Source organism: Streptomyces zhihengii, from assembly GCF_016919245.1.
GTDB lineage: Bacteria > Actinomycetota > Actinomycetes > Streptomycetales > Streptomycetaceae > Streptomyces > Streptomyces zhihengii.
Window position 1 is genome coordinate 5,735,779 of record NZ_JAFEJA010000001.1, and the last position, 110,671, is coordinate 5,846,449.

Sequence of the window (110,671 nt, forward strand, 5' to 3'; positions counted from 1 at the left end):
GGCCACCCCGACCCGCCCGACCCGACGACGCGCACCCGACATGTACTGCATGACGATCGTTCCCCCTGAAGTTCCCTGCCTGCTGACCCTCCCGACGCTACGAGCCCCCACCCACCCGAATCGATGCGGCGACCCACCGTCCCCGTGGTGGGGCTATCCCCCGCCTCCCACCCGCGCCCCTCAACGGTTTGGAGCAGCCCGCGGTGCGCCATGTAGGCTGTGGCCTCATCCACGGGTGCGTAGCTCAGGGGTAGAGCGCTGCTCTTACAAAGCAGATGTCGGCGGTTCGAAACCGTCCGCGCCCACCGCAGGTCACAGGCCGTTTTTGGGGTTCTCCGCAAGGCGGGCCCCGGGGTCGCAGTACGCATTCAGTACACATGCCTAGTGATCTTCCTTGCTCTCCGCATACCGAGTGAGCACCGTGACCACGTCCCGCAGACCGGCCCGTCGGGCCCGCTCGCGGTCGAGCCGGTCGGCCACCTCGTCGAGCCGGTCCGGGAACAGATGCCCGTACGTATCCAGCGTCATGGCGGCCGACTTGTGGCCGAGCATCGTCTGCACCACCTTCACATCGGCACCTGACGCGATGCTCAGCGACGCCGCGGTGTGCCGCAGCTTGTGCGGGGTGACGCCGAATCCGTCGAGGCCGGCCGCCTTCACCGCCGGGTCGAACACCCGCGGGCGGAAGTTGTCCCCGTACAGCGGGCCCCCGCCGGGAGCAGTAAACAGCAGCTCGGTTGAGGCCCGGTCCTTCACGAGCGGCCCCAACTCGACCGCGAGCGACCGCAGCAGAGGCACCTTGCGACGCTCGTGCGTCTTCGGCATACCGAGCACGAGCCCGTGCTCGCGCGTCTTCTTGTACGCCTGCCGTACGGAGAGGCGCCGCGCGGGAAGATCGACGGCCCCGACCGTCACAGCGGATGCCTCGCCCCAGCGCAGCCCGGTGTAGGCGAGCAGGAGAAGGAGTAGCCGGTACTCGCCCGCCGCGGCCGCGATCCGGTCGACTTGTGCGTGAGTCAGGTACAGGTGCTCGCGCGGTACCGGCCGGGGGAGTGGCACGCCGGCCGCCGGGTTGACCGCTATCCGCTTCGCCCGGACCGCGTGCCCGAGCACGAGGGACAGCACAAGGTGAATCTTCTGGATCCGGGCGGGCCCCACCTTGCGGCAGCCGTGCGACCCCTCGGCGAGGTGGCCGACCCACTCGGCGATGTCTTCCCACTCGATGCGCCGCACCTGGTGCTGACCCCACCGCGGCTCGACGTGCACCCGCCACGTGTCGAGGTACGTCTCGCGCGTCGTCGGCTCCAGCCCGCCAAGGGTGGTCTTCCACTTCTCGGCCACCTCGGCGAGCGTCGCCTTACCGGCCGCCGCGTCCCGGTACGAGCCGTCCCGCATGCGGGCCTCGACCTGGTGCACGTGGTCCTCGGCCTGCGGGAGCTTCTGGAACGTCTTCGACGCGCCCTTGCCGTTCGGCCCGTACCAGCGAACCCGCCACCGGCCGGGCGGCAGACGCTTGCTGCCGGCCTTCTTCGCGGCCTGCCACTTCGTCATGGCCTCCCGGTACTCGGCATGCGTCTGCCGGTCCTCAATCCACACTCTCGCCACCGGGCTCGCCCCCCTTCGTTACAGTCCCCCACGCGCCGTCTTTCAGCGCGGTAAGGAGCGACTGCTGTCCCTCCTGAGTCGTCAGGTCGAAGCCAACGCCCTGCGGCGTCGACGCCATCAGCCACATGGCCAGGAACTGGCTGCGCGCTTCGGCGCCCACCACGTCGTCCGGGTACCGCAGCGGTTCGCGGCCCTGCATCCAACGCCAAGCCTTCTTGCCGTTGACCTTCCCAACCCCGGTCAGCTCCACGTCGCCGCTGACGGTTCGAGGGAGCAGGAGCGTGCTCGGCGGGATGTTGAGCACGGCCGCCAGGGCGACAAGGTCGCCGACGTCAACCCGGCGTTCGGAGCGCTCGAGTTTCCCGATTGCTGATGCCGAGATCGGCCGGTCAGCGGCGGTCAGCTTTTTCGCCAGGTCATACGTGGACAGGCCCGTCCGCTCGCGGTGCCAGCGGACGTTCGCTGCGATGGTGCGGCCGGTCGGGTCGGTGATCTGCGTGGGGGTGCGCTTCTGCTCAGCCATGAGCAGGAGTTTACGGCCCACTTGAATCCTTCCCCGCGTCGTTCCTTCTGTTACTGTCTGGCTCATGGGGCGACTGTAACTTCAGTTGCTCCGAAAAGCGAGTCACTCGACACGGGAGGGGTTCAATGAGCGAGAAGATCGCACGACAAGCCGTCGACAAGGCCAAGGCGGACGGGGTGCTCACCACCCGCCAGGTGGCCGAGGAATACGGCTTTGCTCCGCAGACCCTCGCGAACTGGCGCTGGAAGGGCGAGGGGCCCAGCTTCATTCGCATCGGAAACGGAGTCGGTGCGCAGGTTCGCTACCGCCGCAGCGCCGTCGAAACCTGGCTCGACAAGCACACCGTGCAGACCGGGGGCGCCGCCGCATGAGCGCAAGAAAAATCCCCCCGGCGGCGGGCAACCACCAGGGGGCTGAAGACCAGCGGGCGAGCGGGTCGGCTACCACCGTAGCGCGTGCCTCTGTCATCGCGTACTGCCGCGCCTTCCCCGCCCGCGGCTGCTTCGGCCGGTTCTGGGTTCTCGTCATCGACAGCTGCCCCTACTGCCGGCGCACCCACCGCCACGGCGGCGGCGACGCCCTGCGCCCCTCATACGGACACCGCTCCGCGCACTGCGGCAGCACCAGCCCCCACCGCGGGTACTGGCTGGAGCCCATCACCGAGGAGGCAGCGTGAGCGCGTTCAGCCGCGTCACCGACGCACTCCAGGCACACGGCAGCCGGGGCCGCGGTACGGCCTGGCAGTGCGTCGCCCACGAAGACCGCTCCCCGTCCCTGTCCGTGACGAACGGCAACAAGGGCGTGGTCATCAACTGCCACGCCGGATGCCCCACCGAAGACGTGGTATCCACCCTCGGCCTCACCATGGCCGACCTGTTCGATGAACCCCTGGAGAAGCACGTGCGGCCGCAGGTCGTTGCCGAGTACCCGTACGTCGACGAGCACGGCGAGGTGCTCCTCACCGTGAAGCGCCTGGAGCCCGGATACGACGGCGAACGAAAGACGTTCCGGCAGTACCGGCCCGACGGCACCGCGGGCGTCAAGGGCATCCGCCGCGTCCTCTACCGGCTCCCCGAGGTGATCCGTGAGGCGCAGGCCGGCGGAACCATCCTCGTCGTCGAAGGCGAGAAGGACGTCGACAACCTTGCGGCGATCGGCGCCGTGGCCACGTGCAACATCGGTGGTGCCGGGAAGTGGGCCGACGAGTACACCCAGTTCCTCCGCGGCGCTGCCGAGGTGGTCGTCATCTCCGATCGCGACGAGCCCGGGTACAAGCACTCGGCCGCTGTTGCCACCTCCATCCACCGCGCGGGCATCCCCGTCCGCGTCCTCGAACCTGCCCGCGGCAAGGACGTCTCCGACCACCTCGCGGCCGATCTCGGCTTCGACGCGCTGGTGCCCGTGGATCGCACCGCCCCCCCGAAAAACGATTCCACCAATTCCAGCGAACCCCCGGAACGGCGCGTTCCGCCCTCTACTGGAATTACTGGAATGGAAAACGAGGGGGGCGGTGCATCCTGGGAGCCCCCCATCCCGGTGCCCACCTACCAACTCCCCCCGTTCCCCACGGACGCGCTCGGTGCCCCGCTCGCCGCATGGGTGCGCGCCCAGTCCGAATCCCTGAACGTGTCCGAGGACCTCGTGGCGTTCTCCGCGCTTGGCACGGTGTCCACCGCGCTCGGCGGTCGCCGCCGCATCCATGTCAAGGACGGGTGGGAAGACGAGAACGTCTGCCTCTACCTCCTCGGCCTGGCCGGATCCTCCGCACGCAAGACACCCGCCCTCGATGCCGCGTCCGCCGCCCTGCGCGAGCAGACCGCGCTGCTGCGCGAGGACCGCCGCGCCGAAGTCGACGAGAACGACCAGAAGATCCGGATCGCCGAAGCGGAGATGGCCACAGCCGAACGCCTCGCCGCGTCAGGCAAGGGCAGCCCCGAGGACGCCCGGGCCGTCCTCGACACCCTGCGAGACCTACGGGACAAGCCCGGCCTGCCCAAAACCCTCGTCGGTGACGTCACCCTCGAAGCGCTCGGCAAGCTCATGGGTGAGAACGGCGGCCGCATGGGCCTCCTCGAATCCGAAGCCGGGTTCTTCAAGGCCTGCGCCGGCCTGTACGGCAACGGGCGCGCAGACATCACACTCGTCCTCAAGGCCTACTCCGGGACCGGCCACGACATCGAGCGCATCATGCGTGGCAGCACATGGATGCCGCACACCGCGCTGAGCATCGCCCTAATCGTGCAGCCCGGTGTTGTCGAGCAGATGGAGAAGGACAACCCCGAGTTCAAGTCCAGCGGCTTCCTGAACCGCTTCCTGTACTCACTGCCCGCCCCGATGCCGCCCGGGAGCTTCGACACCCCGACCGTGCCCGCGGCGGTCCGCGACGACTACAACCAGCGCATCGGCGCCCTGTTCCAGAAGGTGTGGACAGCCGAGAACATCACGACGGTCCACCTCACCCACGACGCCCGGAAACGGTTCGCGGACTTCTACAACGAGATTGAGCAGCGGAAAGCCGAGAACGGCGACCTTCACGACCTGGCCGAGTGGGCAGGGAAGCTGTGCGGCCAGATCCTGCGCGTCGCCGCATGCCTCACCCTCTTCGACGACCACGGGGCCACCGAGATCAACGAGGAAGGCATGGGGCGCGCGCTCAGCCTCGCCCCGTACCTGATCACTCACGCCCGGGCCGCGTTCGCCCTCATGTCCCGCGACGGCGACGGCGGCCGCAAGCTGCTCCGCGACATCCTCGACCGACTCCGCGACCTTGCCGACACCGAAGGCACCGTCACCCTGCGAAAGGTCCGCGAGTCCTTCAAGGGCCGCTTGGCCACCGGCGGCGGAAACGTTGACGCCGAAGCCGTCCAAGAGGCGATGGAGCAACTCGAAGACCTTGGGTGGGTCGCCGAAATCCTCGCCCCGCCACGGAAGCCCGGACAGCGCGGCGCCCGACCGTCCCCGAAGTACGACATCCACCCGCTGATCCTTAACCCGCCCTCGAAGGAGACCCCGTGAACGTCGACGACGTCGTCCAGGAGCGCATCGAAGCGGCCCGTATCCGCATCGCCGCGGCCAAGCGCCGGCGCGAGGAACTGGGCGCGGCCCGCCGCCGCGGCCTGGTCGCCCGCCACGCCGCCAAGCTCCGCAACCTCGACGCAGCCGACCGGCGCCGCGCCGCCGCGAATTCCGTCGCGATTCCCGACGGAACCCCTGCCGGTTCCATCCGCCAGACGGACGCAACCCCCGGCCCCGGCCCCGTCACCGCCGCCGGCCTCGCCGCCGTACAAGCCCAGCTCGAACGCATCGCGGACCGCCTCGACACCGAGGAGACCCCGTGAAGCTGACCGCCCCGCAGCACCGCCTCCACTGCCCTGCCTGCCGCACCATCCGGCCCGTCCGGGAAGTCGGCAACACCCGGATCGGCAACCGCTGGCACACCCTCGTCCAGTGCGTCGACAAGGCGTGCGAACTCATCTGGGCCATCCGCGGCCTGGCCACGACCCGTGACCGCGCCGCCTGACCCCGGCACCGCCCGGTACCTCGGCCCGGACGGATCCGTCACCATCCCGGCCGGGGTCGCGAACGAAGTCCTCCGAGCCCTGATGCGCGACCTCACCACCCGCGTACGAGCCGACGGCGGGGAAGTCACCCCGGCCGTCCGGCAGGTGCTGTACGCCCTCCACGAAGCCTCACAGCAACCCGCCCCAAGTTCCGTCCCCGGAACCACCGTTGCCACCCCTGCCACAGTCGAACTAACCGCGTACGAAGCAAGCATCGCCCTGGGATGCAGCCCCGAGTACGTGCGCCGCCTCGCCCGTTCCGGCCGCGTCCTCGCACGACGCGCCGGAACGGCCTGGCTCATCAACCCACAGTCACTCGACACGTACAGAAAAGGCAGGGCCACATGACCGACCCCACCGCCGCCACCCGAGCCCAAGCCGACGCCACCGTCACCACCGCCGTACAGGAAGCCGACGAAGCTGCTGGCCTCGCCGCAGCCCTCGAAGAGCGCGTCCGCAACGGTGACGACAGCATCACCCCCGAACAGATCGCATCCGCCCGCGAGCTCGGCCACTTCGCCCAGCTCCGAGCCGACGCCACCCGACGCAAAGCCGAAGACGCCAAGCGCACCGCCCGCCTCGCCGCGCTCGCCGAACTCCGCGCGGACATCGACGCGTACACCGAGACCACCGACACCGACCAGCTCGTTGACAACATCTTCGGCGCGCTCCTCGCCTACACCCGCCACTTCGACGCCCACAACGCCCGCGTCGCCCAGTGGCGCGCCCGCATGACCGAACTCGACGTGCCCAAGGTCCAGAGCCTCGACCAGCTCCACGCCGACCATGGACACCTCGGACTCAACGGCCGCGACCTCTACGCCAACAACACCGTGTACACCCCCGTGGACTACAAGCAGCAGATGGCCTACGACCTCGAACAGCTTGAGACTGCCATCCGCCACACCATGGCCTTCCCCGCTGGCCCCCGCCAGAAGACAGCCCGTGCCACCGCGCAGGCGTGTATCGACAAGGTCAAGGCAGCAGCCCGCAGAGGCGCACGCGTCCGGAAGGGACAGAGCGCATGACCTACCCCCCCACCTGGTCCTACCCCCCAGACCAGCTCACCCGCGCCGACCTCAAAACTCTCAAGCCCAAGGAGTACGAGCAGGCGCGCGAGGCAGGACGCCTCGACCAACTCACTGGCGCACCGCCTCGACCGCCGGCCGAAGGTCAACTCACCCGCGCCGACATCGCCCACATGACACCGCACCAGATCGACGCCGCCCGCCAAGCAGGCCAGTTCGACCAGATCATGAACGGCGACGCAGCCTGATGACCCGACGAGCAATGCAGGTGTGCCCGACAATCGGGTGCCCCACCCTCACCCCCGGTGGCAAGTGCCCCGCCTGTGCAACGCAGGCGAGGGCGGACCGACCCAAGCACAAGGACGCAGGACGCGGACGCGCATGGCGCAACGCCAGCATCGAGTACCTGCGCGATCACCCGTACTGCGAATGCGAGGAGTGCGCGCCGCTCCTTCCCCTGCAGCGCGACCGAGCAACCGAGGTCGACCACATCGACGGCCTCGGACCACTCGGACCACGCGGCTACGACCCGACGAACCTGCAGGCGATGAGCAAGCGGCATCACGCACGGAAGACAGCGCGCGAGACGTTCGGAACCGGGTGACACACCGTGACCCCCCACACGGGAGGGGCCTCGACCCCCTCGGGGGATTTCGACGCGGGGGAGAGCGCTGGGGAGTCGGCGTACCGATCAACCTCAACGGAAGGCGGTGGGGCTGTGCCTACACCACGGAATGTGACGAAGCCCAACAGTCGTGCTCACCGGCGGCCGCCGTCGGCGACGGCCCGGGCGGCGCTTGTCGACCTGCCCGGTTCGGGGTGCGCGCTGCCAGTCCCGGAGATCCCGGAGCGGCCGGGCGAGGTGGAGTGGACGCGGGCGGATGTGGCCCGGTGGGAGGAGCTGTGGCGGTCGCCGCAGGCGGTGATGTGGGACGACACGGTGCGGGGCACGGTGGCGCTGCTGCTGGTGTACGAGTCGGCGATCCTTGCCGGGTCGGCGTCGGCGTGGATGGCGCAGGAGGCCCGGTATGCGGGTGAGGCGCTGGGGTTGACGCCGAAGGCGCTGGCGGCGCTGGGCTGGCGGATCGTGGACGAGGCGCAGGAGTGAGCGCGCGGCGTGCGGCGAGGGCTGCTGCGGCTGCTCCGGTTCGGCCGGCAGCGGTGTCGTTCGACTGGCGTGATCCGCGGTACGGCATTGCGAAGTGGCCGCCGGGGCTGGGCAATCCGGTGTCGGTGGCGGTGGTCATGGTGGCGCGTCGTCGGGCGCGCGCGGCACGTAAGGCGTGGGAGCAGGCGACGGCGGAGGGTGAGGACGACGACGAGCCGATGGCCGCGTAGCTGTAGCCGTAGGTGTCCCTGCCCGGTTCCTCACTGCGAGGGGCCGGGCACTGTTGCGCGCAACGGGCCATCTGCCGGGGCGTCGCTGCAATCTCGCGCAACTGCCGCCCGCGGCCCCGCAGGGCCCTGCATGCTGGTCGTCCCACTACCGGGAAGGGAGCGCCAGCATGACGCTCAGGTTCATCGGCACCACGTCCGAGCACGGCAACTGCCCGACGCTGTACGAAGTCGAGGAGACCGGCGACATCGTCGTCCAGGGCGACCGCCTCACCGATCCCGAGGACCTTGCCCAGCTGCGTGACGTTGGCGAGCACGAGACGTTCGTCGTCATTCCCCGCGCGCTGCTCACCCGATTCGCCCCCAAGGAGTGACCGTGCCCCCGCTGATCCCCTTCGAGGAGATCACCCACCACTTCGCCGAGTTCCAGCACACCGCGTTCCGGCTGGAGACCCGCCGCGGCTACGCCACCGACCGGGCCGGCGCCCGCTTTCAGGCGTTCGTGCGCGGCACGGCCCCGGCCCCGGAGCCGGGGCACGCGTGGAACGTGAACGTACGGGCCAAGGCCGAGCAGGGCGCACGGTTCTCCCGCGTCCGCATCGTTGACGACCCGCCCACGGACGGGCAGCGGTTCCTCATGGCCACGGCCGCGGGGAACGTGGAGGCGGGCGAGGACATCCGTGTCCTGCCCCGGGCCGACGCTGTACGGCTCGGCCTGCCCGACTTCGATCTGTGGCTGTTCGACTCCCGCACCCTGGTCCGCATGCACATCGACGACACCGACACCACGATCGGTGTGGAGCTCATCGAGGACCCGGGCGAGGTGCTGGCCGCGTGCCGAGCCCGTGACGCCGCTCTGGCCGCTGCTCGGCCTTCTGTCGAGGTCTGGACGCGGGTACGTTCGTCCGTGTGAGTACGGACTTCCAGAGCGGCCGTGAGGCCCTCGGCGCGCGGTTGACCGAGCTGCGCGCCGAGACCGGTCTCACCGGCAAGGAGTTTGCCGAGCGGCTCGGCTGGCAGCGCTCGAAGGTGTCCCGGCTTCAGAACGGCCGGCAGACCGCGACCCCTGATGACCTCGAAGCGTGGGCCGAAGCCTCGGAGCGCCCTGACGCGTCCGCCGAGCTGCTCTCTCGGCTGCGCGGCCTGGAGTCCCAGCAGCGGCACTGGCGCCGCCAGCTGGCCGCGGGTCACGCCCCGGTGCAGGACCGGTACGTCGTTGAGTACCGGCGTACCGCGACGATGCGCGGCTACGAACCCACCGTTATCCCGGGCCTGTTCCAGACCCCGGACTACGCCCGTCACCTTCTGTTGCAGAACGCCGAACTGATGCGCTCCCCGCGGGATACGGACGCGGCCGTGCAGGCCCGCATGCGCCGGCAGGCGGTGCTGTACGAGGCGGGCAAGCTGTTCCGCGTCCTCATCTGGGAAGGCGCCCTTCACGCGTTCGTCGGCACCCGCGACGCGATGGCCGGCCAGCTGGACCGCCTCGTCGGTCTCATCGGCATGTCCACGGTGGAGCTCGGCATCGTTCCTCTCGGTGCCCCGATGGGCATCACTCCGAAGCACGGGTTCTGGATCTTCGACGAAGAACGGGTCATCGTCGAGACGATCAACACCGAGTTGCAGTACGACGCCGCAGACGACCTCGCCTTGTACGGCCGCGTGTGGGACCAGCTGCACGCGGCCGCCGCGTTCGGACCGCAGGCGCATCGCCTCATTGCCCGCGCGCGAGGAGCGGTTGCAGCGGCCTGAGCAACCGCCTCCAACTCGCCTGCGGGCCCGCGCAATCCCGCGCAATCGCCGCGCGGACCGGCAACCTCGGTCCCTAGCTTGCTGAGCATGGCCACCTTGGAGAGCACCCCGCCGCCCACAGTCTTCGCATGGTGCCACTGGCACAAGGGCCCGTCCGGCACCGCGGTACTGATCCGCATCATCGAGCAGGGCTCAGGGCCCGGGGCGGCCCTGTACGCGTGCGCTCCGTGTCGTGAGCAGCGCGGCCTGGTCCCCGTCGACGAGCAGCCCGATGCGGTCGCGTACCGGGCGTACGTGGTCCACACGCAGGTGTGCACGGACTGCACCGACACCGGACGGTGCGACGGCGGGGCGCAGCTGTGGAAGGCGTACCGGGCGGCGCTGGCCGTGCCCGTGTTCTGAGCCTGGCCGCGGCAAGGGGTACTCGTCTGGTGAGTACTTCGGAGAGTGACGGCAGGGTTTCGGTCGTAGCGAAACCCTCATCAGTAATGAGGGTGGACCATCTTCGCGGCGGCGCGAACAAGGTCGTTGGGCAGAGCTCCGCAACCGTTGCCGTCTGAGCAACAGTTGCCGAGGACCGTGGGCGGGTGACCCATGGTTGCCCGTACGGCAACGCAGACCCCGGGGGGACGGGTGAGGGGCCGCAGACACGTCGTCTGCGGCCCCTTTCCGGTGTCTGTGGCGGGCGCCTCCCTACCTCCCTAAGATCACGTTTGTGCAGGTCAGCCCTGGTGGGAGGCGGTAGGGACGCGGCCGGGGAGAACTCCCTCCCGAACCGCGCCCTCCCTCTACGCCTCCCCGTCGTTGGCGCGGCGTACGAGAGCGGCGATGACCCGCTCCGCGGAGACCTGCATCTTGCCGTCCGTCTTGTACGGCTCGGCCTCCCACGGGGCCAGGAACTCCCGCAGATCGGAGAACGTCCATGCCCCGTACGCGGCCCGGTTCCGTTCGGCGAGCAGCTGCAGCACCTCCTGCGTCCGCATCCGCGGTTCGTTGCCGAGCACGGCGACGATGTCGGCGAGCGGGTCGACGTCCGGCTGTTCGGCCGCGCGGGTGGCGACGCCCGCCCGGCGCTCCTTGGCCCGGTCCGCGATCTCCTGCGCCGCGTCTCCGTCGATGTAGTGCGTGCGCACCGTGATGGACGACTGGCCGGCCGCGAGCTTGAGCCCGTCACCCGCGATGACCAAGGTGCCCTTGTCCAGACCCTGACGCAGCTTGTGCGGCGCCGCCCCACCGTCCACCGCGGCTTCACCGACCGCCATGCGGGCCTGCGCCTCGGTGCCGAGCACCAGGGACGCACGGATGTGGTTGCCCTCCCGGGACCGCTTCGGAAGATTCTCGTTCGTCGGGTCCTGCGTGCCCTCCCACGTCGTGACGTCCACGGCCCGGCCCTGGTCGTGGATGGCCTTGATGGCTCGGAAGTAGCGGGACGTGTTCTTCGACCCGCCGTACGGGATCTTGTCGCCGTCGACGGCCGCGGACCCGTACGCCACCTGCGCCTCATCGACGATGACGACCAGCGGATCCCACGTGCCTCCCGGGTTGGTCAGGCGCCGGTTCATCTCCCGCACCGCGGCCTCCACCATCTCCGTGGCCGCGATGACGTGCTCATCCGTCGGCCCCTCGATCAGCACGTCCGCGATGCCGGCGAACATCCCCCAGTCACCAATGCCCTTGAGATCCGCGATGACGAACCGAACACGGGCGTCGAACGCGAGCCACAAGGCCAGGGCCCGGAGTGAGGCGGTCTTCCCCTGGTTCGACAGCCCGGTGATGAGCATCATCCGCTGGTACAGGCTGACCATGGCTGCGTCCCCGCGCAGGTCCTGCCCCCACGGGGCGCGGCCGGTCTTGTAGTTCGCGGTCGTCTCCGCGTCGGTGACGAGCGGGGACGGGCCGATCGGCTCGTCCAGGGCGCCGGACTCCGCGATCCACAGGCGGACCGTGCGGGGCGACGGCGGGATCGTGATGAACACCTCGTGTTCGTGCCGGTTCAGGTTCTCGGCCAGCTTCCTGCGCCGGTTCTGGATCTCCTCGGTGGACACCCCGGACGGCAGGTGAACGTCGACTTCGACACCGCACCCGGCAATGACGATGGGGGAGAGCATCTGCGCGCCGACGTCGCCCATGTCCTTGATGGCCTTCTTCAGCGGGGCGACACCGAGGTCACGCATCGCGGTGACGACGATCGAGGGGGTGATCGCGGTCCCGTCGCTGCTGCGCTGGTGCGCGGGCAGCGCCCAGTCGGGGGCGGTCCGGGAGTGCCGGCCGACGGACCACAGCGCACCGAGGATCGCCCACGGCAGGAGCATCGAGGCGACACCCCACACGACGGTGCCGATGATGACGGCCCACCGGATGGCGGTGATGAGCGCCATCGTCGGGGCGAGGACGTCGGCGACGTCCCCATTGGCGACGGCCAGCGCGGCCCCGGTCCCGAGGAGCACACCGGCACCGACCGCGACCCCGGACACGGCACTGCGGGCGATGTGCTGCGGGGACGTCAGGAGTTCCATGCGGCGGCGGTGGCGCTGCGCCCGGAACTGCTGCCCGCGCTCCTCCCACTCCTTGGCCTCGTCAAGGTTCCCGGCGGCTTCGGCGGCGCGGATCATCCGCTCGTACCGGGCGGCGCTGCGTCCGTCCCACGCCCGCCGGGTCACGATGCGCGTCCCACCGGCGAGATACCCGCCGTGCCGGACGGCCAGGCGCCCGACGGCGGCGGTGCGGTCGTGTCGGGCCAGTTCCACGGCGCGGCGCACGGTACGGACGTGGAGACGCGGCCGGGGTACCGCGGGCCGCTCCTCGACGGGGGCCTGCCCGGGCGCCTCGGTGTCGAGTGCCTCGGGCGGGATGGGGGTCAGCTTGGTGAGGGTGTGCCCGTTGACGGGGCGACGGATGGTTTCCGACATGATGGGATCTCCTGCTGCTCGATGGGCGGTACGGGACACGAGGCGGCCGGCTGTCTTGGCGGATTGCGGCCGCCTCGTGGTGTAGCTACTGGCGTTCGGCCTTGTTCACGGCCCGCTCCGACCGCTTGAGCGCCTGCTCGGCGTCACGGACCCGTTGCCTGGCCGTGGCCCGGTCCTCCCGGGCCGCCGTGCGGAACTGCGCCTTGGCGGTGGCGACTGCCGCACGGTCCGACTCCCGGACCGCGTACAGGGCGTTGAGCTCGCGTCGGCCGCGCTCTTCGGCTGCGGCGTCGATGCGGTCGATGCGGCGCTCCTTCGCGGCCTCGGGGTTCAGGCCGGCCAGCGCCATACGGGATCCCTCGCGGACCAGCTTGCGGCGGGTGCGCTTCTCGGCCGGGGTGTAGACGAACATCACGATCTCCTCGGGTGGCTGGGTCGGGACTGTCCCGGCTCCCCTTGGCGCCCGGTGGGGCGGGCGCCGCGGGCAGCCGTCAGTCCTTCCGCCGGACGTCCTGCCACACGCTGCGGAGGACCAGCAGGCACACCGTCAGGGCCACAGCGGAGATCGCGACGGCGACCGCGGACACGGCCACCGCGAGCAGCAGGGCCGATCCGCCGGCCCCGATGGCGAGCCACTTCGCAGCACCACCGGACGACCGGACCACGGGGGCCGGGGCGGGGTGTACCGAATCGGTACCCCCTCGGGCGAGCTGCTGCGCCTGGAGCACGGCGAGGATCAACGCGACCTGCTCCGTGTTCGCCTGCGCGTCGACTGCGTCGCGGGCAGCCTTCTCAAGGTCGCTCATGCGGTCGCCTCCTTCGCGACCAGAACCAGCGGCACCGGGCCCGCCTCGGCCGCGGCCTTCTCCTCGGTCAGCTGGGTGAACACCTTCGCGACATACGACGCGCTACGGGTGGACACCCGGGCCGTCTCCCGTACACCGGCCCCGTTCACCCACCCCGCCTCGATGACCTCCCGGGCCTGCTCGGCAGACAGCCGGGTGTCCACCTTCGGCGGGTCCGGGGGCGGGGGCACGGCCAGGGTGAACACCCGGGGCACACCGCAGATGACCAGCGGTTCCGCCACCGGGGTCGCCTCGATCGCAGGGGGCTCCACAGTGTGGAGAGCGTTCACGGGTACGGGGGTGGACACCGGGTGTACGGCGGGGTGTTCACCCGGGCCCGGGGCGGTGCGCTCCAGGGTGTTCACCACGGGCTCGGCAGTCGTTGCCGTCTGAGCAACAACTGGTGCCTCGGCGAGGCGGTGGACACGCCACAGGACGAGCGGAGCGATCGCGGACACCCCGACGACGAGCGGCCACGACACGGTGAGCAGCCCGGCTTCGACCATGTGCGCCGCGGCGTTCACGAGGATCATCGCGCCGACGACCGCGGGCACGTCCCGGTGCGCGCGCAGGGCCCGGACCGCGTAGATGTCGAGCGCGGCCGGCACACCCCCGGCGGTCCACTGGCCGAACCCTGCGGCGCGGGCGAGCGCGTACTCAGCGGACGCGGTGACGACCAGGGCCGCGGCCAGGGCAGCCCACGCGAGCGGATCGCGCTTCATCGGCCGGCCTCCTTGTCGAGAGCGGCGACGAGTTCGCGGAGGCGCATCTCCAGACCGGTAGCGGCGCGGACCATCGCGTCGTGGTCGTGGATGTTCGCGGACGCCTTGTCGGCGAGGACCTTCCGGGCAAGGCGCAGCGCCATGTCGACCGGGGCAACGAACGGGTCGCCGTCCGTTGCCGGGTCGTACAGGGGAGTGTGCAGGGCGCTCGTGTCGACGCTCACAGGCCGACCGCCTTGTCCATCAGTGCGAGCAGCTGCTCACCGGTGATGCGGGCGTCGTCGTACATGACGGTGCAGCGCTCGCCGTGCTGCTCGATCCGCACCGGGAGTTCGTCGGCCGGCAGGGTCGTCACGACGGTGTGGCCGATGTTGGTGCACGCAACGGCGCGGGCGGCCGGGTACAGGTGGCGCGCCTCGGTGAAAAGCTCCCGGGCGCTCTCGTAGCTGATCTGCGCCGGGTCGAACGTGACGCGCAGCGCGCCGCCCTTGCGGCCGTACAGGAGCGGGAGCCCGTCGGCGAGGTGGTGCTCAACGAACACGGTCGCGGACTGGGCGGGCTGCTCGACCACGGTGCACGGGGTGGTGCAGGCGAACAGCTGGGCACCGGACGGGGAACGGTCACCCGTCGGCCGCTGCTCGGTGTCGTCGGCGCCGCAGTTGATGCAGGCGAGCCCGTCAAACTGGGCGGCGGTGAGAGTGGGTACGGTAAAGCTCATGGTCTGGACTCCCTGTGGTGAAGGGGTCCGGCCGTAGGTCCCGGTAGAGGTGTCCAACCACCTCCCGGGGCCGTCCCGTTCTCGTACGTATGCCGTACACATGAGGACGGGAAGGGCCGGGATGACGCGGGATAACGCATGATGCGTTTTCGCTGGTCAACCGGCCTGTGACGACGTTCCCGCAGGTAGCGGGCCTAGCAGGAACGCACTTACAAAGCAGATGTCGGCGGTTCGAAACCGTCCGCGCCCACCAGTGCGAAGGCCCCCAGCCGGTTCAGGCTGGGGGCCTTTGACATCTCACGAGGCCACCGGACCGCTACGGGCCGTGATGTGTGCGCATCCTTCGAGCGCGAACTGCTGCCGAAGAACGTCGGAGGCGCCCGCGCTCAAGCTGAAACGCCCGGTCGAGCACGGCATCGTCACCCGGGTGGACACCGGCACCTTCGCCGGGAAGCAGCAACCGATCAAGGCCCGGGACCAGCGGTCCGAGCTCTGCCCTCACCTCGCAGCGGACACAGCTCACGGACCGTCCTCCCGGAGGCGAGGAGCAGGGGGCGGGGTCGAACAGCATGGGGCGAGGGGCGCGCCCGCGCGGGAGCCGGCCCCGGCGGCCTCGTACTCTCCCTCGCCGCAGCGGCTCGGTCGGTCGTCCTGGCCGGAAGATCAGGAGCTCAGGAATTCAGGCTCACTTCGTGCACCGTACCGTGGCGTCCGACCAGTACATGAACTGACTGATCTGTCGTGTGTACGGGATGCCGGACGGGAAGCACGTGTAACGCGGGTAGCCGGCGAACGACGCCCGGGTGTAGGCGTCGTTGTGAGCGGAGTTCTCGGCCGTCCACGCGCTCGACCCGGTGCCGAAGCCGCTGAAGTACTCGGTCGTCACAGGTGCCGGGACTGCGGAAGCCGTGCCCACGCCGCCCAGGCCCGTCATGCCGAGCGCCGCTGTGAAGGCGAAAGTCAGGCCTACGAAGGATCTCTTCATTCTCGTTTCGTCTCCCTGTGTTGGAGCGTGTCTCGCTCTGGGCCAGAAGCTAACAGCGAGCCGGAGGCCGCGAGGGAGAGTCCCACAGGAACGCTGAAGAAACATACGGACGCTTAACTCCGCTGCTGTAAAGGCAAGTTGGCTCAATCGAGTGGGTGGAGAGAAGGGGCTGGACGAAGGCTCCGGGTCTCCGCCGGGGCTGCTGATGGCACGTTCGCGGCGCACCGGGGACGGCCGCGCCAGGGCCGGGGTGTTCTGCGAACGCCCGGCAATACGTGGCGCCGGTTCACGCGGCAGGGCGGGCTCCGATTGCCACGGGCAGGGCGCCGCACTGCTCCTGGTCCAGGCGGTGGAGGGCTTCGGCATGGCGTTCGGCGAAGCCGGTTCGGTCACCGTGAGCACTTCGACCGCGGTATCCCTGTGCGAGGCACTCGTGCGGTACGCGATTCGATGCGACTCGTGGGGGAATGCACCCGGAGGCGGAGCGGGCCGGGGGCGGCGACGGTGCGGCGAGGCAGGGGGCAGAGCTGGGAGCGCCGGCGGCAGCGGTGCGCTTTGCGCCGGGCCCGGGAACCGTGGGAGCGGGCGGTGAGGCGCCCGCGGTCGGGCAGCGGCGGATGTGTGGCGAGCCGAGTCGCCCGAGGCGCGCCCCGGCGGGGCGGTCCGTGGTGGCCGGGGTGATGTCGCGCCCGCCGGGTCACGGCGGATGGTCCACGCCGCGATCGTCCGTTCATGGCAGGAGAGCAACTCCCGATCCAGGAGGTCCACATGCCCCTTCAGACGACCACGCTGACCGTCCTGATCGCGTCACCCGGGGACACGGCCTTGGAGCGGGACGCCGTGGAGGACGTGATCCGCAGCTGGAACAGTGACCACACGCTCGAACAGAAGGTGCATCTCCTCGCCCTGAGATGGGAGTTGGACTCCTTTCCGGTGATCGGGCGAGGGACCGCGCAGGAGATGGTCAACAGTCAGTTCGCGGACAAGGCGGACATCGTCGTGGGGCTGTTCTACAGTCGCCTCGGGCATCCCACGGCCAGTGCGCCGTCCGGCACGGCGGAGGAGATCTCCCGTGCCGTCGATCGCGGTGCGGCGGTCCACGTGTTCTTCTCCGGTGCCAATATTCCGCAGGACCATGACGCCCAGCAGTTCGCCGCGCTGCGAGAGTTCAGGGAGCAGCTGCGCGGGTCCGGACTGCTGGGGGCGTACAGCTCGCCGGACGACCTCAAGGCGAAGGTGCGGACATGTCTGGAGCATGACGTCCATCTCCTCACGGACGCGGTCGAGACGGCCAGTGCCCAGTCTCCGGCGAGTGCCGCCGTCATGCGCTGCAGGTATCTCAGTGAGGACCAGCAGTACACGGACAGTCTCGGGCGCCTGAAGACGCGTCAGGTTCGTCAGCGTCTCCGGGTGGAGAATCTGGGTACGGGCGCCGCCGAGCACATCGAGGTGGTGGTCGAACCACTCGGGGAAGGGGCATCACCGGTGGTGGGCGACGACTTGACCGCTGAGCGTCTGCCCTCCCACACCTACTTCGACATTCCGGTGGCTCCGACCTTCGGTTCGAGTCCGCAGGCGCGTGTGGTGATCACCTGGGAGGAGTCCGGGGAGCAGTTCTCCGAGAGGCAGACGGTTCGCTGGACGTGAGGAACCGCCCGCGCGAGGCGGGGCAGGGGAAGGCACCTCTGCTCCGCCTCGGTGCGGTCGGCGCGAAGCGCTCGGAGTCGTGTCAGCCCTCGTGTCGCTGCCCGGAGTCGGCAGACCGCGCTTCGGACGCGATGAAACGGGAGAAGGCCATGGCGAAGGCCGCCTCCTCGTGGCTGCCGGTTCGGTGCAGGACGACCGACAAGGAGTGCCAGAGCAGTGGGTTGTGCGGATTGAGGAAGATGCCCGTCAACAGCTCCTCCCGTGCCGCCTCCGGCTTGTTCTGGTGATCGAGCGCGATCGCCAGTTCGGCGTACAGGTTCTCCATGTAGGGATGTCGTCGGAGAGTCGAGCGGGCATGCTGTTCGACTTCCGCGTACCGGTGTTCCTCGTGGAGTCGGTGGATGGTCTCGAAGTCGGCCAGCAGGTCCTCGGCGATGTCCCGCTCTCCGCCCCTGCCGGGGCTTTCCCCGGAGGGTTGTCCGGTCTGCGAGGTCCGTACGACGGCGGACGGTGCGGTGCCCGGGGCGACCGCGGTCAGCCACGGATGGATCACTCGCCAGCTCAAGTGCTGCCATTGCGGCGGGAATTGCCCTGCTGGCTCGGAGAAGTAGTGCGCACGCAGTTGCGCGGGGACGAGGAGGCGCTCCTGGTACAGGCGGTCCTGCCAGGCCGTTCCGGCGCGTTGGCGTATCGCCTGCCCCATCAGGTGGGCGCTGGAGATGCGGGCCTTGGCTGACAGGGTGTCGAAACCGGCTCGGCTGGTCATCAACAGGGCGTGTGCGTCGCAGACGATCTCCTCCCACTGCGCCAGCCGGGCCTGGTAGGGCAACGGAATGTTCTCGACGAGTTCGTGGAAGAGGCGGATGACTGCTGTCAGGAGACCGTCGATGTGGATCTGGCCGAGAACCCATTGGTCGAGGTCCTGGGCGCCGCGGACCTCCTCCACCCTGCGACTCGCTCGCTGGAAGAGAAGGGTGAGTACCGCCTTGCCTTCCTTGCCGAGAGGGCTCTCGTCGACCCACTCGAAGTCCGGCACGTCGGTCATCCAGTCGATCTCGTCGGGTGTGGCATGTCTCATGCACCGTTCGACCAGGGCTTCGCGTGAACCGGCCTGGGAATGCGCCCTCAGCAGTAGGCACGTCGTCTCGGTGACTTCGTCGGCGCCGGCGAATCCTGCCTGGTGGAGATCGAACAGATAGGTCACGGTGTCCCTGAGGTCACCCGTGCCGGCCAGTCGCCGGACGGCGCAGGTGAGGAGCCGGCTGAAAAGGCTGCCGGTTGCTCGCTGTTGGACGTTGAGCATCAGGGACGTGGCGACATCGGCGGGCAGGACCTCCGGTTCCGCGGGCGTGTATCCCTCGATAGGGGCTCCGCCGGGCCATTCGGCCCGGTTGTAGCAGAAGGGAATACGTGAATGCGTCGCGAACCGCAGGTCGCAGAACATCGTGAGGGTTTCGAGGAAGCTCTTGATGAAGCCTCCGCGAGTCGATATGTAGGCCCCGCACATCTCGTCCGTGATGGTCGAACTCGACGTCAGTACACCGAATGCCTGCACCTCTCGGAAGAAGTGGTCCGCGAGCCGGACCAGAGCGGATTCTCCCTTCGGTGCGCAGACGAAGAGGTTCTGCTCGTCCGTTGCCGATCCGTTCATCCGAGGCCCCCGATTGCCGTCACCATGTCCGAACCGCACTGCGCGGCGTTCTGATGGCTCATGCTCAGCCACGTGCGAAGTGGAGCTCTGCCCGAGGTCTCGTAGGGCATCCGTGCCTCTCGCAGCATGGTGTCGAACGATCTGCTGAACGTGTCTCGGTTTTGATCGGGCCCCAGTGCGTTTTCCGCCATGGTGAACAGCGACCGTAAGCGACCGCGTACTTCTGACGCGTCGACGAGTCCTTCGAGACTGGAATACTGTGCGCGGCCCTCGCCGGTGAACCGGTCGACGAAGATGATTCCGGGGAGGGGCGGTGGTGCCTGTGGATGGAAGAGGAGCCGAGCCGTCTCGTATGCGGGATGTGTGCGTGAGTCGATTTCCACGCCGCCCACCGAGATCGTCGGCCCAGGTGTCTTCAAGGTGGCGTCGTCGGTGTACAGGACCAGGATGTGCATCCCGCTGTCGGAGCCGAGGGTGCCTTCCCGTACGTAGTCCGCGACAGGCTCGTCCACTCCGGGGTGGAAGGCGAGGAAGGCGAAGATTCCGGGGTGCGCTCTTTCGAGTGCCGCGAGGCTTTCTTCCCGGAACAAGACCTCGAACGACCGCACGTTGCCGGATGCGAAGCCGGTACCGGGTTCGGCTGTCGCCTGCTCGATCAGAGCGGCGAGAGAGACGGTCTCCATGTGTGCCCTCTCTTTCCGGGGGTGTCGGCCGACCGGCGCGGGCGCAAGGCTTCCGTCCGGCCGCGGGAGGCGGCGTCGAGCCTCGCGCAGGTCGCCTCATCTGCCCACCCGTCCACCCTTGACCCCCTATGAGGTGAAAGTTGCTTTCCATGTCTGTCCGTTCCCGCGCCTGGTGCAACCTTCCGCGTGCCACGACGCGGAGACGGGTGCCACCGCTCCGGGGCTTCGTTGCCGGGAGGCGGCAGGCGGGACGGTGTGAGGGGTGCCTGTATCGGTACGTGATGACGACGGGGTGCGGCGCCTACGTTGTTCAGCGGCAGGTGCGCGGTGGTCCTGGCGATTCGCGTGCGCGGGAGAGGGGTGGCTGAGGGGATGAACCGCATGGCGAGTACCGCTCCCTGGCAGGAGGAGGCTCCGAAGGTTCTGGCGCCTCGTGTGGCCCTCGTGGTGTCGCTGGTGATCGCGGTGTCGATGGGGTTGCTGTCGGGGCTGGTGATGGTGCCGGCGGCGGAGCAGCTGCGCTCGCTGCGGGGCGGGGAGCGGGCGCAGGGGGTGCTGCACAAGGGCGGTTCCTGCATGGTGGGCCACTGTCAGGTCGCGTTCGAGGCCGGGGGGCGCACCGTGGTGGCGGATCTGCCCGCGGGCAGCGGTGGGGGCAAGCACTCCGTGGGTACCCCGGTGACGGTCCGGTACCTGGCGGACGATCCTCGGACGGTCGCCCGGGACGCCGATGTCGGTGGCGGCGGGGCCCTCGTGCTGGCGTGGGTGTCGGGCGGAGTGGCCCTGCTGTTCCTGGTGTTGGCGGTGGTGACGGGGATCGTCATGGCGCGGCTGCGCCATGACGGTTCCTCGGGTGCGAGGAGTTCCGGGGCGTGACGTCGGGGGCCGGGCCCGGGTGCCCCGCATGCGAGCGGCCGATGCGGTGCGGCGCCTTCGTGCTGAGCGAGCGCGAGGACGACGGCAAGCGCGTCTGCCGGACCGTGTGGGGGTGCCCCGAGGGGCACGTCTGGTGGCTGTGGGCGGACCGCCCGGAGGGGCCGCCGGAGCCCTGCCCGGATCCCGGACTCATGGGCGAGTGAGCCCGGTCGGAGGTCACACCGGCCGGGCGGCGGGTGCCGGGCGCCTCAGGGAGGCGATCGCGAGGGTGGTGAGCGCGGTCGCGGCGGCACTGCCCAGGGCGACCATGATGACGCCGATCATGTAGAGGCCGCTGGCGTCGTCCGACCAGTCGAGGTACGCGGCGGCGGTCAGGCCGGCGGTGATGCCGAGCACCGCGCCCGTGACGTGGCGGCGGGCGGCCGCCCAGTACAGCGGCGCCAGCAGGGTCAGCACCAGGCCGATGACCTGCCATGCCCCGTACGGGCCGGTCGTCGAGCCGTCCGGGTGCACGTCACGGTGCTGGTCCCAGCCCAGCCACGCGGCCCACAGCGCGGCGGACGTCAGGGCGAGGATCAGGGTCGCCACGGCTTCGGGGAGTCGTTCGGGGGTTCGATGGGGGAGTCGGTTCGCCATGGCTCCAGCGTCGCGGCGCACCCCCGGCGGCGGACAGGGCGCGGGTACTCAACCGGGGGTGAGTAGGGCGGGCAGGGGTGCGGAGCCCGTCGGCCCTTCGGGGGAGAAGGCGGCGGGGCCCGTGGGCGGTGTGCCGGGCGGGGCATCCCTTCGGGACGCACGACGGATACAACCTGTGGGAGGCCCCGGACAACGTGTCCATGCCGGCGGTCGCGCCGGCGATCAGCGGCGGCGGGGCGCTGCGGTCGTTCGGGACGACCGTGCTGCTGAGCGCCGACGAGACGATCGAGGCCCTGCGGAAGGCCGAGGCCATCCGCTACCGGCCCCCCGGCGCGTCGACCACCGGCTGCCCGCGCCTGGCCGGTGAGCAACCGGCTGCCCGCCCCGGCGTGGGGCGGGCGCGGTGGGGCGGGCGGCTGGGCGGGAGAAGTTGTCTATTTAATGAAACTGGTCGGTATCAGGCGGCGTATCCGTTACGGTCGGCTTCCTTCGCACGATCCTTTGGGGGCCGTATGTCGTACAACCCGCCGTCCCAGCCGCCGCCTTGGGGTGCTCCGCCGCCCGCCGGGCCCGGGGGCGTGCCGACCGTGCCGCCGGCCCCGGAGCGGCCGAAATGGGCGCGGAAGCGGGTCGTGATCCCGGCCGCGTTCGCGGTGTTCTTCATCGGCATCGTCGCCGGGTCCGGGTCCGACGGAGGCGCGGCGACCGACAACGCGGCGAGCAGCGCCGCGGCGCCCGCGCCGACGGTGACCGCGACCGTCACGGCCACCGCGACCGCCGCCGCGCCGGAGCCGGCCGCGACGAAGACGGTGACCGCCGCGCCGGAGCCCGCGCCGACGGTGACGAAGACGCGGACCGTGCGCGTCACGGTCGCGCCCGACGGAGGCGGCGGGGGCGACGACGACGGCGGGGGTTCGGGCTCCGGCGGCGCCGTCTCGTACGGGAACTGCTCCGATGTGCGGGCCGCCGGGGCCGATCCGATCCGGGCGGGGGAGCCGGGCTACGGCAGGCACCTGGACCGCGACGGCGACGGGGTCGGCTGCGAGTAGCGCGCCTCCGGCGCGGCGGGTGCGTTCGGGCGAGCCGGCCGGGCAGCGCGTCCGGAGTGGTTCCCGGGCCGTCGCGGCGGGGGGTGGGCTCAGGCGAGCCGGCCGGCCAGCGCGTCCGGCGCCGTTCCCGGGCCGTCGCGGCGGGTGGGCTCAGGCGAGCCAGTCGATGTAGCGGGTGGCCGCGATGTGGGCGCCGTCGGGGGTGGTGAGGACGTCGCCGGCGACGGCGGCGAACATGCCCGCGGAGTCGTCGGTGACGACGGACCGCTGGTCGCCCTTGGCGGTGAGCGTGAGCCGGCCGAGGTCGTCGAGGGGGTAGACGTCCGGACCTCCGACGTTGAGGACGCCGTTCAGCGGGGCGCCCACGGCGACCTCGGTGACGGCGGCGGCGACGTCCGCGGCGGCGATCGGCTGGATCGGCGTACGCGGCAGCCGCACGGTGTCGCCGTCGGCGGTCCAGGACAGGACGGCGTCGACGAACTCCATGAACTGCGTGGCGCGGACGATCGAGTACGGGACCGGGCCCGCCTTGAGCAGGTCCTCCTGGAGCACCTTCGCCCGGTAGTAGTCGAGGTCGGGGACCTGGTCCACGCCGACGATGGACAGGACGACGGCATGCCCGACGCCCGCCCGCGCGCTCGCGTCCAGGAGGTTCTCCATCGAGGTGCGGAAGAACGCGGGGGACGCGTCGTCGAAGGTGGGGGAGTTGGTGAGGTTGACGACGACGTCGGCACCGGCGACGGCCTCCGCCACTCCCGCGCCGCTGATGAGGTCCACGCCGGTGGACGGGGAGTGGGGAACGGCGTCGTGGCCGGCGGCTGCGAGGTTCTTCACGACCTGCGACCCGATGAGCCCGGTGCCACCGAGGACGGCGAACTTCATGGCATGCCTCTTCTCTGGAGTGTGAGAGCTTCTCCGGTGCGGTAAGTCCGTTACGGGACCTTTTGGGGCCCTGTCTGCCACCGTACGCGCAAACCCGGACACCTTCTATCCGGGATATTACTCGGACACGTGATGTCCGAGTCAAGGGCGGCGCGGGTAGAGTGGGCGCGTGAAGATGTCCGGCGGGGTGGAGTGGGCCCTGCACTGCGCGGTGGTGCTGACCTCGGTGGAGGAGCCGGTACCGGCCGCGCGCCTCGCCCAGCTCCACGACGTCTCGCCCACCTACCTCGCGAAGCAGCTCCAGGCGCTGTCGCGCGCCGGGCTGATCCGGTCGGTGCAGGGCAAGGCGGGCGGCTACGTGCTGACCAGGCCGCCCGCCTCGATCACGGTCCACGACATCGTCGAGGCCATCGACGGCCCGGCCCCGGCCTTCGTCTGCACGGAGATCCGGCAGCGCGGCCCCATGGCCACCACGCCGGAGGCCTGCACCGCGCCGTGCGCCATCTCCCGGGCCATGGCCGCCGCCGAGGACGCCTGGCGCGCCTCGCTGCGGGCCGTGACCGTCGCCGACCTCGCCCGCGACGTCGAGTCCGACTACGGGTCGGGTGCGCTGGCCGGCATCGCCACCTGGCTGAACACCTCCCCGGAGGGGTAGGGCCCGGCCCGGCCCGGCTTGTGGCGGGGGCGTGTCGGTGGTGCGTGTCATGATCGGGTCATGCTGCTCTCGCGTGGTGCCGCCGCCGCACTCTCCGTCGTCCTGCTGAGCCTCGCGGCGGCGGGCTGCGCCGACCCCGCGTCGGACCCCCGTACGGCGGGGGCCGGACCGGCGGCGTCCCGGGACGGGGCGCAGGGGTACTGCCCGCTCCCCGAGGAGCAGCGGGCGACGCCCACCCCCTGCATCACCTTCGACTGGAACCAGCGGGTGAAGGAGAACCACGCCTACCGCGAGCCGATGGCGATCACCGAGGAGCAACGGGCCGCCGCGGCGCCCCGTGCGGAGGCGCTCGGCGCGGCCCTGAAGCGCCTCGCGGCCACCGGGACCACCGAGGACGGCCTGCGTGCGGCGGTCGGGGATGCGCTGGGGCTTCCCGCCGAGAGCATCGAGGTGCGGGGCGGCGGTTACGACCCGCTGCGCGAAGTCGTGGTCGGCGGGGGCGAGGGCAAGGTGTGCGTCAACGGGGGCGTCGACGCGGCGGGCGCGGCCTCGGCCGAGGTCGTCGGACGCACCAACGACGGTACGTGCCTGCCCGGGCTCGGCGGGCACTGAGGACGGGGCGGCCCGGGAGGCGTGCGCCCAGGGGGCCGGCCCGGTGCGGGGAGCCGCAGGCGCGGGGGGCCGGGCTGCGGTGCGGGTGCGGGTGCGGAGGGCCGGCCCGGGGAGCTGTGGGCGCGGGGGGTCAGGCTCCGTTGAGGTGCCGGTGGCACGGGCGGTGTGCGGGCGCGGCGGAGATCGCGTTCCGGTTCTGCTTCGTCGACCGAACGGTCACAGAACGGGAGTTGTCACCGCCCCCGGTTACAGTCGAGGTGACCGACGACATCGAACCGGTGGGGAATCCATGGCACTCTTCGGGAACGCGCACACCGTCAACCCGGGCCAGGCGCAGCAGGACTACGCGCGGCTGCTCGGCCACGGGGAGCAGGTGCAGGCCGCGTACCAGCTGATCCGGGACACCATCATCTTCACCGACCGGCGGCTGCTGCTGGTCGACAAGCAGGGGATCACCGGCCGCAAGACGGAGTACCACTCGATTCCCTACCGCAGCATCACCCACTTCGCGGTGGAGACGGCCGGGACGTTCGATCTCGACGCCGAGCTGAAGATCTGGATATCCGGCATGCCCGCGCCCGTCGAGAAGACCTTCACCAAGGGCGTCGACATCTACGAAGTGCAGGGCATCCTGACGCAGTTCGTGGCGCGCTGAGCCGCGCGGCGGTGCGTGCTCCCGGCGCCCCCCCGTGGCCGCCGCCCGGGTGGGCGGCGGCCCCCGGTGCTACGCCTTGCGGCCCACGGCGCCGTAGGCGTCGACCGCCGGGCCGTCGTACGGGGCGTCGGCCTCCGGACGCCATTCGGTGACCGGCACCACGCCCGGCTCGACGAGCTCCAGGCCGTCGAAGAAGCCGGCGATGTGGTCCACCGGGCGCACGTGGTAGGGGATCGCGCCGCTCTGGTTGTACGCGTCGGAGGCGGCGATCATGCCGTCGCTGGTGGCGGTGGAGTCGCTGATCACCAGGTAGCTGCCCGCCGGCAGGCCCGCCATCAGACGCGAGACCAGGCCCTTGGCCTCCTCGTGGTCGGCCACGTGGCCGAGGGTGTTGAGGATGATCAGGGCGATCGGCTGCGAGAAGTCCAGGGTGTCCGCCGCGGCCTTCAGGATGTCCTCGGGCGCGTAGAGGTTGGCGTCCAGGTACGCCGTCCTGCCCTCGGGCGTGCTCGTCAGCAGCGCACGCGCGTGGGCGAGCACCATCGGGTCGTTGTCGACGTACACGATGCGCGAGTCCGGGGCCGTGCGCTGCGCCACCTCGTGGGTGTTGTCGGCGGTGGGCAGCCCCGTGCCGATGTCCAGGAACTGGCGTACGCCCTGCTCGCCCGCCAGGTGGCGGACGACCCGGCCGAGGAACTGGCGGCTGGTGCGGGCGACGTCGACGAGACCGGGGAAGATGTCCTTGATCTGCTCACCGGTGTCGCGGTCGACCTGGTAGTTGTCCTTGCCGCCCACGAAGTAGTTCCAGAAGCGGGCCGAGTGCGGCTTGCTCGTGTCTATGCGGGCACGAATGTCGGCGGCGGCAAGCTGGGGGTCGGTGTCTGACACGCGTACGTCTCCTTCGAGGGCGGAGCGGGTTGCTCGGCACCAACCTAGACCAACTGTGCTGGTGGGCAACGGTCTTGGGGTGGTGTACGTCCGGGCGGCGGCACGGCGGCGGCGCGACGTCCGGCACGGCGTCCCGTACGCGGGCGGGCAGGGAGCGGGACATGACGTGGTCGGAAGGGCTGCTCGGCTTCGCCGCCGGGCTGCTGATCTCGGTCGTCACGGCGCCCGTCGGGGTGTCCGGCGCGGTGTTCCTGCTGCCGGTGCAGGTCAGTCTGCTGGGAGTCCCCAGCCCGGCGGTCACCCCGACGAACCTCCTCTACAACGTGGTCGCCGGCCCCGGGGCCCTGCTGCGGCACCGGGGGAGCGGACAGCTCCGCGGGCCGCTGGCCCGCCTGCTGATCGCCGGAGCCGTGCCCGGGGTCGTCGCGGGGGCGGCGGTACGGGTGTTCGCGGTGCCGGGGTCGCAGGTGTTCCGCCTGTTCGTCGCGGCCCTGCTGCTGCCGCTCGGCCTCTGGCTGTGCGCCCGCACCCTGCGCCCGGCGCGGCCCGCCGGGACCGGGGACGTCCGGGGCGCGGCCGGTGAGCCCCCGCCGGCGGAGCCTCGGCGCGGGGAGCCCCGCCCCGGGGAACCCATCGAGGCATCGTCCACGGGGTCTTCGCCCCTCTCGCCTCCGTCCGGGCAGCCGTCGCCACGGGCGACGACGCTGCTCGCCGCGGCCGTCGGCGTGGCGGGCGGGATCTACGGGATCGGCGGCGGATCGCTGCTCGGCCCGATCCTGGTGGGGCGCGGCATGCCGGTGGCCAGGGTCGCCCCGGCGGCCCTCGCCTGCACCTTCGTCACCTCCGTCGTCGGCGCCGCCACCTACGCCCTGCTCGCCCTCACCACCCCCGGCACCGTCGCGCCCGACTGGCTGCTCGGCATCGCCTGCGGCCTCGGCGGACTCGCCGGCGGCTACCTCGGCGCCCGTCTCCAGCCCCGGCTGCCCGAGACCGGACTGCGGCTCCTGCTCGGGGTGATGGCCACCGGCATCGGCCTGCTCTACGCCGTCCAGGGGCTCGGCTGAGGGGCCGCGTACGCCTCGGCGCACCGGGGCGGAGCGCGGGCCCCTCACTCCAGGGCGCCGTGCCGGTGCCGCACCGGTGGCACGTCGTCGGCATCGCCGGCGGAGGCCAGGGCGTCGAGGGCGGTACCGCGCACCGACCCCGAGGGCGGGCGCACGGCGGCGAGCACGGCCGCCATCCGGTTCCGCAGCCGAGCCCGGGCGCGGCGCTCCGCGATCGAGGCGGCCACCGTGATGCCGCGGTCGTCCCCCGACCGGAGGAAGGTGTACACGGCCACCTCCCGGCGCACCCGGCACGGCCGCGGGCGGCGGCCCTCCCGGGCGGCGTCGGAGAGCGCGCGGGAGCTGTAGCGCAGGTCGTACAGGACGACCCTGCGCCACGCGGGATCGCCGTCCGGTGCTCCGGAACGGCGGACATGATGGGCGGTACGTGCCACGAGGACTCCTCGGCCGTGACCGCCGGGGCTCTCCCGGCGGACCTACCGGAAGCCGAGCGGCCCGCGCCCGCGCCGAACGGCGCGGGCCGGGGGTGCGCCGAGGGCGCGGTACAGGTGCATCGGGGCAGCCTAGACAGCAACGGGCGTGCTCCGACAGGGGGTTTCCGACGCGCCGGCGCGAGGATTCCCGGCCCGGCAGCCCCGCTCCGGGACACCCCGCCCCGGGACACCCCGCCCCGGCAGCCACCGCCCGGGCCCCCGGCCCGGGCGGCGGGGAGCGGGGCCCCGGGACGTCGGCGTGGGGCGGGGGCTAGTCGTCGGACTCCAGGTCGCCCTCCGTCTCCAGGTAGACCTGGCGGAGGGCGGCGAGGACGGCCTGGTCGGGCTTCTCCCACATGCCGCGGGACTCGGCCTCCAGGAGGCGTTCCGCGATGCCGTGGAGGGCCCAGGGGTTGGCCTCCTGGAGGAAGGCGCGGTTGACGGGGTCGAGGACGTAGGTCTCGGTCAGCTTGTCGTACATCCAGTCGGCGATCACGCCGGTGGTGGCGTCGTAGCCGAAGAGGTAGTCGACGGTGGCCGCGAGTTCGAAGGCGCCCTTGTAGCCGTGGCGGCGCATCGCCTCGATCCAGCGGGGGTTGACCACGCGGGCGCGGAAGACGCGGGAGGTCTCCTCGACCAGGGTGCGGGTGCGGACGGTCTCCGGGCGGGTGGAGTCGCCGATGTACGCCTCCGGGGCGGTGCCCCGCAGCGCGCGGACCGTGGCCACCATGCCGCCGTGGTACTGGAAGTAGTCGTCCGAGTCGGCGATGTCGTGCTCGCGGGTGTCCGTGTTCTTCGCCGCCACCGCGATCCGCTTGTACGCCGTCTCCATCTCGTCGCGCGCCGCCCGGCCGTCGAGGCCGCGGCCGTAGGCGTAGCCGCCCCACACCGTGTAGACCTCCGCCAGGTCGGCGTCGGTGCGCCAGTCGCGGGAGTCGATGAGCTGGAGCAGGCCGGCCCCGTAGGTGCCGGGACGGGAGCCGAAGATGCGGGTGGTGGCGCGGCGTTCGTCGCCGTGGGCGGCGAGGTCGGCCTGGGCGTGGGCGCGGACGAGGTTCTGCCCGGCCGGCTCGTCGAGGGAGGCCACCAGGCGGACCGCGTCGTCCAGCAGGCCGATGGTGTGCGGGAAGGCGTCCCGGAAGAAGCCCGAGATACGCAGCGTCACATCGATGCGGGGGCGGCCCAGTTCGGCGAGCGGGACCGGCTCCACGCCGGTCACCCGGCGCGAGGCGTCGTCCCACACCGGGCGGACGCCCAGCAGCGCCAGCGCCTCGGCGACGTCGTCGCCCGCCGTGCGCATCGCGCTGGTGCCCCACAGCGACAGGCCGACGGAGGTGGGCCACTCGCCGTTGTCGGCGCGGTAGCGCTCCAGCAGCGAGTCCGCGAGGGCCTGGCCCGTCTCCCAGGCGAGCCGGGAGGGCACGGCCTTCGGGTCGACGGAGTAGAAGTTCCGGCCCGTCGGCAGGACGTTGACCAGTCCGCGCAGCGGGGAGCCGGACGGTCCGGCCGGGACGAAGCCGCCGTCGAGGGCGTGCACGGCGTGGTCGATCTCGTCGGTCGTCCGGGCGAGCCGCGGCACCACCTCCAGCGCGGCGAAGCGCAGCACCGCGGCCACGTCGTCGCCGTGCGAGTCGGGCACGGCGGCCGGGTCCCAGCCCGCCGCCTCCATCGCCTCGACCAGCTCGCGGGCCTGCTGCTCGACGGTGTCGGCCGCGGTGCGGGTCGCCTTCGACTCGTCCAGGCCGAGCGCCTCGCGCAGCCCGGGCAGCGCCTGCGCGCCGCCCCAGATCTGGCGGGCGCGCAGGATGGAGAGCACCAGGTTGACCCGCTCCGGGCCGGTGGGCGCGCCGCCGAGGACATGGAGGCCGTCGCGGATCTGCGCGTCCTTCACCTCGCACAGCCAGCCGTCGACGTGCAGCAGGAAGTCGTCGAAGCCGTCGTCGTCCGGACGGTCCGCCATGCCGAGGTCGTGGTCGAGCTTCGCCGCCTGGATCAGCGTCCAGATCTGGGCCCGGATCGCCGGCAGCTTCGCCGGGTCCATGGACGAGATCTGCGCGTACTCGTCGAGGAGCTGCTCCAGGCGCGCGATGTCGCCGTACGACTCGGCGCGGGCCATCGGCGGGACCAGGTGGTCGACGAGCGTGGCGTGCACCCGGCGCTTGGCCTGGGTGCCCTCGCCCGGGTCGTTGACCAGGAACGGGTAGACGAGCGGCAGGTCGCCGAGCGCCGCGTCGGGCGCGCAGGCCGCCGACAGGCCCGCGTTCTTGCCCGGCAGCCACTCCAGGTTGCCGTGCTTGCCCAGGTGGATCATCGCGTCGGCGCCGAAGCCGCCGTCGTCGGCGGAGGCCGCGATCCAGCGGTAGGCCGCCAGGTAGTGGTGCGACGGCGGCAGGTCGGGGTCGTGGTAGATGGCGATCGGGTTCTCGCCGAAGCCGCGCGGCGGCTGGATGAGGACCAGCAGGTTGCCGCGGCGCAGGGCGGCGAGGACGATGTCGCCCTCCGGGTTGCGCGAGCGGTCCAGGAACATCTCGCCGGGCGCCGGGCCCCAGTGCTCCTCCACCGCCTCGCGCAGCTCCGCGGGGAGCTCGCCGTACCAGCGGCGGTAGTCGGCGGCCGGGATGCGCACCGGGTTGCGGGCCAACTGCTCCTCGGTCAGCCACTCCTGGTCGTGGCCGCCGGCCTCGATCAGGGCGCGGATCAGCTCGTCGCCGTCGCCGGACACCAGACCGGGGATCTCCTCCCCGGGACCGAAGTCGTAGCCCTCGGCGCGCAGCCGCCGCAGCAGGGCGACGGCCGACGCGGGGGTGTCCAGGCCGACGGCGTTGCCGATGCGGGAGTGCTTGGTGGGGTACGCGGACAGCACCAGCGCGATCCGCTTGTGAGCGTTCGGGACGTGGCGCAGCCGGGCGTGGCGCAGCGCGATGCCCGCGACCCGGGCGGCCCGCTCCTCGTCGGCGACGTACGACGGCAGGCCGTCCGCGTCGATCTCCTTGAACGAGAACGGGACGGTGATCAGCCGGCCGTCGAACTCCGGCACCGCCACCTGGCTCGCGGCGTCCAGCGGGGAGAGGCCCTCGTCGTTCTCCTCCCACGAGGCGCGCGAACCGGTGAGGCACAGTGCCTGGAGGATCGGGACGTCGAGCGCGGCGAGCGCGCCCGCGTCCCAGGACTCGTCGTCGCCGCCGGCGGACGCCTCGGCCGGGCGGGTGCCGCCCGCCGCCAGCACCGTGGTCACCAGCGCGTCGGCGGCGCCGAGTTCGGCCAGCAGCTCCGGCTCGGGCGCGCGCAGCGACGCCACGTACAGCGGCAGCGCCCGGCCGCCCGCGGCCTCGATCGCGGAGCACAGGGTGTCCACGAAGCCGGTGTTGCCGCTCATGTGGTGGGCCCGGTAGTAGAGCACCGCGATCAGCGGGCCGCCGGCCGCGGAGCCGGCCGTGCGCTCCAGCCGGCCCCAGGCGGGGGCGGCGGCCGGCGGCTCGAAGCCGTGACCGGTGAGCAGCACCGTGTCGGAGAGGAAGCGGGCGAGCTGCTCCAGATTGCCGGGACCGCCGTGCGCGAGGTACGCGTGGGCCTCGGCGGCGATGCCGATGGGCACCGTCGACGCCTCCATCAGCTGGGCGTCCGGGGCCTGTTCGCCGCTCAGGACCACGACCGGGCGGTCCTGCGCCAGCAGCGTGTCGATGCCCTCCTGCCAGGCGCGCACCCCGCCGAGCAGACGCACCACGACCAGGTCGGTGCCCTCCAGCAGACCGGGCAGGTCGTCGAGCGGCAGCCGGGCGGGGTTGGCGAAGCGGTAGCCGACCGGGCCGCCGGCGGCGCGTGCGCTGAGCAGGTCGGTGTCGGACGTCGACAGGAGCAGGACGCGGGCCTCGGGGGTGTGCGCCCCGGATGAGAGCTGCATGCGGCGGCTGGCCTTCCTCGGGGTTTCCGCGCCCCGGGCGGTGAAGAGCGGCGGGAGTTCCTGGCTCACCCGGCGGCGCGCGCGTGCTGCGCTGCTGCCGGGCTCACAGTGGCGGGACCGCGCCGGAATCGCACCGGGCTTCCTCCCCTGACGCCGTCTTCGGCGGTGACGGACCGTATGGCCCGCCGATGAGCATAGTAAGGGCCGTCACCCTGCCGTGAGGAGGTGGCTTGTGTGATGGTCGGTATGCTCGCCGCCATGCCTCCGACCCCCGCCAACCGCCCGGACCGGGACGAATCTCCCGTCCGGGACCGCGGTGACGCCTGCCCCGGCGCGCTGCGGCTGCACACCGCGGACGACGGTGCGCTGGCGCGTGTCCGCGTCCCGGCGGGTCTCCTCGACGCGCGCCAGGCGTACGCCCTCGCGGACGCGGCGGAACGCCTCGGCGACGGGGCGCTCGACATCACCTCGCGCGGCAACCTCCAGCTCCGCGGCCTCGACCCGGTGTGCGCAGGGGAGTTGGCGGAGCTGCTGGACGCCGCGGACCTGCTGCCCGCGCCCGCCCACGAGCGCATCCGCAACGTGGTCGCCTCCCCGCTGTCCGGCCTCGACGGCCGGGGGCACCTCGATGTGCGGCCGCTGGTACGGGAGCTGGACACCCTGCTGTGCGCCGCCGCCCGCGCCACGGCGCTCTCCGGCCGCTTCCTGTTCGCCCTCGACGACGGCCGCGGGGACATGGCGGAGCTCGCCGCGGATGTGATGTTGCTCGCAGAGGCCGGAGACGGGGCGACGGGGGCGCCCGTGACGGGTGGCGCGGGTGCGCCCGGTGCGCCCGGTGGGCCTGGCGCGCCCGGGCGGGCCCGGGTGCGGGTCGTCGCCGGCGAGGCGCGGGTGCGGGTGCGGCCCGAGGACGCGGCGCGGATGCTGCTGCTGGCGGCGGAGGCCTTCCTCGACGCCGCCGACGCGAGCGGCGCCCGCCCCTGGCGGGTCCGTGAACTCCCCCCGGAACACGCCCTGTCCACCCGCGACCTCCTGCGCCGGGCCGCCGCCGCGGACCTGCCCGCGGAGCCCGCGCCGGAGCCGCCCGCGGTACCCGCGGGCCCCGGCCCCGCCGAGCCCCCCGCCCCCGGGGCGCACGCCCGCGACGGGGCGGATGCGGCCGTGTGCGCCGGGGTGGTGCTCGGGCGGATGAGCGCCGCGCAGGTGCGGAGCCTCGCGCGGGTCGCGGGGCGGCACGGGACGGGGGAACTGCGCGTCACCCCCTGGCGTTCCGTGGTGCTCCCGGGCGTCGCGGCCGCCCACCTGCCCGAACTCGCCGCCGCCGGCCTCGTGACCGGCGCCGGGTCCCCCTGGCACGGTGTCAGCGCCTGCACCGGACGCCCCGGCTGCGGGAAGGCGCTCGCGGACGTCCGCGCCGACGCCACCGCGCTCGCCGACGCCACCGCGCTCGCCGCCGCCGGCGCGGGCGGGACCCCCGTGCACTGGTCCGGCTGCGGACGCCGCTGCGGCCACCCGCACGGCGCCCATGTCGACCTCGTCGCGACCGGCGAGGGGCGGTACACGCTCGCCGTCGTGCCCGCGAACCGCCCTGCCGCCCAGGCTGTTCCCGCGACGGAGGCCGCGACCGCGTCCGCGACCGAGGCCGTTCCCGAGGCCCCGCCCGGGGCCGTGCCCGCGAACGTGAACGCGACCGCGACCGCCCACGGCACCGGCACTGGTGCGGACCACCCCGTACGCCACGACCTGGACGTCCCCGAGCTCGCCGGCGCCCTCGCCGCGGCGCGCGGCGGGCGGCCCCTCCACCACCGACCCGCTACGACGAAGTGAGCGAGAGCACAGTGTTCGACTACGAGAAGGACGGCGCGGAGATCTACCGCCAGTCCTTTGCCACGATCCGGGCCGAGGCGGACCTCGCGGGGCTGCCCGCCGAGGTGTCGCAGGTCGCGGTCCGCATGATCCACGCCTGCGGGATGGTCGACCTCGTCCGCGACCTCGCGTACAGCCCCGGGGTCGTGCTCCGCGCCCGCGAGGCGCTGCGCGCCGGCGCCCCCGTGCTGTGCGACGCGCAGATGGTCGCCAGCGGGATCACCCGCAAGCGGCTGCCCGCCGACAACGACGTGGTCTGCACGCTCTCCGACCCGTCGGTGCCCGCCCTCGCGGAGAAGCTCGGCACCACCCGTTCCGCCGCCGCGCTGGAACTGTGGCGCGACCGGCTCGAAGGCTCCGTCGTCGCCGTCGGCAACGCGCCCACCGCGCTGTTCCGGCTGCTGGAGATGATCGCGGAGGGCGCCCCGCGTCCCGCTGCCGTCATCGGGGCGCCCGTCGGATTCATCGGCGCCGCCGAGTCCAAGGACGCGCTGGCCGGCTCCCCGCTCGGCCTGGAGCACCTGGTGGTCCGGGGCCGTCGCGGCGGCAGCGCCATGGCCGCCGCCGCCGTCAACGCGATCGCGAGCGAGTCGGAATGAGCGAGCACGCCGCCACGAGCGCGAACACGACCACGGGCGCCGACCCCGCCCCGGGCGCGGAGACGACCCCGGGCGAGCAGGCCACCCCGGCCGGGCACCCCGCCCCGGGCGCGACCCCCGCCACCGGCCGGCTGTACGGGGTCGGGCTCGGCCCGGGCGACCCGGAGCTGATGACCCTGCGCGCCGCGCGGATCATCGCCGAGGCCGATGTGATCGCGTACCACTGCGCCCGGCACGGACGGTCCATCGCCCGTTCGATCGCCGCCCCGCACCTGCGCCCCGAGCACATCGAGGAGCGCCTGATGTACCCGATCACCGTGGAGACCACCGACCACCCGGGCGGATACCGGGGCGCGCTCGACGACTTCTACGAGGAGGCCGCCGCCCGTCTCGCCGCCCACCTCGACGCCGGGCGCACCGTCGCCGTGCTCGCCGAGGGCGACCCGTTCTTCTACGGCTCCTACCAGCACATGCACAAGCGGCTCGCGCACCGCTACCCGACCGAGGTGGTCCCCGGGGTCACCTCGATCAGCGCCGCCGCCGCCCGTCTGGGCACCCCGCTGTGCGAGGCGGAGGAGGTGCTCACCGTCATACCCGGCACCCTGCCGGAGGACGAACTCACCGCCCGGCTCGCCGCGACCGACTCCGCCGTCGTCATGAAGCTCGGCCGCACCTTCCCCGCGGTGCGCCGCGCCATGGAGACGTCCGGCCGGCTGGACGAGGCCCGTTACGTCGAGCGCGCCACCATGAGCGGTGAGCGCACCGGGCGCCTCGCCGACATCGACCCGGAGTCGGTGCCCTACTTCTCGGTCGCCGTCGTCCCCAGCCGGACCGCCACCCCGCCCCCCGCCCCGGAGGGCGGCGAGGTCGTGGTGGTCGGCACCGGCCCGGCCGGCCCGCTGTGGCTCACTCCGGAGACCCGGCGCGCGCTCGCCGACGCCGACGAACTCGTCGGCTACACCACCTACCTGGACCGGGTGCCCCACCGGCCCGGCCAGATCCGGCACGGCTCGGACAACAAGGTCGAGTCCGAGCGCGCCGAGTTCGCCCTCGACCTCGCCCGCCGCGGACGGCGCGTCGCGGTCGTCTCCGGCGGCGACCCCGGGGTCTTCGCCATGGCCACCGCCGTCCTCGAAGTGGCCTCGCAGGACGCGTACCGTGACGTGCCCGTCCGGGTGCTGCCGGGCGTCACCGCGGCCAACGCGGCGGCGGCGAGGGCCGGTGCGCCGCTCGGCCACGACTACGCCGTGCTCTCGCTCTCCGACCGGCTCAAGCCGTGGGAGGTGATCGCGGAACGGCTGCGGGCCGCGGCCGCCGCCGACCTCGTGCTCGCGCTCTACAACCCGGGCTCGCGCAGCCGCACCTGGCAGGTCGGCAAGGCCCGTGAACTGCTCCTGGAGCACCGCGCCCCCGACACCCCCGTGGTGCTCGGCCGGGACGTCGGCGGGCCGGAGGAGAGCGTCCGGATCGTGCGCCTCGGCGAACTCGACCCGGACCAGGTCGACATGCGGACGATCCTGCTGGTCGGCTCCTCGCAGACCCGGGCGGTGCGGCGGGGCGACGGCCACGAGATCGTGTGGACGCCGCGCCGCTATCCCGAGTAGCGAGGCCGCGCGCGCCGGTGACCGGGGCGGACGCTGCCCCGGGGCCTGCGCCCCGGCTCCGGCAGGACGGCCGCTGACCGGCGCCCGGGAGGCCGGCCCCTGACCGGCGTCCGAACGGCCGGCCGCTAGCCGGCGCCCGGGCGGGTGGCGTGTGCGGTGTCCAGCCAGGCGGCCGCCTCCTCGGGGCCGGCCGCCACCGCCACCCCCCGCGGCACCGGCGGGCGGCGCACCACGACGACGGGGATCCCCGCCTCGCGGGCGGCCGCCAGCTTGGGCGCGGTCGCCGCGCCGCCGCTGTCCTTGGTGACGAGCACGTCGATCCGGTGCCGCCGCAGCAGTTCCCGCTCGCCGTCGAGGGTGAACGGGCCCCGGTCGAGCAGCACCTCGGCCCGCGGCGGGCACGGGCCGTCGGGCGCGTCGACGGAGCGGACGAGGAACCAGGCGTCGTCGACGTGCGCGAACGCGGCGAGGCCCATGCGCCCCGTCGTCAGGAACACCCGGCGGCCGAGCGCGCGGGCCGCGCCGGCGGCCTCGGCCAGGGAGCCGACCGGGTGCCAGTCGTCGCCCGGTACCGGTGCCCATCCCGGGCGGCGCAGCGCCAGCAGGGGAACATGGGCCCCGGCGGCGGCCTCGGCCGCGTGGAAACTGATCGTTCCGGCGAAAGGATGGGTGGCGTCGATGACCGCGTCCACCGCGTGCTCGCGCAGCCAGCGCTCCAGGCCCCCGGCGCCGCCGAAGCCGCCGATCCGGACCTCGCCCGGCGGCGTCCGGGGAGCGGCCACCCGCCCGGCGAGGCTGCTGGTGACCCGCAGCCCGCGGGCGTGCAGCAGCTCCGCCAGCAGGCGGCCCTCGGTCGTCCCGCCGAGGATCAGTACGTGGGTCGGCATGGGGGTCCTTCATGACTGAGTCGGGCGGCGGGCGTGAGGCCCAACTCAAGCACACCGGTCTGCGGCCCGGATGGACGACCGGGGCCTGCGCCACGGCGGCCACGACCGCCGCGTACACGGCACTGCTGACCGGGGACTTCCCCGATCCGGTGACCATCACCCTGCCCAAGGGGCAGACCCCGTCCTTCGCCCTCGCCGTCGAGAGCCTGGAAGCCGCCTCGGCCACCGCCGGGATCGTGAAGGACGCCGGCGACGACCCGGACGTCACCCACGGCGCGCTGGTCCGCGCCACCGTGCGGGTGCTGCCCGCCGGGTCCGGCGTCGTCTTCCGCGCGGGGCCCGGCGTGGGCACGGTCACCCGGCCCGGACTGCCGCTCGACGTGGGGGAGCCGGCGATCAACCCGGTGCCGCGGCAGATGATGCGCGACCACGTCGCCCTGGTGGCCGCGCGCCACGGCGGGACGGGGGACGTGGAGATCACCGTGTCCGTCGACGACGGGGAGGAGATCGCCCGCTCCACCTGGAACCCGCGGCTCGGCATCCTCGGCGGGCTGTCCGTCCTCGGGACGACGGGGATCGTGGTGCCCTACTCGTGCTCGGCGTGGATCGACTCCATCCGGCGCGGGGTGGACGTGGCCCGGGCGGCGGGGCGCACCCATGTCGCCGGGTGCACAGGCTCGACGTCGGAGAAGACCGTGGTCTCCGTGTACGGCCTGCCCGAGGACGCGCTCCTCGACATGGGGGACTTCGCGGGGGCGGTGCTCAAGTACGTGCGCCGGCACCCGGTCGAACGCCTCACCGTCTGCGGCGGGTTCGCCAAGCTGTCCAAGCTCGCGGCGGGCCACTTGGACCTCCACTCGGCGCGCTCCCAGGTGGACAAGGGGTTCCTGGCGGAGCTGGCCCGGACGGGCGGGGCGGACGCGGCGCTCGTCGCGGAGATCGCCGCGGCGAACACGGGGCTGGCGGCGCTGCGCCTCTGCGAGGCGGCCGGTGTCCCGCTGGGCGACCTCGTCGCCACCGCCGCGCGGGACGAGGCCCTCGGGGTGCTCCGCGGGGCGCCGGTCGCGGTGGACGTGATCTGCGTGGACCGGGCCGGGGTGGTCGTCGGGCGCTCCGGGGTGGCGTAGCGCCCCGCGCGGGGCGTGGCGGGGCGCCGGGACGCGGGCTGCCGGGGGTGCGGGCCCGGGGCCGCCGCCCGCCGCGCGCCCCGCTCCGCGCGGGTGTCCTGCAAGCTCCCCCTACGGCCTGGCGTCCGTGGGCGGTGCCCCCAGGACGGGCGGGATTCTCCAGCCCGTCCGGCGATCGAGGACACGGCCGGAGGCCGTGCCCGGGCCACCAGCCCGCGCCGGGGCCGCGGGCTGGGTCGGCTACCTCCGGGGCCGCGGGCTGGGCGGGCTACCTCCGGGGCCGCGGGCTGGGCGGGCTACCTCCGGGGCCGCGGCCTGGGCGGGCTACCTCCGGGCCCGCAGCCTGGGCCGGCCCCCTCCGGGATCCGGCGCCCGCGGCGCCTCAGCACACGTGGCGGTCGCGTTCCGGTGAGTACAGGTGGCTGTCGCGGAACTGGGTCGCCGCCAGTGTGCGCCCGACGAGGATGACCGCCGTGCGCACCACGCCCGCCGCCTTCACCTGGGGCGCGATGTCCTCCAGGGTGCCGCGCAGGACCAGTTCGTCGGGGCGGCTGGCCATCGCGACGACCGCCGCGGGGCAGTCGGCGCCGTAGTGGGGGAGCAGTTCGGCGACGACGCGGTCGACGTAGCGGGCGGCCAGGTGCAGCACGAGCAGCGCCCCGCTGCGCCCCAGCGTCGCGAGGTCCTCGCCCTTTGGCATGGGCGTCGCCTGCTGGGCGATGCGCGTGAGGATGACCGTCTGGCCGACCGTCGGCACGGTCAGCTCCCGCTTCAGCGCGGCCGCCGCCGCGGCGAACGCGGGCACGCCGGGGACCACTTCGTACGGCACCCCCGCCGCGTCGAGGCGGCGCATCTGCTCGGCGACGGCGCTGAAGACCGACGGGTCGCCGGAGTGCAGCCGGGCCACGTCGTGGCCCTCCTCGTGGGCGCGGACGAGTTCGGCCGTGATGGCGTCCAGGTCGAGCCGGGCGGTGTCGACGAGGCGGGCGTCCGGCGGGCACTCGGCGAGGAGTTCGGTCGGCACCAGGGAGCCCGCGTACAGGCAGACCCCGCACGACGCCAGCGTCCGCGCGCCGCGGACGGTGATGAGGTCGGCGGCTCCGGGGCCCGCACCGATGAAGTACACGGTCATGACATCTCTCCAGACTTGGTGACGGACCACTGGGTGACGGGCATCGCCTGGCGCCAGCCCGTGAAGCCGCCGACGGGGACGGCGTGCGCGACGGCGAGCCGGACCAGTTCGCCGCCGTGGGCGCGGTACCGCTCGGCGAGCAGCGCCTCGGACTCCAGGGTGACCGTGTTGGCGACCAGACGGCCGCCCGCCGGCAGCGCCTCCCAGCAGGCGTCGAGCAGGCCGGGGGCGGTGAGCCCGCCGCCGATGAACACCGCGTCGGGGCGCGGGAGTCCGGCGAGCGCGGCGGGGGCGGCGCCGGTGACGACGCGCAGCGCGGGGACGCCGAGGGCGTCGGCGTTGCGGGCGATGCGCGCGGCGCGGACCGGGTCGCGTTCCACGGTGACGGCGCGGCAGTCGCGGTGGGCGCGCATCCATTCCGCCGCGACGGACCCGGAGCCGCCGCCGACGTCCCACAGCAGTTCCCCGGGGGCGGGGGCGAGCGCGGCGAGCGTCGCGGCGCGGACATGGCGCTTGGTGAGCTGGCCGTCGTGTTCGTACGCCTCGTCGGGGAGCCCGGGGACCGCACCGAGCCGGGGCGTGTCCGGGGCCCGGCGGCAGTCGAGCGCGACGACGTTCAGCGGGTCGCCCGGCGGCTCGTCCCAGGTGCCGGCGACCCCGTCGACGAGACGTTCTGCGTCCGCGCCGAGCTGTTCGAGCACGCGAACGCGGCTGAGGCCCCAGCCGCGTTCGCGCAGCAGGCCGGCCACCTCGGCGGGGGTGTCCGCACCGGCGCTCAGGACGAGCACCCGCCGGCCGTCGTGGAGCGCCGCCGCGAGCCGGGCGGCGGGGCGGCCGACGAGGGACACGACCTCGGTGTCCTCGACCGGCCAGCCGAGACGGGCGCAGGCGTGGGAGACGGACGAGGGGTGCGGCAGCACCCGCAGGGCGCCGTCGCCGAGGGTCTCGGTGAGCGCGCGGCCGATGCCGTAGTACATGGGGTCGCCGCTGGCGAGGACGGCGATCCGGCGTCCGGCGTGCTCGGCGAGGAGCGCCGGGACGGCGGGGCGCAGCGGGCTGGGCCAGCGCACCCGCAGACCGGTGCAGGTGCCGGGCAGCAGATCGAGCTGCCGGGGCCCGCCGATGAGGACTTCGGCGCCCCGGAGGGCGTCGTGGGCGGCGGGGGAGAGGCCGGGCCAGCCGTCGGCCCCGATCCCGACGACGGTGACGGCTGGTGCGCGGTGGGCCGGGGGCGGTGCGGGCGTCACGGAGTCGGGTACCTCGGGTGGGCGGGGAGGGGTCGGTGCCGCACTCTACTCGGGCGCCCCGGAGAGCTTCGATGCCGGTCGGGGCCGGGGCTCCGGGCCCGTGGGCCCCGCGCGCCGGGGCGCCGGTGGGCGTCCGCGCCGTGGTGCCGGTGGGCCCGCGCGCCGGGGGCGCCGGTGGGGCTCGCTCGGGGCGGGGGCGCTGCCTCCGCGCGGGCAGGTGGCCGCCGCACGGCCTGCGGCCGTGTCCTCCGTCTCCCCCTGCGGCCTGGCGGCCGCGGGCGGTGCCCCCAGGAGCGGGCCGAAAGGGCGCGCCACGCGGCACACTGGACGCATGTGCCGCAGCATCAAGACTCTCCGTCCGCCCGTGCTCCCCGAGGAGGCCACCGAGGAGGACATGCACGCAGCCGCCCTGCAGTACGTGCGCAAGGTGTCCGGCTTCCGGGCGCCCGCCGCGCACAACAAGGAGGTGTTCGACCGGGCCGTCGCCGAGATCACCGAGGCCACCCAGCGTCTGCTGGACGGTCTGGAGGTGCGGGGCGCCGCTACGCGGCAGGCCGCCCGGACCGCTCCGGACGCCGCATGACGTAGGCGGCGAGCAGCCCGGCCCCGAACAGCGCGAGCACGGAGACGGCCGCGCCGATCCAGCTCGCGCCGAGCCACTGGCCGCCGAACCAGCCGAGGCCGACGCTGTAACCGGCCCAGATCAGGCCGGCCAGCGCCGACCAGGGCAGGAACTCCTTGATCTTGCGCTGGGCCGCGCCCGCGCCCAGGGACACCACGGAGCGTCCCGCGGGGGCGAAGCGGGCGACGACGACGAGCGCGCCGCCGCCCCGGCCGAGCGCGATGCCGAGACGTTCCTGTGCGCGGGTCAGGCGGCGCGAGCGGGCGATGGCCCGGTCGAAGCGGGCACCGCCGCGCCGGGCGAGCCGGTAGGCGAAGAGGTCGCCGAGCACGGAGGCGGTCGCCGCGCACAGCAGCAGCACCAGCAGGGAGGGCACCTCCCGCTGCACGCCGCCGGCGGAGACGCCCGCGGTGGAGCCGGCGGCGGCCGCGGTCGCCGCGGTGATGACCAGGACGCCGCTGGGCAGGACGGGCAGGAAGACGTCGAGCAGGACGGACAGGGCCACGACGGCGTAGATCCAGGGACTGCCGGTCAGCGGCCCGAGACTCTCCAGCACGTTGGCTCTCCCGGCCCGGCCCCCCGGCCGCTCGACGACACGGCCGCCGTGCCGTGGTGGGGGCGGCAGGTCGGCTCGACAGCTGTACAGCGTACGCGGGGGACGGGACGCGGAGATCCGCAGGGGGCGGGATGTCGTACGGCACGCGAATGCGGAGGACAGGTATGCGAACGGCCCCGCTCCGGGCGCCCTTGGGGGACAAGGGGGATCCGTGCGGCGGCCGTCTCCGGGCGGCCGATGCGGAATGTCCGGCGCGGCGCCCGCACGTCCGGCGCGACGCCCGGCCCTGCGGAGGGGCCGGGCGTACGCGGGGTGTCCGGGCGGCTCAGGCCGTGACGGGGGCCCGTTCGGCGCGGGCCGTGGCGTCGGCGGTCCGGGCGGCCAACAGGCCGTCGAGCGCGAAGGCGCCGGGGCCGGTGAAGACCAGGAGCAGGAACGCCCAGCAGAACATCGCGGACGCCTCGCCCCCGTTGGTCAGCGGGAACAGCGATTCGGGCTGGTGGACGACGAAGTAGGCGTACGCCATCGAGCCGGAGGCGAGGAACGCGGCGCTGCGGGTGCCGAGGCCGAGCATGACCAGGCCGCCGGCGGCGAGCTGTATCACCGCCGCGTACCAGCCGGGCCAGGTGCCGATGTCGACGGTGCCGCCGTTCCGGCCGCCGAGCACGCCGAAGAGGGAGGCGGCGCCGTGGCAGGCGAACAGCAGGCCGACGACGGCGCGGAAGAGGCCGAGTGCGTAGGGCTGGGCCCGGTGCAGGGGGCCGGACGGGGAGGGAACGTGCATGGGGGGACTCCTTCGGCAGTGGGGGACGGTACCGACGGGGAGTCACAGGGTAGGGGCCCCTGCTTATGCTTGCAACTTCAACAATAAAGTTCCAGAACAATGCCCACGTCCGACGGGGTGGGGTGGGGTAGGGGGGTGCCCCGCCCGGCCCCCGTTGGTCAACTCCCCTCCGTCGGGCCGTGGTCGGGCGTGCTCCTCAACTCCCGTCCGTCGGAACGCTGTCGGGCACGCCCGTCAACTCCCGTTCGTCGGGCTACGGTCGGGCGCGTCCCTCAACTCCCGTCCGTCAGGCTGCGGTCGAGCACGCCCGTCAGCCGTGCCCCCGCGCGGTCGGTCCCCCGGCGCCCCCGCTTCGCGTCCGACGTGGCGCGCTCCAGGCGCAGCCGCGCCGTGCGTCCCCGCAGCGTCAGCGTCATGAGCTGGTTGCCGAACCACGGCCCGCCCGCGCGCTCCCAGCGGACCGCCGGACGCGCCACCCGCCCGTGCCGGGCGAGGAGATGGCCGATGCCCTTGGCGAACCGGCTCCAGCCGAAACGGAATCCGGCCCTTATGGCCGCCGGCACCGAGTTGTGCAGCGGGGAGCAGGTGAGCTGGAAGACACGGGAGCGCGGCTGCTGCCCTGCGGGCCACACGGGCTCCGCGACGTACGCGTGGTGCACGTCGCCGGAGAGCACGCACACCGTCGCGGGGGCGGCCTCGCCCCTGCCCACCTCGGCGACCGTGTCCGTCAGCCGCCCGAACGACGCGGTGAACGCCGCCCAGTGCTCCAGGTCCGCCCGCCGGCGCAGCCACTCGCCGAACCGGGCCCATCGCGGCCCGCGTTCGCCCCGGCAGAGCGCCGCGTGCCAGCCCTCCGCGAAGTGGACCATCGGCGGCAGCAGCCACGGGAGCGAGGTCCCGACCAGCAGATGGTCGACGCCGCCGGGGTCGTCGAAGGCCTGCGTCCGCAGCCAGGCGGCCTCCTCGGCGTCCAGCATCGACCGGTGCTGCTCCTCCAGCACCCGCGCGGCCCGGGTGTCGACCATCAGCAGCCGGGTGCGGCCGAAGTCCCTGCGGTAGCTCCAGCGCACCGACGCCGGGTCGGCGTCGGCGCGTTCGGCGAAGGCGCGCAGCACCTCCGTCCCGTCCTCGGCCGCCAGCACCGCCGCGTACAGCGGGTCCTCCGCGAGTTCGGCGGGGGAGAGGTTCCCGAGGTGCTGGTAGACCCAGTACGACATCAGGCCGCCGGTGATCCGCTCGTGCCACCAGGACGTCGCCCGCATGTCGGCCACCCAGGCCGCGCTGGTGTTCCAGTCGTCGATGACGTCGTGGTCGTCGAAGATCATGCAGCTGGGCACGGTGGAGAGCAGCCAGCGCAGCTCGGGGTCGCCCCAGGACTCGTCGTAGAGGTGGGTGTACTCGGCGTAGTCGGCGACCTGGTCGGGCGGGGCGGTGGCGCCGGTGCCCGCGCGGCTCCGGTGCCGGGCGATCCACTCGCGGGTGCCGGCGGAGGTCTCGTCGGCGTACACCTGGTCGCCGAGGAGCAGGAGGACGTCCGGCCGTTCGGCCCCCGGGTCGCCGGCGAGCCGGGCGGCGAGGGTGTCGAGGACGTCCGGGCCCACCGGGTCCTCGCCCATGGCCGGCGCCGCCCACCGGCACGAGCCGAAGGCGACCACCGCGCCCGTCGCGGGGACCGGCGGTGTGTGGATGGTGCTGGGCGGCAGCGTCGAGTCCGCGAGGGGCCACACCCGCTCGCCGTCGAGCAGCACCTCGTACGCGGTCGCGGTCCCCGGGGCCAGCCCCGTCACCACCACCAGCGCGTAGTGGTGGCCGGCGACGCGGAACGTCGCCGCCGATCCCCCGGCGCCGCCGGCGCAGCGGACCTCCGCCGTGCACGCCCGGTCGGTCTCGACCCACACCGTCGCGCTCGTGCCCGATTCCCAGTCCACGTGCCGCAGGAGCGGTCCCAGCCTCAGGCCGGCCATGGCGAGTCCCCTTCCGGCGCCCCGCACGGTACGGGGCGGCCGCTCCACGGTACGGAACGACGGCGCGAAGGGCGCTGTTCCGCACGCGGCGGGGTACGCCCGTGCGCCGCCCCGCGCGCCCCCGGCCCCGGGAGCGCGCGGCCGCGGTGGGTCAGCAGCCGTTCAGGATCGACTGGAGCGCGCTCTTCTCCGCGGAGTCCACCTTGAGGTTCCAGTAGTACTTCGTGTGCACCCACATCCGGGCGTACACGCAGCGGTACGAGGTCACCGACGGCAGCCACTCGGCCGGGTCCTGGTCGCCCTTGGCCTGGTTGACGTTGTCGGTGACGGCTATGAGCTGCGGACGGGTCAGGTCGTTGGCGAACTGCTGGCGCTTGGCGGTGGTCCAGGAGTTCGCGCCGGAACGCCAGGCCTCGGCCAGCGGGACGACGTGGTCGATGTCGACGTCGGACGCGGCGGACCAGGTGGCGCCGTCGTAGGGGGAGAACCAGCTTCCGCTGGTGGCGGCACAGCTGGAGTCCGTCTGGACGTTGGAGCCGTCGCGCTTGAGGACGGTCTCGCGGGTGTTGCAGGCGCCCGACTGCGTGATCCAGTGCGGGAACAGGTCGCGGCTGTAGCCGGAGGTGGAGCCCTCGGTGGCGACGGTCAACTGGCTCAGGTAGCTGCGGGCGGTGGAGGCGCTGACGGGGGTGGGCGGGGCGGCCTGTGCGGCGGGGGCGGTGGCCAGCAGGCCGGTGGCCGCGAGCGCGGACGCGGCGAGGGCCACGGCGGTGCGGCGGAGGTGACGCGCGTAGATGCGAGACATGCGAACTCCTCGAGGTGGGGGGAACCTGACCTCCCCGCACGCCGTCCGGCGCGGGAGATGCCCGTCGGGGGCGTGGCCATGCTGGCGGCGCCAGGTTGCGCGGGGATGGGCGCCAGGTAACAGGGTGACGACATGGGCACGTCACATCAAGGGTTCTGACGGGACACCACGAACCCTTCACCGGCGTAGGGTTGCCGCGTGCTGCTGCCGGTCAACCTCACACTCGGGGCCGTACTGGCGGTCCTGCTCGCCGCCGCCGCCACGGTCGCGGCCGTCGCCCACCTCGGACGCTCCCGCCGGATCGCCGTCGCGGGAGTGCGCGCGGCGGTCCAACTCGCCGCCGTCTCCCTGGTGATCGGGCTGGTCGTCGAGTCGCTCCCGCTGCTCCTCGGCTTCCTGTTCCTGATGTACGCCGTCGCCGTGCGCACCGCCGGCCGCCGCGTCACCCCCAACGGCACCTGGTGGTGGGCCGCCCTCCCCATCGCCGCGGGTGTGGTCCCCGTCGTCGCCGCCCTGCTGCTGACCGGGCTCGTCCCGGTGAAGGGCATCGCGCTGGTCCCCGTCACCGGCATCCTGATCGGCGGCGCGCTCACCGCGACCGTGCTCGGCGGCCGGCGCGCGCTCGACGAACTGGCGCAGCGCCGCGGCGAGGTCGAGGCCGGCCTCGCCCTCGGGCTGCCGGACCGCGACGCCCGGATGGAGGTGGCCAGGGAGCCCGCGTCGGACGCCCTGCTGCCCGGTCTCGACCAGACCAGGACCGTCGGGCTCGTCACCCTCCCGGGCGCGTTCGTCGGCATGCTGCTCGGCGGCGCCTCGCCCGTCGAGGCGGGCGCGGTGCAGCTCTTCGTCCTGGTGGCCCTGATGGCGGTGCAGGCGGTGGCGGTGGCGGTGGTGCTGGAACTCGTCGCCCGCGGCAGGCTCCACCGGGACGGTACGGAGCCCGCCGCCGGAGGCTAGCGCCGGGCCGGGAGCCGCCGCCCCCCGTGCGGGCGCCGCGCGGTGTGGCGCCGTCCGCCAGGGCGCCGTCGTGCCCCGCGGCCGGGTGCCGCCGCCCGCCGCGCCCGGCCGCCGGCCCGCCCGGCCCCGGACAGGCGAACGGCTCCCCGCGGGGGCAGCCGCGGGGAGCCGTACGGAGGTGGTGGGGAGGTGTCCCCTCGCGCCTAGGCGGCGCGCAGTTCGAGGGTGCCGTCCGCGTGGGCGGTCAGGCGCAGGCCGTCCAGGTCCGTGACGTGCAGGTCGGGGGCGAACGCGGCGGCGCGGGGGCCCACGCCGACCACGCGCATCCCGGCCGCGCGGGCCGCCGCGATGCCCGCCTCGGAGTCCTCGAAGGCGACGCAGTCGGCCGGGGCGTACCCGAGCTCGGCGGCGCCCTTGAGGAAGCCCTCCGGGTCCGGCTTGCTGGCGCCCACGCTCTCGGCGGTGACCCGCACCGCCGGCATGGGCAGACCGGCCGCGTTCATCCGGGCGGTGGCGAGGGCGGCGTCCGCCGAGGTCACCAGCGCGTGCGGCAGCCCGGCGACGGCCGCCATGAAGGCGGGGGCGCCGCCGACGGGCACGACGCCCTCGACGTCGGCGGTCTCCTGGGCGAGGAGCTCCCGGTTGTCGGCGTGGTTCTGCTCGGCGGGGCGGTCCGGGAGCAGGATCGCCATCGTGGCGTGGCCCTGCCGGCCGTGGACGACCTTCAGCACCTCGACGGGGTCGAGCCCCTGCCGCAGCGCCCACGCCCGCCAGCAGCGTTCCACCACCGCGTCGGAGTTGACGATGGTGCCGTCCATGTCGAGAAGGACGGCCCGGGCGGTGAGAACGGGCGGGGTGGCCTGCATCGGTGGGGCTCCAGAGGCGCGGGGCGGGGCGGAAGACAAACAAGCGGCCCCGCCCGCCGGTCAGGGAGTACGGGCGGAACCACTTTGTTTCTTCACGATACAAAAAGAGGGCCGTCCGCGCCACCCCGCCCCCGTGAAGCGCCCGCTACCGCCGGCGCGGCTCCCTCGTCTCCTCCTCCAGCGCGCGCCGGGTCTGCGGCCCGTAGACGCCGAGCGGATCGCCCTTGATGCCGCGGTCCCACTGGAAGATCTTGACCGAGTTCACCAGCTTCGCGTCGAAGACGCCGTCGGTCTGCCAGTCCCGCGAGTAGAGCCAGATCTCCTGGAGCCGCAGCTGCAGTTCCCGCACCTCGGAACCGCTGTCGCCCATCCGCAGCGTGCCCTGGCCGTTCTCCGGGGGCTCCTGCGACACCGTGCCGGTGGCCGTCGCCGTCGGCACGGGCGGCGGCGGGGCCGCGGGCGCGCTGGTGGCCGGGGCGGACCGGGACGCCGACGCGGAGGCCGACGGCGAGGCGGAGGCGGACGCGGAGGGCGAGGGCTTCGCCGTCCGGGACGGCGAGGCCGAGGGCGAGCCGGTCGGCGACGGCGGCTCCAGCGGGGCGTCCGGGCCCACGTCGAGGCTCGGAGCGGTCTCCCGGTCCGGCATGGACACCCGGTCCCGGTCCCTGCCCTCGTCCCCGTCGAACAGCCCGGAGGCGTAGGCCGCCGTGCCCGCCACCGCGAGGGCGGCGACCGCGGCGAGCGCCACGGCCCCCGCCGCCGGGACCGCCGGGGCGCGCGGCCCGCCGCCGGGGCGGCCGCGGAGCCCGTGAGCGGCGGCAGCTCCTGGGTGCCGTCGCGCGGGGCGGCCGCCGGGTGCGGCACCTCGTCGGGCAGCGGGGCGGCGACCGGGCGGAGCACGGCGGTCGGATGGTCGCCCTGCTCCCCGCCGGTCCCGTACGGACCCTGACCGTGCGGCCCGGCCCCGTGCGGCGGGTGCCCGTCGTACCCGTGCCGCTGTCCGTGCGCCCCGGGGGTGTGCGGCCCCTGCGGCCCCTGCCCGTGCGGTCCGGAGCCGTGCGGTGCGTACGGGCCGGGCGCGCCCGTGCCCGGACCGGCCGGATCCGGGGCGTGCGGGCCGTCGTCGGAGGAGTCGAGCGCCTCCAGCGTGACGTAGGGGCGGATGCGCAGCGGATCGAAGTCCTCCGCGGCCGCCATCTCCTCCGCCGTGGTGCGTCCCCGGCCCGGGCGGGCCGGCGGAACGGCCCCGTGGACGCCGCCCCCCGCGGCGCCCGCGCAGGTGCAGGCGATACCCGTGCCGCCGGCCGCGGCCCGCGGTCTGCCGCACTCCTGGCATGTGTTTCCGGTCATGGCCGGTCCCCTCCCCTTGGAATGCCGCAAATTATGCAGCGTGCATGTGACCCACCCCACGGCAGCACCCGTATCGCGGCGGTTTCCGGCCGGGACGCCCCCGGGCGCCCCGGGACCGCTCGGCAGGCCATAAGCGGTCGCACCCACCACGATGGATGGGAAGCGCATCCCAGGAGCGCAAAGGAGACGGTATGGCCCAGGACGTCAGCTCCGCACCGGCACCGCCGGCCCCCGGCGAAGGACACAGCCGGCGGGCCGTACTCGTCGCCATCGGCGCCCTGCTGCTGGGCATGCTGCTCGCCGCGCTCGACCAGACGATCGTCGCCACCGCGCTGCCGACGATCGTCAGCGAACTCGGCGGCATGGACCACCTCTCCTGGGTGGTGACCGCCTACCTGCTGGCGTCCACCGCGGCGACCCCGCTGTGGGGCAAACTCGGCGACCAGTACGGGCGCAAGAAGCTCTTCCAGGCCGCCATCGTCATCTTCCTCATCGGCTCCGCCCTGTGCGGCATGGCGCAGAACATGCCGCAGCTCATCGGCTTCCGCGCCCTCCAGGGCCTCGGCGGCGGCGGTCTGATGGTGCTGTCCATGGCGATCGTCGGCGACCTCGTACCGCCCCGCGAACGCGGCCGCTACCAGGGCCTGTTCGGTGCCGTGTTCGGCGCGACCAGTGTGCTCGGGCCGCTGCTCGGCGGCTTCTTCACCGAGCACCTCAACTGGCGCTGGGTGTTCTACATCAACCTGCCCATCGGCGTCGTGGCCCTGCTCGTCATCGCCGCGGTCCTCCACATCCCCGTCCGGTCCCAGCGGCACACCATCGACTACCTCGGCACGTTCCTCATCGCCTCCGTCGCCACCTGCCTGGTCCTCGTCGCCTCGCTCGGCGGCACGACCTGGGCCTGGGGCTCGCCGCAGATCATCGGCCTGGCCCTGCTGGGCGCGGTGCTGCTGGTCGCCTTCGTCGCCGTCGAGCGCCGGGCGGCCGAGCCGGTGCTGCCGCTGAAGCTCTTCCGGATCCGCACCTTCTCGCTCGTCGCCGTCATCAGCTTCATCATCGGCTTCGCCATGTTCGGCGCGATGACCTACCTGCCGACGTTCCTCCAGGTCGTGCGCGACGTGTCGCCGACGATGTCCGGCGTCCACATGCTGCCGATGGTGTTCGGCATGCTGCTCACCTCCACCCTGTCCGGGCAGCTCGTCAGCCGGACGGGGCGCTGGAAGGTGTTCCCGATCGCGGGCACCGCCGTCACCGCGATCGGCCTCCTCCTGCTCCACCTGCTGACCGAGAACAGCTCCGACTGGCAGCTCAGCCTCTGCTTCCTGGTCTTCGGCGCCGGACTCGGCCTGGTCATGCAGGTCCTGGTGCTCGTCGTGCAGAACGCGGTCAGCTACGAGGATCTGGGCGTGGCCACCTCGGGGGCGACGTTCTTCCGCTCCATCGGCGCCTCCTTCGGCGTCGCGATCTTCGGCACCGTCTTCACCAACCGCCTGGAGACCAAGCTCACCGACGCCCTCGCGGGCCAGCAGGTGCCACCGGGCGCGGACGCCTCCGCACTGGCCGCCGACCCCCGGGCCATCGCCGAACTGCCGGCCGAGCTGCGGCCGTCCGTCCTGCACGCCTACGCGACGTCCATCACGGACGTCTTCCTGTACGCGGTGCCGGTCGTCGTCCTCGCCTTCGTGGTCGCCTGGTTCCTCAAGGAGGACAAGCTGCGCGGCTCGGTCACCGCGCCCGACACCAGCCAGACCCTGGCCTCCAACCCGGTCGAGCGCTCCTCGCACGACGAGGTCGCGCGCGCCCTGTCCGTCCTCGGCTCCCGCGACGGCCGCAAGCGGATCTACGAGAAGATCACCGCGCGCGCCGGGTACGACGACATGCTCCCGGCGGCCGGCTGGCTGCTGCTGCGCATCCGGCGCCACGGTGTCGTCGAACCGGCCCGCCTCGCCGAGCAGACCCCCGTGCCGCTGCGCGCCGTTACCGAGGCCGCCCGGCAGATCGAGGGCCGCGGGCTGGCCCGGCGCGAGGGGCTCGACCTGATGCTCACCGACGAGGGGGCCCTGGCCGCCGCCCGGCTCTCGGACGCCCGGGAGGAGTCCCTCGCGGAGCTGCTCGGCGACTGGTGGGGACCCGACCGGCCCACCGACCTGATCCAGCTCGTGCGCGAACTCAACGCCGAACTCTGCGGCTCCGACGCGGAGGGCCCGCACGACCACGTCCGCCAGGACCACGAGCGCCCCGCCGTCGAGTACCCCCACCGGGGCTGAGCCCTGCGCACCGCCCCGGCCACGGGCACCTGACGCCGGGGCGGGCACCGGTACCGGCACCGCCACGGACGCCTGACGCCGCGGCGGGCACCGGCACCGCCCCGGCCACGGGCACCTGACGCCGCAGCGGGCACCGGTACGGTCACCGGCCGCCTCGGGACCGGGGCGGCCTACAGCTCCTTGCCGTACCAGATCTCCATGTACGGCCCCGTGCAGTACGCAGGGATCTCGGCGTACCCGTGGCGCACGTACAGCGACCGGGCCGGCACCAGGTCGAGCCGGGTGTTGAGGACCATCCGGCGGGCGCCGAGGCCGCGTGCCTGCCGCTCCAGGCACTCCAGCAGCAGCCGGGCGCCGTCGCGGCCCCGGAAGCCCGGCCGGACGAACACCCGGGTGAGCTCCGCCCGGCCGCCGTCCAGCAGCAGGACCCCGCCGCAGGCGGCGGGCTCGCCCCCGTGGCGGCCCACGACGAACCGCCCGGTGGGCGCGGCGAGGCGCGCCGCGCCGTCGTCCGTGAGCCCCTCGTCGATCTCGGCCTCCGTGGCGGGCCGCCGCCAGTAACTGCCCGCGACGTCCCCGTAGTAGGCGCGCCGCAGGGCGGTCGCGTCGGCGGTGTCGAAGGGTTCGGGGGCGAAGGTCCACTGGCTCATGGGACGTGCCTACCTCGCGACGCGCCGGTTTGGCACGCGAATTAGGGGCAATCCGCAGTGACGAGCGCTCGTGCACACCGTTACGGAAGGCCACCAGAAAGAGACGGACCAGGAAGGCAGACATGTCAGCCCTGACGACAGTTCTCATCATCGCCGCGGTCGTCGCCGTGGCAGTGGCCGCCGGAGCCCTGCTGTACCCGCGCATGGGCCGAGGCGGCGGAACACGATCCCTGCGGAAGCGTTTCGGTCCCGAGTACGAGCGGACCCTCGCCCGGCACGACGGCGACGCCGCCGCCGCCGACCGCGAGCTGAAGGAGCGCGTCGACCGGTACGGCGGCTTCACGCCGCTGCCGCTGGAGCCGAAGGTCCGCGAGGAGTACACCGCCCAGTGGACGACGCTCCAGGAGCGCTTCGTCGACGCGCCGGGTCAGGCCGTCGCCGACGCCGAGCACCTGCTGGCGAGGATCGCCGAGACCCGGGGCTACCCCGGCGCCGACCGCCACGAGGAGCAGACCGCGGCGCTCTCGGTGCACCACCCGCACCATGTCGACGGCTTCCGTGAGGCGCGCCGCGCCGCGCACAGCCAGTCGGCGTCCACGGAGGAGCTGCGCGAGGCGATGCTCCACGCGCGTGCCCTCTTCGAGGAGCTGACGGACGGCCGCGCCGCGGCCTCGCCCGCCCGCCAGGGGCAGCGCGCACCGAAGGACACCCCGATGCGCCGCCCGAACGTCCTCAAGCCGAAGGGGAGTGGCGCCTGATGAACCGCCGCGACGACCAGCCGGAGAAGCAGCCCGTCACCCCCGCGACGGGGGACACCGTCCCGGAGCAGCGCGCCGCGGGGACCACGGCCCCCTCGGGCCGAGTCCCGGGCCCGCGACCGGCCGACGCGATGCTCGCGTCCGGCCCGCCGCCCGCCCCGCCGGCCCCCGGCGCCCCGGGCCGCCCGGCCGACGCGTCGGCCACCGGCCGCCCCGGCACGGGTGCTCCCGACGGGTACGGCACCGCGTCCGCCCCCGGCGCGGGTCGCCCCGGGGCCGCGGCCGACCCGGACCGGTACGGACAGGCGTCCGCGTCCGACCGCCCCGGCACGGGTGGCCGTGACGGGTACGGCACCGCCACCGCCTCTGCCTCCGACCGCCCCGGCACCGCGTCCGCCTCCGGCACGGACCGCCACGGCGCCGCGGCCGACCCGGACCGGTACGGGCCCGTGTCCGCCGGTGGTGCGGCAGCGGCCGCCGGTACGCCGAGGGGCGGCCGGGCGGCCGACCCTCGGACGACCGGGCACGGCACGGAAAGGGCCGCCGGCCACACACCCGCGGCACCGGTGGCGGCCACGCCGCTCGCCGAGTCGCCGCTGTCCGCCCCTCCGCCCGGAGACCCCGGTGCCACGGGCAGGAGCGGGGGGCACACCCCCGCGACCCCCGCCGCGCCGCGCGGGCAGGAGCCGGCGGTGACCACGGGAGGGGCCGAACGCGCCGACCTCGCCGCGCGGGCGGGCCACGCGGAGCACGCGGGGACGCAGCACGGCACCCGGCACACCACCCTGCTCGCCGACGGCGAGCGGGAGCGCCTCGACGAGCGGCTGCACCACGCGCTCGCCCACTTCGTGGACGAGCCGCGCGGGTCCGTCGAGGAGGCGGACGCGGTGCTCGACGAGGCGGGCAAGCAGCTCGTCGCCTCGCTGGAGGAGCGCCGGCGCACTCTGCGGGCCGGCTGGCAGCGCGACCCGGAGGCGGCCGACCGGGCCGACGACACCGAGGAGCTGCGCCAGACGCTGCGCCACTACCGGGAGGTCACCCAGCGTCTGCTGGGGGCGTGAGGACCTCCGCCGCGGGCGGTGCGGGCGCGCCCGGCCCCCCGGGTCCGGCGCGGGCACGCGCCTCGCCCGCGCCGGACCGGGCGCGACACGCCGCTGCCTCGGGCCGGCCCCCGCGATACGGGGGCCGGCCCGAGGCAGCGGCGTCGCCGGGACGGGACCGCCCGCCCCGGCGGAAGCCCCGCTCAGGCGGACTTCGGCGCCGCCTGCTGGACCACCTCGAAGGACCAGAGCGTCGAGGCGGAGGCGGCGGGCCTGGGCCGCTCGCCGCCCGCTTCGCCGCCCTGACCGCCGGGGCCGCCCTGACCGCCCTGGTGGGCGGCCTTCATCGGGCCCTCCATCCACGCCTGGAAGGCGGCCTCGTCACGCCAGCGGGTGTAGACGAGGTACTGGTCGGTGCCCTCCACGGGGCGCAGCAGCTCGAACCACTCGAAGCCGTCGGACGACTCCACGGCCCCGGCCCGCGAGGAGAACCGCTTCTCCAGCGTCTCCCGCTGCTCGGCCGGGACGCTCAGCACATTGATCTTCACGATGCTCATGCCGCCCATCCTGCCGCAGCGGGCCCGTCACCCGACGACGCGGGCCACCAGCAGACCGTCCCAGCCCTTCACGCCCACGGTCTGGACGGCGGTGGCGTCCAGCCGGGGCTCGTTCGCGACGAGTTCGAACATCTCCCTGGTCCCCGTGACCGCCGGGTCCCCGCTCGACGCGTCCGTCACGGCGCCGCCGCGCACGACGTTGTCCACGACGATCAGGCTGCCCGGACGGGTCAGCCGCAGCGCCCACTCCACGTAGCGCGGGTTGTTGACCTTGTCCGCGTCGACGAAGACCAGGTCGAACGGGCCCGCGCCGGGCTCCTTCTCGATGCGCGGCAGCAGGTCGAGCGCGGCCCCGGTGCGCACCTCGGCCACCGCGCCCAGCCCCGCGTGCTCCAGATTCGCGCGGGCGACGTCCGCGTGCGCCGGGTCGAACTCCAGCGAGATCAGCCGGCCGTTCTCCGGCAGGGCGCGCGCCAGCCAGATCGCCGAATAGCCGCCGAGCGTACCGATCTCCAGGATCCGCCGCGCACCCATCACCCGGGCCAGCAGATGCAGGAACTTGCCCTGGTTGGGGGCCACCGCGATCGGCGGCAGCCCGGCCGCCGCGCTCGCCGCGAGGGCCGCGTCGAGCGCCTCGTCCGCGGGCGCCAGCAGTTCGGTGACGTACTGGTCGACCGCGTTCCACCTGTCCTGAGTCGTCATGCGCCCAACCTATTTCAGGCTCCGGCCCGGCGGGGAGCACATCGCGGGCGGCCGGGATCAGCCGAGCGGGGGCGGCACCGTCACCGGGGCCGGCGGGGCGACGGGACGCGTGCGGCGGGCCCGCAGCACCCATGCGCCCAGCCCGGTCAGGAGCGCGGCGCCGCCGCCGGACGTCAGCAGCCACGCCGGAATGCCGGCGAACGTCAGCAGTTCGTCCTCGTACACCACCCGCCGAAAGGATGTGTCCTCGGCGGCCGGGCGCAGTTCGTGGTCGCCGTCGATCCTGCCGGGCTCGGGGAAGCTCTGGTCGAGCACCGTGAGGAAGCGTTCCTCCCCGCCGGTGAGGCGGCCCACCGCCCCGGTCGGCGCGACCTTCCCGGCGAAGGTGACCTCGGGCTCCCGGCCGCCGATCGCCGAGACGGGCTCCATCCGGTGGGCGGCCAGCACGAACAGGCCGAGCGACTGCGGCGTCGCCGCACGGCGCGAGAGGCGCATCGGGTAGACCAGCTCGTCACTGGCGAAGGTGATCCTCAGCGGGTCCAGCGCGCCCCGCAGCACCGCGCCCTCCTCGCGGGGCGCCAGCCGGACCGCCACGTACTCCCAGCCCCGGTCGGTGTACGGCCGCAGGTCCTCGGTGAGCCCCTCCGGCAGGTCGAAGCCGTTCTCGCCGAGCCAGCGGCTCAGCGCCCCGGGGTCGGCGGACGCCAGCCGCGCCACGTCGAAGTCGCCGAGCCGTTCACGGCCGACGACGTCCACACCGGCGGCGCCCGGGAGGGGGGCCGCAGCGCCCGCCCCGTCCACGTCGTCGAACGGCCAGTCCCCGCCGCGCGGCCAGAAGTAGGGGCGCTCCCGGTGCTCGGGCGCGGCCGCCCGCACCAGCTCGTCGAAGAGCGCGGCCTCCCCGAGCTCCACCTCTGCGCGGCCCGGCACCGGCATGATCCACGCCGCCCGCGGGGCGTCGCCGCCGACGGTGAACCGCATGACGATCTGCTCGGTGCGGCCGTCCCAGGCCACCACCGAGGTCTCCCGGCCGACCGAGATCCGCGCGTTCCTGTCCGGGATCATCGCGCCGCAGCCGCAGGCATGGGCCGGCGCGACCAGCGAGCCGAACTGGAGTGCCAGCAGCGCGATCATCACGGTGAGCATGCGTGCGAGCACGCTGCGTTCTTGTATGTTCCCCCGCATGCCCCCTGTGACGGGCCCGCCTGCCGGGCGGTTCCCGCACGACGCCGCCCCCGGGTACGGGCGGGCGGCGGACGACGGACAGTCGACAGGGTGACGGCCGGGCGAGGAGGGGGGCGCCCGGATCCCTGCCACGGGGCGGCACGACGCTCCGCGGACACCCCGCGGGCGTACGGACGAGTGGTGGGAAGGCGCGGCGCGAGGTGGTGAACACGGAGCAGGGCGTGTGCGGCAGGACGGCGGCTTCGAGGATCGGCGCGGCCAGGGCGGCGCTCTGGCTGGTGGCGGCCCTGCTCGCCGCACGGCAGACGGCGGCCGTCCTCACCCGGCCCCCCGGCGAGCGCCTCGTCGACCTGGAGGCCTGGACCGGTCCGCAGGGCGTGCCGCACCTGAGCGGTCCGCTCTACGACGCCGGCCGCTTCACCGGCACCCCGTTCGCCGGGCTTGTGCTCAGACCCTTCGCCGACTCCGCCCAGCAGACCCTGGGGGTGGTCTGGACGTTCGGCACCCTGCTGCTGGTCGTCGCCATCGGGCTGGTGGTCTCGCGGGCCCTGCCGGTGCCCGTCTCACGGCGCAGCACCCTGCTCGCGGCCCCCGTCGCCGTCAGCCTGCTGATGCTGTCGCTGCCGGTGCGGGGCAGCTTCCACCTCGGGCAGACCGGCGTCATCCCGGTGCTCCTGGTGCTGCTCGGCTGCTTCGCCGCGCGCGGGGAGCGGTCGGCCGGGCTGCTCGTCGGCCTCGGCGCCGCCCTCCAGCCCACCGTGCTGCTCTTCGCGCCGCTGCTGTGGTTCACCGGCCGCCGCCGGGCCGCCGTCGGCGCGGCGGGCACCTTCGCCGGACTCACCGCGCTCGCCTGGGCGGTGCACCCGGGGGACTCCTGGGCGTACTGGATCCACCACGTGGCCGGAGCCGGCCTCGGCGGCGGCCCCGGCGGCCCGGCCAACCAGTCCCTGCACGGCGCCCTGCTGCGCCTCGGTCTCCAGGGCCCGGCGGAGATCGCCCTGTGCGCCGCGCTCGCCGTCGTCGTGACCGTGCTGGGCCTGCGCCGTGCCGTGCGGTACGCCGGGGACGGGCAGATGCTGCTGGCCGTCGCGATCACCGGCTGCGTCGCCGTCGCCGTCTCCCCGACCGCCTGGCAGCACCAGCTCCTGTGGGTGCTGCTCGCCGTCGTCGGCCGCGTCGGCAGGCGCGCGGGCGACCGCCTGCTGTGGCCCGTCCTGGTGGTCCTGGTGACGACCCTGCCGGGCTCGATGCTGCTGCCCGACCTGGTGCCGCTCCATCCGCTGCGGGACAACACCCTGCTGGTGGCCGCCCTCGCCGCCGCCTGCGGCGTCCCGTTCCTCCGGCTCGGCTCCCCGTACTTCCGTCGCCCGGTGCCCACCGAGTACGCGCGCCCGGCGCCCGCGCGGTGGGGTGCCGTGCCGCTGCTGCCGTTCTGGCGGCGGGCGCTCAGCCGCCCCAACCTGCTGCTGGAACTGCTGGTCATAAGAGCCGGATACTCGGTGTACTCGCACATCAGGGCCGCGGCCACCGGCGGTGTCGACGCCGCGGAGGCCCACGCCCGGCAGGTGCTGTCCCTGGAGCGGGCGCTCGGCATCGACATCGAGCACACGGCCAACCACCTGGTGGCCGGGGTGCCGTGGGCGGAGGCGTTCTTCGACTTCTACTACACGTCGTTCCACTTCACGGTCCCGCTCGCGGTCCTCGGAGTGCTCTGGGTCCGCCGCCCGGCCGACTTCCGCTGGGCCCGCACCTCACTGGCCTTCGCCACGCTCCTGGCGCTCCTCGGCTTCTGGCTCTATCCGCTGGCGCCGCCGCGGCTGATGCCCGGACTCGGCTACATCGACACCGTGCACGGCCCGCAGGACCTCGCCAACCCGGACTACGGGGCGATGACGGCCGTCACCAACCAGTACGCCGCCATGCCGTCGCTGCACTTCGGCTGGGCCCTGTGGTGCGGGCTGGTGGTGCTCGCGCTCGCGCCCGGGCTGTGGACGAAGCTGCTCGGCCTGCTGCACCCGCTGTTCACGGTGTGCGCGATCGTGGCGACCGCCAACCACTGGGTGCTGGACGCGGTGGGCGGCGCGCTGGTGGTCGGCGCCGGATTCGCCCTCACCCACGTCCTGTCGGGCCGGCGGGCGCTGCTGCTCCCGCCCCGCTCGGTGCCGCCCGCGCGGGCGGCCGGCACGACGGACGCACCGGCCCGCACACATGCGTGAACCCCCGGGGTGCGGGACGGCCGTCCCGCACCCCGGGGGTCCGGATCGTCGCGTCCCGCCATGGTCCGTCCGCCCGGACGGCTGCGCCACCCGGGGGACGGCGGGCCGGTCCCGCCGGCCGGGGCGTTCCGCTCAGTACCAGTGGTTGTTCTGCCAGAAGTCCCAGGCGCCGCACGGGCTGCCGTAACGGTCCTTCATGTAGTCCAGGCCCCACTCGATCTGGGTCTGCGGGTTGGTCTTCCAGTCCGTGCCCGCGGAGGCCATCTTCGAGCCCGGCAGCGCCTGGACCAGGCCGTACGCGCCGGAGGAGGCATTGGTCGCGGTGTGGTCCCAGTGGGACTCGTGCTCGACGATCTTGCTGAAGCACGCGTACTCGCCCGCGGGCATCATCTTCTTCGCGATCTGCTGCGGGGAGGCGGGGGCGGCCGAGGCCGCCGAGGACGTCCCCAGCACCGCGCCGGCCGTGCCGAGGAGCACGGCGGCACCGGCGACGACGGACTTGTGGCGGGCGGTGAAGCGGGTGATCGGCGAACGGGACAAGACACTGCCTTACGTCGGGAACGGGGGAGTCGCGCGGCCGGGGCCGGACCGGGCCGGACGCGGACGGCGGGCGCCCTGCGGGTGCCGGCCGGGGCCCTGCGGTGCCGTGCGACGAGAACAGTTGTAGCCGGGGCGCGGGGCGGCCCGCCGTGACCGGCCTCACCCGGCACATACGAACCGAACGGGTCAAGAGGGGCGAAGGCCCCGGATGGTGTAGTTCGGCGTCCGTGCAGGCCGGAGGCCGTTCCGGGGGCCCGCGCGGACCGGCCCGCGCCTACGAGGCGCGATCGTTTCGGGACCTGCGGCCTGTGGGCCGCCTCACCCGCGCGGCGCCCCGGAGGACTCCTCGAAGGTGACCCGCGCCTCGAAGGCCGCCCGCCGGGTGGCCCGGCGCAGCGCCCTCAGCAGCGTGCCGCCGAGGGTGAGCGTCAGCACCACCGTCAGCACCGCCCGCCCCAGGTCCCAGCCCAGCGAGGTCGCCGTCACGTACGCGAGGAAGCGCACCAGGTTGTCCTGCACCGGGTCCCCCGGGTGGTACGAGATGCCGGACGCCATGCCGGTGATGATCGTCCAGCCGTAGAGGTTCATGACCGTGCCGTAGGCGAAGGCCGCGAACGCCCCGTACAGCGCGAGCATCGCCAGCTCGGCCCGGCCCCGCAGCCGTTCCGCGCCGGGCAGCAGCCCGGCGCCCATGGTGAACCAGGCCATCGACAGCATCTGGAACGGCATCCACGGGCCCACGCCGCCGGTCAGCAGCGCGGAGGCGAACATCGTCACCGCCCCGAGCACGAAGCCGAAGCCCGGCCCGAGCACCCGCCCGCTGAGCACCATCAGGAAGAACATCGGTTCCAGCCCGGCCGTCCCCGCGCCCAGCGGGCGCAGCGCGGCACCGACCGCGGCGAGCACGCCCAGCATCGCCACCGCCTTGGCGTCCATGCCGGAGTCCGCGATCGTCGCCACGACCACGGCGACCAGCAGCGGCAGCAGCGCGCCGAACAGCCACGGCGCGTCCCCGGAGTGCGCCGCGAGCCCCGAGTCCCGGTCCGCCAGCAGCGGCCAGCCGAAGAAGACCGCACCGACCGCGCTGACGAGGACCAGCGCGGCCGCCGACCGGAGCCCCAGCCGCACGGGCCGCGGCCCGCGGGAGCCCTCCCGGCTCCCGGCCCGCCTCACTCCGCCCCCCGTTCGCCGAGGGCCGCCGCCACCTGGGGGACGGTGAGCCAGTGCTGCGGCGCCAGGATCTTCGCGACCTGCGGGGCGAACGCGGGGGACGACACCACGACGTCCGCCGTCGGGCCGTCCGCCACGATCTCGCCGTCGGCGAGGATCACCACCCGGTGGGCGAGCTCGGCGGCCAGCTCCACGTCGTGGGTGGCCAGCACGATGGAGTGCCCCTCGGCGGCCAGCGCGCGCAGCACGCCCACCAGCCGGGCCTTGGCCGCGTAGTCCAGGCCCCGGGTGGGCTCGTCGAGCAGGATCAGCGGCGGGCGGGCCGTCAGCACGATCGCCAGCGCCAGCGCCAGCCGCTGCCCCTCGGACAGATCGCGCGGGTGGGTGCTGCCCGGGACCCCGGGCAGCAGCTCGGCGACCAGGGCGGCGCAGGAGCCGGGCCCGGCGCCCGCGTCCTCGTCGGCGGCCGCGCACTCGGCGGCGACGGTGTCCGCGTACAGCAGGTCCCGCGGCTCCTGCGGCACCAGGCCGACATGCCGGATCAGCTCCCCGGGCGCCGTGCGGTGCGGGGCGTGCCCGCCCACCCGGACATCGCCGGACGTGGGCGCGACCATGCCGACCAGGGCGCCGAGCAGCGTGGACTTGCCCGCGCCGTTGCGTCCCATCAGCGCGACGGTCTCGCCCGCCTCGACGTCCAGATCGACCCGCCGCAGCGCCTCGATCCGCGCCCGCCGCACACCCAGCGCCCGCACCCGGGCGGCCCCGCCGGGGCCGGCCGCGGTCGCCGCGGGCGCGCGCTCCGCCCGCCGCCCGCCCGCGCCGAGCCGCGCGAACGCCCGGCGCAGGGCGCCCCGGGGCGGGGGGGGACGCGGCGGGGGACGCGGCGGGGGCCTCCGGGGCGGCCGTCCGGCCGGGGGCGCCGGAGCCGCCCGGTGCGACGGCACCCGCCGCATCGGCCGGGGTGGTGGTTGTGGCGGCCGTGGCCGTGGCCGCCGGGCTTGTGCTGCCCGCACCGGCCGGGGTGCCCGGCGTGGCCGACCGGTCGGTGCCGCGCGCGGCGGCCGGGGTGTCCGGTGCGGCCCCGTCGGACGGGTCGGCGTGCGGGCCCGGGGCACACGGGGCGAGACGGTCGCGCAGGGCGGGGGCGAGGCGGCGGGCGTCGCGCACGGACAAGGGGAGGGGCGACCAGCCCGCGAGGCGCCCCAGCGAGACCACCGGCGGACGGACCGGGGAGACGGCCATCACCTCGGCCGGCGTCCCCGTGACCGGGGCCCCGCCGGGGCCGGGGAGCAGGATCACCCGGTCCGCGTACTGCACGACGCGCTCCAGCCGGTGCTCCGCCATCAGCACCGTCGTGCCCAGGTCGTGCACCAGGCGCTGGAGCACCGACAGGACGTCCTCGGCCGCCCCCGGGTCCAGGGCGGAGGTCGGCTCGTCCAGCACCAGCACCTTCGGGTGGGTGGTCAGCACCGAGCCGATGGCCACCCGCTGCTGCTGGCCGCCCGACAGCGTGGCGATCGGCCGGTCGCGCAGCTCGGCGAGACCCAGCAGGTCGAGGGTCTCCTCCACCCGCCGGCGCATCACCCCCGGGGCCAGCCCGAGCGACTCCATGCCGTAGGCCAGCTCGTCCTCCACCGTGTCCGTCACGAAGTGCGCGAGCGGGTCCTGCCCCACCGTGCCGACGACATCGGCGAGTTCACGCGGCTTGTGGGTGCGGGTGTCCCGCCCGCAGACGGTGACCCGGCCGCGCAGCGTGCCGCCCGTGAAGTGCGGCACCAGCCCCGAGACGGCGCCCAGCAGGGTCGACTTGCCCACCCCGGACGGGCCGACGAGCAGCACCAGTTCGCCCTCCGGCACGGTCAGGTCCACCCGGTCCAGCGTGGGCGCGCCGGCACCGTCGTACGTCACCGTCACATCGTCGAAGCGGATCACTTGCTCGGCTCCTCGGGTCCTTCGGGCGCGTGCTCGGGGGTGTGCGGGACGCGGCCCGCGGCGGCGGGCGGCAGCGGTGCGACGAACGCGGGCAGCAGACCGATCAGCACCGACAGCGCGGGCCACAGCGGCAGTTCGGGCACGGTCGGCGGTACGACGCCGGGGTGCAGGGCCGCCGGGTCCAGCGAAGCGGCCCGGATCATCAGCAGGGCCACGGCCGCCCCCGAACCCGCGACCAGCCAGGACCGGGCGCCCCAGCGGTCGGGCCGGTAGCGGCTGCGCGCCGAACGCCGCCCGCCCAGCCACAGCCCCACGGCGGCGGCGGCCAGCCCCGCGGCCATCAGCGGCACGGCGTAGCCCGCGCCCTCGGCCGCCAGCAGCCCGTACGACCCGGCGCAGACGCCGAGCAGCCCGCCGAGCGTCAGCACGGCCGTGGTGCGGCGCACGGCGCGCGGCACCTGCGCGGTGCGCCCGTAACCGCGCGCGTCCATCGACGCGGCGAGGGCGACGGACCGCTCCAGCGCGCCCTCCAGCACCGGCAGCGCGATCTGGGCGACGGCCGCCACCCCGCCGGTGGAGCGGCCGCGCAGCCTGCGGGCCGTGCGCAGCCGGAGCACGTCGGCGACCATGTTCGGCGCGAAGGTCATCGCGACGACGACCGCGACACCGGCCTCGTACAGCGCCCCGGGCAGCGACTTGAGCAGCCGGGCCGGGTTGGCGAGCGCGTTGGCCGCGCCGACGCAGATCAGCAGCGTCGCCAGCTTGGCCCCGTCGTACAGCGCGAACAGGAGCTGCTCCCCGGTGACCCGGCCGCCGAGGCGGATGCCGTCCGCCCAGTCGGGCATCGGCACCTCGGGGAGCGTGAACAGCAGATGGGTGCCGGGGATGGGGGAGCCGAGCGCGACGGAGAACACGATCCGGACCGCGATCACGAACAGCCCGAGCTTCACGAACGCCCCGTACGACCGCGCCCACGGCGCGTCCGTGCGCCGCGCCGCCACCACGTATCCGGCGACGCCGACGAGCAGTCCGAGCAGGAGCGGGTTGGTGGTCCGCGACGCGGCCACCGCGAGGCCCACGGCCCACAGCCACCACGCCCCGGCGTGCAGCGAGTTGCTCCGCGTCGCCACGGGCGCCCGCCACGCGCCCGGCGTCCCGGGCCCGCGCCGCCCTCCGGCCGCCCGGTCCCGCGCGGGTCGTCCCGCGGTGCCGGGCTCCTCCGGCCCGTGCGGGTGCGCACGGTGGCCGACGAGCCGTTCGGCACGGGTGCCCGCGGGGCGGTCCGCCGTGATGCGGCCTTCGGCCCGGCGGGCCTTCGGATCCCGGCCGGTGCGGGTGCCCGTGGCGGGCCGCCGGTCGTGCCGGGCCGGCTGCGCCGGCGGACCGTCGGTGGCGCGGGCTCCTGCCGGCCGGTCCGGTGCGCCGGCTTCGGTGCGGCGGTGTGCGGGCGCGTGGTCGCCCGCGGGGGTGTCCTCGGCGTGGCGGCCGGTCCGGCCCGGGGGGCCGCCGTCCGGCGGGGTCATCCGCGGCGGCGGCGGGACTGCCACAGGGCCGCCGCGCCGAGCGCGAGGACGGCGGCGATGCCCGCGTACACGCCGACGGACGGGCCGGAGCCCGCGTCGTCCGCCGGCTCGCCGGCCGCCGTGTCCCGCGGGGCCGTCGAGCCCGCCGGATCGGCCCCGGAGACCTTCTCGCCGCACCCCGCCCTCGGGTAGCCGGAGATGGCGCACAGCAGCGCGTCGCCGTTGTAGCGCAGCGGCTTCGCGACCTGGGCCAGGGCCTCCGCGGACGTCGCGTCCGGGGCGAGGCGGGCGCAGGCGGTGCGCGTCGCGGGCGGCGTCTCGCCGGGCACGGCGTCCTCGGGGGTGCCGAAGTCGACGACGAGCGCCACCCGCTTGGTGCCCTCGCGCGCGGGCGTGTCCGCGCACACCGCCGCGAAGTCGGGGGCGGTGCGCGGCTGGGCCGAGTCGCCGCTGTCCTCGCTGACGGAGAACCGGAAGCCGTTCACCGAGCCGTCGGCGGGGCGCGCGGTGGCGGGGCCCTCCGTCGCGTACGTCCAGGCGCCGCCGGTGCTCTGCCAGAACGACCAGTAGCGGTAGCCGGCGGCCTGGGCGGGCGCGGCCGCCAGCACGGCGAGCAGCGCGCCGAGCCCGAGGACGGCGAGGATCCGGCGACGCATCAGAGCTGGTTCTTCCGGCGTCCGCTGAACAGGAACCCGATGCCGACCGCGGCGACGAAGAAGACGCCGACGATCCACCAGGTGGACAGCGGGGAGTCGTCGTCCTTCTTCTCGTCCTCGCCGTCCGTCTTCGAGGGGCTCGGGGAGGCGTCCTTCGCCGACTCGGGCGCCGGGCCGGTCGCGTTCAGACCCGCGACGAGGTCGGTGGAGCCGAACGCCTTCGGGTCGGTGCCGGTGGCGTGCGCGGCCAGGACGAGCTGGGCGTACGCGGCGGGGCCGGTCTCCTTCGCCCAGGCGGCGGCGTTCTGCTGGAGCCAGGTCAGGGAGGCGCCGGCCTGCTCGGTCATCCCCTGCGCGGAGAGCGCGACGACCGCGTCGGCGGTGTTGCCGAAGTCGGGCTTGGGGGAGGAGTCGTCGGCGCCGGGCATCGGCGCGGTGTCGAGGTGGCCGGACTTCGCGAGGGCGCCCGACAGGTAGAGGGCGCCGTTGCGCGCGGCGGCGGCGAGGTCCTTGCCGTCGGTGCAGGCGGTGGCCGCCCCGGGGGCCGCGGGGCCGGCGGTGGCGGCCAAGCCCTGGCCGCTCGCGGCGAGCACGGCGGCCGCGGTCGAGTCGGCGACGATGCCGGGGGTCTTCGGCTGGTAGACGAAGGCGCCGGCCTCCTTCGCGTCGCAGGGCTGCGCGAACGTCAGCAGCGCGTCGAGCGGGCTCCTGCCGCCGGGGGAGGTGACCTTCGCCGGGTCCTGGCCGGCCGCGCGGAGCGCGCCGACGACGACGGAGGTGGAGTTGGCGTCGCTGGCGCCGCCGGGGTTGTAGCCCCAGCCGCCGTCCTCGTTCTGCACCGACTTCAGCCAGTCGGTGGTCCTGGTGACGACCGCCTCCCGGCCGCCCAGCGCGGCGAGCGCCTGCACGGCGGCGGCGCTCGCGTTGGTGTCCAGCGGCAGCTTCGCGTCGCACGGCTTCGACGTGTCGGCGCGGTACGACGGGAACCCGCCGCCGTCGCAGCTCTGACCGGCCAGCAGGTCGACGGCCTTCGCGGCGGGGACCACGCCGACCGTGTCCTGGGCGAGCAGCGCGAGCGACTGCCGCCACACGCCGTCGTACGTCGGATCGCCCGTGCCGTACAGGCCGGACGGGAGGGCGTCGGACGGCGAGGGCGACGGGGACGGCGCGGCGAGGGCCGCCGGGGCGGTGGCCGCGGCCAGCACGGCGGCGACGGCGAACGCGGCGGAGCCGCGGCGGACGGTGGTCATGCGGGCGGTGGCCTCTCCTGCGGATGGTTCCGGCGGGAGGCGGGCTCGGGCGCACGAGGGCACCGGGCTCCGGCTCCGTATGCCTCGACGGTGCCGGCCACCGGCGGGACGCAGGCGGCACGAGCCGGTCACGACCGCGTACGGGGCATTCCGACTCGCCGGCGGTTTCGTACCGCCGGCTCACGGCTGCGGGTCAGTGCCGGATTTCCACCGGCTTCCCCCCGAACGGGCAATGAGGACGACCCGCACACTGTACCGGCCGGTCACCGCCCGGAGGCGGGGCCCGGATCACACCCCGGTCACGCCCCGGTCCCGCTCCGGCCACACCGCGCACACCCCACCGAGCGCCGCCTCCCCGGGCCTTCGGCCCGCCGCGCACCCGACCCCGGGTGTTCCGCCACGCGATGCCGTGGGCGGCCCGGGGCCGCGCTGCGGCGAGGACAGCCCTCGGGCCGCACAGCCTCCGGCCCGCCGCGCACCCGACCCCGGGTGTTCCGCCACGCGATGCCGTGGGCGGCCCGGGGCCGTGCTGCGGCGAGGACAGCCCTCGTGCCGCACAGCTCCGGCCCGCCGCGCACCCGTCCGGACGTTCGCCCCCCCGCGGGCCGCTCCGCGACCCACCTGCGGCCGGGGCCGCGCGGCGCCACGGCACCCCGGCGCCGCGCCACCCGGGGGCCCGGGGCCCTCACACCGCCACCGCCCCCGGAGGTCTCACCCCGCCGGGGGCAGGTCGATCAGGCGGCAGACGGTGTCGAGGTCGGCGCGCACCTGGGAGATCGACGCGCGGCCGGAGAGCCAGGCGATCAGCGTGGCGTGCCAGGTGTGCTCGATCACCCGGATCGCCGAGAGCTGGTCGGGCGTCGGGTCGGTGAGGCCGGTGGCGTCCAGGATGATCGCCGCGGTCCGCCGGGACACCGCGTCCACCTCGGCGCTGACGCTGCGGTCCGCGAACGTCAGCGCCCGCGCCATCGCGTCGGCGAGATGGGGCTCGCGCTGGAGCGCGCGGAAGGCGCGCATCAGGGTCTCCGCCACCCGCTCCGCGGCCGAGTCGCCGGCCGGCGGGCGCCTGCGCAGCGTGGTGTGCAGGTGCGCCAGCTGGTCCTGCATCGTGGCGACCAGCAGATGGATCTTGGAGGGGAAGTAGCGGTAGAGGGTGCCGAGCGCGACCTCGGCCGCCTCGGCCACCTCACGCATCTGGACGGCGTCGAAGCCGCCCCGGCAGGCCAGTTGGGTGGTGGCCGCCAGGATGCGGCGCCGGCGCGCCTCCTGGCGCTCGGTGAGGGCCGGTGCGCCGCCGACCAGGGGCGTGGCCCCCGGCGCGGCCCCGCTGGCTTCCGCTGTCATCTGTTCCGTCCCTGGTGATGCCGTGACGCGTGCGGCGCGCGGCGTCGCGCCCGCCCGGCATGGTGCCGCACACGGTGTGTCCGTCGTGGCGTGAATCACCTGATCCGCCGGTCACAGTTGCGCTACCTGCCGGTAGATTCGAAGCTCTTGAACGATCAAGTCTGAAACTTGTTCTACATTAGCGCGACCGATTACGCTCCGGCGGAACGCAGTGAGAAGGGGGCCGTGGGTGACCGCAGAGGCCATAGAGATCGGCCCCCGCACGGGCGCGTCCGCCGACGGCGGCGCCCCCCTGCGCATCGCGCTCCTGACCTACAAGGGGAACCCGTTCTGCGGCGGACAGGGCGTCTACACCCGCCATCTGTCGCGTGAACTCGCCCGCCTCGGCCACCATGTCGAGGTCATCGGCGCCCAGCCGTACCCGGTGCTCGACGAGGGCGTCCCGCTGACCGAGCTGGCCAGCCTGGACCTGTACCGCAGCCCCGACCCGTTCCGCACCCCGAAGCGGGACGAGTACCGCGACTGGATCGACGCCGTCGAGGTCGCCACCATGTGGACCGGCGGCTTCCCCGAGCCGCTCACCTTCTCCCTGCGGGCCCGGCGCCATCTGCGCGCCCGCCGGGGCGACTTCGACGTCGTCCACGACAACCAGACCCTCGGCTACGGGCTCCTCGGCGACATCGGCGCCCCCCTCGTCACCACCATCCACCACCCGATCACGGTGGACCGGCAGCTCGACCTGGACGCGGCCGCCGACATCAAGCGCCGCCTGTCGGTGCGCCGCTGGTACGGCTTCACCCGGATGCAGAAGCGCGTCGCCCGCCGCCTGCCCTCGGTGCTCACCGTCTCCGGCTCCTCCCGCCAGGAGATCACCGAGCACCTCGGTGTCCGCGACGACCGCATCCACGTCGTCCACATCGGCGCCGACACCGACCTCTTCTCGCCGGATCCGTCCGTCGCCCAGGTCCCCGGCCGGATCGTCACCACCTCCAGCGCCGACGTGCCCCTCAAGGGGCTCGTCCACCTCGTCGAGGCGCTCGCCAAGCTGCGCACCGAGCAGCCGGACGCCCACCTCGTCGTCGTCGGCAAGCGCGCCGAGGACGGCCCCGTCGCGCAGATGATCGAGCGCCACGGGCTGGGCGACGCCATCCGCTTCGTCAAGGGCATCACCGACGCCGAGCTCGTCGACCTGGTGCGCAGCGCCCAGATCGCCTGTGTGCCGTCGCTGTACGAGGGCTTCTCGCTGCCCGCGGCCGAGGCGATGGCCACCGGCACCCCGCTGGTCGCCACCACCGGCGGCGCGATCCCCGAGGTCGCCGGCACCGACGGCGAGACCTGTCTCGCGGTGCCGCCCGGCGACTCCGACGCGCTCGCCGCCGCCCTGCGCCGGCTCCTCGGCGACGAGGACCTGCGCACCCGGCTCGGCGCCGCGGGCCGGGCCCGGGTCCTCGCCCGCTTCACCTGGAAGCAGGCGGCGATCGGCACCGCCGAGCGCTACCGGGAGGCCATCGCCGCGTCCCGGACCTCCGTCCGCACCCCCTGAGAAACCCTCACGCACCGCCCGCAGGAAGGCAGACCCCCGTGCTGACCGTCGACTTCTCCCGCTTTCCGCTCGCACCGGGCGACCGCGTGCTCGACCTGGGCTGCGGCGCAGGCCGGCACGCGTTCGAGTGCTACCGGCGGGGCGCACAGGTCGTGGCCCTGGACCAGAACGGCGAGGAGATCCGCGAGGTCGCCAAGTGGTTCGCCGCGATGAAGGAGGCGGGCGAGGCCCCCGAGGGCGCCACCGCCACGGCGATGGAGGGCGACGCGCTCAACCTGCCGTTCCCCGACGAGTCCTTCGACGTCGTCATCATCTCCGAGGTCATGGAGCACATCCCCGACGACAAGGGCGTCCTCGCCGAGATGGTGCGGGTGCTCAAGCCGGGCGGCCGCATCGCGGTGACCGTGCCGCGCTACGGCCCCGAGAAGATCTGCTGGGCGCTGTCCGACGCCTACCACGAGGTCGAGGGCGGGCACATCCGCATCTACCGGGCCGACGAACTGCTCGGCAGGATGAAGCAGGCCGGGCTGCGCCCGTACGGCACCCACCACGCGCACGCGCTGCACTCGCCGTACTGGTGGCTCAAGTGCGCCTTCGGCGTGGACAACGACAAGGCCCTGCCGGTGAAGGCTTACCACAAGCTGCTGGTCTGGGACATCATGAAGAAGCCGCTCGCGACCCGGGTCGCCGAGCAGGCGCTCAACCCGCTCATCGGCAAGAGCTTCGTCGCCTACGCGACCAAGCCGCACCTGCCCCGCGTGCCGGAGGCGGGGGCGTGACCACCTCGGGCCGTACCGAACACCTCGTCCTGCCCGGTGTGCTGACGGCCGAGGAGGCCGAGCGGACCGTCGCCGGGATACTCGCCGGGCAGCGCGAGGACGGGGCCATCCCGTGGTTCCGCGGCCACCACCTCGACCCGTGGGACCACACCGAGGCCGCCATGGCGCTCGACGCGGCGGGCGAGCACGACGCGGCGGCGCGCGCCTACGCCTGGCTCGCCGAGCACCAGAACCCCGACGGCTCCTGGTACGCGGCCTACCACGACGGCGACGCCGGCGCGGTCACCGACCGGGGACGGGAGAGCAACTTCAGCGCCTACGCCGCGGTCGGCGTCTGGCACCACTACCTCACCACCGGCGACGAGGCGTTCCTCGACCGGATGTGGCCCGTGGTGTACGCGGCGGTCGAGTTCGTGCTCGGCCTCCAGCAGCCCGGCGGCCAGATCGGCTGGAAGCGCGAGCCGGACGGCACCGCCGTCGACGACGCGCTGCTGACGGGGAGTTCGTCGATCCACCACGCGCTGCGGTGCGCGCTGGCGATCGCGGACGAACGCGAGGAGCCGCAGCCGGACTGGGAACTCGCCCTCGGCGCGCTCGCGCACGCCGTCCGCCACCACCCCGAGCGGTTCCTCGACAAGGACCACTACTCGATGGACTGGTACTACCCGGTCCTCGGCGGCGCCGTCACCGGCGACGCGGCGCGGGAGCGGATCGCGAGCCGCTGGGACGAGTTCGTGGTGCCCGGGCTCGGCGTCCGGTGCGTGCTGCCCAACCCGTGGGTCACCGGCGGCGAGAGCTGCGAGCTGGCGCTCGCGCTCTGGGCCACCGGCGAGTCCGACCGCGCCCTGGAGATCCTCCAGTCCATCCAGCACCTGCGCGCCGACGACGGCATGTACTGGACGGGCTACGTCTTCGAGGGCAACCGCGCGATGTGGCCCGAGGAGCGCACCACCTGGACTGCGGGCTCCCTGCTGCTCGCGGTGGCCGCGCTCGGCGGCGACGAGGCGACGGTCGCCGTCTTCGGCGGGGAGCGCCTCCCGGCGGGGCTGGTGCGCCGGAGCGAGTGCTGCGGGGCGCTGTAGCCCGGGGCGGGCCCCTGCTTCCGGGGCTCCGCCCCCGTGCCCCGGTGCCTCGCACGGGGGTGTGGAGCGGCCGGGGGCCGGGCCGTGCCCGGCCTCAGCGGCGGCGCAGCGCGCCCGCGGCGGCGTGGCCGATGAAGAGGTAGACGATCGCCGCGAGACCGTAGCCCGCGACCACCCGTGCCCACTCCTCGTCGAAGGTGAACAGGTCGTACGACCAGCCGGCCAGCCAGCGTGCCGACTCCCGGACGAACTCCACCAGGTCGTTGGCGCGGTTGGCGTCCAGCAGGTACATCAGGATCCACAGGCCGATGATGAAGGCCATCACGTCCGCGACGACGACGATGATTCTCGCCGCGGCCGAGGTGTTGCCAGCGCGTGTTGTCATGTACCGCGTCTTGCCTCTTGTGCGCCTGTGAAACCCGTCCGGACGAAGCCGGATGACGGCGGCTCCGTCCCTCGGCGCGAGGGCCGAGGGCAGTCCGGTGCGGCGGTGCCCACCGGCGACCCGGCGGGCCCGTGCCGCTCGAAGCGGCGCCCGGTGCGGCCCACCCCGTGAAGGGGCGAGGTGCCGCCGGTCGTCCGACTCGGCGGCCTGCGCACGGAGTCCGGACATGCGAGCGGCCCCCCGCCCTGAAGGCGGGGGGCCGCTCGGCCGTGCACTCGCGGATGCCGCGTCGCGTCAGCCGCGCTGGATGCCGGAGGTGTCCTGGAGGACGCCGCGGCGGCCGTCCTGGGTCTGGGCGATCAGGCCCGGACCGCGCTGCTCCACCGCCAGGTACCAGGTGCCGGGCGCCAGTTCGGCGATCGGCGACGGCGAACCGTCCTCGCCGTACAGCGGACGGGCCACCGGCACGGCGAACCAGAACGGCGAGAAGTCCGAGGAGCCGCCGCCCTGCGAGGCGTCGGCCGGCGCCGGGGCGCCGCCCTGCCCGGCGGGCTGCCCGCCCTGCGGCTGACCCGGCTGGGCGCCGTAGGGCTGGGGCTGGCCGGGCTGCGCGCCGTACGGCTGCTGCTGGCCGGCGGGGTAGCCGTAACCGCCCTGCGGCTGGGCGTTGTAGGGCTGCGGAGCCGCCGGGCGCGGGGCGCCGACGAGCGGGGCCTTCAGCGCGGGCACCAGCGGGGTGGCGATCGCGGCGCCGGTGAGCGCGAGCGAGGCGATCAGACCGAGGATCAGGCCGGCGCCCGCGTCGATCTGGTCGAGGTCGATGAGGGTCCAGAAGAAGAACCAGGCGACGAACACCGTCGCCGCGACGCCGAACTGGCCGAGGTCGATCCCCGCGATCTTGCGCTGCGGCTGCGTGCGGGAGAGGACGATCAGGACCGCGCCGAGCACGCCGACCATGTAGACGGCGAGGGCGCTGTTCAGGCTGTCCCACGCGTTCGGCCCTTCGTCGCCGACGTCGTAGGTCTTGAGGAACGAGGCGATGAACAGCAACACCGCTGCTCCGATCACCACGCCATCGCCTCGAGTGAGGGAGCGGATGTTCACGTGTCAGTCCTTCGTAGGTCGTCTCATCGGGGCGGTCGTCGCTGCCGCCCGCTGGGCGGGTGCACGGACGCGGAGCTCGGGGGAAGACTCCCCATCGTAGAGGCGAATCTATCGTCCGGCGGTTCCGGCCGTCCTCCCGGTATCCCGATTCACAGGGTCACCGACGGAGATAACCGGCGATCCCGTCGGCCATTCCCTGGGCCGCGCGCTGACGCCAACTCGCGTTCGCCAGCAGGGCCGCGTCCTTCGGATCACGCATATTGCCGCATTCGAGGAACACTTTGGGAACGGTCGAGAGATTCAGGCCGCCGAGATCGTCCCGTACGTCCAGGCCCGTACCGTCGCCGATGTAGTTGGACGGTTCGGTTCCGGTGGCGCTCGCAAAGGCGTCCGCGAGGTGTTCTCCCAGTTCGCGCGAGGGGCCGACGATCCGGGAGGTGTCGGCTTCGCCGCTTTTGACGAGACCGGGGAGGATGATGTGGAATCCGCGATTCCCGACCGCCGACCCGTCCGCGTGGACGGAGATCACGGCGTCCGCGTCCGCATTGTTGCCGAACCGTGCTCGTTCATCCACGCACGGACCGAACGGACGATCGTCGTCCTGGGTGAATTCGACCCTTGCGCCCTGCTTCTCGAGCAGTGTGCGAAGACGGCGTGAAACATCGAGGGTGAAATCGGCCTCGCGATGGCCCGCGTTGCTCGCGGTGCCCGTGGTGTCGCATTCCTTGCGATTCGTTCCGATGTCCACGAGCTTGTTGATCTCGCTCGTGTGACGGAAGTTGCCGGGGTTGTGCCCCGGGTCGACGACCACGGTCCGACCGGCCAGCGGCCCCCCGGCAGGAGCCCCGGACGAGGCGGAGGCGGACGGTCCGGTCGCCTCCGGATCCCCCGGCTTGTCCGCCGGGCCCGTCGTCACGGGCGCCGGGGCGGACGGTTCGGCGCCCGCGTTCCGCCCCTCGTCCCCGCCCGGCCACAGCAGCCACCCGGCGAGGGCGGCGGCCGGCACGAGCACGGCGACGGCGGCCGGAACACGCCGGGAGCGACGCGGTCCGGTGGGGCGGTGCTGGTTCTCGTCGTACGGCACCCCGCGATGCTAGCGGGCCCGCCCTCAGATCCCCGGCCCGCTGCGCCGCAGCACCCGCAGCGAGCCGGTGACCGAGACCTCCTCGAAGGCCCCGGACTCCAGCGCCCGCAGGTAGACGCGGTACGGGGCCTGCCCGGTGAACTCGTCGACCGGGTCCGGGAACACGTCGTGGATCACCAGCAGCCCGCCCTCGGCGACATGCGGCGCCCAGCCCTCGTAGTCGGCGGCCGCGTGCTCGTCGGTGTGACCCCCGTCCACGAAGACCAGGCCCACCTTCCCGCCCCACACCCGCGCCACCTGCGGCGACCGCCCGACCACGGCGATCACGTGGTCCTCCAGGCCCGCCCGGTGCAGCGTCCGCCGGAACGACGGCAGCGTGTCCATCAGACCGACCTCCGGGTCGACCGTCTCCGGATCGTGGTACTCCCACCCCGGCTGCTGCTCCTCGCTGCCCCGGTGGTGGTCCACCGTGACGGCGACCGTGCCCGCCCCGCGCGCCGCGTCCGCCAGGAGCACCGTCGAACGCCCGCAGTACGTGCCGACCTCCAGCAGCGGCAGGCCCAGCGCGGCCGCCTCCCGAGCCGCCGCGTACAGCGCGAGCCCCTCGTCCACGGGCATGAAGCCCTTGGCGGCCTCGAAGGCGGCCAGGATCTCCGGCTTGGGTGCGACGGCGGACATCGGGTCCTCCCGGTGGGGCGTACGGATGGGAGCCCATCGTGCCCTACCCGCCGGTGGTCCCCGCGAGGCGGTACGGCCCCGCCCGCCGCGTCACCGGGCGGGCAGGTCCGCCGCCGGGAGCGCCCCGGCCCGCACCGCGTCGACCAGCGCCCTGTGGTCCCGCTCGTTCTGGTCCGCGTACGCCTCGGCGAACTCCGCCAGCGCCCGGTCGAACACCTCGCCCCGCCCCAGGTAGGCGGCGATCGCGATCCGGTCCCCGGACCGCGCGTGGGCACGGGCCAGCGTCACCCCGCACAGCTCGCCGAACGCCCCGAGCTGCCGGGGCGTCATCGTCTCCGGCACGGCGATGCCCTTCCAGTCCCGCAACTGGCGCACGTAGAAGTCGCGCCGCCTGCCGTCGATGCCGTCCACCCGCTCCCAGCCGAGGAACATGTCGCTGGCCGCCTGCATCAGCCGCTGCCCCGACACCACCCGCTCGCCCTGGTTGCGGTACCGGCTCGCGCCGACGTGCGCCGCGAGCACCGAGGTGTCGGCCTCCTTCGCCTGGAGGAAGAGCGGGTCCCGGCCGTCCCGCCCGAGCAGCAGGAAGATCCAGCAGCGGGTGCCCACACTGCCGACGCCCACCACCTTGCGGGCCACGTCCGCCAGCCGGTAGTCCGCCAGCAGGGTCCGCCGGTCGGCCGACAGCGTGCGCCCGTACCGGGTGACCAGGTCCTGGAACCTGCCCTGGAGCTCCTTGCGTTCACGGGTCGGCAGCAGATCGGCCAGCGGCACCAGCAGCGGCGGGTCCGCCGCGATCCGGGGCCGCCCGCCGGACGAGTCCGTCAGCTTGTCGAAGACCTGGAGACTGTCACGGCCCCGGGCCTTCGCCATCGCCCGCGACAGCCGCTTCCGGCCGCTCCTGCGCAGGCGCTCGTCCGCCAGCTCCGTCAGCCGCTCGGCGTCGATCCGGGCGTACCAGACGTCCAGATTGCCCATCCCCGCGAAGCGGATCATCGCCTCGCGGTAGGAGCGGACCGCGGCCCGCACGATGCCCGCCCGCACCGCGTCGTCCAGGCCGTTGGCCCGGGCCGCGATCACCAGGCTCGCCGACAGCCGCTTGACGTCCCACTCCCAGGGACCCGGCAGCGTCTCGTCGAAGTCGTTGATGTCGAACATCAGCCGCCGCTCCGGGGAGGCCAGCAGCCGGAAGTTCAGCAGATGCGCGTCACCGCAGAGCTGGGCCCTGATACCGGAGTCGGGGCTGCCCGCCAGATCCGACGCCATGATCGCCGCGGCCCCGCGGTAGAAGCGGAACGGCGACTCGGTCATCCGGCCGTAGCGGATCGGCACCAGCTCCGGCAGCCGCGTCGCCGACTGCCCCTCCAGCAGCGCCAGCGGATCCGGCCGGCCGGGCGGCGGCTCGTACACCGCGTGCCCCGACCGGGGCGCCCGGCGCCGGGCCTTCCGCCCGGCCGCCGCCCGCTCCTCGGGTGTCGTGTCCGGCGCCACGCGCATGGCCGGCCTCGCCTCTCGGGCCATGGTCAACACTCCTGTCCTGTACCGGACTTCCGCGGCAGGGGCCGCGGCCGCGTCGGGATGGGGCCGCGGCTACGTCGGGCTGGGGGCGCGGCACAGCGCCCAGATGACGAACCCGCTGATCGTGATCAGCACGATCGCCCAGAACGGCGCGTACGGCAGCCACAGGAAATTCGCCAGCATGGCCAGCCCGGCGAGCACCACGCCCACGAACCGGGCCCAGGTCGCGCCCCCGAAGAGGGCGAAACCGGCCAGGGCGATCACCACGCCGAGGGCGAGATGGATCCAGCCCCACGAGGTCAGGTCGAATCCGAAGATGTAGTTGCGGGTGGTCACGAAGACCTCGTCCTCGGCGATCGCCGCGATGCCCGCGAAGATCGCCATGAACCCGCCGAAGATCATCAGGACGGCGGCGAAGACCAGCCAGCCGCTGCCCGCCCCCGACCGCCTCGTCCCGTGCGCCGTACCGGCCCCGACGTGAGTCGCCATGGCCCGCTCCCTTCCGAAGGACCGTCCGGGCACCTCCCGTCCGGTCGGCCTCTCTCCAATCTCGGCCAACCGGGTGAACCCCGCACCCCGGGAACAGGGGGCCGCGGGCCGCCCCGTCGCGGACGTGCGGGGCCCCGGGGCCGGTGATGCAATGGAGCGGTACGTCTGTCCGCCGCGCCGGGGACGCCCCGCTTCCGGCGGGACCACGGCGGCCGGACCCACCACGATCCGCCCGTGAGGGAGTGCCCGTGAGCGACGACATCGAAGACATGGGGCCGGTCGACTACCTGGTCCTCGAATTCCCGGGCAACCGCATGACGGGCGAGGGCCTGCCCCTCCTCGTCGACCTCGTCGACCGCGGCATCGTCCGCATCCTCGACCTGGCGTTCGTCACCAAGCAGGACGACGGGACGGTCGCGGCGGTGGAACTCCGCGACATCGGGGACCACGCGGAACTGACGGTGTTCGAGGGCGTGTCCAGCGGGCTGCTGGGCCAGGACGACCTCGACGAGGCCGGAGCCGTGCTGGAACCGGGCAGCTCCGCCGCGGTCCTGGTGTACGAGAACACCTGGGCCGCGCCGCTGGCGAAGGCCCTGCGGCGCGGCGGCGCCCGGATGGTGGCCGGCGGCCGGATCCCCGTCCAGGCGCTGCTCGCCTCGCTCGACGCCACCGAACCCGGCGGACCGGCGGCCGCCTGACCAACGGCCCCGGACGAGGGGCCGCCGCAGCGGCGGCCCCTCGGGCCCCCGGCCGACCGCTCGCGCGTGGCACGCCCACGCCGCACCGAGGGAGACCCACATGCCCGACCTGCTCCGCGGCATCGCCCGCACCGCCGTGATCTCCGGGACCGCGACCGCGGTCTCCAACCGGGTCTCGCGCCGCCAGGCCGGCCGCTGGGCGCAGCAGGACGCCGGCGCCTACGGGCAGCAGCAGGCGCCGCCGCCCGCCGCGCCGCCGCCCGCCCCCGACCCGGGCGACGAGATGACCCACAAGATCGACCAGCTCAAGCAGCTCGGCGACCTGAAGGCCCAGGGGGTGCTGACCGAGGAGGAGTTCGCCGCCCAGAAGGCCAGGCTCCTCGGCTGACCCCCGCCACCCGCCCGGGCCCGCGGCTCCCCGCCAGCCCGGGCGGGCGCGCGTGCCGGGGGACCTGAGCCCTTCGCCGAACGGGGCGTCCTGGGCCTTGTCTGACAAATGGCGCCGTCCGCCCGCAGGGCGGGGCGCGCGGCGTCCGGTGCGTGCAATCGCAAGGCGGAGGATCATCCTCGTACTGGGCGTACTCGGATGACTCCGACAACGCGGCATGGGGGTACCTCCCAGCGGTAGCTGGGGGAGTGCGTGCCGGGCGTCGCGCGCCAGGCGGGATTTGTCAGACACGGCCTAGGTCCGAGGTCCCGGTACCTGCCCCGTCCGGGCTGGTACCGCCGGTGGATGTACGGACCATAGGACTGGTGCGACCATGACACCCATGGTCCAAGCCCGTCCGCACACCGAGACGTCCCCGTCCGTCACCCCCGCCCCGTCCCCGCGCACGTGGGCGGTTCTTCTCGCCGCCTGCGCCGGCCAGTTCCTCGTCGTGCTCGACGTGTCCGTGGTCAACGTCGCGCTGCCGTCCATGCGCGCCGAACTCGGCATGAGCGCCACGGGACTCCAGTGGGTGCTCAACGCGTACTCGATCGCCTTCGCCGGCTTCATGCTGCTCGGCGGGCGGGCGGCCGACATCTTCGGCCGCAAGCGGATGTTCCTCATCGGGCTCGGCCTCTTCACCGTGACCTCCCTCGCCGGCGGCCTCGCGCAGGAGGGCTGGCAACTGCTCGCCGCCCGCGCCGCGCAGGGCCTCGGCGCCGCCGTGCTCGCGCCCGCCACGCTCACCCTCATCACGGCCGCGGTGCCCGCCGGTCCCGCCCGCACCCGGGCCATCGCCACCTGGGCGGCCGTCGGCGCCGCGGGCGGCGCGGCCGGCGGACTCGTCGGCGGCGTCCTGACCGACCTGCTGTCCTGGCGCTGGGTGCTGCTGATCAACGTGCCCGTCGGCGTCCTGGTGCTCGCCTGCGCGCTGGTCTGGCTCGCCGAGAGCCGGGTGGACGTGCCCCGCAGGCTCGACCTGCCCGGCGCGGTGCTGGTCACCCTCGGCCTGGCGGCCGTCGCCTACGGCATCGTCCAGACCGAGGAGGCGGGCTGGGGCGCGCGGGCGACCCTGGTGCCGCTGTCCGCCGGAGTCGTGCTGCTCGTCCTGTTCCTGGTCGTCGAGGCGCGCACCGCCGCGCCGCTGATGCCCCTCAAGGTGTTCCGCTCCCGCGCGGTCTCGGCCGCCAACGCGGCCATGACGGTGACCGGTTCGGTCTCCTTCGCCATGTGGTTCTTCATGACGGTCTACGCCCAGAACGTGCTCGGCTACACCCCGCTGGAAGCCGGACTCGCCCTGATACCCAGCTCGCTGGCCGTGGTCGTCGGCTCCAAGGTCGCACCGCGCCTGATGGCCGGCGCCGGGGCGCGGAACGTCGCCGTCCTCGGCGCCCTGGTGGCCGCCTCCGGATACGCCTGGCAGTCGACCATGAGCGCGGACGGCGCCTATGTGACGACGATCGCGCTGCCCGGCGTGCTGATGATGGCGGGCCTCGGCCTCGCCCTCACGCCGCTCGCCTCCCTCGCCACCTCGGGCGCCGCCCCCGGCGACGCGGGCCTCGTCTCCGGCCTGGTGAACACCTCGCGCACGATGGGCGGCGCGCTCGGCCTCGCGGTGCTGTCCACCGTGGCTGCCTCCCGCACGGCCGGGGCGACCTCGCCCGAGGCGCTGACGGAGGGCTACGCACTGGCTTTCCGCACCGCGACGGCGGTGCTGCTGGGGGCCGTGGTGCTGATGCTGGTCTTCCTGCCGGGCCGGAACGCCCGCGACGGGGCCGACGCGTCCTGACGGAGTGCGCGCGGGGGGCGGGGGCGCCCCGGAGGGGGCGGAATGGCTGGTGGGGCCCCGGCGCGTATCGGAGTGCGGGTCCGCCCGGCGGGAGCCCACGCACACGCCGGGTGCGTGTCGGAGCGCGCGCGGCGTGCCCGGTGGGGCCGTGCGGGCGGCGCGCATATCGGAGGGCGGGCGGAGTGCGCGTCCGCCCTGCGGGAGCCCCGGTGCGCGCCGGGCGCGCACCGGCCGGCTAGCGCGACTCCGCGTGCGGGCCCGGTGCGGAGAGCGCCGGGTCGACGACCGTCTCGCCGGTGAGCACCCGCCGGATCGCCTCCGTCAGGTCCTCCACCGGACCGTCCTTGACGAGGACCCCGGCCGCGCCGGCCTCCAGCGCCCGCCGCACCGGATCCGACCGCCCGGAGCGGGCGAGGATCAGCACCCGGCAGTCCGGGACCTCCTCGCGCAGCGCGGCGGCCGCCTCGACGCCCCCGATGCCCGGCAGTTCGACGTCGAGCAGGGCGACGTCCGGCCGGGACAGCAGCGCGGCGTCCACGACCTCGTCCCCGCGCGCGGCCTGCGCGACCACGGTCAGGCCGGCCTCCATGCCCAGCAGCAGCGCGAGCGCGCCCCGGGTGGTGGTGCGGTCCTCGGCGAGCAGGACACGTACCGAGTGGGTGGGGCGGTGGTCCCGCGGCATCTCGTCCACGGCGTCCAGCGTAGGACCGGGCCCGCCGGGCCGCCCGTCGGCGCCTTTCGGACCCGCCGCGGGCAACGGGAAGGCCCCGGACCGGCATGGGCCGGTCCGGGGCCTTCCGCTCCCGGTCCCCCGAGGTCGCACGGGTGCGCTGCCCTGCCGGCGGGGCCGGGGCCCGGGCCGGTACGGATCCGGACCGCTCCGAGCCACGGCCCGCCGGGGCGGGCGGCCCGTCAGGAGGGGCGGCGGTGGCGGCCGTGCGCCTCGGTCGGCGAGGTGCTCTCCGGAGCCGCGCCGCCGCGGTGCTTGCCCGCGCCGTCGGAGGCGGCGGACGCGAGGGTCACCGGCTGCTGCTGGTTCTCGGACGGCTGGTCGGGTCGGGCGTCGGACATGTGGGAAGTTCACCCCGTTGTGATCGCTGATCGGCTGTCACAGGGCCCCGTTCGCACCGCGCGTCCACGATCACCGTCGGCGCACGGACGGTGCGGCTGCGTAGCCCAGGCGGAAATTCAACCACGCGCGCCACGCCCCGCGAGAGGCGCCTGCTGCAACGGGACGGGCCTGCGCAGTACAGGACCGCGAGGAGCCCCGGACGGTTCCCCACCTGCGCGTTCCGCTTGTGCGGAGTCGGTGGGGGACTCCTTCGCGAGGTGACGGACCGGTACCGGCTCTTCCTCATGGCCGAAGGTTTCTTCACATCCCGCGCGGGCCACCGCGCACGCCACTTCCCCGTCCGCCCAGGGGAGTTGGAGAACCCCCTCCCGGTCCCAGGTGCCGGCCCCCGCCAACCAGCCCCTCGGCGGCGCGAGTTGACGCATGCGGCGGTCCGCCGGCCGCCACACGCCGGCCCAGCTCCCCTGCGCGCCGTCGATCCGCAGCGCCACCGCGCACGTCTCCGGCGTCAGCACCTGCCCCGGCTGCACGGCGAACGGCGTCACCACCGCGTCCGGCAGCCGCAGCGCCTCGGGGAACCGGACCGGCCGCAGGCTGCCCAGCACCCCCCAGCCGAGCCGCTCGTCACCGCGGCCCGGCGCGTCCGACCGGACCAGCACCAGGCCGCTGTCCGCGTCCGCGAGCAGCAGCCGGTCGTCGCTGGACTCGGTGATCTGGAGCAGCGGCGTCACCTCGCCGCCCCTCGCCAGGTCCACGGCCACCGCCTTGACCGGCCCGCCGCCCGGCATCCTGCGGTCGAGCGCCAGCATCCGGCCCGCACGGTCCAGCCAGGCGCCGCCCGAGCAGTGGCCCGGCACCCTCGCCAGCAGCTCGGGGCCGCCCGCGCCGCCCGCCACCAGCCAGACGCCGGTCGACGCCGCCCCCGGCTCCAGCGCGTAGGCACGCGCCCCGTCCGGGCAGGGCGGCAGCAGGACCAGCTCACCCGCGGTCACCGCGCCCAGCGGCAGCTCGCCCGTCCCCGGGCCCGTCGGGTACAGCAGCGAGAACGTGTGCCGCTCCGCGACCCGGCGGCGGATCAGCACCCGCCCGTCCGACAGCGGCAGCACACCCGCCTCGCGCTCCTCGGGCTGGCCGAGCGGAAGCGGGACCGCGTAGGGCTCGGGCCCGCCGAGCGTCCAGCGCTCCGCGAAGAGCGCCTCTCCCGTCCCCGCGAGCCGGGCGCCGTACATCCCGTCCGCGGTGATCGTCAACGCTCCGCTCGCCGGATCCGCCACCGCGTCGTCGCCGTCCGCGGGGGCCTCGATGGCACAGGCTGTCATCGAAACGTCACCTCCGGTCACAGAAGCTAGGTATCGCACTTCCTGCCGAACAACACGAGCCTGCGCTCTTCACACATAAGGGTGGCCAACGGGCGATTCACCTGAGCTCCGGGCGGCGCGTGTGCTGCTCCCGCCCGCCGGGGTGCTCCCGGCGGGCCGCCCCGCGGGGTGCGCCGGCGCCCGGATCCGGCCGCAGGCCCCGCTGACCGGCGGGGCAGGTAGCCTTTGCTCCGTGCCCCGTCTGTCTGAAGTCATCGCCGCGCTCGACGCCCTCTGGCCCCCCGAGCGGGCCGAACAGTGGGACGCGGTCGGCACCGTCTGCGGAGACCCGGACGCCCGTGTCGCACGGGTCCTGTTCGCCGTCGACCCGGTGCAGGACGTCGTCGACGAGGCCGTGACCCTCGGCGCCGATCTGCTGGTCACCCACCACCCCCTGTACCTGCGCGGCACCACCACGGTCGCCGCCGGGCACTTCAAGGGCCGGGTCGTCCACACGCTCATCCGCAACGACATCGCGCTGCACGTCGCCCACACCAACGCCGACACCGCCGACCCGGGCGTCTCCGACGCCCTCGCCGGCGCGCTCGGCCTGCGGGTCGTGCGCCCCCTGGTCCCCGACACCTCCGACCCGGCCGGCCACCGCGGCCTCGGCCGGGTCTGCGAGGTCGACCCGCCTCAGACCCTGCGCGAGTTCGCCGCGCGCGCCGCGCACCGGCTGCCGCCGACCGCCCAGGGCATCCGGATCGCCGGCGACCCGGACGCCACCGTGCGCACCGTCGCCGTCAGCGGCGGCTCCGGCGACAGCCTCTTCGACCAGGTGCGGGCCGCCGGCGTGGACGCCTTCCTCACCGCCGACCTGCGCCACCACCCCGCCTCCGAGGCGACACAGCACTCCCCGCTGGCACTGGTCGACGCCGCGCACTGGGCCACCGAGTGGCCCTGGTGCGAGCAGGCCGCAGCACAGCTCGACGAGATCTCCGACCGGCACGGCTGGGACCTCCGGGTCCACGTCTCGAAGACCGTCACCGACCCCTGGTCCGCCCACCACGATTCCTCTGGAGCCCCCAACTGAACGCCGCGCCCGCCGACCAGATCCGACTCCTCGACGTACAGGCCCTGGACGTCCGGCTCTCCCAGCTCGCCCACAAGCGCGCGTCGCTGCCCGAGCACGCCGAGATCGAGTCGCTGACCAAGGACCTCACCCAGCTCCGCGACCTGCTCGTCGCCGCGCAGACCGAGGAGAGCGACACCGCCCGCGAGCAGACCAAGGCGGAGCAGGACGTCGACCAGGTGCGCCAGCGCGCCGCCCGCGACCAGCAGCGGCTGGACTCCGGCGCCGTCACCTCGCCCAAGGACCTGGAGAACCTCCAGCGCGAGATCGTCTCCCTCGCCAAGCGCCAGGGCGACCTGGAGGACATCGTCCTGGAGGTCATGGAGCGCCGGGAGTCCGTCCAGGAGCGCGTCAGCGAGCTGACCGGACGCGTCGCCTCCGTGCAGGGCAGGACCGACGAGACGACCGCCCGCCGCGACGCAGCCCAGCAGGAGCTCGACGGCGAGGCCGCCGCGGTCACCAAGGAGCGCGAGGTCGTCGCCCAGTCCGTGCCCGCCGACCTGCTCAAGCTGTACGAGAAGCTGCGCGTCCAGCAGGGCGGGGTGGGCGCCGCCCGCCTGTTCCAGCGCCGCTGCGAGGGCTGCCGCCTGGAGCTGAACATCACCGAGATCAACGAGGTCCGCGCCGCGGCCCCCGACACCGTGCTCCGCTGCGAGAACTGCCGCCGCATCCTGGTCCGCACCTCCGAATCGGGTCTGTAGTGCGGGAGTTCGTCGTCGAGGCCGACGGCGGATCCCGGGGCAACCCGGGCCCCGCCGGCTACGGCGCGGTCGTCCTCGACCCGGTCACGGGCGAGGCGCTGGCCGAGGCCGCCGAGTACATCGGCGTCGCGACGAACAACGTCGCCGAGTACCGGGGCCTGATCGCGGGCCTCCGGGCGGCCCACCGCCTGGACCCGGACGCCACCGTGCGCGTCCGGATGGACTCCAAGCTCGTCGTCGAGCAGATGTCCGGCCGCTGGAAGATCAAGCACCCCGACATGAAGCCGCTCGCGGCCGAGGCCGCCCGGATCCTGCCCGCCTCCCGCGTCACCTACGAGTGGATCCCGCGCGAGCGCAACAAGCACGCGGACCGTCTCGCCAACGAGGCGATGGACGCGGGGCGCGCGGGCAGGCAGTGGGAGGCGACCCCACGGGCCGCGTCACCGGTGGGGGGTGTCCCGGCCGGGGCTGCCTCCGCCTCGGCGGGGGGTGCGGTGGACTCCGGGGCCGGGGCGGTCTCCGGTTCGGTGTCCGGGTCCGGGTCCGGCTCTGGTTCGGTGTCCGGGTCCGCGTCCGGCTCCGGGGCCGGGTCCGGCTCCGGCTCTGGTTCCGCGTCCGACTCCGGGGGAGTGTCCGTCGCGGGGGCTTCCGTGCGGACGGCGCCCCCCGCGGGGTGGGGTTCCGCCGCGGACATGGGCACGCCCTCCACCTTCGTGCTGCTGCGCCACGGGGAGACGGCGCTCACCCCCGAGAAGCGCTTCTCGGGCAGCGGCGGCAGCGACCCGGTGCTGTCCCCGGCGGGCCGACGCCAGGCGGACGCCGTCGCGGCGGCGCTCGCCGCGCGCGGCACGGTCCAGACGGTCGTCACCTCCCCGCTGCGGCGCTGCCGCGAGACCGCGCAGACCGTGGCCGAGCGCCTCGGCCTGCCCGTCATCGTCGACGAGGGCCTGCGCGAGACGGACTTCGGCGCCTGGGAGGGGCTCACCTTCGCCGAGGTGCGCGAGCGGCACCCGGACGACCTGGACGCCTGGCTCGCCTCCCCGAAGGCGGCGCCCACGGGGGGCGGCGAGTCCTTCGCCACGGTCGCCCGCCGCGTGGCCGCCACCCGCGAGCGCCTGCTCGCCGCCCATCGGGGCCGCACGACGCTGCTCGTCACCCACGTCACCCCGATCAAGACCCTGGTCCGCCTCGCCCTGGGGGCACCCCCGGAGGCACTGTTCCGCATGGAGCTCTCGGCGGCGTCGCTGTCGGCGGTGGCGTACTACGCGGACGGGAACGCGTCCCTGCGCCTGCTCAACGACACGTCGGCGCTGCGCTAGCGGCTGCGGGCGGGGTGCCCTGGTGCCGGGCGGGCTGTTCCGGCCCCGTGCCGGCCGGTGGTCGTGGCGCACCCCCGCTGCGCGCGGGTGTCCTCAAGCGCCGGACGGGCTGGGGTTGCCCGGTCTGGGGCCGGTTCGTGGGGTGGGGGTCCCGGGTCGCTCCGGGGGCGTGTGCGGGCGAGGCTCGCCCTATCTTGCGTTGCCCTAGCTCGACGACCGTTTTATCGCCCGCCCACGCCCCCTGCGCGCCCCGTCCCCGAGCCCTGCAGACCGGTCCGCCCTCGGTGGGGGATCGACCCGCCTGCGGGCCGGTGGTCGCAGCACCGCGCTGCGCACGGTGTCCTCAATCGCCGGACGGGCTGAGGATGCCCGGGTTCGTCGGTCGCGGCACCGCGCTGCGCGCGGTGTCCTCCAGCGCCGGACGGGCTGAGGGTGCCCGGGCGGGGCCGGTTCGTGGGTTGTGGCACCGTGCTGAGCGCGGTGTGGTCAAGCGCCGGAGGGGCTGAAATGCCCCTCCGCCACGACGGACGGGCCGGTTCCCGTGGGCGGGGGCGCGGAGGGGGTGGGTGAGGGCGATAAAACGGTCGTCGAGCTAGGGACGGGCCAACCCCGGGCGAGCCTCGCCCGCACCCACCCCCGCAGCGCCCCAACGGCACCCGCACCAACCGGACCGTGCTCGGGCAACCCCAGCCCGTCCGGCGCTTGAGGACACGGCCGCAGGCCGTGCCGCGACCACCGGCCGGTACGGGGCCGGCAACCCCAACCCCATCAGCCTGTCCGGCGCTTGAGGACACCCGCGCGCAGCGGGGGTGCGCCGCGACCACCGGCCCGCACGGGACCGGCAACCCCAGCCCCATCACCCCGCCCCGCGCCAGCGCACCCCGCGCCAGCCCACCCCGCGCGGGTGCGCCCACGACCACCGGACACGCGCCCGGAACAGCCCCCGGACACGGCCGCAGCCCGTGCCGCGACCACCGGCCGGTGGGGGCCGGCAACCCCAGCCCAACACCCCCGCCGAGGCGTCCCTTACGCCGACGCCCGCGCCAGCGCCTCCACGCGCCCCCAGTCCTTCGCCGCCAGCACGTCCGGCGGCAGCAGCCACGAGCCGCCGACGCAGGCGACGTTGGGGAGTGCCAGGTAGGCGGGGGCCGTCGCCGGGGTGATGCCGCCGGTGGGGCAGAAGCGGGCCTGGGGCAGCGGCCCGGCCAGGGACTTCAGGTACGCCGTCCCGCCGGCCGCCTCCGCGGGGAAGAACTTCATCTCGTGGACGCCGCGTTCGAGGAGCGCGACGACCTCCGACGCGGTGGAGACCCCCGGCAGGAACGGCAGCCCGGACGCGCGCATCGCGTCGAGCAGCGCGTCCGTCCACCCCGGGCTGACGAGGAACCGCGCGCCCGCGGCTGCGGCGTCCTCCACCGTCCGGGGCGAGATGACCGTGCCCGCTCCGACGACCGCCTCCGGCACCTCGGAGGCGATCGCCCGGATCGCGTCCAGCGCGGCGGGCGTCCGCAGGGTCACCTCGATCGCCGGCAGGCCGCCCGCGACCAGGGCGCGTGCGAGGGGGACGGCGTCGGCGGCGTCGTCGATCACGACGACGGGCAGGACCGGGGCGAGGCCGAGGACGGACGGGGCGGAGGGCACGGTGCTCATGCCGCCATCCTGCCCGCCCGCTGCACACATCGCAACGCGCGTTGCGCACCGCGCAACAGGGCGGCTCAGTGGATCTCCGTCACCACCACGTCCAGCGCCCAGGGCCGCCCCGCGGATGCCGGAGGCTGCGCCTCGACCACGTGCCCGAGGTCCCGCAGCACCTCCACCAGCGCCGCCGGGGTCCGCGGCGCCGCCCCCGTCTCCAGCAGGCTCCGGACGATCCGCCCCTTGGTCGCCTTGTTGAAGTGGCTCACCACGGACCGCTTCTCCACACCGTCCACGACCTGGGAGTGCAGCACCCGCACCGTCGCCGTCCGGCCCGCCACCTCGCCCTTCGGCTTCCACGCCGCGGCGTACGCGGACGAGCGCAGGTCCAGGACCAGGCCGCCGCCCGCCGCCTCCGGCAGCACGGCCTCCATCGGCGCCCGCCAGTACGCGCCGAGCGCCCCGAGCCCCGGCAGCTTCACACCCATCGCGCAGCGGTACGGCGGGATGCGGTCGCCGACGCGGACCGCGCCCCACAGCCCGGAGAAGACCAGCAGCGACTGCCGGGCCCGGCGCCGCGCCGCCGCGTCCAGCGTGGCCAGGCCGAGCGCGTCGTAGAGCACGCCCGTGTACAGCTCCCCGGCGGGCCGCGCGCCCGTGGTGCGCAGCTCGGTGTTCTTGGCGATCTCGCCGCGCAGCCCGTCGCTCAGGCCCAGCACCTGCTGCGCCTTCCCGGTGTCCCCGGCGCACAGCTCGACCAGTTCGTCCAGGACGGCGGCCCGGGCGTCCATGAGCCCCGGCAGGGACAGCGACTCAGGCTTCAGCGGGGCCCCGCGCCCGGAAGCGGCCTTACCTTCCGACGGCGGCAACAGCACGAGCACGGCGCTTCTCCTTCATGACGTACGGGGGAGGGGGTGCGGCCCCGTCCGCCAGCCTACAAAGGGTCCGGGGGCCCGAAATGCCACCACCCCTGCCCCGGCATACGCTCGGTCCATGCCCCGACGCCCCCTGCATCTGACCGGCGCGGTCGAGGCCGCGCTGCGTGCCGCGCTGCACGAGGTGCGCGCCATGCCCGGCGTACCGGGTCCCTTCCCCGCCGAGGCGCTCGCCGCCGCCGAGGACGCGGCCCGCGCGCCCCGGCTGCCCGCACTCGACGCCACGGACGTCCCCTTCCTCACGATCGACCCGCCGGGCTCCACCGACCTGGACCAGGCGATGCACCTGGCCCGCCGCGGCCACGGCTACCGGGTCCTCTACGCGATCGCCGACGTCGCCGCGTTCGTCGCGCCCGGCGGGGCACTGGACGCCGAGGCGCACCGCAGGGTCCAGACCCTGTACTTCCCCGACGGCCGGGTGCCCCTGCACCCGCCGTCGCTCTCGGAGGGCGCGGCCAGTCTGCTGCCGGGCCAGGCGGCGCCGGCCCTGCTGTGGCGGATCGACCTGGACGGCGACGGGCGCGCGGTCGCCACCGACGTGCGCCGCGCCCTGGTCCGCAGCCGTGCGCGGCTCGACTACGCGGGCGCCCAGCGGGCCCTCGACACGGACACCGCCGAGGAGCCCCTGGCCCTGCTGCGGGACATCGGCAGGCTGCGGGAGGCGCTGGAGGTGGAGCGCGGCGGCATCTCCCTCAACGTGCCCGAGCAGGAGATCCACGAACGCGGCGGTGGCTTCGTCCCCGCCTACCGCGCCCCACTGCCCGCCGAGGGCTGGAACGCCCAGATCTCGCTGCTCACCGGGATGTCGGCGGCCGACATCATGGTGGCGTCGGGCACCGGCATCCTGCGCACCCTGCCCACCGCACCGGACGGCGCGGTGTCCCGGCTGCGCCGCTCGGCCGCGGCCCTGCGGATCGAGTGGCCGCACCACGTCTCGTACGCGGCGCTCGTCCGCTCCCTCGACCCGGGCGAGCCGCGCCACGCCGCCTTCCTCCAGGAGTGCACCACGCTGCTGCGGGGCGCCGGGTACTCCGCGTTCACCGGCGGCGAGCTGCCCTCGCCGTCCGTCCACGCCGCGGTCGCCCACGAGTACACCCACTGCACGGCCCCGCTGCGCCGGCTCGTGGACCGCTACGCGGGGGAGGTGTGCGTGGCGGCCGTGGCCGGCCAGGACCCGCCCGAGTGGGCGACGGCGGCGCTGGCGGCGCTCCCGCGGGAGATGGCGGAGGGCGCGCGGCGTGCGAACGCGGTGGAGCGGGCCTGCGTCGACATCGTCGAGGCGGCCGTGCTCCGGGACCGGGTCGGCGACGAGTTCGACGCGGTCGTGGTGGACGTGAAGGAGAAGGAACCCGACGTGGGCACCGTCCAGTTGGCGGACCCGGCGGTGGTCGCCCGGATCGAGGGCGACGGCGCCCCGCTGCCGCTGGGGGAGCGGCTGCGGGTGCGGCTCACCCGTGCGGAGCCGTCCGGGGCGACGGTGGTGTTCGCTCCCGCGTAGCCGTGGACGCCGCCACGGATGTGGTCGCGGGGCCGGGGCGTGCGTCCACCGCCGCGCGGACCGCCGCGTACAGGGCCTTCGGGTCGTCGGCGTGGAAGCGCACCGTCCGCACGGTCCGCGGGCGGCCGAGGAACCCGGTGGCGAAGGTCGCCGGCTCCGCGAGCTGAAGGGTGAGCGACGTCTGCGAGCCGATCGGCAGGTCCAGCACGTCGTTGTGCTTCTCGTGCGTGAACAGCGTCTCCCGGCGCACGGACGCGATCAGGCCGAGGGGTATCCGCAGGTCCAGGTGGGCGCCCTGGCGCAGCCTGAGCCCGGCCCCGTCCAGCACGTGCGGACGGGTCACCGCCGCGGCGTGCAGCCCGAGGACGAACAGCACGGTGTAGACGTCGAGGACGAGGACCACGGCGTGCAGGGCGGGGAAGTCGCGCAGCAGGACGGAGAGGGCCACCGTCTCCACGACGGCGACGAAGCCGAAGCCGAACATCAGCGCCGCCTGGTCGCGGGCGTGGCCGAACGCCGTCGCGCCCTCGCCCACACCGTCCCGCCGCCCCAGCGGCCACATCACCAGGCTCCGCATCAGCCGCAGCTCGTGGCCGGCCAGGCGCAGGACGAGCGGCGGCACCAGCTCCTCCACCGCCTGGCGCCGGGTCAGTCCGGACCTGCGCAGCCGCAGGAACACGGTCGCGGCGCCCGCGGCCAGCAGCACGACCCCCGCCTCCACGGCGAGCAGCAGCCCACCGGGCACCCGGGCGCCCGTCACCAGGCAGAACACCAGGGCGAGCTCGGCGGGCAGCACGGCGTACCCGGCGGCCCGCAGCACGCCGATCGCGCGCCGGGTCACGGGACCGCTTCCCTGCGGGGCCACGGCTCCGATCCCGCGCCCGGTCACCGCGCACGCTCCCGCAGCAGCTCCAGCGCGCGGCGGACCACGGCCGACTGGGCGGGCGAGAGGTCGGAGAGGAAGCCGTCGAGCCGGGCCTCCTCCGCCGGGTCCGGCTCCCCGATCCGCGCGGCGAGCTCGTCCGGCAGGCTGTCCGAGAGCACCCGCGCCAGCTCCTCGACCCGGAGGTCGTCGGCCCGTGCCCCCGCGAGTTCGTCCATCCGCCGGTACAGCTCGTAGGCGCGCTCCATGCCGCCCGGCGTCCGCGCCAGGTGCGTGACCGTGCTCATCATGGCCTCCCGCTCCTCCTCGGGCACCACCGTGTCGAGCAGTGCCAGCATTTCCCGGTCCACGGCCGCCATCGCGGGCTCCGGACCCGGCAGGGCGGCGGACGTCTCGTCCATCGCGGCGAACAGATCGGCCACCCACGGCGAGACGGGCCCCTCCGCGGGGAGCCGCCCCGCGCGGGCCCGCTCCAGCAGGTCCGCGAGGCGTTCCCGGCGGGCCCGGATCCGGGCCTCCTGACGCCCGAGGTCGGCGTCCAGCTCCTCCAGGACCTCGACGAGATCCCGCCCGGCGTCCTCGGCGAGTACGTCCCGTACCTCGTCCAGCCCCACTCCCAGCTCGGTGAGCCGCCGGATCCGCGCCAGCAGCACGGCGTCCCGCGCCGTGTAGTCCCGGTAGCCGTTGGCCAGCCGCACGGGCTCGGGAAGCAGCCCGAGGTGGTGGTAGTGCCGGACGGCGCGGGTGCTCACACCCACGAGGGCGGCGATCTCTCCGATGCGCATGCCCCCAGTAGAAACGTTGACGCCGCGACAAGGTCAAGGCGCGGCGGTGGCATCACCGGATGCCCGGTGCATCGCCTTGATCATGTGCCACGATCGAGGGAACGACCCCCCATCCCCGGGCGGGGTCCCGCTGTACCTGCTGGTGGACCGGGACGCCACCTCCGTCACGGCTCCCTCCGGCGACTATCGGCAGCTGTGCACCCTGCCCTTCGGCAAGCCGCTCCCGCTGCCCGACCCGTTCGGCTTCGACCTGGAGACGTCCGACCTGGTCCGACGCTGCGGGTAGCATGTCCCCCACGGCAGACGAGCCGGGCGGGCGGCCGCGTGGGATCCCGGAAGGGGTCTCCCGAGGAACGTCCGGGCTCCACAGGGCAGGGTGGTGGCTAACGGCCACCCGGGGTGACCCGCGGGACAGTGCCACAGAAAACAGACCGCCGGGGACCTCGGTCCTCGGTAAGGGTGAAACGGTGGTGTAAGAGACCACCAGCGCCTGAGGTGACTCAGGCGGCTAGGTAAACCCCACCCGGAGCAAGGTCAAGAGGGAGCACTCCTTCGCAAGAGGGAGCGCTCCTGCGCGGACGTTCGAGGGCTGCCCGCCCGAGTCCGCGGGTAGACCGCACGAGACCGGCGGCAACGCCGGTCCTAGATGGATGGCCGTCGCCCCGACGACCGCGAGGTCCCGGGGCACAGAACCCGGCGTACAGCCCGACTCGTCTGCCCCGGCCTGCGGCCTGTCTCCGGACAGGCCGCAGATCAGTTCCGCGATCCCCTGTCTCGGCAGCGTCTCTCCGAGAAGACATGATTGTTTGCGCCTTCGGCACCCAACCGGTCGCATTTCCTTCATACTTGACGACTAGTCACTGCCAGAAGGTGTGGGAGCCTTTCGGGGCCAGCCGGAAGTCGAACGGATGGACCGCGCATGGAGACGATCAATGCTGAGAAGGCAGCTGCTGATGCGGAGCCCGTGTTAGCGGCTTTGCAGGCCCGAGGGTATGCGCTCCTCGATGTAGGCGGCGTCGCGCCCGAGTCCCCGCAGGCCCTGGAAGTCCTGGATGCCTTCCTCTCCGCCTTGGCGGACCCGATCCAGGTGTTCGCGCGGTATTCCACCTGGCGCCCCATCGGTGTCGACCTGTCCCGTGAGCCTCACCGGTCGGAGGGCACCGGGCACTCCCCCTTGCACACGGACTTCGTGAACGCCGAAGATCCACCGGAATACGTTCTGCTCTACTGCGCCAGGGCCGACCCCGCCGGCGGCGGTGACAGCCTCGTGGCCCGGGCTCCCCATCGCGACGATTTGCCGCCGGGCGTTGCCGAAGTACTGTCCCGGAAGGTCTATTCGCACGGCCAGGTGACAGATCTGCTGAACGTGGGACGAGACGTCAACCCGTTCGCTGTGCTGGACCCGCAGGGTGGAGCCTTCCGCTACACAGGGCAGCTCCTCGGGAGCTGCGCCGGTGAAGAGTACGAGGCAATTCGCTTTCTGGACGGTCTTCTCCGCGACTCCACCGTGCGGTTGACCCTCCGTGAAGGCCAGGCAATTCTCCTCGATCAGCGCCGAGTCGTCCATGGACGCGGTACGTTGGGAACGGGGCAGGAGTCGATACCGCAGCCCCTTCGCAGACTGTTGTGGCAGAGGTTTGCCCGTCCGCATGCCCCTGAAAGGATGAAGATTCAGACGTGAGCGACGCACGGAGCTCGTTGAGTTCGGATGTCCAGCGCGATGTCGAGACGCTGTGGGACTTCCACGTGAGCGACAGCGGGCGGACCAAGGCGGACTTTCTCATCGTTCTGGGAAGTCATGACACTCGTGTGGCCGACAGGGCTGCCGAGCTGTATCTGGAAGAGGAGGCCGCCCCCGTCATCGTCGTCACCGGCGGAGCGGGAAAGGTCACATCGAAAGAATGGTCGAAGCCGGAGGCTGAGATCTATGCCGAACGGCTGCGACGGGCCGGGGTTCCGCAGGCCGCGATCCTGACCGAGCCGAAGGCCTCCAACACCGGCGAGAATTTCGAGTTCTCCCGGGTTCTCCTGGAAGAGCATGGTGTCCCGTCCGGCTCCGCGATCATCGTGTCCAAGCCCTACATGGCGCAACGGGCGACGGCCACGGCCCGGAAGCGGTGGCCGGCGGTCGACTGGCGCACCAGGCCGCCGAGGACGACGGTGTGGGAGTACCCGACCGACGAAGTGCCCTTGACGAGGATGATCAATCTCATGGTCGGCGACCTGCAGCGACTCAGGGTGTACGCGGAGAAGGGGTTCCAGGCGCCGGTGGAGGTGCCCGAAGCCGTATGGTCCGCCTACGAGCGTCTGGCCGCTGCGGGGTTCGACCAGTTCGTCCTCGACTGAGCCGTGGCATCGCCATGTCCTCTCCACCGCAGAGCCCGGCCGAATCGGCGCGATGGGACTGGGCCGTACCGCTGTTGACCTCGGCGCAGATGCGTGAACGCATCGTGAGCAGCAAGGATTTCGCGGACCAGTTCTTCCTTCTTGAAGCGCGTCGTCTTCGCAAGGTCTACATCTCCACGGGCAATCCGCATCTCGCCTACAGTTGTGGAACGGCCGTCGCGGCCTTCGGTCGAAAAGTCGGCGTCGAGGGATCGGTGGGTCTGGCGCTCATCGAGTCCGGGCTCGCAGAGATGCTCATCTCCGGCGGCACGTCGTCCGCCGACATGTTCAGGGCGGAAAGACATCTTGTCGTCGCGCGTGACCATTTGGAGAAATCGCGCCACACATCCATGGTTTCACAGGCTCTCGGCCAGTGGTACATGCTCATATCGATCTGCTACAAGGCGCGCCGCGGCCCCTACGAGGAGATCCTCCGTGAGGCCGCCGACGATCCCTGGATGGCAACACGTGCGAGCCACGGTGACCGCGTCCCGCCGGCACGTCAGGAGGTCATGCGTCGACAGGATCTCCAGGGGCACATGGAACTGTTGGAAGATGCCTCGACCTACAAGAGCGAGCGGCCTCTGGAGTACTACCGTACGGTCAAACGGGTGGTCGAGTTCCTTGCCAATCGAGGTATGACGGACAGCGTTTCAAGAATCGAGAAGGAGTTCGTCTCCGCCTTCCTGAGAGTCAGTGATCGGACGACTCTCGTCGGAAAGATCTCTTTCGCCAAGAACGTGGCGCAGATCTCCGCGCTCAAGGGGAATCATGACGCTGCCCGCCACATCCTGCGAACGGTTCGGGGCAAGGCAGTGCAGGGCGGGCTGCACGGTCAGATACGGCAACTCGACGGCATCGCCAGGGCTATCGACCAGGGCGACGTCAGGGGCGCCCTCCAGACGTTTCGCGTGTGACAGCGCTTTCCCCGGATTCCACCGGCGCATGTCCGGCCGTTCCCCTTCGCGCCGCACGGCGCAGCTCCTGAAAGGCCAGCACCACGGGAATCCAGGACCTGATCAGTGCTTCGACAGCATCCGAGAGCTTTCCCATCGCGTACACGACGGCAACGACTCCGGCCACGATTCCCAGCACGGTGATGGACATGATGACTCCCCTTCGCTCAACGGATGAGGTCTGCAACCGCAGTTCGTGAACCTGATGTGGTTCAGCTCCGACTATTGCGGCCGCCTCAGGTGTCCGGCGATGCCGTCCGACGAAGTCGGACACCGGCGGTGCGGGAGCGCGGTGGAGGTCCACAGTGCTCCTGCCAGAAAACGGATTCGCCGCAGTCCTTCATCAGGCGTGGCTCCGAGCCGGTCAGCCGTCCATGCGCGCCCTGGCCCGTACGTCCGGCCGGTCGGCCCAGATGGTCAACTCGACGCTGCGAGGTGAGACCCTTCCCCGCACCTGGGAGGACGCTGCCGCGGTGGTAGAGGCCGTTGTCACGGCGGGAGTGCGCGCGTCAGGGTGGTCTGACGCCGCTCAGGTGCGCGATCGCTGCCTGGACGCCTATCGGCGTGAGAACGAGTCACGGGTGTCGGTCCGCAGTGCCCTGCGCCGAGGCGCCGAGGCCGAGCACCGGCTCGACGGAACCTCCTCGTTTCAGGAGACGGGGCGCGGCATCCGGCGTCCCTCCGGCGACCGAGCGGTGAGTGAATGGAGCGCACTGGAGCTCGGGGTGCACCGCTCCATCGCGAGCTTGCCTTCGCACGCCGCCGTGGCTCCGGACACCTGTGCCGCCGGCGCTCCGGTGCCGGAGCAGTCGCAACCGGCCTATGCCGTCCGGGACCACGACCGGATCCTGCGAGCTGTGCTCACCGGCGCCCTGGAAGGGCCGGTGACGGCCTTCCTGGTCGGCGGCTCGTCGACCGGCAAGACACGCAGCGCCGTCGAGGCCGTGCGCGCCGTCATGCCGGACTGGCGGCTGGTCTTCCCCACGACGGCACGGAGCCTGCGGAGTTTCCTGGAGGCGGAACCGGAGCCCACGCGGACGGTGATCTGGCTGGACGAACTGCAGATGCACCTGGACGGCCCGGCGGGCGAGCAGGCGGCTGCTGCGCTGCGTGAACTTCATCAGTACTTCCGCGGCCCGGTCGCCGTGGTGGGAACCATCTGGCCGCGCTTCTGGCGACAACTGGTCGGCGAGCCCAAGGTCGCCGTACGCGACAAGCACCAGCAGGCGCGGCGACTTCTGCGGTCCGTCCATCGGGTCAATGTCCCCGGAGCTCTTACCGACCGCGAGTTGAGGCATGTACGCCAACTTGCCCGAAAGGACTCCCGCATCCGGGCGGCGCTGTCCGCCGCCGGCGACACAGGGGCTCTCGTGCAGAACCTCGCGGGCGGGCCGGCGCTCATCGAAGCCTACGAGGACAACGACGCTCCTGTGCGCGCTGTGCTGACGGCGGCCATGGACCTGTGGCGCCTGGGGTACAGGAGCCCGATCCCGCAGCACGTGCTGGAGATCGCGGCATCCGGCTACTTCCCCGAACGGCAGGCCCCGCCCGGGCCGCGTTGGTTCGCCGCTGCCCTCGGGCCGGCCTGCGAGGCGGTCAAGGGTGCCATCGCGCCGCTGGACCTCGTCGACGACGGCGAGCAATCCTGCTATCGGCTGGCCGACTACCTGGCTCAGCACGGCTATCAGCTTCTGCACGGAAGGTCCCCGGCGGCGGCGTTGTGGGACGCACTCGCCCGGACACCGCCGCCGGCGGAGGACGCCGCCCGACTCGCCTCCGCGGCGTCTTCCCGCGGCTACTACCGGTACGCGGATCTCCTGTGGGGACGACTCGCTTCCACCGGGGATACCGCGGCCATGCGGAGGTTGGCCGAGTTGTGCGTACAACTCGACCGCGGCAGCGAGGCGGCCGCGTGGTGGCAGCGCGCCGCGGCCGCAGGTGACCGAGAGGCGGAGTCACAGCTGGGCGGGACAGCCGACGAGGAGGCTGAGGACACCGGGCGCATCGATGGGCGAACCACGGACGAGGGCGATGAAAGCGATGAAAGCGAGGAGGGCGATGAGGGCGATGAGGGCGAGAACTGGCTGGCCCGAGTGCTCGAGGACAGCGGCCAGAACATGGCGCTGGCGGAATGGCACGTACATACCGACCGCCAAAGGGCGGAGCGTTCCTCCGCCGAACCAGGGGTCCCGAACCCGACCGACGGGACCCCGCTCGGTTCGCTGCCGCCCGATGCGCCAATCGGTCGGTCACCCGCGGGCGAAGGTGCCTGGCACCTGCCGTTCGTGACGGAGCTGCTCGACAACTCGTCCGAGGGCGCCGAGCTCGAACGGGCCTGGGTGTCCGCCCTCACGGCGGGGGACGACGCCGCGGTCCTGTCGCTGATGGAACAGCTGGGCCCCCTGGTGGCAGAACGCATGACTGCCCGGGAGGCCCAGTTGCGGATGGCGGCACGTACGGGTGCGCCGGCCGATCTGTGGGCCCTGGCCGGTCTTCTGGAGGGCACGGGGCGCGTCGAGGAGGCCGAGGCGATCTGGCAGAGGGCGGCGGAGTCCGGCGACGCCGAGGCGATGTGGCGGTTGGCCGACCTCATGGTGAAGGCCGATCGCCTGAGTGAGGCACGCGGGTGGTGGCGACGAGCGGCGGACACCGACAGTGACACCGGCATGATGGTCCGCCTCGTCTCCCTCCTGCGCCGAGCCGGCCTCACCCAGGACGCGGATCGCCTCACCCGCTACGGCCGCGACGCAGACGGGCGCCCGGCGGCCCCGTGGTACGACTGACCGGCCTGACGCTCCGGGGATACGGGCCTCGCGGGGCCACCACCGTGTGTCCGTGGTCCGTCACGAGGTGTGGAGCGTCTGGCGTGGCGCGGCCGGGGTAGGCGGCGAGTACAGATGCCGGGTCCGGTGAGCGGGGCCCGCTGGAGATCCGACAGGTGGAACCGTGACGAGTACATGTGACGAACAGAGATCCACGGCCCCGGCCGCCTCCCTTGTTGAGCGGAAGCAGCGGATGCGGCGGCGGCTGGAGCGGCTGATCGGGATCGCCGCCACCGAGGGGAACGCGCTGCTGCCGCTGCGCAACGGGGACGAGATCTTCGCCGCGATGCTGGACAGCATCCGCGCGGCGGAGCACACCGTGGACATGATGACGTTCGTGTACTGGCGCGGGGAGATCGCCCGCCTGTTCGCGGAGGCGCTCGCCGACCGCGCCCGGGACGGGGTGCGGGTGCGGCTGCTGCTGGACGGCTTCGGCAGCCGGCTGATCGAGCCGGATCTGCTGGATCTGATGGACCGGGCCGGCGTCGAGGTGGCCTGGTTCCGCAAGCCCCTGTACCTGTCGCCGCTCAAGCAGAACCACCGGTGCCACCGCAAGGTGCTCGTGGTGGACGAGGAGGTGGCCTACACCGGCGGGGTGGGGATCGCCGAGGAGTGGTGCGGCGACGCCCGGAACGCCAACGAGTGGCGGGACACCCATGTCCAGGTCCGCGGGCCCGCGGTCGACGGCATCGCCGCCGCGTTCGCGCAGAACTGGGCGGAGTGCCACGACTGCCTCTTCGACGACCGGGACCGCTTCATCGTCCACGAACCGCAGGGTGACGCGATCGTCCAGGTCGTCCGCGGGTCGGCCAGCTTCGGCTGGCAGGACATGCAGACCCTGATACGGGTCATGCTCGAATCCGCGCAGGAGCGCTTCCGGCTGGCCACCGCCTACTTCGCCCCCGACCAGTACTTCATCGACCTGCTGTGCGCGACGGCCCGGCGCGGTGTCGAGGTGGAGATCCTGCTGCCCGGCCCCCACACCGACAAGCGGGTCTGCCAGCTCGCCGGCCAGAACCACTACGAGGAGCTCCTCTCCTGCGGTGTGCGCATCCACCAGTACCAGCCGACGATGATGCACGCCAAGGTCATCACGGTGGACCGGATCGCCGCGCTCACCGGCTCCACCAACTTCAACCGGCGCTCCCTCGACCACGACGAAGAGGTCATGCTCGCGGTCCTCGACGAGGAGTTCACCGCCACCCTCGACCGCCACTTCGACGAGGACGTCCGGGCGAGCGAGCTGATGGTGCCCGGCCGCTGGAAGCGGCGCCCCGTCGGCCAGCGGCTGGCCGAGCTGTCGGTCGCCCCCATCCGGCGCTTCCTGTGACCGGCCGGGGGCCGGAGGGGGCGCAGCGCGGCCGCGCCGCGCGAGTCGGCACCCCGGACACGTGAACGTCCCCGAGCAGGGCACACGTTGAGTCAAGTGATCATCACGGCGCCCCGATGGGGCGTCCGAGGAGGGGGTGACCGCCGCGTATGACCGTACCCATCCGACGGCCACGGCCGGTGACGGCACGACGGGCCTTCAGTCTCCGGCAGACGGTGCTGTTCTTCGCGCTGATCGCGACGGCGCTGTGCGGGGCCGCGCTCACACTGAAACTCATGGCCGGAGCGGTCGGCGACAACCCGGTGACGGGGGTGCTCGTGGCCGGTGCGGTGGTCGCCGCGGCGGCCTGGCTGCGCAAGGCGCGCCGCCGCCGTGCCGCGGCCCGTCTCGCCGGATCGCTGGTGGAGGCCACCTACCGGGCGGCCGAACTCCCCCTGCGGGAGCCCGCGCCGGCCGTAGCCGGGACGGCGGGGGTCCTCCCCGGCGAGCCCGAGCCGACGAGGATCCTCCCCGGGGCGGGGGACGTGCTCGTGGAGCCGCGGGAGGAGTTCGCGGAGCCCCGGGAGGTGTTCGCCGAGCCGGGAGACGTGCTCGCGGAGCCCGGAGTGGTGCTGGACGACCCGGGGCCGGAGACCTTCGAGGCCGCCGACTACGGCGCCATGGACGCCCTCGCCTTCGAGCACGCCGTGGCGGCCCTGTGCGAACGGGACGGCTGCACCGACGTGGAGGTCGTCGGCGGTGCCGGTGACCTGGGGGCGGACGTCCTCGCGACCGCCCCGGACGGCCGGCGCGTGGTCGTCCAGTGCAAGCGCTACGGCCCCGTGAACAAGGTCGGCTCCCAGGAGGTGCAGCGCTTCGGGGGCACCTGTTTCGCCGTGCACGAGGCGCAGGTCGCGGTCGTCGTGACCACGGGGGAGTTCACCGGGCCCGCCGCCGACTACGCCGCGCAGTGCGGCATCCGGTGCGTGGACCACGCGGGCCTGGTCGCCTGGACCGAGGGCACCGGCCCCGCGCCGTGGGACGAGCCGGTGCCGGAGCCCGGCTGAGGGGACGGGGGCCGGGGCGGACCGGTGTCGGAGCCAGGCTGAGGTGTAGGGGCGGCGCCCGGGGCGTGCCGGGTGCCGGGTGACGATACGTGCGGGGGTGCCGCGGCTCAGGCGGAGGACGTCCCCAGGTCGTACCGCTCCTTGAGCAGTTCCAGATGCATCCAGCTCTCGACCTCCCGCACCCCCGGCAGGGCCCGCAGGGAGTCGAGGGTGGCCCGTACCGCGCCGAGCGATTCCGCGGAGACGGTGCCGACCAGTTCCGCGCGGCCCAGGCAGGCCGAGAGGAACGTGACGCGCTCCCAGCCGGCGAGTTCGGCCGCCACCGGCTCGCGGTCGCCGGTGAGCCGGACGGCGAAGCCGCACAGATAGCCGAGGCCCAGCACCTCGGGCCGCACCAGCGCCAGCACCTTCACCACACCGCCGTCCAGCAGGCGCAGCGTCCGGGAGCGGGTGGCGCCGGGGGAGAGGCCGACGCGTTCGGCGAGGTCGGCGAAGGGCAGCCGTCCGTCGCGCTCCAGTTCGGCGAGGATCCGCCGGTCCGTCCCGTCCAGTTCGCCCGCCGACGGGCTCCGGGTGAGCAGATACGGGTCCTTGAGGTGCCGCACGCCGGTCAGCGGGTCCAGTGCCGCCACACCGGGCAGGGCGCGCACCCGCGCGATCGCGGTGTCCAGCGCGTCGAACCCCTCCGTGCGCAGCTCGGCCATCACGGCGTGACGGCCGGCGATCAGGGAGACGAAGGGCGCCTCGCGCATCGCCGCGATCCGGCGCGCGACCTCCTCGGCCGGTCCGTCGGTGCCGACCGACAGATGGGCGGACGCCGTCAGTCCGCGCACCTCGGGGTGGACCACGGCGACGACCCGCACGGCGCCCGATTCGAGCAGCCGCTGCACGCGGGCCCGCGTCGCCGGCCGGGACAGGCCCACCCGCTGGGCGAGGGTCTCATAGGCGAGGCGGCCGTCGGTCTGCAGTTCGCGGACGACGGCCAGGTCGATGCGGTCCAGATCCACCTGGCGATCCCCTCGGGTCGGCGGCCCGTCCTGCGCGCGTCCGCGCCCGGGTCCGGTGACATTCTCGGTCACCGCGCGCGGGGGCGGGTGCGAAGGTGATCGGCGTCACGGACGTACGCCTGGACAGGGATGGACAGATGGATGAAGCGGATCGTAAGTTCACCTTGTCATTGACCGACGAATCGTCTGCCGAGGCTTGTATGACCCAGCCCATCGCCGTGTTCACGGACACCGAGGACCTCGACCCGGAGCCCGGTGCACGGCTGCTCGCCGACGCGGGCTTCGAGGTGCGGGTCGCCGGCAGCCGGGACCCGGACGTCATCGCCGCCGCGTCCGCCGGCGCCACCGCGCTGGTCGTCGGCTACGCACGCCTCGACGCGGCGCTGCTCGACCGGCTGCCGGAGCTGCGGATCGTCGCCACCATGTCCGCGGGCCACGACATGGTCGACACCGCCGAGGCCCGGCGGCGCGGACTGTGGGTCGCCAACCTCCCCGACGCCGCCACGGAGGACGTCGCCGTCCACGCCCTCGCCGCGTCGCTCTCCCTGGTGCGGCGGCTGCCGCAGGCGGACGCCGTCGTCAGGTCCGGCGGCTGGAGCGAGGACTTCACCGCCGCCGAACTCCCGCGCAGGGCGAGCGACCTCACCCTCGGCCTCGTGGGCCTGGGCCGGATCGCGCGGCAGTTCGCAGCGCTCGCCGCCCCGGTCTTCGGCCGGGTCGCGGCCCACGACCCGCACGCGGACCGGGCCGGCTGGCCTGCCGGTGTGGAGCGGTACGACGACCTCGGGGACCTCGCCGCCGCGTCGGACGTGCTGTCGCTGCACGTGCCGCTCACCCCCGGCACCCGGGGCATGGCGGACGCCGGGCTGTTCGCGCGGATGCGCCCCGGGTCGTTCCTGGTGAACGTCTCCCGCGGCGGACTCGTCGACGCCCCCGCCCTGCTGGACGCCCTCGGCTCCGGGCGGCTGACGGGGGCCGCCCTCGACGTCCTCCCCGTCGAGCCGCCGGCCGCGGACGACCCGCTGCGCGCCCATCCGCGGATCCAGCTCTCCCCGCACAGTGCCTATCTGAGCGACACCTCGCGCCGCTCCTACGTCCGCGGCCCGGCGGAGAACATCGTCGCCTGGCACCGCACCGGCCGGCCTCTGACGCCCGTCGTCGACCCGACCGCGACGCGCCCCGCGGCCCCGGCCGCATCCACCACCGCACCCACCGAAGGGGCCGTCGCATGACCGCCGCACCCACCGCCGGAGCCGTCCCTGCCGGAGCCGTGTCCGCCGGAGCCGTCCCTGCCGGAGCCGTCCCTGCCGGAGCCGTCCCTGCCGGAGCCGTGTCCGCCGAGGCGGCCGCCGCCGAGGAACTGCGCCTGCGGCGCGAACTCGCCGCCGTCTACCGGCTCGTGGCCCACTTCCGGATGACGGACCTCATCTTCACCCACATCTCGCAGCGGCTGCCCGGCCCCGAGCACCACTTCCTGATCAACCCCTACGGGCTCCTCTTCGAGGAGATCACCGCGTCGAACCTCGTCAAGATCGACCTGGACGGCAACGCGGTCGAGCCCTCCCCGTACCCGGTCAACCCGGCCGGCTTCGTCATCCACAGCGCCATCCACGCGGCCCGCCCCGACGCCCACTGCGTCCTGCACACCCACACGAAGGCGGGCTGCGCGGTCGCCGCGCAGCAGGGCGGGCTGCTGCCGCTGAACCAGATGTCCATGGAGTTCCACAACCGGGTCGGCTACCACGACTACGAGGGCGTCGCGCTCAACCTCGACGAACAGGCCCGTCTCGTCGCCGACATCGGCACCCACCCGGCGCTGATCCTGCGCAACCACGGGCTGCTGACGGTCGGCGGGAGCGCGGCGCAGGCGTTCCTGCGCATGTACTACCTGGAGAAGGCCTGCGAGATCCAGGTCACCGCCCAGGCGGGCGGGGCGGCGCTGGTGGTCCCGCCGGATGAGGTGTGCGAGTACACGGCACGCCAGCTCGCGGGCGAGGCGGACGCCGACTTCCAGGACGACGACGCCTACGACCTCGCGTGGGCGGCGATGCTGCGGCTGCTCGACCGGATCGCCCCCGACTACAAGGACTGATCCGCCCCGGGGGCGCCCGGCCACGGGGCCGGTCGGCCACGGGCCAGGCTCGCGCCGGGACCGGTCGGCCCCGGGAGCCCCGGGTCCGGCCGGCCACGGGTCCGGGCCGTCCGGCGGCCGACGGCCCGGGAGCCGCCCCCCGGCCCGGGGAGCGGTCCCCGCTCCGTGACGCCCGGCGGGCGCCGCCCGGTGCGCGGGCCGGCGCCCGTCCGCCTCAGCCCCGCCCGATGTACGGCATGTTCGTCGCCAGGACCGTCGCGAACTGCACGTTCGCCTCCGGCGGCAGCTCCGCCATGTGCCGCACCGTGCGGGCCACGTCGCCGACGTCCATCACCGGCTCCGGGGCCAGGTCGCCGTTCGCCTGCCGGACGCCCGAGCGCATGGCCTGCGTCATGTCGGTGGCCGCGTTGCCGATGTCGATCTGGCCGCAGGCGATCCCGTACGGCCGCCCGTCCAGGGAGATCGACTTCGTCAGCCCCGTCAGCGCGTGCTTGGTCGCCGTGTACGGCGCCGAGTCGGGCCGGGGCGTGTGGGCCGAGATCGAGCCGTTGTTGATGATCCGCCCGCCCCGCGGGTCCTGGTCCCTCATCTGCCGGAACGCCGCCTGCGCGCACAGGAACGCGCCCGTCAGGTTGACGTCGACCACCTTGCGCCACGCCGCGTAGGGCAGATCGGCGAAGCCGATGCCGCCGGGCCCGAACGTGCCCGCGTTGTTGAACAGCAGGTCCACCCGGCCCCAGCGCTCCCGGACGGCCCCGAACAGGGCGCCCACCGCGTCCGGTTCGGTCACGTCCGCGGGCACGCACAGGGTGTCCGCGCTGGCGCCGGCCAGCGCCGCCGTCTCCTCCAGGGCCCCGGCCCGGCGGCCGGCCAGCGCGACCGACCAGCCGGCGGCCGCCAGCTCCAGCGCGACACTCCGGCCGATGCCCGAGCCGGCACCCGTCACCACCGCGATCCTGCGTACGTCGTCCATGGTCGCGCAGCGTACGCGCAGGGGGCGGGTGCGGAACTCATCCGACCGCCATGCGGATGTCGGACCACGGACAACAAGGATTCGCCGCCGGCCACTCCCATGTACGTCGGACAACAGCCGCCAGGGGAGGGCCGCATGACACCCGCACAGCCGCACCACACCGCAGAACTCAGAGCCGCCGCCAAGCACCAGCTCGGCCGCCGCTCCTTCCTCACCGCCACCTCCGCAGCCGCCGCGCTGGCCTTCAGCGTCGGGCTGCCCGGCACCGCGCACGCCGCGGAGGCCGACGCCCGCCGGATCGGCGCCGATCCGTTCACCCTCGGTGTCGCGTCCGGCGACCCCGGGCCCTCCTCCGTGGTGCTGTGGACCCGCCTCGCGCCCAGCCCCTACGAGCCGGGCAGCGGACTGCCCCGGTCCCGCTACACCGTCCGCTGGGAGCTCGCGCACGACGCGCGCTTCACCCGGATCGTGCGGCGCGGCAGTGCCACCGCGCACCCCGAGTTCGACCACAGCGTCCACGTGGACGTCACCGGCCTCGACGCCGACCGCGTCTACCACTACCGCTTCCGCGCCGGGAACTGGATCAGCCCGGTGGGCCGCACCCGGACCGCGCCCGCCCGGCGTGCCCGGATCAGCGAGCTGAAGCTGGCAGCCGTCTCCTGCCAGGCGTACCACGACGGCTATTTCACCGCCTACCGGCACCTCGCCGACGAGGACCTCGACGTCGTCCTCCATCTCGGCGACTACCTCTACGAGTACGCCGTCACCGCCACCGGCGGCGCCCGCGCCTACACCGACCGCCGGCTGCCCGCCCACTACAACCGCGAGACGGTCACGCTGGAGGACTACCGGCTGCGCTACGGCCTCTACAAGTCCGACCCGGACCTGATGGCCGCGCACGCCGCCCACCCGTTCGTCGTCACCTGGGACGACCACGAGACCGAGAACAACTACGCGGGCGAGATCCCCGAGAACGACGTGCCGCCGGAGGAGTTCCTGCTCCGCCGGGCCGCCGCGTACCGGGCCTACTGGGAGAACCAGCCCCTGCGCACCCCGCAGCGGCCCACCGGCCCCGACATGCGGCTGTACCGGCGGCTGCAGTTCGGGCGCCTCGCGCAGTTCGACGTGCTCGACACCCGCCAGTACCGCTCGGACCAGGCGTACGGCGACAAGGCCCACGTCCCCGGCCCCGAGTCCGAGGACCCCTCGCGCACCATGCTCGGGGCCGCGCAGGAGCGGTGGCTCACCGACGGGTGGCAGGCGTCCGGCGCCACCTGGAACGTGGTGCCGCAGCAGGTCAACTTCTCGCAGCGCAGGCTCGACCTGAACGTGCCGGCCAAGGTGGGCATGGACGCCTGGGACGGCTACCCGGCGGCCCGGGAGCGCTTCCTGGACGGGGCCGAGGCCGCGGGCGTGGAGAACCTGCTGGTGCTCACCGGCGACGTGCACGTCGCCTACGCCTACGACATCAAGCGCGACTGGGACACCCCCGGCGCCCGGGTCGTCGGCACCGAGATCGTCGCCACCTCCGTCTCCAGCGGCAAGGACGGCGCCGAGCGGCCGGCCACCTGGGAGACGTACACCCGCGCCAACCCGCACCTGAAGTTCTACGACGGGCGGCGCGGCTATGTGACCGTCACCCTCGACGAGCGGCAGGCCCGGGCCGACTTCCGGACGCTGGACGTCGTCACCAGGCCGGGCGGATCGCTCTCCACGGCGGCCTCGTTCGTCACCGCGGCGGGCGAGCCGGGGCTGCGCCAGGTCTGAGACGGCGGGGGAGCCGGGACCGGGGGTGGGTGCGGTCCGGCGCGGGGGCCGGGACCGGGGGTGGGTGCGGTCCGGCGCGGGGGCCGGGGCCCGGGGGTGGGTGCGGTCCGGCGCGGGGGCCGGGGCCCGGGGCCACACGTCCCCGGACCCGGGCCCGGGTGCCGGGCCCGGGCCCGGGCCCGGGTGCCGGGTGCCGGGTCCCGGCGGCGGACCACCCGCCTCCGGACCACCCCCGCACCGGGTCCGCCTCCGGACCACCCCCGCACCGGGTCCGCCTCCGGACCACCCCCGCACCCGGTCCGCCTCAGGACCACCTCCGCACCCGGTCCGCCTCAGGCGCCCTGGGCCTCGCCCGGGAAGCGGACGCCGACGCGCTCGCGCACGGCGTCGAGCGTCCGCATCACGGCGAGGGTGCCCTCCAGCGGCACCAGCGGCGACTCGGTCTCACCCGCGCGCAGCGCGCGCATCACCTCCGCCGCCTCGTGCTCCAGGGAGTCGCGCCGCCCGTCGAAGCGGAACTCCTCCGGCTCCGCGCCCGAGCGGTGGAGCACGAAGAGCTCCGGGAAGAAGAAGCCGTCCGGGACGTCGATCCGCCCCTCGGTGCCCGTCACCGAAGCGGTCACCGGGGTGCCCGCGGTGATGGAGCAGCTCAGCAGCGCGGTGGCACCGCCGTCCCAGCCGAGCAGCATCCCGGTGTTGAGGTCGACGCCCTCGTCGGACAGCAGCGCGTCCGCCTGGACGCGGTCGGGCTCGCCGAGCAGCAACTGCGCGAAGGAGACCGGGTAGACGCCCAGGTCCAGCAGCGCCCCGCCGCCGAGCGCGGGATCGCGCAGCCGGTGGTCCGGCTCGAACGGGCCGGCCAGGCCGAAGTCCGCCTGCACGGTGCGGACCTCACCGACGGCGCCCTCCCGCACCAGCGCGGCGATCTTCCGGACGGCCGGGTGGCAGTACATCCACATGGCCTCCATCAGGAAGGTGCCGCGCGAGCGGGCCAGGGCGACGAGCTCGGCCGCCTCGGCCGCGTTCAGCGTGAACGGCTTCTCGCACAGCACCGGCTTCCCGGCCTCCAGGCAGAGCCCGGCCGCGGCCCGGTGCGCCGAGTGCGGGGTCGCCACGTAGACCACGTCGACGTCCTCGTCGGCGGCGAGCGCTGCCCAGTCGCCGTAGGCGCGGGCGATGCCGTGGCGGTCCGCGAAGGTCTTCGCGGACGCCTCGCTGCGCCCGGCGACGGCGACCACCTCCGCGTCCGGCATCGCGAGCAGGTCCTCGGTGAACCGGGCGGCCATCCCGCCGGTCGCCAGCACGCCCCAGCGCACCGGCCGGTCCGCCGGCAGGGCCGCGGACGCGGGTGCCGCGGTCTCGGGTCGCACGGTGTCGTTCATCGCGGGAGCCCCCAAAAGGCGAAGGCGTCGCGGCGGCTCGTGACGGCGTCACGGCGGCGACGACGCCACATGGATTCGATCAAGCGGACGAGCTGAGATCATAGTTGTTGAAACCAGGAACAGGAGCTGTCGATGCCGGAAACCGGCCAGAGCAAGCAAGGACCCGTCCCTCAGGCCGTCTCCCCGGTCGTCCCCTCAGCCCTTCCGCAGGCGCCGCCCGCCGGCCCCGTCGCGGCCGCGCGCCGGGCGGGACTGCTCGTCACCCTGGTCCTCGGCGGGCTCACCGCCATGCCGCCGCTCTCCATGGACATGTACCTCCCGGCGCTGCCCGCGGTGACCGACTCGCTGAGCGCACCCGCCGCCACCGTGCAGCTCACGCTCACCGCGTGCCTCGCGGGCATGGCGCTCGGCCAGCTCGTCGTCGGGCCCATGAGCGACCGGTGGGGGCGGCGCAGGCCGCTGCTCGCCGGGATGGTCGTCTACGTCGTCGCCACCGCGCTGTGCGCCGTCGCCCCGAACGTCGAACTGCTCATCGCCTTCCGGCTGCTCCAGGGCCTGGCCGGTGCCGCCGGCATCGTGATCGCCCGCGCGATGGTCCGCGACCTGTACGACGGCGTGGAGATGGCCCGCTTCTTCTCGACGCTGATGCTGATATCCGGGGCCGCCCCGGTGGTCGCCCCGCTGATCGGCGGCCAGGTGCTGCGGATCACCGACTGGCGGGGCATCTTCGTCGTGCTGACCGTCGTCGGCATCCTGCTCACCCTGGTCGTCGTGAAGTGGCTCGGGGAGACGCTGCCGCCCGGAAAGCGCCACTCGGGCGGTGTCCGCGAGGCGCTGCACACCATGCGGACCCTGCTCGCCGACCGGGTGTTCACCGGCTACATGCTGGCCGGCGGCCTCGCCTTCGCGGCCCTCTTCGCGTACATCTCCGCCTCGCCGTTCGTGGTGCAGGAGATCTACGGCGCCTCGCCGCAGACGTTCAGCCTGCTCTTCGGCGTCAACTCCATCGGGCTGATCGTGGTCGGCCAGATCAACGGCAAGGTGCTCGTCGGGCGGGTCAGCCTGGACAAGGCGCTCGGCTTCGGCCTGGCGGTGATCACCCTGGCGGCGACCGCGCTGCTGCTGATGACCTCGGGGGTGTTCGGCGACGTCGGCCTGTTCCCCGTGGCCGCCGGACTGTTCGTGCTGATGTCGGCGATGGGCCTGGCCATGCCGAACACCAACGCGATGGCGCTGCTGCGGACCCCGCACGCGGCCGGCTCGGCGTCCGCGCTGCTCGGCACGTCCTCGTTCCTGATCGGCGCCGTCGCCTCGCCGCTCGTCGGTATCGCGGGGGAGCGGACGGCGGTGCCGATGGCGGTGGTGCAGCTCGTGTGCGCGCTGGCGGCGATGGCCTGCTTCGCGGGGCTGTGCCGCCCCTGGCAGCAGCGCCAGCGGATCATCTGACACCCCGCCAGGGGATCTCCGGCACGGGACGCCCCGCCCGGGGATCTCGGGCCGGGGACCTCGGGCAGGGGACGTCGGACCGGGGACGTCGGGCAGGGCTTCCCGGCCGGCCCGGCGCGGGTCAGTCGCGGCGGGGGTGGCCCAGCAGGTGCCGCCGGTCCTGCGGGTCCGTCCAGAGGAAGAGGCCGGTGTCCGCGACCTCGGCGTCCGGCACCCGCACATTGGCCGGCAGCGCCTCGGGCTCGGCGAGCGCCAGGTCCACCGCCAGCGGCAGCCCCGTCCCGGGCACCGTGCCCGAGGAGCCGTACGCGACGCCCTCGTCGGTCACGGTGGTCAGGGTGAGCGCCGGGGTGCCGTCCTCCGCCTCGAAGCAGTGCCCCTTGCCGAGGCCCAGGTCGAACGCCATGCTGCCCGCGACGAGATGGCCGCCCGCCGGCGAGCGCACGGCCTCGGGGAACGTCCCCGGTTCGATCTCCGGCTTGTGGCAGCGCACCGCCACCAGCGCCTTGCCCGACGACGTGTCGTGCACCGCCCAGATGTCATGGGTGGCGGCCTGCCGGTCCCCGCGGGCGGGCCGCCAGCGGGCCAGGACGTAGCCGTCGGTCACCGAGACCGGCACCCCGGAGGCCGCGTCGGCGCCGCGCGGGGCGACGGAGGCGCTCGACCAGCCGCCGCGCACCCAGAAGCCGGGGGAGCCGCTCACCAGCAGACCCTTGTCGGTGACCGCGCGGACCTCGGTGAGCCGGCGGCATCCCGCGCACCCCCGGGGCGGGCGCAGGTCCTTCGGCGCGACGGTGGAGACCGCGCCGGTCAGCGGGTCGACCACCGCGCTGCGGGTGCCGCCGTCGGTGATCAGCACGCCGGGGCCGGTGCCGGAGACGGACGGCGCGGACGGCCAGGGGACCTCGACCCGCTGCCGGGCTCCGTCGGACGCCGCGTACAGGTCGACGACGACGGCCGTGCCGGAGCCCGCGTCCGGGCCGCCGGACTTCCCGAACGACCAGACGGCGAAGTACTCCACGCCGTCCCGGGTGACGTCCAGCAGCCGGGGCCGCCCCGGTGCCGCCGCCGCCGGCCGCACGGCGGGCCCCGCCCAGCCGCGCCTGCCGGTCTCCGCGTCCAGGGTGCGCAGCCGGTAGCGGTCCGTCCCGGCGGCCTCCAGATGGGCGACGGTGCCGAGCCCGCCGGCGACGGCCCAGTCGCCGACGACGTCCTTCGCCTCCCAGCCGCGCGAGGTGTCGTAGGCGGCCGGGGCGTTGACGGGGGCCGGGGTGCCCGACGCGGACGGCGGGGCCGCCGGGGAGGCGGTGGGCTCGCGCCCGCCCTCGCCGTCGTCGGCCGTCCCGCCTCCGCCGCACATGGACAGCAGGAGCAGCAGGGCGAGCACGGCCACCCCGCCCACCAGGGCGAGGCGCACCACGCGCTGTCTCATGGTCCCCCCAGAGCCGTGCTGCCTCACGGTGCGTGTGCGGCGAGGGCCGTCAGCGTAGCAACAGGCCCGGCGGCGGGGGCGGTTGAACGCGGGGAGCGGGAGCGGGCAGTGGGGCGGCGGGAGTTGGGGGCGGGGGTGGGGAGCAGGGCCGGAGTCCGGAGCGCCGCCGCCGGTGCGCCGGTGCCGCCCGTGCCGGCGGTGGGTCAGCTCGCCGTCGCGGGGGCGGTGGCCGCGGCGGGGCGCCCGCTCATCACCCGGTACATGCCGATCGAGTCGTGCGCGGTGACCTCGGCGAAGCCGAACTTCTCGTAGAGGAAGCGCGCGGGGCCGTCCGCGATCAGCGAGACGTAGGCGGTGGCGGGCGCGCGGCGGTCGAGTTCCGCGGTGAGCGCGGCCATGACGCGGCGGCCGAGGCCGCGTCCCTGGTGCGCGGGATGCACGCAGATGTCGACGATCTGGAAGGCGGTGCCGCCGTCGCCGATGACCCGTCCCATGCCGATGGGTTCGCCGCGGTGCCGCAGGACCACGCCGTACCAGGTGTTCCGCAGGGCGGGGGCGACGGCCTCGGGGGCCTTGTCCGAGAGCCCGGCATCGGTGCGCAGCCGCCGGAACACCTCGACGGAGGGCACGCCCTCGATCAGGTCGTAAGGGTCGTGAGAGTCATTCATGTGTTACACGGTAGCGTCCCGGGCGGGGTCCGGGCCATGCGTAGGGGCGGGTCGGCAGGCCCTAGACTTCTCCGGTGAACGCCTCCGCCCCCATCGCCGAGACCCTGCGCGGCACCCTTGCCGGGCTGCTGGACGGGCTGCCGCCCACGCGGGCCGCACAGGCCGTCGAGCGGCTGATCGCGAGCTACCGGGGCACCACCCCGACCGACGCCCCCGTGCTGCGCGACCGGTCCGACGTCGTCGCCTACGCCGCCTACCGGATGCCCGCGACCTTCGAGGCGGTCCGCTCCGCGCTGGCCGCACTCCGTGCCGCCGCCCCCGACTTCTCGCCCGCCACCCACACCGACGTCGGCGGCGGCACGGGCGCGGCGAGCTGGGCGGTGGCCGACGCCTTCGGCGCGCCCCCGGCGACCACGGTGCTGGACTGGGCCGAACCGGCGCTGGCGCTCGGGCGTGAACTGGCGCTCGCCTCCAAGGTCCCGTCGCTGGGCGCCGCCGACTGGCGCCGCGCGCGGATCGGATCGGCGCTCCGGATCGAGAGCACCGATCTCGTGACGGTGTCCTACGTGCTCAAGGAGCTCACCCCCGCCGACCGCTCCGCCCTGGTCGCCGAGGCCGCCCGGGCCGCGCAGGCCGTCGTGGTCGTCGAGCCCGGCACCCCCGACGGGTACGAGCGGATCATCGCGGCCCGCGACGCCCTCGTCGGCGCCGGGCTCACCGTCGCCGCCCCCTGCCCCCACAGCGGCGCCTGCCCCATCGAGCCGGGCTCCGACTGGTGCCACTTCTCCGCCCGGGTCTCCCGCTCCTCCCTGCACCGGCAGATCAAGCAGGGCTCGCTGGCCTACGAGGACGAGAAGTTCAGCTACGTCGCCGCCGTCCGCTTCCCGGTCGCGCCCGTCGCCGCCCGGGTCACCCGCAAGCCCCAGACCCGCAAGGGCATGGTGCTCCTCGACCTGTGCGCCGAGACCGGCGGTCTCGGCCGGGAGACGGTGACCAAGCGGCACGGCGCGCTCTACCGGGCCGCCCGCGACACCGCCTGGGGCGACGCCTGGCCGCCTCCCGCCGAGGACGCCGACTGACGGCGCCGGGCCCCCGCGCCCCGGGCTGACACCTTCGGCCCCCGCGCCCCGGACTGACCGAGACGTCTCGTCTCCCCGCTTGCTAGATTGGCCGCCATGACCGAGGCCAAGGCACCCGACTCCTCCCGGCGCAGCGAACGCTCCCGCCGCGCGATCTACGACGCCGCGCTCGCCCTCGTCGGCGAGGCCGGCTACGGCCGCACGACCATCGAGGGCATCGCCTCCCGCGCGGGGGTGGGCAAGCAGACCATCTACCGCTGGTGGCCCTCGAAGGCGGCCGTCCTGATGGAGGCCTTCCTCGACCTCGCCGAGCAGGCCGCCGCCGAGGCCGGGGCGGACGGCGCTGCCGAGTACGCGATCCCGGACACCGGCGACCTCCGGACCGATCTGCGCCGGGTGCTGCGCGCCACCGTCGACGAGATGAACAGCCCCGCGTACGACGCCCCGGCCCGCGCGCTGGCCGCCGAGGGCGTGCTCGACGCCGAGCTCGGCGCGCAGTTCGTCGAGAAGCTCCTCGAACCGCAGCTCCAGCTCTACGTCGACCGGCTGCGCGCCGCCGAGGCCGCCGGGCAGGTCAGGACCGGGCTGGACGCGCGGATCGCCCTGGAGCTCTTCGTCGGACCGCTCACCCACCGCTGGCTGCTGCGCACCCTGCCGCTCACCCACGCCTACGCGGACACCGTCGTCGACTACGCGGTCGACGGCCTCGCCCCCCGCCCCTGAGCCTCGTCCCTGAGCCCCGTGCCCGACCCGCGCCTCAGCCCGCGCCCACCCCCGCCTTCCGTCCCTGAGCCCCGTGCCCGACCCGCGCGGAGGCCGTGCGGAGCCCGCCCCGGGCGGGGCGCGCCCCCCTGCGCCGAGGGGCTGCCACCGTGCGCCCCCGCGCGCCGGGAACAGAAGGCCGGGGGCCCCGGTTGGGGACTGTGTCCACCGGCAGCGCAGGATGGTGGGACGATGGCAGTGTCCGGCACGGGCGAGCACGAGGTGTGAGGGGATAGATGGGCGACGGTATCGGCCGCTTCCGCGGCACGGACGGCAGGACTTCCCGGGAGAGCAGGCTGGCCCAGTGGCTGCGCCGCCGGACGGGGACCGCGGACACGCAGGCGGAGGACTCGCGGCGCGAGGATCTGCTCCTGGCCGCCGCCGCCGTCGGGCTGCCGCTGGCCCCCGCCGCCCACCCGGTCGGATTCCGCTGTTCCTGTGAGCGCATCGGCTGTCCGACACCCGCGACGCATCCGGTGTCGTTCGCCTGGCAGACGCAGTCGACCACCGACCGCTCCCAGATCGAGCGCTGGGCCCGCAACCAGCCCGAGGCCAACTTCATCACCGCGACCGGCATGATCCACGACGTCCTGGACGTTCCGCTGGAGGCCGGTCGCAGTGCTCTCGACCGCCTGCTGGAGAAGGGTGTGGACGTCGGCCCGGTCGCCGAGTACGACGCCACCGGCGAGCAGGCGCGGATGCTGTTCTTCACCGCGACCCGCGGCACCCCGGAGGACGAGGACGAGTGGTGGCCGTGCGAGCTGGACTGCCACCCCGAGACCATGGACGAGCACCCCGGGCTGCGCTGGCACTGCCGGGGCAGCTACGTCCTCGTCCCGCCCGCCCGGCTGCCGGGTGACGGCGACCGGCACGTCGCCTG

108 protein-coding genes, 1 tRNA gene, 1 other RNA gene, 3 pseudogenes and 2 riboswitches (2 of these 115 running past the window's edge) are annotated in these 110,671 nt (G+C 74.0%); of the genes and pseudogenes, 56 read left to right on the forward strand and 57 right to left on the reverse strand.

Translation table 11 applies throughout. The annotated features are described in order from the left end of the window. Positions 1 to 51, reverse strand: partial view of a DUF4097 family beta strand repeat-containing protein gene (locus tag JE024_RS24285; protein ID WP_205375614.1) — the 5' end (the start) only. The gene continues 735 nt to the left of window position 1, outside the view; the window shows 51 of its 786 coding nt (coding positions 1–51); its start codon is at positions 49 to 51; its stop codon lies off the left edge, out of view. Between the two features lie 182 nt (positions 52 to 233). On the opposite strand from JE024_RS24285, the gene JE024_RS24290 reads away from it, so the two are divergent. Further along, a tRNA-Val gene (locus JE024_RS24290) sits at positions 234 to 305 on the forward strand. Between the two features lie 76 nt (positions 306 to 381). Here JE024_RS24290 and JE024_RS24295 read toward each other — a convergent pair. Both JE024_RS24295 and JE024_RS24300 read right to left on the reverse strand, forming a co-directional pair. Further along, positions 382 to 1,551, reverse strand: coding sequence for a tyrosine-type recombinase/integrase (locus JE024_RS24295; RefSeq protein WP_244883052.1), 1,170 nt, complete (start codon positions 1,549 to 1,551; stop codon positions 382 to 384). A gap of 34 nt (positions 1,552 to 1,585) precedes the next feature. Next, positions 1,586 to 2,128 carry a helix-turn-helix domain-containing protein gene (locus JE024_RS24300; RefSeq protein ID WP_205375616.1) on the reverse strand — a complete coding sequence of 181 codons (543 nt, stop codon included), beginning with the start codon at positions 2,126 to 2,128 and terminating at the stop codon, positions 1,586 to 1,588. A gap of 125 nt (positions 2,129 to 2,253) precedes the next feature. On the opposite strand from JE024_RS24300, the gene JE024_RS24305 reads away from it, so the two are divergent. The 13 genes from JE024_RS24305 to JE024_RS24365 all read left to right on the forward strand — a co-directional run bounded on the left by JE024_RS24305 (position 2,254) and on the right by JE024_RS24365 (position 10,205). Further along, positions 2,254 to 2,499 carry a helix-turn-helix transcriptional regulator gene (locus JE024_RS24305; protein WP_205375617.1) on the forward strand — a complete coding sequence of 82 codons (246 nt, stop codon included), beginning with the start codon at positions 2,254 to 2,256 and terminating at the stop codon, positions 2,497 to 2,499. Further along, on the forward strand, positions 2,496 to 2,804 hold the full coding sequence (locus JE024_RS24310) for a hypothetical protein (RefSeq protein ID WP_205375618.1): 309 nt from the start codon (positions 2,496 to 2,498) through the stop codon (positions 2,802 to 2,804). The genes JE024_RS24305 and JE024_RS24310 overlap by 4 nt, the downstream gene beginning before the upstream one ends. Beyond that, positions 2,801 to 5,143: a DUF3987 domain-containing protein gene (locus tag JE024_RS24315; protein WP_205375619.1), complete on the forward strand. Its 2,343-nt coding sequence runs from the start codon at positions 2,801 to 2,803 to the stop codon at positions 5,141 to 5,143. The genes JE024_RS24310 and JE024_RS24315 overlap by 4 nt, the downstream gene beginning before the upstream one ends. Further along, positions 5,140 to 5,466, forward strand: a complete 327-nt coding sequence (locus tag JE024_RS24320; protein ID WP_205376782.1) for a hypothetical protein — start codon at positions 5,140 to 5,142, stop codon at positions 5,464 to 5,466. Before JE024_RS24315 ends, JE024_RS24320 begins: the two co-directional genes overlap by 4 nt. Continuing rightward, positions 5,463 to 5,648 (forward strand): hypothetical protein, encoded by a 186-nt coding sequence (locus JE024_RS24325; protein ID WP_205375620.1) that lies wholly within the window; start codon positions 5,463 to 5,465, stop codon positions 5,646 to 5,648. Before JE024_RS24320 ends, JE024_RS24325 begins: the two co-directional genes overlap by 4 nt. A 384-nt stretch (positions 5,649 to 6,032) precedes the next feature. Further along, a complete protein-coding gene (locus JE024_RS24330; RefSeq protein ID WP_205375621.1) occupies positions 6,033 to 6,716 on the forward strand; it encodes a hypothetical protein in 684 nt (227 codons plus the stop codon). Continuing rightward, positions 6,713 to 6,964 (forward strand): hypothetical protein, encoded by a 252-nt coding sequence (locus JE024_RS24335; RefSeq protein WP_205375622.1) that lies wholly within the window; start codon positions 6,713 to 6,715, stop codon positions 6,962 to 6,964. Before JE024_RS24330 ends, JE024_RS24335 begins: the two co-directional genes overlap by 4 nt. Positions 6,965 to 7,452: 488 nt before the next feature. Beyond that, on the forward strand, positions 7,453 to 7,824 hold the full coding sequence (locus tag JE024_RS24340; RefSeq protein ID WP_244883053.1) for a phage terminase small subunit: 372 nt from the start codon (positions 7,453 to 7,455) through the stop codon (positions 7,822 to 7,824). A 53-nt stretch (positions 7,825 to 7,877) separates the two neighbouring features. Next, the gene (locus JE024_RS24345) at positions 7,878 to 8,054 is read left to right on the forward strand and encodes a hypothetical protein (RefSeq protein WP_205375623.1); all 177 of its coding nucleotides are present in this window, start codon (positions 7,878 to 7,880) and stop codon (positions 8,052 to 8,054) included. A 167-nt stretch (positions 8,055 to 8,221) separates the two neighbouring features. Continuing rightward, positions 8,222 to 8,425 (forward strand): hypothetical protein, encoded by a 204-nt coding sequence (locus JE024_RS24350; RefSeq protein WP_205375624.1) that lies wholly within the window; start codon positions 8,222 to 8,224, stop codon positions 8,423 to 8,425. A gap of 2 nt (positions 8,426 to 8,427) precedes the next feature. Then, the gene (locus JE024_RS24355) at positions 8,428 to 8,964 is read left to right on the forward strand and encodes a DUF6879 family protein (protein ID WP_205375625.1); all 537 of its coding nucleotides are present in this window, start codon (positions 8,428 to 8,430) and stop codon (positions 8,962 to 8,964) included. Then, complete coding sequence (locus tag JE024_RS24360) at positions 8,961 to 9,803, forward strand: helix-turn-helix domain-containing protein (protein ID WP_205375626.1); 843 nt, start codon at positions 8,961 to 8,963, stop codon at positions 9,801 to 9,803. The genes JE024_RS24355 and JE024_RS24360 overlap by 4 nt, the downstream gene beginning before the upstream one ends. An 87-nt stretch (positions 9,804 to 9,890) precedes the next feature. Further along, complete coding sequence (locus JE024_RS24365; protein WP_205375627.1) at positions 9,891 to 10,205, forward strand: hypothetical protein; 315 nt, start codon at positions 9,891 to 9,893, stop codon at positions 10,203 to 10,205. Between the two features lie 386 nt (positions 10,206 to 10,591). Here JE024_RS24365 and JE024_RS24370 read toward each other — a convergent pair whose 3' ends face one another. The 7 genes from JE024_RS24370 to JE024_RS24400 all read right to left on the reverse strand — a co-directional run bounded on the left by JE024_RS24370 (position 10,592) and on the right by JE024_RS24400 (position 15,982). Continuing rightward, a complete protein-coding gene (locus tag JE024_RS24370) occupies positions 10,592 to 12,712 on the reverse strand; it encodes an ATP-binding protein (RefSeq protein WP_205375628.1) in 2,121 nt (706 codons plus the stop codon). 85 nt (positions 12,713 to 12,797) lie between these two features. Next, the gene (locus JE024_RS24375) at positions 12,798 to 13,124 is read right to left on the reverse strand and encodes a hypothetical protein (RefSeq protein ID WP_205375629.1); all 327 of its coding nucleotides are present in this window, start codon (positions 13,122 to 13,124) and stop codon (positions 12,798 to 12,800) included. Between the two features lie 79 nt (positions 13,125 to 13,203). Further along, positions 13,204 to 13,518, reverse strand: coding sequence for a hypothetical protein (locus JE024_RS24380; RefSeq protein WP_205375630.1), 315 nt, complete (start codon positions 13,516 to 13,518; stop codon positions 13,204 to 13,206). Beyond that, a complete protein-coding gene (locus JE024_RS41230; RefSeq protein ID WP_244883054.1) occupies positions 13,515 to 14,279 on the reverse strand; it encodes a hypothetical protein in 765 nt (254 codons plus the stop codon). The genes JE024_RS24380 and JE024_RS41230 overlap by 4 nt, the downstream gene beginning before the upstream one ends. Further along, positions 14,276 to 14,503 carry a hypothetical protein gene (locus JE024_RS24390; RefSeq protein WP_205375631.1) on the reverse strand — a complete coding sequence of 76 codons (228 nt, stop codon included), beginning with the start codon at positions 14,501 to 14,503 and terminating at the stop codon, positions 14,276 to 14,278. Before JE024_RS24390 ends, JE024_RS41230 begins: the two co-directional genes overlap by 4 nt. Next, positions 14,500 to 14,997 carry a hypothetical protein gene (locus JE024_RS24395; RefSeq protein ID WP_205375632.1) on the reverse strand — a complete coding sequence of 166 codons (498 nt, stop codon included), beginning with the start codon at positions 14,995 to 14,997 and terminating at the stop codon, positions 14,500 to 14,502. The genes JE024_RS24390 and JE024_RS24395 overlap by 4 nt, the downstream gene beginning before the upstream one ends. A gap of 685 nt (positions 14,998 to 15,682) precedes the next feature. Continuing rightward, entirely contained in the window at positions 15,683 to 15,982 is a 300-nt protein-coding gene (locus tag JE024_RS24400) for a hypothetical protein (protein ID WP_205375633.1), read from the reverse strand. 768 nt (positions 15,983 to 16,750) lie between these two features. Here JE024_RS24400 and JE024_RS24405 point away from each other — a divergent pair. After that, on the forward strand, positions 16,751 to 17,629 hold the full coding sequence (locus JE024_RS24405; protein WP_205375634.1) for a DUF4062 domain-containing protein: 879 nt from the start codon (positions 16,751 to 16,753) through the stop codon (positions 17,627 to 17,629). A gap of 82 nt (positions 17,630 to 17,711) precedes the next feature. Here JE024_RS24405 and JE024_RS24410 read toward each other — a convergent pair whose 3' ends face one another. Beyond that, positions 17,712 to 19,280, reverse strand: coding sequence for a tetratricopeptide repeat protein (locus tag JE024_RS24410; protein ID WP_205375635.1), 1,569 nt, complete (start codon positions 19,278 to 19,280; stop codon positions 17,712 to 17,714). Beyond that, on the reverse strand, positions 19,277 to 19,963 hold the full coding sequence (locus JE024_RS24415; RefSeq protein ID WP_205375636.1) for a hypothetical protein: 687 nt from the start codon (positions 19,961 to 19,963) through the stop codon (positions 19,277 to 19,279). The genes JE024_RS24410 and JE024_RS24415 overlap by 4 nt, the downstream gene beginning before the upstream one ends. 381 nt (positions 19,964 to 20,344) lie before the next feature. Here JE024_RS24415 and JE024_RS24420 point away from each other — a divergent pair, with 381 nt between their 5' ends. Continuing rightward, a complete protein-coding gene (locus tag JE024_RS24420) occupies positions 20,345 to 20,839 on the forward strand; it encodes a hypothetical protein (protein ID WP_205375637.1) in 495 nt (164 codons plus the stop codon). A 216-nt stretch (positions 20,840 to 21,055) separates the two neighbouring features. Here JE024_RS24420 and JE024_RS24425 read toward each other — a convergent pair whose 3' ends face one another. Both JE024_RS24425 and JE024_RS42130 read right to left on the reverse strand, forming a co-directional pair. Next, entirely contained in the window at positions 21,056 to 21,475 is a 420-nt protein-coding gene (locus tag JE024_RS24425; RefSeq protein ID WP_205375638.1) for a hypothetical protein, read from the reverse strand. A gap of 457 nt (positions 21,476 to 21,932) precedes the next feature. Continuing rightward, the gene (locus JE024_RS42130; RefSeq protein WP_307840713.1) at positions 21,933 to 22,343 is read right to left on the reverse strand and encodes a hypothetical protein; all 411 of its coding nucleotides are present in this window, start codon (positions 22,341 to 22,343) and stop codon (positions 21,933 to 21,935) included. Here JE024_RS42130 and JE024_RS42135 point away from each other — a divergent pair. Then, a complete protein-coding gene (locus JE024_RS42135; protein ID WP_307840714.1) occupies positions 22,333 to 22,524 on the forward strand; it encodes an excalibur calcium-binding domain-containing protein in 192 nt (63 codons plus the stop codon). The two genes, JE024_RS42130 and JE024_RS42135, sit on opposite strands and share 11 nt — an antisense overlap. A 150-nt stretch (positions 22,525 to 22,674) precedes the next feature. Here JE024_RS42135 and JE024_RS24435 read toward each other — a convergent pair whose 3' ends face one another. After that, positions 22,675 to 23,406, reverse strand: a complete 732-nt coding sequence (locus tag JE024_RS24435) for an SDR family oxidoreductase (protein WP_205375639.1) — start codon at positions 23,404 to 23,406, stop codon at positions 22,675 to 22,677. A gap of 175 nt (positions 23,407 to 23,581) precedes the next feature. Between JE024_RS24435 and JE024_RS24440 the strand changes: the two genes are divergently transcribed. From JE024_RS24440 to JE024_RS24450, 3 genes are all read left to right on the forward strand, one after another. After that, complete coding sequence (locus JE024_RS24440) at positions 23,582 to 24,061, forward strand: RrF2 family transcriptional regulator (protein ID WP_205376704.1); 480 nt, start codon at positions 23,582 to 23,584, stop codon at positions 24,059 to 24,061. A 60-nt stretch (positions 24,062 to 24,121) separates the two neighbouring features. Next, positions 24,122 to 24,673 (forward strand): precorrin-3B C(17)-methyltransferase, encoded by a 552-nt coding sequence (locus JE024_RS24445; RefSeq protein ID WP_205375640.1) that lies wholly within the window; start codon positions 24,122 to 24,124, stop codon positions 24,671 to 24,673. Between the two features lie 289 nt (positions 24,674 to 24,962). Next, positions 24,963 to 25,328: a PH domain-containing protein gene (locus tag JE024_RS24450; protein WP_147992152.1), complete on the forward strand. Its 366-nt coding sequence runs from the start codon at positions 24,963 to 24,965 to the stop codon at positions 25,326 to 25,328. Between the two features lie 69 nt (positions 25,329 to 25,397). On the opposite strand, the gene JE024_RS24455 is transcribed toward JE024_RS24450, so the two are convergent. Beyond that, positions 25,398 to 26,216 (reverse strand): SAM-dependent methyltransferase, encoded by an 819-nt coding sequence (locus tag JE024_RS24455; protein ID WP_205375641.1) that lies wholly within the window; start codon positions 26,214 to 26,216, stop codon positions 25,398 to 25,400. Between the two features lie 161 nt (positions 26,217 to 26,377). On the opposite strand from JE024_RS24455, the gene JE024_RS24460 reads away from it, so the two are divergent. After that, entirely contained in the window at positions 26,378 to 27,280 is a 903-nt protein-coding gene (locus JE024_RS24460) for a sulfite exporter TauE/SafE family protein (protein WP_205375642.1), read from the forward strand. 44 nt (positions 27,281 to 27,324) lie between these two features. On the opposite strand, the gene JE024_RS24465 is transcribed toward JE024_RS24460, so the two are convergent. Further along, positions 27,325 to 27,714, reverse strand: a complete 390-nt coding sequence (locus JE024_RS24465; RefSeq protein ID WP_244883055.1) for a hypothetical protein — start codon at positions 27,712 to 27,714, stop codon at positions 27,325 to 27,327. A gap of 310 nt (positions 27,715 to 28,024) precedes the next feature. Beyond that, positions 28,025 to 31,654: a cobaltochelatase subunit CobN gene (gene cobN / locus JE024_RS24470; RefSeq protein WP_205375643.1), complete on the reverse strand. Its 3,630-nt coding sequence runs from the start codon at positions 31,652 to 31,654 to the stop codon at positions 28,025 to 28,027. 55 nt (positions 31,655 to 31,709) lie between these two features. Next, a riboswitch (cobalamin riboswitch) is annotated at positions 31,710 to 31,798 on the reverse strand. A 114-nt stretch (positions 31,799 to 31,912) separates the two neighbouring features. On the opposite strand from cobN, the gene cobG reads away from it, so the two are divergent. The 3 genes from cobG to JE024_RS24485 are packed head-to-tail and all read left to right on the forward strand — an operon-like array spanning position 31,913 to position 35,723. Next, positions 31,913 to 33,481: a precorrin-3B synthase gene (gene cobG, locus JE024_RS24475; protein WP_244883056.1), complete on the forward strand. Its 1,569-nt coding sequence runs from the start codon at positions 31,913 to 31,915 to the stop codon at positions 33,479 to 33,481. Further along, positions 33,478 to 34,119 carry a precorrin-8X methylmutase gene (locus JE024_RS24480; protein WP_205375644.1) on the forward strand — a complete coding sequence of 214 codons (642 nt, stop codon included), beginning with the start codon at positions 33,478 to 33,480 and terminating at the stop codon, positions 34,117 to 34,119. The genes cobG and JE024_RS24480 overlap by 4 nt, the downstream gene beginning before the upstream one ends. Beyond that, entirely contained in the window at positions 34,116 to 35,723 is a 1,608-nt protein-coding gene (locus tag JE024_RS24485) for a precorrin-2 C(20)-methyltransferase (RefSeq protein WP_244883057.1), read from the forward strand. The genes JE024_RS24480 and JE024_RS24485 overlap by 4 nt, the downstream gene beginning before the upstream one ends. Before the next feature lie 125 nt (positions 35,724 to 35,848). On the opposite strand, the gene JE024_RS24490 is transcribed toward JE024_RS24485, so the two are convergent. Beyond that, the gene (locus tag JE024_RS24490) at positions 35,849 to 36,610 is read right to left on the reverse strand and encodes a cobalt-precorrin-6A reductase (protein WP_205375645.1); all 762 of its coding nucleotides are present in this window, start codon (positions 36,608 to 36,610) and stop codon (positions 35,849 to 35,851) included. An 11-nt stretch (positions 36,611 to 36,621) separates the two neighbouring features. On the opposite strand from JE024_RS24490, the gene JE024_RS24495 reads away from it, so the two are divergent. After that, on the forward strand, positions 36,622 to 37,737 hold the full coding sequence (locus JE024_RS24495; protein ID WP_205375646.1) for a cobalt-precorrin-5B (C(1))-methyltransferase: 1,116 nt from the start codon (positions 36,622 to 36,624) through the stop codon (positions 37,735 to 37,737). A gap of 382 nt (positions 37,738 to 38,119) precedes the next feature. Here the strand turns inward: JE024_RS24495 and cobM are convergent, their stop codons facing one another. Together cobM and cbiE are read right to left on the reverse strand one after the other, a co-directional pair. Then, positions 38,120 to 38,869: a precorrin-4 C(11)-methyltransferase gene (cobM, locus tag JE024_RS24500; RefSeq protein WP_205375647.1), complete on the reverse strand. Its 750-nt coding sequence runs from the start codon at positions 38,867 to 38,869 to the stop codon at positions 38,120 to 38,122. Further along, the gene (cbiE, locus tag JE024_RS24505; protein WP_205375648.1) at positions 38,866 to 40,116 is read right to left on the reverse strand and encodes a precorrin-6y C5,15-methyltransferase (decarboxylating) subunit CbiE; all 1,251 of its coding nucleotides are present in this window, start codon (positions 40,114 to 40,116) and stop codon (positions 38,866 to 38,868) included. Before cbiE ends, cobM begins: the two co-directional genes overlap by 4 nt. A gap of 331 nt (positions 40,117 to 40,447) precedes the next feature. Here cbiE and JE024_RS24510 point away from each other — a divergent pair, with 331 nt between their 5' ends. After that, positions 40,448 to 40,699, forward strand: a complete 252-nt coding sequence (locus JE024_RS24510) for a DUF2277 domain-containing protein (protein WP_205375649.1) — start codon at positions 40,448 to 40,450, stop codon at positions 40,697 to 40,699. Here the strand turns inward: JE024_RS24510 and JE024_RS24515 are convergent. From JE024_RS24515 to JE024_RS24530, 4 genes are all read right to left on the reverse strand, one after another. Beyond that, positions 40,659 to 41,294 carry a DedA family protein gene (locus JE024_RS24515; RefSeq protein ID WP_205375650.1) on the reverse strand — a complete coding sequence of 212 codons (636 nt, stop codon included), beginning with the start codon at positions 41,292 to 41,294 and terminating at the stop codon, positions 40,659 to 40,661. The genes JE024_RS24510 and JE024_RS24515 overlap by 41 nt on opposite strands. A 325-nt stretch (positions 41,295 to 41,619) precedes the next feature. Continuing rightward, positions 41,620 to 42,078 (reverse strand): DoxX family protein, encoded by a 459-nt coding sequence (locus JE024_RS24520; RefSeq protein ID WP_205375651.1) that lies wholly within the window; start codon positions 42,076 to 42,078, stop codon positions 41,620 to 41,622. Positions 42,079 to 42,350: 272 nt separating this feature from the next. After that, the gene (locus JE024_RS24525) at positions 42,351 to 44,042 is read right to left on the reverse strand and encodes an alkaline phosphatase D family protein (protein WP_205375652.1); all 1,692 of its coding nucleotides are present in this window, start codon (positions 44,040 to 44,042) and stop codon (positions 42,351 to 42,353) included. Positions 44,043 to 44,193: 151 nt separating this feature from the next. Next, complete coding sequence (locus JE024_RS24530; RefSeq protein ID WP_205375653.1) at positions 44,194 to 44,847, reverse strand: HNH endonuclease family protein; 654 nt, start codon at positions 44,845 to 44,847, stop codon at positions 44,194 to 44,196. A 198-nt stretch (positions 44,848 to 45,045) separates the two neighbouring features. Here JE024_RS24530 and JE024_RS24535 point away from each other — a divergent pair, with 198 nt between their 5' ends. Then, positions 45,046 to 45,804, forward strand: a complete 759-nt coding sequence (locus JE024_RS24535; protein WP_205375654.1) for an ABC transporter permease — start codon at positions 45,046 to 45,048, stop codon at positions 45,802 to 45,804. Positions 45,805 to 46,007: 203 nt separating this feature from the next. Here JE024_RS24535 and JE024_RS24540 read toward each other — a convergent pair whose 3' ends face one another. After that, a complete protein-coding gene (locus JE024_RS24540) occupies positions 46,008 to 46,670 on the reverse strand; it encodes an HAD-IA family hydrolase (protein WP_205375655.1) in 663 nt (220 codons plus the stop codon). A 145-nt stretch (positions 46,671 to 46,815) separates the two neighbouring features. After that, positions 46,816 to 47,418, reverse strand: coding sequence for a peptidoglycan-binding domain-containing protein (locus tag JE024_RS24545; RefSeq protein WP_205375656.1), 603 nt, complete (start codon positions 47,416 to 47,418; stop codon positions 46,816 to 46,818). Between the two features lie 793 nt (positions 47,419 to 48,211). Between JE024_RS24545 and JE024_RS24550 the strand changes: the two genes are divergently transcribed. Then, a complete protein-coding gene (locus tag JE024_RS24550) occupies positions 48,212 to 50,287 on the forward strand; it encodes an MDR family MFS transporter (RefSeq protein ID WP_205375657.1) in 2,076 nt (691 codons plus the stop codon). 170 nt (positions 50,288 to 50,457) lie between these two features. Here JE024_RS24550 and JE024_RS24555 read toward each other — a convergent pair whose 3' ends face one another. Continuing rightward, complete coding sequence (locus JE024_RS24555) at positions 50,458 to 50,937, reverse strand: GNAT family N-acetyltransferase (protein WP_205375658.1); 480 nt, start codon at positions 50,935 to 50,937, stop codon at positions 50,458 to 50,460. Between the two features lie 122 nt (positions 50,938 to 51,059). Here JE024_RS24555 and JE024_RS24560 point away from each other — a divergent pair, with 122 nt between their 5' ends. Both JE024_RS24560 and JE024_RS24565 read left to right on the forward strand, forming a co-directional pair. Further along, on the forward strand, positions 51,060 to 51,695 hold the full coding sequence (locus JE024_RS24560) for a hypothetical protein (RefSeq protein ID WP_205375659.1): 636 nt from the start codon (positions 51,060 to 51,062) through the stop codon (positions 51,693 to 51,695). Continuing rightward, the gene (locus JE024_RS24565; RefSeq protein ID WP_205375660.1) at positions 51,695 to 52,756 is read left to right on the forward strand and encodes a hypothetical protein; all 1,062 of its coding nucleotides are present in this window, start codon (positions 51,695 to 51,697) and stop codon (positions 52,754 to 52,756) included. Before JE024_RS24560 ends, JE024_RS24565 begins: the two co-directional genes overlap by 1 nt. A 182-nt stretch (positions 52,757 to 52,938) precedes the next feature. On the opposite strand, the gene JE024_RS24570 is transcribed toward JE024_RS24565, so the two are convergent. From JE024_RS24570 to JE024_RS24580, 3 genes are read right to left on the reverse strand one after another with little or no spacing between them, the layout of a single operon-like run. Further along, a complete protein-coding gene (locus tag JE024_RS24570; RefSeq protein WP_205375661.1) occupies positions 52,939 to 53,292 on the reverse strand; it encodes an antibiotic biosynthesis monooxygenase family protein in 354 nt (117 codons plus the stop codon). Positions 53,293 to 53,319: 27 nt separating this feature from the next. Continuing rightward, a complete protein-coding gene (locus tag JE024_RS24575; RefSeq protein ID WP_205375662.1) occupies positions 53,320 to 53,994 on the reverse strand; it encodes an O-methyltransferase in 675 nt (224 codons plus the stop codon). Between the two features lie 57 nt (positions 53,995 to 54,051). Further along, positions 54,052 to 55,140, reverse strand: coding sequence for a DUF2330 domain-containing protein (locus JE024_RS24580; RefSeq protein ID WP_372449876.1), 1,089 nt, complete (start codon positions 55,138 to 55,140; stop codon positions 54,052 to 54,054). Positions 55,141 to 55,379: 239 nt separating this feature from the next. Between JE024_RS24580 and JE024_RS24585 the strand changes: the two genes are divergently transcribed. After that, positions 55,380 to 57,395, forward strand: coding sequence for a bifunctional glycosyltransferase 87/phosphatase PAP2 family protein (locus JE024_RS24585; protein WP_205375664.1), 2,016 nt, complete (start codon positions 55,380 to 55,382; stop codon positions 57,393 to 57,395). A gap of 132 nt (positions 57,396 to 57,527) precedes the next feature. Here the strand turns inward: JE024_RS24585 and JE024_RS24590 are convergent, their stop codons facing one another. From JE024_RS24590 to JE024_RS24620, 7 genes and pseudogenes are all read right to left on the reverse strand, one after another. Continuing rightward, positions 57,528 to 57,935, reverse strand: coding sequence for an aggregation-promoting factor C-terminal-like domain-containing protein (locus JE024_RS24590; protein WP_205375665.1), 408 nt, complete (start codon positions 57,933 to 57,935; stop codon positions 57,528 to 57,530). Positions 57,936 to 58,253: 318 nt separating this feature from the next. Continuing rightward, the gene (locus tag JE024_RS24595) at positions 58,254 to 59,063 is read right to left on the reverse strand and encodes an ECF transporter S component (RefSeq protein ID WP_244883058.1); all 810 of its coding nucleotides are present in this window, start codon (positions 59,061 to 59,063) and stop codon (positions 58,254 to 58,256) included. Between the two features lie 41 nt (positions 59,064 to 59,104). After that, a pseudogene (locus tag JE024_RS24600) lies at positions 59,105 to 61,037 on the reverse strand (ABC transporter ATP-binding protein). After that, entirely contained in the window at positions 61,034 to 62,167 is a 1,134-nt protein-coding gene (locus tag JE024_RS24605; protein ID WP_205376708.1) for an energy-coupling factor transporter transmembrane component T family protein, read from the reverse strand. The pseudogene JE024_RS24600 and the gene JE024_RS24605 overlap by 4 nt, the downstream one beginning before the upstream one ends. Before the next feature lie 389 nt (positions 62,168 to 62,556). After that, on the reverse strand, positions 62,557 to 63,216 hold the full coding sequence (locus JE024_RS24610; RefSeq protein ID WP_205375667.1) for an SCO2322 family protein: 660 nt from the start codon (positions 63,214 to 63,216) through the stop codon (positions 62,557 to 62,559). Then, positions 63,216 to 64,466 carry an SCO2321 family membrane protein gene (locus tag JE024_RS24615; protein ID WP_205375668.1) on the reverse strand — a complete coding sequence of 417 codons (1,251 nt, stop codon included), beginning with the start codon at positions 64,464 to 64,466 and terminating at the stop codon, positions 63,216 to 63,218. The genes JE024_RS24610 and JE024_RS24615 overlap by 1 nt, the downstream gene beginning before the upstream one ends. A 143-nt stretch (positions 64,467 to 64,609) precedes the next feature. Next, a riboswitch (cobalamin riboswitch) is annotated at positions 64,610 to 64,687 on the reverse strand. 490 nt (positions 64,688 to 65,177) lie between these two features. Then, positions 65,178 to 65,810 (reverse strand): TetR family transcriptional regulator, encoded by a 633-nt coding sequence (locus tag JE024_RS24620; protein ID WP_205375669.1) that lies wholly within the window; start codon positions 65,808 to 65,810, stop codon positions 65,178 to 65,180. 229 nt (positions 65,811 to 66,039) lie between these two features. Between JE024_RS24620 and JE024_RS24625 the strand changes: the two genes are divergently transcribed. Genes JE024_RS24625 through JE024_RS24635 form a run of 3 tightly spaced genes read left to right on the forward strand, consistent with a single transcriptional unit; the run spans position 66,040 to position 69,214 of the window. Then, on the forward strand, positions 66,040 to 67,353 hold the full coding sequence (locus JE024_RS24625; protein ID WP_205375670.1) for a glycosyltransferase family 4 protein: 1,314 nt from the start codon (positions 66,040 to 66,042) through the stop codon (positions 67,351 to 67,353). A gap of 38 nt (positions 67,354 to 67,391) precedes the next feature. Continuing rightward, on the forward strand, positions 67,392 to 68,132 hold the full coding sequence (locus JE024_RS24630) for a class I SAM-dependent methyltransferase (RefSeq protein WP_205375671.1): 741 nt from the start codon (positions 67,392 to 67,394) through the stop codon (positions 68,130 to 68,132). After that, positions 68,129 to 69,214 carry a prenyltransferase gene (locus JE024_RS24635; protein ID WP_205375672.1) on the forward strand — a complete coding sequence of 362 codons (1,086 nt, stop codon included), beginning with the start codon at positions 68,129 to 68,131 and terminating at the stop codon, positions 69,212 to 69,214. The genes JE024_RS24630 and JE024_RS24635 overlap by 4 nt, the downstream gene beginning before the upstream one ends. A gap of 94 nt (positions 69,215 to 69,308) precedes the next feature. On the opposite strand, the gene JE024_RS24640 is transcribed toward JE024_RS24635, so the two are convergent. From JE024_RS24640 to JE024_RS24665, 6 genes are all read right to left on the reverse strand, one after another. Next, positions 69,309 to 69,599 (reverse strand): hypothetical protein, encoded by a 291-nt coding sequence (locus JE024_RS24640; RefSeq protein WP_205375673.1) that lies wholly within the window; start codon positions 69,597 to 69,599, stop codon positions 69,309 to 69,311. Positions 69,600 to 69,893: 294 nt separating this feature from the next. Beyond that, positions 69,894 to 70,703 carry a DUF5336 domain-containing protein gene (locus JE024_RS24645; RefSeq protein ID WP_205375674.1) on the reverse strand — a complete coding sequence of 270 codons (810 nt, stop codon included), beginning with the start codon at positions 70,701 to 70,703 and terminating at the stop codon, positions 69,894 to 69,896. A 157-nt stretch (positions 70,704 to 70,860) separates the two neighbouring features. Beyond that, positions 70,861 to 71,787, reverse strand: coding sequence for an N-acetylmuramoyl-L-alanine amidase (locus JE024_RS24650; RefSeq protein ID WP_205375675.1), 927 nt, complete (start codon positions 71,785 to 71,787; stop codon positions 70,861 to 70,863). 24 nt (positions 71,788 to 71,811) lie between these two features. Further along, positions 71,812 to 72,465: a class I SAM-dependent methyltransferase gene (locus JE024_RS24655; RefSeq protein ID WP_205375676.1), complete on the reverse strand. Its 654-nt coding sequence runs from the start codon at positions 72,463 to 72,465 to the stop codon at positions 71,812 to 71,814. A 90-nt stretch (positions 72,466 to 72,555) separates the two neighbouring features. Beyond that, entirely contained in the window at positions 72,556 to 73,986 is a 1,431-nt protein-coding gene (locus JE024_RS24660) for a DUF2252 domain-containing protein (protein WP_205375677.1), read from the reverse strand. A 69-nt stretch (positions 73,987 to 74,055) separates the two neighbouring features. Then, positions 74,056 to 74,472 carry a DUF7144 family membrane protein gene (locus JE024_RS24665; RefSeq protein ID WP_205375678.1) on the reverse strand — a complete coding sequence of 139 codons (417 nt, stop codon included), beginning with the start codon at positions 74,470 to 74,472 and terminating at the stop codon, positions 74,056 to 74,058. Positions 74,473 to 74,720: 248 nt separating this feature from the next. On the opposite strand from JE024_RS24665, the gene JE024_RS24670 reads away from it, so the two are divergent. The 3 genes from JE024_RS24670 to JE024_RS24680 all read left to right on the forward strand — a co-directional run bounded on the left by JE024_RS24670 (position 74,721) and on the right by JE024_RS24680 (position 77,386). After that, a complete protein-coding gene (locus tag JE024_RS24670) occupies positions 74,721 to 75,170 on the forward strand; it encodes a DUF6325 family protein (protein ID WP_205375679.1) in 450 nt (149 codons plus the stop codon). Positions 75,171 to 75,270: 100 nt separating this feature from the next. Continuing rightward, entirely contained in the window at positions 75,271 to 75,558 is a 288-nt protein-coding gene (locus JE024_RS24675; RefSeq protein WP_205375680.1) for an SHOCT domain-containing protein, read from the forward strand. 373 nt (positions 75,559 to 75,931) lie between these two features. Continuing rightward, positions 75,932 to 77,386, forward strand: a complete 1,455-nt coding sequence (locus tag JE024_RS24680; protein WP_205375681.1) for an MFS transporter — start codon at positions 75,932 to 75,934, stop codon at positions 77,384 to 77,386. A gap of 262 nt (positions 77,387 to 77,648) precedes the next feature. On the opposite strand, the pseudogene JE024_RS24685 reads toward JE024_RS24680, so the two are convergent. The 3 genes and pseudogenes from JE024_RS24685 to JE024_RS24695 form a co-directional block, all read right to left on the reverse strand. Continuing rightward, a pseudogene (locus JE024_RS24685) lies at positions 77,649 to 78,068 on the reverse strand (response regulator); the annotation flags it as partial. Between the two features lie 230 nt (positions 78,069 to 78,298). Further along, positions 78,299 to 78,457 carry a hypothetical protein gene (locus JE024_RS24690; protein WP_205375682.1) on the reverse strand — a complete coding sequence of 53 codons (159 nt, stop codon included), beginning with the start codon at positions 78,455 to 78,457 and terminating at the stop codon, positions 78,299 to 78,301. A gap of 117 nt (positions 78,458 to 78,574) precedes the next feature. Next, positions 78,575 to 79,777: a hypothetical protein gene (locus JE024_RS24695; protein WP_205375683.1), complete on the reverse strand. Its 1,203-nt coding sequence runs from the start codon at positions 79,775 to 79,777 to the stop codon at positions 78,575 to 78,577. Positions 79,778 to 80,009: 232 nt separating this feature from the next. Between JE024_RS24695 and JE024_RS24700 the strand changes: the two genes are divergently transcribed. Genes JE024_RS24700 through JE024_RS24710 form a run of 3 tightly spaced genes read left to right on the forward strand, consistent with a single transcriptional unit; the run spans position 80,010 to position 82,908 of the window. After that, on the forward strand, positions 80,010 to 80,849 hold the full coding sequence (locus JE024_RS24700) for a Nif3-like dinuclear metal center hexameric protein (RefSeq protein WP_205375684.1): 840 nt from the start codon (positions 80,010 to 80,012) through the stop codon (positions 80,847 to 80,849). Next, the gene (locus JE024_RS24705; protein ID WP_205376710.1) at positions 80,846 to 81,589 is read left to right on the forward strand and encodes a zinc ribbon domain-containing protein; all 744 of its coding nucleotides are present in this window, start codon (positions 80,846 to 80,848) and stop codon (positions 81,587 to 81,589) included. The genes JE024_RS24700 and JE024_RS24705 overlap by 4 nt, the downstream gene beginning before the upstream one ends. Then, positions 81,589 to 82,908 carry a bifunctional RNase H/acid phosphatase gene (locus JE024_RS24710; RefSeq protein WP_205375685.1) on the forward strand — a complete coding sequence of 440 codons (1,320 nt, stop codon included), beginning with the start codon at positions 81,589 to 81,591 and terminating at the stop codon, positions 82,906 to 82,908. Before JE024_RS24705 ends, JE024_RS24710 begins: the two co-directional genes overlap by 1 nt. Positions 82,909 to 83,934: 1,026 nt before the next feature. On the opposite strand, the gene eda is transcribed toward JE024_RS24710, so the two are convergent. Both eda and yaaA read right to left on the reverse strand, forming a co-directional pair. Beyond that, positions 83,935 to 84,558, reverse strand: a complete 624-nt coding sequence (gene eda, locus JE024_RS24715) for a bifunctional 4-hydroxy-2-oxoglutarate aldolase/2-dehydro-3-deoxy-phosphogluconate aldolase (protein ID WP_205375686.1) — start codon at positions 84,556 to 84,558, stop codon at positions 83,935 to 83,937. A gap of 65 nt (positions 84,559 to 84,623) precedes the next feature. Further along, on the reverse strand, positions 84,624 to 85,424 hold the full coding sequence (yaaA, locus tag JE024_RS24720; RefSeq protein WP_205375687.1) for a peroxide stress protein YaaA: 801 nt from the start codon (positions 85,422 to 85,424) through the stop codon (positions 84,624 to 84,626). Between the two features lie 112 nt (positions 85,425 to 85,536). On the opposite strand from yaaA, the gene JE024_RS24725 reads away from it, so the two are divergent. Further along, positions 85,537 to 86,976: an RNB domain-containing ribonuclease gene (locus JE024_RS24725; protein WP_205375688.1), complete on the forward strand. Its 1,440-nt coding sequence runs from the start codon at positions 85,537 to 85,539 to the stop codon at positions 86,974 to 86,976. Here JE024_RS24725 and JE024_RS24730 read toward each other — a convergent pair. Next, entirely contained in the window at positions 86,927 to 87,817 is an 891-nt protein-coding gene (locus tag JE024_RS24730; RefSeq protein WP_244883060.1) for a hypothetical protein, read from the reverse strand. The two genes, JE024_RS24725 and JE024_RS24730, sit on opposite strands and share 50 nt — an antisense overlap. A gap of 44 nt (positions 87,818 to 87,861) precedes the next feature. Further along, positions 87,862 to 88,644 carry a MerR family transcriptional regulator gene (locus tag JE024_RS24735; RefSeq protein WP_205375689.1) on the reverse strand — a complete coding sequence of 261 codons (783 nt, stop codon included), beginning with the start codon at positions 88,642 to 88,644 and terminating at the stop codon, positions 87,862 to 87,864. A gap of 118 nt (positions 88,645 to 88,762) precedes the next feature. Here JE024_RS24735 and JE024_RS24740 point away from each other — a divergent pair. The 5 genes and pseudogenes from JE024_RS24740 to JE024_RS24760 all read left to right on the forward strand — a co-directional run. Then, positions 88,763 to 88,930: pseudogene (locus tag JE024_RS24740) on the forward strand (Uma2 family endonuclease); the annotation flags it as partial. A gap of 18 nt (positions 88,931 to 88,948) precedes the next feature. Then, positions 88,949 to 89,361, forward strand: an RNA gene (rnpB, locus tag JE024_RS24745) — RNase P RNA component class A. A gap of 202 nt (positions 89,362 to 89,563) precedes the next feature. Continuing rightward, positions 89,564 to 90,325 (forward strand): TauD/TfdA family dioxygenase, encoded by a 762-nt coding sequence (locus tag JE024_RS24750; protein WP_205375690.1) that lies wholly within the window; start codon positions 89,564 to 89,566, stop codon positions 90,323 to 90,325. Next, complete coding sequence (locus JE024_RS24755; RefSeq protein ID WP_205375691.1) at positions 90,322 to 90,990, forward strand: YdcF family protein; 669 nt, start codon at positions 90,322 to 90,324, stop codon at positions 90,988 to 90,990. Before JE024_RS24750 ends, JE024_RS24755 begins: the two co-directional genes overlap by 4 nt. 14 nt (positions 90,991 to 91,004) lie before the next feature. Then, positions 91,005 to 91,946 (forward strand): hypothetical protein, encoded by a 942-nt coding sequence (locus JE024_RS24760; RefSeq protein WP_205375692.1) that lies wholly within the window; start codon positions 91,005 to 91,007, stop codon positions 91,944 to 91,946. Here JE024_RS24760 and JE024_RS24765 read toward each other — a convergent pair. Beyond that, the gene (locus JE024_RS24765) at positions 91,915 to 92,136 is read right to left on the reverse strand and encodes a hypothetical protein (RefSeq protein ID WP_205375693.1); all 222 of its coding nucleotides are present in this window, start codon (positions 92,134 to 92,136) and stop codon (positions 91,915 to 91,917) included. The genes JE024_RS24760 and JE024_RS24765 overlap by 32 nt on opposite strands. A gap of 262 nt (positions 92,137 to 92,398) precedes the next feature. On the opposite strand from JE024_RS24765, the gene JE024_RS24770 reads away from it, so the two are divergent. The 3 genes from JE024_RS24770 to JE024_RS24780 all read left to right on the forward strand — a co-directional run bounded on the left by JE024_RS24770 (position 92,399) and on the right by JE024_RS24780 (position 97,183). After that, the gene (locus tag JE024_RS24770) at positions 92,399 to 94,768 is read left to right on the forward strand and encodes a sel1 repeat family protein (protein ID WP_205375694.1); all 2,370 of its coding nucleotides are present in this window, start codon (positions 92,399 to 92,401) and stop codon (positions 94,766 to 94,768) included. Positions 94,769 to 95,000: 232 nt separating this feature from the next. Further along, positions 95,001 to 96,137 (forward strand): phospholipase D-like domain-containing protein, encoded by a 1,137-nt coding sequence (locus tag JE024_RS24775; RefSeq protein ID WP_205376711.1) that lies wholly within the window; start codon positions 95,001 to 95,003, stop codon positions 96,135 to 96,137. A gap of 149 nt (positions 96,138 to 96,286) precedes the next feature. Further along, positions 96,287 to 97,183 (forward strand): restriction endonuclease, encoded by an 897-nt coding sequence (locus JE024_RS24780; protein ID WP_205375695.1) that lies wholly within the window; start codon positions 96,287 to 96,289, stop codon positions 97,181 to 97,183. A gap of 107 nt (positions 97,184 to 97,290) precedes the next feature. Here the strand turns inward: JE024_RS24780 and JE024_RS24785 are convergent, their stop codons facing one another. Further along, entirely contained in the window at positions 97,291 to 98,190 is a 900-nt protein-coding gene (locus JE024_RS24785) for an Lrp/AsnC family transcriptional regulator (RefSeq protein ID WP_205375696.1), read from the reverse strand. 200 nt (positions 98,191 to 98,390) lie between these two features. Between JE024_RS24785 and JE024_RS24790 the strand changes: the two genes are divergently transcribed. Together JE024_RS24790 and JE024_RS24795 are read left to right on the forward strand one after the other, a co-directional pair. Then, a complete protein-coding gene (locus JE024_RS24790; RefSeq protein WP_205375697.1) occupies positions 98,391 to 99,422 on the forward strand; it encodes a C-terminal binding protein in 1,032 nt (343 codons plus the stop codon). After that, positions 99,419 to 100,282 (forward strand): class II aldolase/adducin family protein, encoded by an 864-nt coding sequence (locus JE024_RS24795; RefSeq protein WP_244883061.1) that lies wholly within the window; start codon positions 99,419 to 99,421, stop codon positions 100,280 to 100,282. Before JE024_RS24790 ends, JE024_RS24795 begins: the two co-directional genes overlap by 4 nt. Positions 100,283 to 100,496: 214 nt before the next feature. On the opposite strand, the gene JE024_RS24800 is transcribed toward JE024_RS24795, so the two are convergent. Beyond that, a complete protein-coding gene (locus JE024_RS24800; protein ID WP_205375698.1) occupies positions 100,497 to 101,255 on the reverse strand; it encodes an SDR family oxidoreductase in 759 nt (252 codons plus the stop codon). A 135-nt stretch (positions 101,256 to 101,390) separates the two neighbouring features. Between JE024_RS24800 and JE024_RS24805 the strand changes: the two genes are divergently transcribed. Next, on the forward strand, positions 101,391 to 103,022 hold the full coding sequence (locus JE024_RS24805) for an alkaline phosphatase D family protein (RefSeq protein ID WP_205375699.1): 1,632 nt from the start codon (positions 101,391 to 101,393) through the stop codon (positions 103,020 to 103,022). A gap of 332 nt (positions 103,023 to 103,354) precedes the next feature. Here JE024_RS24805 and JE024_RS24810 read toward each other — a convergent pair whose 3' ends face one another. Then, complete coding sequence (locus tag JE024_RS24810) at positions 103,355 to 104,404, reverse strand: Gfo/Idh/MocA family protein (RefSeq protein ID WP_205375700.1); 1,050 nt, start codon at positions 104,402 to 104,404, stop codon at positions 103,355 to 103,357. Positions 104,405 to 104,536: 132 nt separating this feature from the next. On the opposite strand from JE024_RS24810, the gene JE024_RS24815 reads away from it, so the two are divergent. After that, on the forward strand, positions 104,537 to 105,850 hold the full coding sequence (locus JE024_RS24815; protein WP_205375701.1) for a multidrug effflux MFS transporter: 1,314 nt from the start codon (positions 104,537 to 104,539) through the stop codon (positions 105,848 to 105,850). Between the two features lie 121 nt (positions 105,851 to 105,971). Here the strand turns inward: JE024_RS24815 and JE024_RS24820 are convergent, their stop codons facing one another. Next, on the reverse strand, positions 105,972 to 107,282 hold the full coding sequence (locus tag JE024_RS24820) for a hypothetical protein (protein WP_205375702.1): 1,311 nt from the start codon (positions 107,280 to 107,282) through the stop codon (positions 105,972 to 105,974). 203 nt (positions 107,283 to 107,485) lie between these two features. Beyond that, a complete protein-coding gene (locus JE024_RS24825; protein ID WP_205375703.1) occupies positions 107,486 to 107,950 on the reverse strand; it encodes a GNAT family N-acetyltransferase in 465 nt (154 codons plus the stop codon). Between the two features lie 74 nt (positions 107,951 to 108,024). On the opposite strand from JE024_RS24825, the gene JE024_RS24830 reads away from it, so the two are divergent. The 3 genes from JE024_RS24830 to JE024_RS24840 all read left to right on the forward strand — a co-directional run. After that, positions 108,025 to 109,029, forward strand: coding sequence for a small ribosomal subunit Rsm22 family protein (locus tag JE024_RS24830; protein WP_205375704.1), 1,005 nt, complete (start codon positions 108,025 to 108,027; stop codon positions 109,027 to 109,029). A 96-nt stretch (positions 109,030 to 109,125) separates the two neighbouring features. Then, on the forward strand, positions 109,126 to 109,752 hold the full coding sequence (locus JE024_RS24835; protein WP_205375705.1) for a TetR/AcrR family transcriptional regulator: 627 nt from the start codon (positions 109,126 to 109,128) through the stop codon (positions 109,750 to 109,752). Positions 109,753 to 110,027: 275 nt separating this feature from the next. Continuing rightward, on the forward strand, positions 110,028 to 110,671 hold the 5' portion of the coding sequence (locus JE024_RS24840) for a bifunctional DNA primase/polymerase (protein ID WP_205375706.1). It continues 133 nt past the right edge of the window; only the first 644 of its 777 coding nucleotides appear in the window; the start codon lies at positions 110,028 to 110,030; its stop codon lies beyond the right edge, outside the window.

Coding starts and splice junctions, on each gene's coding strand:
- JE024_RS24805 (WP_205375699.1), top strand. CDS start 101,391: ATGACACCCGCACAGCCGCACCACACCGCAGAACTCAGAGCCGCCGCC.
- JE024_RS24415 (WP_205375636.1), bottom strand. CDS start 19,963: ATGGAGACCGTCTCTCTCGCCGCTCTGATCGAGCAGGCGACAGCCGAA.
- JE024_RS24395 (WP_205375632.1), bottom strand. CDS start 14,997: ATGAGCTTTACCGTACCCACTCTCACCGCCGCCCAGTTTGACGGGCTC.
- cobN (WP_205375643.1), bottom strand. CDS start 31,654: ATGCAGCTCTCATCCGGGGCGCACACCCCCGAGGCCCGCGTCCTGCTC.
- JE024_RS24570 (WP_205375661.1), bottom strand. CDS start 53,292: ATGAGCATCGTGAAGATCAATGTGCTGAGCGTCCCGGCCGAGCAGCGG.
- JE024_RS24525 (WP_205375652.1), bottom strand. CDS start 44,042: ATGGCCGGCCTGAGGCTGGGACCGCTCCTGCGGCACGTGGACTGGGAA.
- JE024_RS24550 (WP_205375657.1), top strand. CDS start 48,212: ATGGCCCAGGACGTCAGCTCCGCACCGGCACCGCCGGCCCCCGGCGAA.
- JE024_RS24835 (WP_205375705.1), top strand. CDS start 109,126: ATGACCGAGGCCAAGGCACCCGACTCCTCCCGGCGCAGCGAACGCTCC.
- cobG (WP_244883056.1), top strand. CDS start 31,913: ATGCCTCCGACCCCCGCCAACCGCCCGGACCGGGACGAATCTCCCGTC.
- JE024_RS24765 (WP_205375693.1), bottom strand. CDS start 92,136: ATGTCCATCACCGTGCTGGGAATCGTGGCCGGAGTCGTTGCCGTCGTG.
- JE024_RS24690 (WP_205375682.1), bottom strand. CDS start 78,457: ATGTCCGACGCCCGACCCGACCAGCCGTCCGAGAACCAGCAGCAGCCG.
- JE024_RS24775 (WP_205376711.1), top strand. CDS start 95,001: ATGCGGCGGCGGCTGGAGCGGCTGATCGGGATCGCCGCCACCGAGGGG.
- JE024_RS24380 (WP_205375630.1), bottom strand. CDS start 13,518: ATGAGCGACCTTGAGAAGGCTGCCCGCGACGCAGTCGACGCGCAGGCG.
- JE024_RS24300 (WP_205375616.1), bottom strand. CDS start 2,128: ATGGCTGAGCAGAAGCGCACCCCCACGCAGATCACCGACCCGACCGGC.
- JE024_RS24735 (WP_205375689.1), bottom strand. CDS start 88,644: ATGCGCATCGGAGAGATCGCCGCCCTCGTGGGTGTGAGCACCCGCGCC.
- JE024_RS24445 (WP_205375640.1), top strand. CDS start 24,122: ATGCTGCTCTCGCGTGGTGCCGCCGCCGCACTCTCCGTCGTCCTGCTG.
- JE024_RS24810 (WP_205375700.1), bottom strand. CDS start 104,404: ATGAACGACACCGTGCGACCCGAGACCGCGGCACCCGCGTCCGCGGCC.
- JE024_RS24725 (WP_205375688.1), top strand. CDS start 85,537: ATGCCCCGACGCCCCCTGCATCTGACCGGCGCGGTCGAGGCCGCGCTG.
- JE024_RS24825 (WP_205375703.1), bottom strand. CDS start 107,950: ATGAATGACTCTCACGACCCTTACGACCTGATCGAGGGCGTGCCCTCC.
- JE024_RS24620 (WP_205375669.1), bottom strand. CDS start 65,810: ATGACAGCGGAAGCCAGCGGGGCCGCGCCGGGGGCCACGCCCCTGGTC.
- JE024_RS24800 (WP_205375698.1), bottom strand. CDS start 101,255: ATGGACGACGTACGCAGGATCGCGGTGGTGACGGGTGCCGGCTCGGGC.
- JE024_RS24375 (WP_205375629.1), bottom strand. CDS start 13,124: ATGTTCGTCTACACCCCGGCCGAGAAGCGCACCCGCCGCAAGCTGGTC.
- JE024_RS24410 (WP_205375635.1), bottom strand. CDS start 19,280: ATGAACGGATCGGCAACGGACGAGCAGAACCTCTTCGTCTGCGCACCG.
- JE024_RS24815 (WP_205375701.1), top strand. CDS start 104,537: ATGCCGGAAACCGGCCAGAGCAAGCAAGGACCCGTCCCTCAGGCCGTC.
- JE024_RS24495 (WP_205375646.1), top strand. CDS start 36,622: ATGACTGAGTCGGGCGGCGGGCGTGAGGCCCAACTCAAGCACACCGGT.
- JE024_RS24450 (WP_147992152.1), top strand. CDS start 24,963: ATGGCACTCTTCGGGAACGCGCACACCGTCAACCCGGGCCAGGCGCAG.
- JE024_RS24615 (WP_205375668.1), bottom strand. CDS start 64,466: ATGACCACCGTCCGCCGCGGCTCCGCCGCGTTCGCCGTCGCCGCCGTG.
- JE024_RS24665 (WP_205375678.1), bottom strand. CDS start 74,472: ATGGCGACTCACGTCGGGGCCGGTACGGCGCACGGGACGAGGCGGTCG.
- JE024_RS24790 (WP_205375697.1), top strand. CDS start 98,391: ATGACCCAGCCCATCGCCGTGTTCACGGACACCGAGGACCTCGACCCG.
- JE024_RS24580 (WP_372449876.1), bottom strand. CDS start 55,140: ATGCTCACCGTGATGATCGCGCTGCTGGCACTCCAGTTCGGCTCGCTG.
- JE024_RS24795 (WP_244883061.1), top strand. CDS start 99,419: ATGACCGCCGCACCCACCGCCGGAGCCGTCCCTGCCGGAGCCGTGTCC.
- JE024_RS24370 (WP_205375628.1), bottom strand. CDS start 12,712: ATGTCGGAAACCATCCGTCGCCCCGTCAACGGGCACACCCTCACCAAG.
- JE024_RS24680 (WP_205375681.1), top strand. CDS start 75,932: ATGACACCCATGGTCCAAGCCCGTCCGCACACCGAGACGTCCCCGTCC.
- JE024_RS24575 (WP_205375662.1), bottom strand. CDS start 53,994: ATGACGACTCAGGACAGGTGGAACGCGGTCGACCAGTACGTCACCGAA.
- JE024_RS24350 (WP_205375624.1), top strand. CDS start 8,222: ATGACGCTCAGGTTCATCGGCACCACGTCCGAGCACGGCAACTGCCCG.
- JE024_RS24660 (WP_205375677.1), bottom strand. CDS start 73,986: ATGGCCCGAGAGGCGAGGCCGGCCATGCGCGTGGCGCCGGACACGACA.
- JE024_RS24510 (WP_205375649.1), top strand. CDS start 40,448: ATGTGCCGCAGCATCAAGACTCTCCGTCCGCCCGTGCTCCCCGAGGAG.
- JE024_RS24440 (WP_205376704.1), top strand. CDS start 23,582: ATGTCCGGCGGGGTGGAGTGGGCCCTGCACTGCGCGGTGGTGCTGACC.
- JE024_RS24305 (WP_205375617.1), top strand. CDS start 2,254: ATGAGCGAGAAGATCGCACGACAAGCCGTCGACAAGGCCAAGGCGGAC.
- JE024_RS24780 (WP_205375695.1), top strand. CDS start 96,287: ATGACCGTACCCATCCGACGGCCACGGCCGGTGACGGCACGACGGGCC.
- JE024_RS24610 (WP_205375667.1), bottom strand. CDS start 63,216: ATGCGTCGCCGGATCCTCGCCGTCCTCGGGCTCGGCGCGCTGCTCGCC.
- JE024_RS24335 (WP_205375622.1), top strand. CDS start 6,713: ATGACCTACCCCCCCACCTGGTCCTACCCCCCAGACCAGCTCACCCGC.
- JE024_RS24420 (WP_205375637.1), top strand. CDS start 20,345: ATGGCGAGTACCGCTCCCTGGCAGGAGGAGGCTCCGAAGGTTCTGGCG.
- JE024_RS24405 (WP_205375634.1), top strand. CDS start 16,751: ATGCCCCTTCAGACGACCACGCTGACCGTCCTGATCGCGTCACCCGGG.
- JE024_RS24655 (WP_205375676.1), bottom strand. CDS start 72,465: ATGTCCGCCGTCGCACCCAAGCCGGAGATCCTGGCCGCCTTCGAGGCC.
- JE024_RS24460 (WP_205375642.1), top strand. CDS start 26,378: ATGACGTGGTCGGAAGGGCTGCTCGGCTTCGCCGCCGGGCTGCTGATC.
- JE024_RS41230 (WP_244883054.1), bottom strand. CDS start 14,279: ATGAAGCGCGATCCGCTCGCGTGGGCTGCCCTGGCCGCGGCCCTGGTC.
- JE024_RS24640 (WP_205375673.1), bottom strand. CDS start 69,599: ATGACAACACGCGCTGGCAACACCTCGGCCGCGGCGAGAATCATCGTC.
- JE024_RS24555 (WP_205375658.1), bottom strand. CDS start 50,937: ATGAGCCAGTGGACCTTCGCCCCCGAACCCTTCGACACCGCCGACGCG.
- JE024_RS24425 (WP_205375638.1), bottom strand. CDS start 21,475: ATGGCGAACCGACTCCCCCATCGAACCCCCGAACGACTCCCCGAAGCC.
- JE024_RS24485 (WP_244883057.1), top strand. CDS start 34,116: ATGAGCGAGCACGCCGCCACGAGCGCGAACACGACCACGGGCGCCGAC.
- JE024_RS24540 (WP_205375655.1), bottom strand. CDS start 46,670: ATGCAGGCCACCCCGCCCGTTCTCACCGCCCGGGCCGTCCTTCTCGAC.
- cobM (WP_205375647.1), bottom strand. CDS start 38,869: ATGACCGTGTACTTCATCGGTGCGGGCCCCGGAGCCGCCGACCTCATC.
- JE024_RS24295 (WP_244883052.1), bottom strand. CDS start 1,551: ATGACGAAGTGGCAGGCCGCGAAGAAGGCCGGCAGCAAGCGTCTGCCG.
- JE024_RS24520 (WP_205375651.1), bottom strand. CDS start 42,078: ATGCACGTTCCCTCCCCGTCCGGCCCCCTGCACCGGGCCCAGCCCTAC.
- JE024_RS24770 (WP_205375694.1), top strand. CDS start 92,399: ATGGTCAACTCGACGCTGCGAGGTGAGACCCTTCCCCGCACCTGGGAG.
- JE024_RS24820 (WP_205375702.1), bottom strand. CDS start 107,282: ATGAGACAGCGCGTGGTGCGCCTCGCCCTGGTGGGCGGGGTGGCCGTG.
- JE024_RS24565 (WP_205375660.1), top strand. CDS start 51,695: ATGAACCGCCGCGACGACCAGCCGGAGAAGCAGCCCGTCACCCCCGCG.
- JE024_RS24490 (WP_205375645.1), bottom strand. CDS start 36,610: ATGCCGACCCACGTACTGATCCTCGGCGGGACGACCGAGGGCCGCCTG.
- JE024_RS24675 (WP_205375680.1), top strand. CDS start 75,271: ATGCCCGACCTGCTCCGCGGCATCGCCCGCACCGCCGTGATCTCCGGG.
- JE024_RS24530 (WP_205375653.1), bottom strand. CDS start 44,847: ATGTCTCGCATCTACGCGCGTCACCTCCGCCGCACCGCCGTGGCCCTC.
- JE024_RS24760 (WP_205375692.1), top strand. CDS start 91,005: ATGTCCTCTCCACCGCAGAGCCCGGCCGAATCGGCGCGATGGGACTGG.
- JE024_RS24330 (WP_205375621.1), top strand. CDS start 6,033: ATGACCGACCCCACCGCCGCCACCCGAGCCCAAGCCGACGCCACCGTC.
- JE024_RS24695 (WP_205375683.1), bottom strand. CDS start 79,777: ATGACAGCCTGTGCCATCGAGGCCCCCGCGGACGGCGACGACGCGGTG.
- JE024_RS24400 (WP_205375633.1), bottom strand. CDS start 15,982: ATGAAGAGATCCTTCGTAGGCCTGACTTTCGCCTTCACAGCGGCGCTC.
- JE024_RS24560 (WP_205375659.1), top strand. CDS start 51,060: ATGTCAGCCCTGACGACAGTTCTCATCATCGCCGCGGTCGTCGCCGTG.
- eda (WP_205375686.1), bottom strand. CDS start 84,558: ATGAGCACCGTGCCCTCCGCCCCGTCCGTCCTCGGCCTCGCCCCGGTC.
- JE024_RS24435 (WP_205375639.1), bottom strand. CDS start 23,406: ATGAAGTTCGCCGTCCTCGGTGGCACCGGGCTCATCGGGTCGCAGGTC.
- JE024_RS24310 (WP_205375618.1), top strand. CDS start 2,496: ATGAGCGCAAGAAAAATCCCCCCGGCGGCGGGCAACCACCAGGGGGCT.
- JE024_RS24365 (WP_205375627.1), top strand. CDS start 9,891: ATGGCCACCTTGGAGAGCACCCCGCCGCCCACAGTCTTCGCATGGTGC.
- JE024_RS24750 (WP_205375690.1), top strand. CDS start 89,564: ATGGAGACGATCAATGCTGAGAAGGCAGCTGCTGATGCGGAGCCCGTG.